The sequence below is a fragment of the Streptomyces sp. PA03-3a genome, assembly GCF_033792735.1.
In the GTDB taxonomy this organism is placed as follows: Bacteria; Actinomycetota; Actinomycetes; order Streptomycetales; family Streptomycetaceae; genus Actinacidiphila.
Window position 1 is genome coordinate 56,555 of sequence record NZ_JARAVM010000022.1, and the last position, 97,100, is coordinate 153,654.

Annotated in this window: 91 protein-coding genes, 5 tRNA genes and 1 pseudogene (1 of these 97 cut by a window edge); 39 read left to right on the forward strand and 58 right to left on the reverse strand. The window is 73.4% G+C overall.

The genetic code is table 11. The annotated features are described in order from the left end of the window. Positions 1-476, reverse strand: the 5' portion of a protein-coding gene (locus PV342_RS25230; RefSeq protein WP_386993308.1) for a Sco1979 family transcriptional regulator. Its footprint begins 391 nt before the window's first position; the window shows 476 of its 867 coding nt (coding positions 1-476); it begins with the start codon at positions 474-476; the stop codon falls past the left edge of the window. Between the two features lie 215 nt (positions 477-691). Here PV342_RS25230 and PV342_RS25235 point away from each other — a divergent pair, with 215 nt between their 5' ends. Then, positions 692-1,072 carry an ATP-binding protein gene (locus tag PV342_RS25235; RefSeq protein ID WP_018561024.1) on the forward strand — a complete coding sequence of 127 codons (381 nt, stop codon included), beginning with the start codon at positions 692-694 and terminating at the stop codon, positions 1,070-1,072. Positions 1,073-1,103: 31 nt separating this feature from the next. On the opposite strand, the gene PV342_RS25240 is transcribed toward PV342_RS25235, so the two are convergent. Continuing rightward, positions 1,104-1,895, reverse strand: a complete 792-nt coding sequence (locus tag PV342_RS25240; RefSeq protein WP_026251352.1) for an SGNH/GDSL hydrolase family protein — start codon at positions 1,893-1,895, stop codon at positions 1,104-1,106. Between the two features lie 245 nt (positions 1,896-2,140). Here PV342_RS25240 and PV342_RS25245 point away from each other — a divergent pair, with 245 nt between their 5' ends. Then, the gene (locus PV342_RS25245) at positions 2,141-2,965 is read left to right on the forward strand and encodes a tyrosine-protein phosphatase (RefSeq protein WP_400807156.1); all 825 of its coding nucleotides are present in this window, start codon (positions 2,141-2,143) and stop codon (positions 2,963-2,965) included. A 20-nt stretch (positions 2,966-2,985) separates the two neighbouring features. On the opposite strand, the gene PV342_RS25250 is transcribed toward PV342_RS25245, so the two are convergent. From PV342_RS25250 to PV342_RS25340, 19 genes are all read right to left on the reverse strand, one after another. Next, positions 2,986-3,111 carry a DUF6126 family protein gene (locus tag PV342_RS25250; protein WP_018561021.1) on the reverse strand — a complete coding sequence of 42 codons (126 nt, stop codon included), beginning with the start codon at positions 3,109-3,111 and terminating at the stop codon, positions 2,986-2,988. A gap of 14 nt (positions 3,112-3,125) precedes the next feature. Further along, a complete protein-coding gene (locus PV342_RS25255; RefSeq protein WP_361011363.1) occupies positions 3,126-3,743 on the reverse strand; it encodes a helix-turn-helix domain-containing protein in 618 nt (205 codons plus the stop codon). 81 nt (positions 3,744-3,824) lie between these two features. Further along, positions 3,825-5,228 (reverse strand): aspartate aminotransferase family protein, encoded by a 1,404-nt coding sequence (locus tag PV342_RS25260; protein WP_500318736.1) that lies wholly within the window; start codon positions 5,226-5,228, stop codon positions 3,825-3,827. Beyond that, complete coding sequence (gene dxs / locus PV342_RS25265) at positions 5,209-7,134, reverse strand: 1-deoxy-D-xylulose-5-phosphate synthase (protein WP_329184439.1); 1,926 nt, start codon at positions 7,132-7,134, stop codon at positions 5,209-5,211. Before dxs ends, PV342_RS25260 begins: the two co-directional genes overlap by 20 nt. A gap of 37 nt (positions 7,135-7,171) precedes the next feature. Then, entirely contained in the window at positions 7,172-8,338 is a 1,167-nt protein-coding gene (ispG, locus tag PV342_RS25270) for a flavodoxin-dependent (E)-4-hydroxy-3-methylbut-2-enyl-diphosphate synthase (protein WP_500318737.1), read from the reverse strand. 7 nt (positions 8,339-8,345) lie between these two features. Next, positions 8,346-9,374, reverse strand: coding sequence for an adenosyl-hopene transferase HpnH (gene hpnH / locus PV342_RS25275; protein ID WP_386993314.1), 1,029 nt, complete (start codon positions 9,372-9,374; stop codon positions 8,346-8,348). Positions 9,375-9,379: 5 nt separating this feature from the next. Continuing rightward, positions 9,380-9,982, reverse strand: coding sequence for a phosphorylase family protein (locus tag PV342_RS25280; protein WP_386993315.1), 603 nt, complete (start codon positions 9,980-9,982; stop codon positions 9,380-9,382). Next, on the reverse strand, positions 9,982-12,009 hold the full coding sequence (gene shc, locus PV342_RS25285) for a squalene--hopene cyclase (RefSeq protein ID WP_386993316.1): 2,028 nt from the start codon (positions 12,007-12,009) through the stop codon (positions 9,982-9,984). Before shc ends, PV342_RS25280 begins: the two co-directional genes overlap by 1 nt. A 98-nt stretch (positions 12,010-12,107) precedes the next feature. Then, positions 12,108-13,229, reverse strand: coding sequence for a polyprenyl synthetase family protein (locus PV342_RS25290; protein WP_400807491.1), 1,122 nt, complete (start codon positions 13,227-13,229; stop codon positions 12,108-12,110). Continuing rightward, entirely contained in the window at positions 13,226-14,671 is a 1,446-nt protein-coding gene (hpnE, locus tag PV342_RS25295; RefSeq protein WP_400807496.1) for a hydroxysqualene dehydroxylase HpnE, read from the reverse strand. The genes PV342_RS25290 and hpnE overlap by 4 nt, the downstream gene beginning before the upstream one ends. 203 nt (positions 14,672-14,874) lie before the next feature. Beyond that, positions 14,875-15,783, reverse strand: coding sequence for a presqualene diphosphate synthase HpnD (hpnD, locus tag PV342_RS25300; protein ID WP_361010394.1), 909 nt, complete (start codon positions 15,781-15,783; stop codon positions 14,875-14,877). A gap of 26 nt (positions 15,784-15,809) precedes the next feature. Then, the gene (gene hpnC / locus PV342_RS25305) at positions 15,810-16,748 is read right to left on the reverse strand and encodes a squalene synthase HpnC (protein WP_400807499.1); all 939 of its coding nucleotides are present in this window, start codon (positions 16,746-16,748) and stop codon (positions 15,810-15,812) included. A 585-nt stretch (positions 16,749-17,333) separates the two neighbouring features. Continuing rightward, positions 17,334-18,128, reverse strand: coding sequence for an ABC transporter ATP-binding protein (locus PV342_RS25310; RefSeq protein WP_018558133.1), 795 nt, complete (start codon positions 18,126-18,128; stop codon positions 17,334-17,336). Then, positions 18,121-19,044, reverse strand: a complete 924-nt coding sequence (locus PV342_RS25315; RefSeq protein ID WP_386993320.1) for an ABC transporter permease — start codon at positions 19,042-19,044, stop codon at positions 18,121-18,123. Before PV342_RS25315 ends, PV342_RS25310 begins: the two co-directional genes overlap by 8 nt. A 72-nt stretch (positions 19,045-19,116) precedes the next feature. Then, positions 19,117-19,962 (reverse strand): glycosyltransferase family 2 protein, encoded by an 846-nt coding sequence (locus PV342_RS25320; RefSeq protein ID WP_400807620.1) that lies wholly within the window; start codon positions 19,960-19,962, stop codon positions 19,117-19,119. Positions 19,963-20,015: 53 nt separating this feature from the next. Further along, positions 20,016-20,801 carry a CDP-alcohol phosphatidyltransferase family protein gene (locus tag PV342_RS25325; RefSeq protein ID WP_500318738.1) on the reverse strand — a complete coding sequence of 262 codons (786 nt, stop codon included), beginning with the start codon at positions 20,799-20,801 and terminating at the stop codon, positions 20,016-20,018. After that, complete coding sequence (locus PV342_RS25330) at positions 20,779-21,840, reverse strand: iron-containing alcohol dehydrogenase family protein (protein ID WP_018558129.1); 1,062 nt, start codon at positions 21,838-21,840, stop codon at positions 20,779-20,781. Before PV342_RS25330 ends, PV342_RS25325 begins: the two co-directional genes overlap by 23 nt. Further along, positions 21,828-22,577 carry a phosphocholine cytidylyltransferase family protein gene (locus tag PV342_RS25335; protein WP_386993321.1) on the reverse strand — a complete coding sequence of 250 codons (750 nt, stop codon included), beginning with the start codon at positions 22,575-22,577 and terminating at the stop codon, positions 21,828-21,830. Before PV342_RS25335 ends, PV342_RS25330 begins: the two co-directional genes overlap by 13 nt. Next, positions 22,574-24,343, reverse strand: coding sequence for a DUF5941 domain-containing protein (locus PV342_RS25340; RefSeq protein ID WP_500318776.1), 1,770 nt, complete (start codon positions 24,341-24,343; stop codon positions 22,574-22,576). The genes PV342_RS25335 and PV342_RS25340 overlap by 4 nt, the downstream gene beginning before the upstream one ends. A gap of 495 nt (positions 24,344-24,838) precedes the next feature. On the opposite strand from PV342_RS25340, the gene galE reads away from it, so the two are divergent. From galE to idi, 3 genes are all read left to right on the forward strand, one after another. Next, positions 24,839-25,825, forward strand: coding sequence for a UDP-glucose 4-epimerase GalE (gene galE, locus PV342_RS25345; protein WP_026250805.1), 987 nt, complete (start codon positions 24,839-24,841; stop codon positions 25,823-25,825). Positions 25,826-25,999: 174 nt separating this feature from the next. Then, positions 26,000-26,950: a cation diffusion facilitator family transporter gene (locus tag PV342_RS25350; protein WP_329184449.1), complete on the forward strand. Its 951-nt coding sequence runs from the start codon at positions 26,000-26,002 to the stop codon at positions 26,948-26,950. Positions 26,951-27,074: 124 nt separating this feature from the next. Then, positions 27,075-27,683: an isopentenyl-diphosphate Delta-isomerase gene (gene idi, locus PV342_RS25355; RefSeq protein WP_500318739.1), complete on the forward strand. Its 609-nt coding sequence runs from the start codon at positions 27,075-27,077 to the stop codon at positions 27,681-27,683. A gap of 23 nt (positions 27,684-27,706) precedes the next feature. On the opposite strand, the gene PV342_RS25360 is transcribed toward idi, so the two are convergent. Both PV342_RS25360 and PV342_RS25365 read right to left on the reverse strand, forming a co-directional pair. Further along, positions 27,707-28,198 (reverse strand): ATP-binding protein, encoded by a 492-nt coding sequence (locus PV342_RS25360; RefSeq protein WP_500318740.1) that lies wholly within the window; start codon positions 28,196-28,198, stop codon positions 27,707-27,709. Positions 28,199-28,409: 211 nt separating this feature from the next. Next, complete coding sequence (locus PV342_RS25365; protein ID WP_500318777.1) at positions 28,410-29,018, reverse strand: HdeD family acid-resistance protein; 609 nt, start codon at positions 29,016-29,018, stop codon at positions 28,410-28,412. 150 nt (positions 29,019-29,168) lie between these two features. Here PV342_RS25365 and PV342_RS25370 point away from each other — a divergent pair, with 150 nt between their 5' ends. Beyond that, positions 29,169-30,026 carry an enoyl-CoA hydratase/isomerase family protein gene (locus PV342_RS25370; protein WP_500318741.1) on the forward strand — a complete coding sequence of 286 codons (858 nt, stop codon included), beginning with the start codon at positions 29,169-29,171 and terminating at the stop codon, positions 30,024-30,026. Here PV342_RS25370 and PV342_RS25375 read toward each other — a convergent pair. Further along, positions 29,923-30,606 carry a pyridoxamine 5'-phosphate oxidase family protein gene (locus tag PV342_RS25375; RefSeq protein ID WP_400807515.1) on the reverse strand — a complete coding sequence of 228 codons (684 nt, stop codon included), beginning with the start codon at positions 30,604-30,606 and terminating at the stop codon, positions 29,923-29,925. The two genes, PV342_RS25370 and PV342_RS25375, sit on opposite strands and share 104 nt — an antisense overlap. Before the next feature lie 169 nt (positions 30,607-30,775). On the opposite strand from PV342_RS25375, the gene PV342_RS25380 reads away from it, so the two are divergent. Next, on the forward strand, positions 30,776-31,660 hold the full coding sequence (locus PV342_RS25380) for an SCO6745 family protein (protein WP_500318742.1): 885 nt from the start codon (positions 30,776-30,778) through the stop codon (positions 31,658-31,660). A 381-nt stretch (positions 31,661-32,041) separates the two neighbouring features. Here PV342_RS25380 and PV342_RS25385 read toward each other — a convergent pair whose 3' ends face one another. Further along, complete coding sequence (locus PV342_RS25385) at positions 32,042-33,022, reverse strand: EamA family transporter (protein WP_500318743.1); 981 nt, start codon at positions 33,020-33,022, stop codon at positions 32,042-32,044. A gap of 64 nt (positions 33,023-33,086) precedes the next feature. On the opposite strand from PV342_RS25385, the gene PV342_RS25390 reads away from it, so the two are divergent. Beyond that, positions 33,087-34,007, forward strand: a complete 921-nt coding sequence (locus tag PV342_RS25390; RefSeq protein ID WP_500318744.1) for a LysR family transcriptional regulator — start codon at positions 33,087-33,089, stop codon at positions 34,005-34,007. Positions 34,008-34,087: 80 nt separating this feature from the next. On the opposite strand, the gene PV342_RS25395 is transcribed toward PV342_RS25390, so the two are convergent. From PV342_RS25395 to PV342_RS25415, 5 genes are all read right to left on the reverse strand, one after another. Next, positions 34,088-35,005 carry a DMT family transporter gene (locus tag PV342_RS25395; RefSeq protein ID WP_500318745.1) on the reverse strand — a complete coding sequence of 306 codons (918 nt, stop codon included), beginning with the start codon at positions 35,003-35,005 and terminating at the stop codon, positions 34,088-34,090. A 44-nt stretch (positions 35,006-35,049) separates the two neighbouring features. Continuing rightward, positions 35,050-37,134 carry an FUSC family protein gene (locus PV342_RS25400; RefSeq protein WP_500318778.1) on the reverse strand — a complete coding sequence of 695 codons (2,085 nt, stop codon included), beginning with the start codon at positions 37,132-37,134 and terminating at the stop codon, positions 35,050-35,052. Positions 37,135-37,212: 78 nt separating this feature from the next. Next, positions 37,213-38,007: a L,D-transpeptidase family protein gene (locus PV342_RS25405; protein ID WP_400807628.1), complete on the reverse strand. Its 795-nt coding sequence runs from the start codon at positions 38,005-38,007 to the stop codon at positions 37,213-37,215. Positions 38,008-38,009: 2 nt separating this feature from the next. Then, a complete protein-coding gene (locus PV342_RS25410; RefSeq protein WP_018558111.1) occupies positions 38,010-38,498 on the reverse strand; it encodes a glutathione peroxidase in 489 nt (162 codons plus the stop codon). A gap of 113 nt (positions 38,499-38,611) precedes the next feature. Continuing rightward, positions 38,612-40,252 carry an ABC-F family ATP-binding cassette domain-containing protein gene (locus tag PV342_RS25415; RefSeq protein WP_500318746.1) on the reverse strand — a complete coding sequence of 547 codons (1,641 nt, stop codon included), beginning with the start codon at positions 40,250-40,252 and terminating at the stop codon, positions 38,612-38,614. Between the two features lie 100 nt (positions 40,253-40,352). Here PV342_RS25415 and ddaH point away from each other — a divergent pair, with 100 nt between their 5' ends. Together ddaH and PV342_RS25425 are read left to right on the forward strand one after the other, a co-directional pair. After that, on the forward strand, positions 40,353-41,129 hold the full coding sequence (ddaH, locus tag PV342_RS25420) for a dimethylargininase (protein ID WP_500318747.1): 777 nt from the start codon (positions 40,353-40,355) through the stop codon (positions 41,127-41,129). 89 nt (positions 41,130-41,218) lie between these two features. Further along, positions 41,219-42,184 carry an acyl-ACP desaturase gene (locus PV342_RS25425; RefSeq protein ID WP_400807527.1) on the forward strand — a complete coding sequence of 322 codons (966 nt, stop codon included), beginning with the start codon at positions 41,219-41,221 and terminating at the stop codon, positions 42,182-42,184. Between the two features lie 10 nt (positions 42,185-42,194). Here PV342_RS25425 and PV342_RS25430 read toward each other — a convergent pair whose 3' ends face one another. Both PV342_RS25430 and PV342_RS25435 read right to left on the reverse strand, forming a co-directional pair. Continuing rightward, positions 42,195-42,704 carry a GNAT family N-acetyltransferase gene (locus PV342_RS25430; RefSeq protein ID WP_500318748.1) on the reverse strand — a complete coding sequence of 170 codons (510 nt, stop codon included), beginning with the start codon at positions 42,702-42,704 and terminating at the stop codon, positions 42,195-42,197. A 96-nt stretch (positions 42,705-42,800) separates the two neighbouring features. After that, complete coding sequence (locus tag PV342_RS25435; protein ID WP_500318749.1) at positions 42,801-43,760, reverse strand: AEC family transporter; 960 nt, start codon at positions 43,758-43,760, stop codon at positions 42,801-42,803. Positions 43,761-43,960: 200 nt separating this feature from the next. Here PV342_RS25435 and PV342_RS25440 point away from each other — a divergent pair, with 200 nt between their 5' ends. From PV342_RS25440 to PV342_RS25485, 10 genes are read left to right on the forward strand one after another with little or no spacing between them, the layout of a single operon-like run. Further along, the gene (locus PV342_RS25440; RefSeq protein ID WP_500318750.1) at positions 43,961-44,758 is read left to right on the forward strand and encodes a TIGR03084 family metal-binding protein; all 798 of its coding nucleotides are present in this window, start codon (positions 43,961-43,963) and stop codon (positions 44,756-44,758) included. 20 nt (positions 44,759-44,778) lie between these two features. Then, positions 44,779-46,317 carry an acyl-CoA carboxylase subunit beta gene (locus PV342_RS25445; protein ID WP_037731468.1) on the forward strand — a complete coding sequence of 513 codons (1,539 nt, stop codon included), beginning with the start codon at positions 44,779-44,781 and terminating at the stop codon, positions 46,315-46,317. Positions 46,318-46,330: 13 nt separating this feature from the next. Continuing rightward, a complete protein-coding gene (locus PV342_RS25450; RefSeq protein WP_500318751.1) occupies positions 46,331-48,223 on the forward strand; it encodes an acetyl/propionyl/methylcrotonyl-CoA carboxylase subunit alpha in 1,893 nt (630 codons plus the stop codon). Further along, positions 48,220-49,422: an acyl-CoA dehydrogenase family protein gene (locus PV342_RS25455; RefSeq protein WP_433425748.1), complete on the forward strand. Its 1,203-nt coding sequence runs from the start codon at positions 48,220-48,222 to the stop codon at positions 49,420-49,422. Before PV342_RS25450 ends, PV342_RS25455 begins: the two co-directional genes overlap by 4 nt. A 37-nt stretch (positions 49,423-49,459) precedes the next feature. After that, positions 49,460-51,040, forward strand: coding sequence for a 4-coumarate--CoA ligase family protein (locus tag PV342_RS25460; RefSeq protein WP_500318752.1), 1,581 nt, complete (start codon positions 49,460-49,462; stop codon positions 51,038-51,040). Continuing rightward, positions 51,040-51,789, forward strand: a complete 750-nt coding sequence (locus PV342_RS25465; protein ID WP_500318753.1) for an enoyl-CoA hydratase family protein — start codon at positions 51,040-51,042, stop codon at positions 51,787-51,789. Before PV342_RS25460 ends, PV342_RS25465 begins: the two co-directional genes overlap by 1 nt. Then, the gene (locus tag PV342_RS25470) at positions 51,777-52,397 is read left to right on the forward strand and encodes a TetR/AcrR family transcriptional regulator (protein ID WP_400807551.1); all 621 of its coding nucleotides are present in this window, start codon (positions 51,777-51,779) and stop codon (positions 52,395-52,397) included. The genes PV342_RS25465 and PV342_RS25470 overlap by 13 nt, the downstream gene beginning before the upstream one ends. Positions 52,398-52,434: 37 nt before the next feature. Continuing rightward, positions 52,435-53,490 (forward strand): hypothetical protein, encoded by a 1,056-nt coding sequence (locus PV342_RS25475; protein WP_500318754.1) that lies wholly within the window; start codon positions 52,435-52,437, stop codon positions 53,488-53,490. Beyond that, a complete protein-coding gene (locus PV342_RS25480) occupies positions 53,379-54,779 on the forward strand; it encodes a vWA domain-containing protein (RefSeq protein WP_500318755.1) in 1,401 nt (466 codons plus the stop codon). Before PV342_RS25475 ends, PV342_RS25480 begins: the two co-directional genes overlap by 112 nt. Beyond that, positions 54,776-56,668, forward strand: coding sequence for an ATP-binding protein (locus tag PV342_RS25485; RefSeq protein ID WP_500318756.1), 1,893 nt, complete (start codon positions 54,776-54,778; stop codon positions 56,666-56,668). The genes PV342_RS25480 and PV342_RS25485 overlap by 4 nt, the downstream gene beginning before the upstream one ends. Here PV342_RS25485 and PV342_RS25490 read toward each other — a convergent pair whose 3' ends face one another. The 6 genes from PV342_RS25490 to PV342_RS25515 form a co-directional block, all read right to left on the reverse strand. Beyond that, entirely contained in the window at positions 56,669-57,847 is a 1,179-nt protein-coding gene (locus PV342_RS25490; RefSeq protein WP_500318757.1) for a leucine-rich repeat domain-containing protein, read from the reverse strand. A gap of 1 nt (position 57,848) precedes the next feature. Beyond that, positions 57,849-59,210 carry an SDR family NAD(P)-dependent oxidoreductase gene (locus PV342_RS25495; protein WP_400807562.1) on the reverse strand — a complete coding sequence of 454 codons (1,362 nt, stop codon included), beginning with the start codon at positions 59,208-59,210 and terminating at the stop codon, positions 57,849-57,851. Positions 59,211-59,240: 30 nt separating this feature from the next. Continuing rightward, a tRNA-Ala gene (locus PV342_RS25500) sits at positions 59,241-59,313 on the reverse strand. A gap of 15 nt (positions 59,314-59,328) precedes the next feature. Then, positions 59,329-59,401 (reverse strand) — tRNA-OTHER (locus PV342_RS25505). 20 nt (positions 59,402-59,421) lie between these two features. Further along, positions 59,422-59,493, reverse strand: a tRNA-Glu gene (locus PV342_RS25510). Positions 59,494-59,507: 14 nt separating this feature from the next. After that, positions 59,508-59,580: transfer RNA gene (locus PV342_RS25515), tRNA-Gly, on the reverse strand. A 199-nt stretch (positions 59,581-59,779) separates the two neighbouring features. Here PV342_RS25515 and PV342_RS25520 point away from each other — a divergent pair. Together PV342_RS25520 and PV342_RS25525 are read left to right on the forward strand one after the other, a co-directional pair. Continuing rightward, positions 59,780-60,025: pseudogene (locus PV342_RS25520) on the forward strand (zinc carboxypeptidase); the annotation flags it as partial. Between the two features lie 136 nt (positions 60,026-60,161). Then, the gene (locus PV342_RS25525; protein WP_400807563.1) at positions 60,162-60,539 is read left to right on the forward strand and encodes an MmcQ/YjbR family DNA-binding protein; all 378 of its coding nucleotides are present in this window, start codon (positions 60,162-60,164) and stop codon (positions 60,537-60,539) included. Here PV342_RS25525 and PV342_RS25530 read toward each other — a convergent pair. After that, positions 60,517-61,149, reverse strand: a complete 633-nt coding sequence (locus PV342_RS25530) for a DUF4291 domain-containing protein (protein WP_400807564.1) — start codon at positions 61,147-61,149, stop codon at positions 60,517-60,519. The two genes, PV342_RS25525 and PV342_RS25530, sit on opposite strands and share 23 nt — an antisense overlap. 176 nt (positions 61,150-61,325) lie before the next feature. On the opposite strand from PV342_RS25530, the gene PV342_RS25535 reads away from it, so the two are divergent. Both PV342_RS25535 and PV342_RS25540 read left to right on the forward strand, forming a co-directional pair. Next, positions 61,326-62,471 (forward strand): inorganic phosphate transporter, encoded by a 1,146-nt coding sequence (locus tag PV342_RS25535; RefSeq protein ID WP_361008771.1) that lies wholly within the window; start codon positions 61,326-61,328, stop codon positions 62,469-62,471. A gap of 19 nt (positions 62,472-62,490) precedes the next feature. After that, positions 62,491-62,727 (forward strand): hypothetical protein, encoded by a 237-nt coding sequence (locus tag PV342_RS25540; RefSeq protein WP_361008769.1) that lies wholly within the window; start codon positions 62,491-62,493, stop codon positions 62,725-62,727. 262 nt (positions 62,728-62,989) lie between these two features. Here the strand turns inward: PV342_RS25540 and PV342_RS25545 are convergent, their stop codons facing one another. The 5 genes from PV342_RS25545 to PV342_RS25565 all read right to left on the reverse strand — a co-directional run bounded on the left by PV342_RS25545 (position 62,990) and on the right by PV342_RS25565 (position 68,319). Continuing rightward, a complete protein-coding gene (locus PV342_RS25545; RefSeq protein WP_500318758.1) occupies positions 62,990-63,721 on the reverse strand; it encodes a tyrosine-protein phosphatase in 732 nt (243 codons plus the stop codon). Positions 63,722-63,750: 29 nt separating this feature from the next. Beyond that, positions 63,751-65,223, reverse strand: a complete 1,473-nt coding sequence (locus tag PV342_RS25550; RefSeq protein WP_500318759.1) for an FAD-binding protein — start codon at positions 65,221-65,223, stop codon at positions 63,751-63,753. A 158-nt stretch (positions 65,224-65,381) separates the two neighbouring features. Then, positions 65,382-66,599, reverse strand: coding sequence for a hypothetical protein (locus PV342_RS25555; RefSeq protein ID WP_500318760.1), 1,218 nt, complete (start codon positions 66,597-66,599; stop codon positions 65,382-65,384). A gap of 59 nt (positions 66,600-66,658) precedes the next feature. Further along, positions 66,659-67,183 (reverse strand): SigE family RNA polymerase sigma factor, encoded by a 525-nt coding sequence (locus PV342_RS25560; RefSeq protein ID WP_018558090.1) that lies wholly within the window; start codon positions 67,181-67,183, stop codon positions 66,659-66,661. A 35-nt stretch (positions 67,184-67,218) separates the two neighbouring features. Then, positions 67,219-68,319 carry an MFS transporter gene (locus PV342_RS25565; RefSeq protein WP_500318761.1) on the reverse strand — a complete coding sequence of 367 codons (1,101 nt, stop codon included), beginning with the start codon at positions 68,317-68,319 and terminating at the stop codon, positions 67,219-67,221. Positions 68,320-68,457: 138 nt separating this feature from the next. Here PV342_RS25565 and PV342_RS25570 point away from each other — a divergent pair, with 138 nt between their 5' ends. After that, on the forward strand, positions 68,458-68,727 hold the full coding sequence (locus PV342_RS25570) for a DUF6343 family protein (RefSeq protein WP_386993360.1): 270 nt from the start codon (positions 68,458-68,460) through the stop codon (positions 68,725-68,727). A 109-nt stretch (positions 68,728-68,836) separates the two neighbouring features. On the opposite strand, the gene PV342_RS25575 is transcribed toward PV342_RS25570, so the two are convergent. Beyond that, positions 68,837-68,910, reverse strand: a tRNA-Met gene (locus PV342_RS25575). A 674-nt stretch (positions 68,911-69,584) separates the two neighbouring features. Here PV342_RS25575 and PV342_RS25580 point away from each other — a divergent pair. Beyond that, positions 69,585-71,198, forward strand: coding sequence for an ABC-F family ATP-binding cassette domain-containing protein (locus PV342_RS25580; RefSeq protein WP_500318762.1), 1,614 nt, complete (start codon positions 69,585-69,587; stop codon positions 71,196-71,198). Positions 71,199-71,277: 79 nt separating this feature from the next. Here PV342_RS25580 and PV342_RS25585 read toward each other — a convergent pair whose 3' ends face one another. Continuing rightward, the gene (locus PV342_RS25585; RefSeq protein ID WP_329184502.1) at positions 71,278-71,907 is read right to left on the reverse strand and encodes a hypothetical protein; all 630 of its coding nucleotides are present in this window, start codon (positions 71,905-71,907) and stop codon (positions 71,278-71,280) included. A gap of 206 nt (positions 71,908-72,113) precedes the next feature. Between PV342_RS25585 and PV342_RS25590 the strand changes: the two genes are divergently transcribed. Continuing rightward, complete coding sequence (locus PV342_RS25590; RefSeq protein WP_500318763.1) at positions 72,114-73,541, forward strand: helix-turn-helix domain-containing protein; 1,428 nt, start codon at positions 72,114-72,116, stop codon at positions 73,539-73,541. Positions 73,542-73,655: 114 nt separating this feature from the next. On the opposite strand, the gene PV342_RS25595 is transcribed toward PV342_RS25590, so the two are convergent. Together PV342_RS25595 and PV342_RS25600 are read right to left on the reverse strand one after the other, a co-directional pair. Then, positions 73,656-73,952, reverse strand: a complete 297-nt coding sequence (locus tag PV342_RS25595; protein ID WP_500318764.1) for a DUF4190 domain-containing protein — start codon at positions 73,950-73,952, stop codon at positions 73,656-73,658. 28 nt (positions 73,953-73,980) lie between these two features. After that, positions 73,981-74,136 (reverse strand): hypothetical protein, encoded by a 156-nt coding sequence (locus tag PV342_RS25600; protein WP_500318765.1) that lies wholly within the window; start codon positions 74,134-74,136, stop codon positions 73,981-73,983. Between the two features lie 140 nt (positions 74,137-74,276). On the opposite strand from PV342_RS25600, the gene PV342_RS25605 reads away from it, so the two are divergent. Next, positions 74,277-74,906: a TetR family transcriptional regulator gene (locus PV342_RS25605; RefSeq protein ID WP_400807586.1), complete on the forward strand. Its 630-nt coding sequence runs from the start codon at positions 74,277-74,279 to the stop codon at positions 74,904-74,906. Positions 74,907-74,950: 44 nt separating this feature from the next. Further along, positions 74,951-75,862, forward strand: coding sequence for a YceI family protein (locus PV342_RS25610; RefSeq protein ID WP_400807589.1), 912 nt, complete (start codon positions 74,951-74,953; stop codon positions 75,860-75,862). Between the two features lie 24 nt (positions 75,863-75,886). On the opposite strand, the gene PV342_RS25615 is transcribed toward PV342_RS25610, so the two are convergent. The 4 genes from PV342_RS25615 to PV342_RS25630 form a co-directional block, all read right to left on the reverse strand. Continuing rightward, on the reverse strand, positions 75,887-76,681 hold the full coding sequence (locus PV342_RS25615) for a VOC family protein (RefSeq protein WP_500318766.1): 795 nt from the start codon (positions 76,679-76,681) through the stop codon (positions 75,887-75,889). 83 nt (positions 76,682-76,764) lie between these two features. After that, complete coding sequence (locus PV342_RS25620) at positions 76,765-77,556, reverse strand: VOC family protein (protein WP_500318767.1); 792 nt, start codon at positions 77,554-77,556, stop codon at positions 76,765-76,767. A 95-nt stretch (positions 77,557-77,651) separates the two neighbouring features. Next, positions 77,652-78,449, reverse strand: a complete 798-nt coding sequence (locus PV342_RS25625) for an ABC transporter ATP-binding protein (protein ID WP_386993368.1) — start codon at positions 78,447-78,449, stop codon at positions 77,652-77,654. Then, on the reverse strand, positions 78,442-79,359 hold the full coding sequence (locus PV342_RS25630; RefSeq protein ID WP_386993369.1) for an ABC transporter permease: 918 nt from the start codon (positions 79,357-79,359) through the stop codon (positions 78,442-78,444). The genes PV342_RS25625 and PV342_RS25630 overlap by 8 nt, the downstream gene beginning before the upstream one ends. 147 nt (positions 79,360-79,506) lie before the next feature. Between PV342_RS25630 and PV342_RS25635 the strand changes: the two genes are divergently transcribed. Continuing rightward, on the forward strand, positions 79,507-80,118 hold the full coding sequence (locus PV342_RS25635; protein WP_026250790.1) for a TetR/AcrR family transcriptional regulator: 612 nt from the start codon (positions 79,507-79,509) through the stop codon (positions 80,116-80,118). Positions 80,119-80,225: 107 nt separating this feature from the next. On the opposite strand, the gene PV342_RS25640 is transcribed toward PV342_RS25635, so the two are convergent. Then, complete coding sequence (locus tag PV342_RS25640; protein ID WP_500318768.1) at positions 80,226-81,272, reverse strand: NAD(P)-dependent alcohol dehydrogenase; 1,047 nt, start codon at positions 81,270-81,272, stop codon at positions 80,226-80,228. Between the two features lie 284 nt (positions 81,273-81,556). Here PV342_RS25640 and PV342_RS25645 point away from each other — a divergent pair, with 284 nt between their 5' ends. Further along, entirely contained in the window at positions 81,557-82,486 is a 930-nt protein-coding gene (locus PV342_RS25645) for a helix-turn-helix transcriptional regulator (protein ID WP_449706837.1), read from the forward strand. Positions 82,487-82,535: 49 nt separating this feature from the next. Here the strand turns inward: PV342_RS25645 and PV342_RS25650 are convergent, their stop codons facing one another. The 3 genes from PV342_RS25650 to abmR form a co-directional block, all read right to left on the reverse strand. Then, positions 82,536-83,066 (reverse strand): SixA phosphatase family protein, encoded by a 531-nt coding sequence (locus PV342_RS25650; RefSeq protein ID WP_386993372.1) that lies wholly within the window; start codon positions 83,064-83,066, stop codon positions 82,536-82,538. Next, positions 83,063-83,788 (reverse strand): hypothetical protein, encoded by a 726-nt coding sequence (locus PV342_RS25655; RefSeq protein ID WP_400807600.1) that lies wholly within the window; start codon positions 83,786-83,788, stop codon positions 83,063-83,065. Before PV342_RS25655 ends, PV342_RS25650 begins: the two co-directional genes overlap by 4 nt. A 590-nt stretch (positions 83,789-84,378) precedes the next feature. Then, positions 84,379-84,924 carry an ATP-binding transcription factor AbmR gene (gene abmR, locus PV342_RS25660; RefSeq protein WP_500318769.1) on the reverse strand — a complete coding sequence of 182 codons (546 nt, stop codon included), beginning with the start codon at positions 84,922-84,924 and terminating at the stop codon, positions 84,379-84,381. Between the two features lie 147 nt (positions 84,925-85,071). On the opposite strand from abmR, the gene PV342_RS25665 reads away from it, so the two are divergent. From PV342_RS25665 to PV342_RS25695, 7 genes are all read left to right on the forward strand, one after another. Beyond that, entirely contained in the window at positions 85,072-85,614 is a 543-nt protein-coding gene (locus PV342_RS25665; RefSeq protein WP_386993376.1) for a (2Fe-2S)-binding protein, read from the forward strand. After that, positions 85,611-88,004, forward strand: a complete 2,394-nt coding sequence (locus tag PV342_RS25670) for a xanthine dehydrogenase family protein molybdopterin-binding subunit (RefSeq protein WP_018558063.1) — start codon at positions 85,611-85,613, stop codon at positions 88,002-88,004. The genes PV342_RS25665 and PV342_RS25670 overlap by 4 nt, the downstream gene beginning before the upstream one ends. Next, positions 88,001-88,858 carry an FAD binding domain-containing protein gene (locus PV342_RS25675; protein ID WP_500318770.1) on the forward strand — a complete coding sequence of 286 codons (858 nt, stop codon included), beginning with the start codon at positions 88,001-88,003 and terminating at the stop codon, positions 88,856-88,858. Before PV342_RS25670 ends, PV342_RS25675 begins: the two co-directional genes overlap by 4 nt. 232 nt (positions 88,859-89,090) lie before the next feature. Beyond that, on the forward strand, positions 89,091-89,957 hold the full coding sequence (locus PV342_RS25680; RefSeq protein ID WP_400807607.1) for an AAA family ATPase: 867 nt from the start codon (positions 89,091-89,093) through the stop codon (positions 89,955-89,957). Then, on the forward strand, positions 89,954-91,093 hold the full coding sequence (locus PV342_RS25685) for a vWA domain-containing protein (protein ID WP_500318771.1): 1,140 nt from the start codon (positions 89,954-89,956) through the stop codon (positions 91,091-91,093). The genes PV342_RS25680 and PV342_RS25685 overlap by 4 nt, the downstream gene beginning before the upstream one ends. Next, positions 91,086-92,198: an XdhC family protein gene (locus tag PV342_RS25690; protein ID WP_018558059.1), complete on the forward strand. Its 1,113-nt coding sequence runs from the start codon at positions 91,086-91,088 to the stop codon at positions 92,196-92,198. The genes PV342_RS25685 and PV342_RS25690 overlap by 8 nt, the downstream gene beginning before the upstream one ends. A 13-nt stretch (positions 92,199-92,211) precedes the next feature. Continuing rightward, a complete protein-coding gene (locus PV342_RS25695; RefSeq protein WP_400807611.1) occupies positions 92,212-92,856 on the forward strand; it encodes an SRPBCC family protein in 645 nt (214 codons plus the stop codon). Between the two features lie 683 nt (positions 92,857-93,539). On the opposite strand, the gene lpdA is transcribed toward PV342_RS25695, so the two are convergent. Continuing rightward, positions 93,540-94,940 carry a dihydrolipoyl dehydrogenase gene (gene lpdA / locus PV342_RS25700; protein WP_500318772.1) on the reverse strand — a complete coding sequence of 467 codons (1,401 nt, stop codon included), beginning with the start codon at positions 94,938-94,940 and terminating at the stop codon, positions 93,540-93,542. 154 nt (positions 94,941-95,094) lie between these two features. Continuing rightward, a complete protein-coding gene (locus PV342_RS25705) occupies positions 95,095-95,799 on the reverse strand; it encodes a glycoside hydrolase family 75 protein (protein ID WP_500318773.1) in 705 nt (234 codons plus the stop codon). A gap of 201 nt (positions 95,800-96,000) precedes the next feature. Between PV342_RS25705 and PV342_RS25710 the strand changes: the two genes are divergently transcribed. After that, positions 96,001-97,005 (forward strand): polysaccharide deacetylase family protein, encoded by a 1,005-nt coding sequence (locus tag PV342_RS25710; protein WP_500318774.1) that lies wholly within the window; start codon positions 96,001-96,003, stop codon positions 97,003-97,005. Positions 97,006-97,100: the final 95 nt, after the last annotated feature.

Sequence of the window (97,100 nt, forward strand, 5' to 3'; positions counted from 1 at the left end):
TCCATCCGCAGCGCGACCCCGCGTTCGACCTCCGCGTCCCCGGCGCCCGGGTTCCCCGCCCGCAGCACCTCGCGCGCGTAGTCCTCGGTCTGCAGCAGTCCGGGGACGTAGTGCGGTTCGTAGGCGCGGATGACGCCGGCCTCGCCCTCCAGGCTCACGAAGGCGCTGAACCAGTCGGGCAGGACGTCGCGGTAGCGGTGCCACCAGCCGGGCTGGTTGGCCTCCCGGGCCAGTGCGAGGAACTCCTCCAGCTCCGCCGGGCCGGTGACCCCGTAAGTGCGCAGGAGCTTCTCGACGTAGGGGATCTTCAGGCCGACCTCGGCCTTCTCCATGCGGCGGATCGTGGCGTGGGTGACGTCGAGGGCCCGGCCGGCCTCCTCGAAGGAGAGCCCCGCCTTCTCGCGCAGGTCCTGGAGCCGTTTGCCGAGCACCACCCGGAGGACGGTGGGAGCACCGGCCGACCGTGCGTCCGTCACGACCAACTTCCCCAACTCCCCTCTGCTGTAGGCAGTGTGTCATGCCGTCATCGAAAACCGACAGTGCGCACCGGCCGTTCTGTAAATTACAGATCGCATCTTGCCAACGGTTCGAACGGGACCGCATAGTTGTCGACGTGGCCTCCTCACCAGACGCTCTGCGGTTAGAGCGCCGTGGCACCCCCGACGCCCGTCGCTGCCGGGACCTGTTCCGTTTGCCCGCCCACGGGTCCTCGGTCGCCGACGCACGCCATCGCGTGCGGGCGCGGCTGCGGGAGTGGGAGACGGACGAGGGACTGCGCGACGACGCCGAGATGATCGTTTCCGAGCTCTTCACCAACGCCGTCATGCACACCGGCAGTGAGTTCATCACCTGCGGGATGGGGTACGACGGCACCCGGCTGCGGCTCGAAGTCAGCGACCAGGGGCGCGCGCCGACTGCGCCCCGGCCGCGGGCGGCGGGCGTGGACGAGGAGGGCGGACGCGGTCTGCTGCTGGTGGGCGCGCTCTCACAGGCCTGGGGCGTCCGGCCCACCGACGACGGCGGCGGCCGTGTCGTGTGGGCCGAACTCGGCCCCGGGGCTCCGTCCTTCTGACGCCGCCCCCGCGGCCCCCGCCTGCCGCCCCCTACAGGGGCAGCAGGTCCGGACGCTTGGGTTCCACGTTGTCGCCGGAGGACTCCCCGCGCAGCCGCCGGCCGATCCACGGCACGAGGTACTCGCGGGCCCACTGGATGTTGTCCCGCCGGATCTCGGCGGGCGCGCGGAACCTCTCCGGCGGCCACGCCTGGTCGGGATCGGCCGGCACCTCCAGGCCCAGCACCTGCGCGGCGCGCAGGGCGACCCTGGTGTGCCCCTCGGGCGACAGGTGGAGGCGGTCGGCGTCCCAGGCCCTGCGGTCCTGGACCGAGCGCAGCGACCACAGGTCCAGCACCGGGGAGTCGTACCGGTCGGCGATGGCGCGCACATGGGCCGTGTAGGTGGCGATCTTGCCGCGCAGATGCCGCAGCACGGGAATGCCCCGGGTGTCGAAGCCCGTGCACAGCACGACGGTGCCGACCGTCCCGGTGAGGCGGGCGACCGCCGCCTCGTAGCGCTCGGCGACGTCGTCCGGGTCGCTGCCGGGACGGAGGATGTCGTTGCCGCCCGCACAGAAGGTCACGAGGTCGGGCGCGAGTTCCACGGCCCGCGGCACCTGCTCCTCGACGATCTGGTCGAGGAGGCGGCCGCGCACCGCGAGGTTCGCGTACCGGAAGTCGTGCTCGGGGCGGCGGTCGGAGAGGAGGACCGCGAGCCGGTCGGCCCAGCCTATGAACGTCCCGTCGGGACCCGGATCGCCCACACCCTCCGTGAAGCTGTCCCCCACGGCTGCGTACGACCCGATGGCGTCGCTGTTGTCTGTTCTCGAATCGTCTGGCACGTCAGCACATACTTCACCTCCTCAAGTGACTTACGCCACCGTAACCAGGGGTTGACGGGGGGTGATCTATCCCACCCGGCCGGACCCACCGGAAACGGAATAAGACGGCCTTCCGCCGGCGCCGATACAGCCCTCCGCCGCGATCACATACCGCGCGGTACGGGCCCGGCCGGGGTGCCGTAAGGTCGGGAGTGGTCCGGCCGCCGGTGACCCGCACCGCCCGGCCCCTGAGCGAAGGAGCGCCGGTGACCGAGCAGACGCCGCAGACCGCCCCGTCGGAACCCGAGCTGTCCGGGGTGCGCAACTTCCGTGACGTGGGCGGCCTCCCGACGACCGACGGCCGCCGCCTGCGGTACGGACGGCTCTTCCGCAGCGGCCACCTGGCGCACGCCACCGCCGAGGACGCCGGATTCCTCTCCTCCCTCGGACTGCACACGGTCTTCGACTTCCGCAACGCCTCCGACATGAAGCTGGAGGGCCCCGACGTCGAGCTGCCCGGCGTGCGCAACGTGAACATGCCGCTGAGCGACCCCGCGCAGGGCGCCGAGTTCTGGACCACGGTCCGCGACGGCGACATCGCCGCGCTGCGCGAGATCCTCGGCGAGGGCCGCGCCGCCGCGCGCATGGTGGAGGCGTACCGCCGCATCGTCCTGGACCGCACCGCCGAGCACGCCCGCATGCTGGAGCTGCTCGCCGAGGACGAGTCGGTGCCGGCGCTGCTGCACTGCGCCGCGGGCAAGGACCGGGCCGGCACCTCGATCGCCGTCATCCTGCTCGCCCTCGGGGTGGAGCGCGACGCGATCGTGGAGGACTACCTCAAGAGCAACGAGGCCCACCGCCGTTACCGCATCAGGCGCGGCGACGACGCGGAGCCGGCGAGCACCCCCGAGGTCATGGAGCTGCTCGGGCCCCTCTTCGACGCGCGCAAGGAGTACCTGGAGACCGCCTTCGACACCATCGAGGAGCACTGGGGCTCGGCGGACCGCTACCTGGAGGAGGGGCTCGGCCTCACGCCCGCGCGCCGCGAGCGGCTGCGCGCGCTCTTCCTGGACGGCGCGCAGCCGGCCTGACCCGGGCTGCCGGGGCCGCCCTACTTGGCCCCGGCCAGGTGGAAGATCAGGAAGAAGAACGCGGCGATGACGTGGACCCCCACCAGGTAGATGAAGGCGCGCACCTTGAAGCCCATGGGGGCCTTGTCGCGGGAGTCTGCGGACATGGTCAGTCCTCTCGTCATGCGCCGTGGGGGCGCGGGGAACGGCTGTCGCCCAGGCACAGCTCGGCGACGGAACTCCGCAGCAGTGTGTGGACGAACAGCAGATCGACACCGTTCGGCGAGGCCGCGGCGATGCGGTGCGGGGTGAGCGAGTCGAAGTGGGCGCTGTCGCCGGGCGCCAGCCGGTGCACGGCCTCGCCGAGGGTGAGCCGCAGTTCGCCCTGGAGGACGTACAGCCATTCCTCGCCGGCGTGGACGCGGACCAGGCCCTCCTGGGGGCCGGGGGGCACGTGGAGCCGCAGGGCCTGCATGGCCCGCCCGGGGTTCCCGGCCGGCCAGTACGTCCAGCCGCCGGCCTCCGCGGGCGGCACGGAGCCGCCGCGGACGACCGGCTCCCGCTCCGGGGCGGTCTCGCCCAGCAGGTCGGAGACCGTGGTGCCGTAGGTGCGGGCGAGCGCCAGCAGCATGGGGAGCGAGGGCTGCCGCTGGCCGGTCTCCAGCCGGGACAGGTGCGCGGGCGAGAGCCCGGCGCGGGCGGCGGCCGCCTCCAGCGTCAGCCCGCCCCGGCGGCGCAGCGCGCGCAGCTGGGGGGCGACGTCCGGCAGGGGCGCCTCGTCCGCGGATGGTGAGGTCATACCTCAGGTATAGAGATGGTTCGCCTCTGAGGCAAAAACTTTGCCTCAGAGGCAAGAACCGTGGGCCGGGCTACGGCCGGGTCAGCGGTGGGCGACCGCCTGCTTCACCAGTGTCCGGCCGAACTCCCACATCAGGCCACCGCCGCCGTGTGCGTCGTCCATCACGGCCGTGAAGGCGTCGACGAAGCGGTCCACCTCCCGCTCGCCGATGACCAGCGGAGGGATCAGCTTGATCACCTCCAGGTGGTCCCCGGACACCTGGGTGAGGATACGGTGCCGCTGCAGCAGCGGCACGACCACCATCTGCGCGAACAGGCCCTTGCGGGCCGCCTGCAGCATCGTCCAGCGGCTGCGGAGCCCCAGCGACTTCGGCCGGCCGAACTCGATGCCGATCATCAGCCCCCGGCCGCGGACCTCGTGCAGCAGCTCGTAGCGGTCGACGAGGGCGGCGAGGCGGTCGCGCAGCAGGTCCCCGGTGGCCCGCGCGTTGGCGACGACCTTCTCGTCCTCCATCACCGCGAGCGTGGCCAGGCCCGCCGCCATGGCCTGGGCGTTGGAGCCGAAGCTCGCCGAGTGCACCAGCACCCGGTCCATGGACGAGTAGACCTTCTTGAAGATCCAGTCCTTGCCGAGGGTGGCGCCCACCGGCACGTAGCCCCCCGACAGTGCCTTGGCCACGCACACCAGGTCCGGCTCGACGCCCTCCTCGTGCTGGTAGGCGAAGAAGTCGCCGGTGCGGCCGAGACCGGTCTGCACCTCGTCGGCGATGAGCAGCGCCTTGTGCCGGTGGAGCAGTTCCTGCGCCGCCCACAGGTAACCGGGCGGCGCGGCGTGCACGCCCTTGCCCTGGATCGGCTCGACGATCAGCGCGGCCACGTCGCCCTTGGACAGCTCGCGCTCCAGGGCCGCGAGGTCGCCCAGGGGCACGGCGGTGTCGGGGAGCAGCGGGTCGAAGCCCTCCCGGAAGCCGCCCTCGCCGTTGACGGACAGCGAGCCGGTGGTCAGCCCGTGGAAGGCGTGGTCGCAGTAGAGCACGCGGGGCCGGCCCGTGGCGTAGCGGGCGAACTTCAGGGCCGTCTCGACCGCCTCGGTGCCGCTGTTGCCGAAGAACACCCGGTCCAGGCCCGGCGCGTACGACAGCAGCTTCTCCGCGAGCAGGCCCGGCAGCGGCTGGCAGTCGAAGCGGGTGAGGTCCGCCAGCCCGGCGTCCAGGACGTCGTGCAGGGCCTTGCGGACGACGGGGTGGTGGCGGCCCAGGCCCATCACCCCGAACCCGGCGAGCATGTCGAGGTGGTCCCGGCCCTCGTCGTCCCAGAAGTACGCGCCCTCGGCCCGCTCGTAGACCTTGTCGAAGCCGATGGTGTGCAGCATGCGCGGCAACTGGTGGTTGAGGTACCTGGCGTGCAGGTCGTAGCGCTCGGCCCCGCGCTCGGCCAGCAGGGTCGCCAGGTCGAACCCCTTGGGCTCAGGATCGGGCGGTGTCATCGCTCAGGCGCCTCTCGTTCGGGTGCTGCTCGTCCGCAGTCAGTCGGGCCAGGGTGGCCCCGATCCGGCCGGCGATCTCTGCGGGGGTGAGCCCGATGTCGGCGAGCACCTCGCCCCGCTTGGCGTGCGCCAGGAACTGCTGCGGGATGCCGAAGTCGCGGACCGGCACATCGGTCTCCGCGTCGCGCAGGGCCTGCGCCACGGCCGAACCGACGCCCCCGGCACGGCCGTTGTCCTCGACGACGGCCACCATGCGGTGCCGGGCGGCGAGCGCGGGCAGCTCCGCGTCGAGCGGCTTCACCCAGCGCGGGTCGACGACCGTGACGCCGACGCCGCGTTCGCGCAGCAGGGCGGCCGCGGCCAGGGAGACCGAGCCGAGGGCGCCGACGGAGACCATCAGCACGTCGGGCCGGTCGCCGCGGTGCAGCACGTCCATGCCGCCGACCCGGTCGATGGCCGGCAGTGCCTCGCCGACGGTCTCCTTCGGGAAGCGGACGACGGTGGGCGCGTCGTCGACGTCGATCGCCTCGCGGAGCTGGGCGCGCAGTTGGTCGGCGTCGCGCGGGGCGGCGATCCGCAGGCCGGGGACGACCTGCAGGATCGACATGTCCCACATGCCGTTGTGCGAGGCGCCGTCGTCGCCGGTGACGCCGGCCCGGTCCAGCACGAAGGTCACACCGCACTTATGCAGCGCGACGTCCATCAGCACCTGGTCGAAGGCGCGGTTGAGGAAGGTCGCGTAGACCGCGACCACCGGGTGCAGGCCGCCGGTCGCCAGACCCGCCGCCGAGACCGCCGCGTGCTGCTCGGCGATCCCGACGTCGTACACGCGGCGCGGGAAGGCCTTGGCGAACTTCTCCAGCCCGACCGGCTGCAGCATGGCCGCCGTGATCGCCACGACCTCGGGGCGCTCGGCGCCGATCCGGACCATCTCGTTGCCGAAGACCGAGGTCCACTTCGGGCCGCTCGACGGGGTGAGCGGTTCACAGGTGAGCGGGTCCATGGCGCCCACCGCGTGGAAGCGGTCCGCCTCGTCGCGCTCGGCGAAGGCGTAGCCGCGGCCCTTCTCGGTGAGGCAGTGGACGAGGACGGGACCGTGGAAGCGCCGGGCCCGGCGCAGCGCGGACTCGACCGCGGCGACGTCGTGCCCGTCGATCGGGCCGAGGTACTTCAGGCCCAGGTCCTCGAACATGCCCTGCGGCGCGAAGGCGTCCTTGAAGCCCTTCTTGGCGCCGTGCAGGGATTCGTACAGCGGCTTGCCGACGACCGGTGTCCGCTGCAGCACCTGCTTGCCCCAGGCAAGGAAGCGCTCGTAGCCGTCCGTGGTGCGCAGGGTGGCGAGATGGTTGGCGAGGCCGCCGATGGTGGGCGCGTAGGAGCGCTCGTTGTCGTTGACGACGATGATCAGCGGGCGGTCCTTGGCGGCGGCGATGTTGTTCAGCGCCTCCCAGGCCATGCCGCCGGTGAGCGCGCCGTCGCCGATGACGGCCACGACGTGGTCCTGCCGGCCGAGCACCTGGTTGGCCTTGGCCAGGCCGTCGGCCCAGCCGAGCACCGTGGAGGCATGGCTGTTCTCGATGACGTCGTGCTCGGACTCGGCGCGCGAGGGGTAGCCGGACAGGCCCCCCTTGCGGCGCAGTTTGGAGAAGTCCTGACGGCCGGTCAGGATCTTGTGGACGTAGGACTGGTGACCCGTGTCCCACAGGATGCGGTCGGCCGGCGAGTCGAAGACCCGGTGCAGGGCGACCGCCAGTTCGACCACGCCCAGATTGGGCCCCAGGTGCCCCCCGGTCCTGGCCACCGCCTGGACCAGGAATTCACGGATCTCCACCGCGAGTTCGCCCAGCCGCTCCGGCGGAAGGGCCTTCAGGTCGCGCGGACCACGGATGTTCTCGAGCAGCGACACTTTCCCACCTCGCTCCCCTACTGGGGATTGTTTCGCTTTAGCTCACACTGATCTGGGGATCTCCTGATGGCACTCCGTCGGCCTGCATGCGCTCGGCGAGCTTCATGGCCTCCTCGATGAGGGTCTCCACGATCTTCGACTCCGGCACCGTCTTGATGACCTCGCCCTTGACGAAGATCTGCCCCTTGCCGTTGCCCGAGGCCACCCCCAGGTCCGCCTCGCGCGCCTCACCGGGACCGTTGACGACACAGCCCATCACCGCGACCCGCAGCGGAACCTCCATGCCCTCCAGGCCCGCCGTCACCTGGTCCGCCAGCTTGTACACATCCACCTGCGCCCGCCCGCACGACGGGCACGACACGATCTCCAGCCGGCGCTGCCGCAGGTTCAGCGACTCCAGGATCTGGATGCCGACCTTGACCTCCTCGGCCGGAGGCGCCGACAGCGACACCCGGATCGTGTCACCGATCCCCTCGCTCAGCAGCGCACCGAACGCCACCGCCGACTTGATCGTCCCCTGGAACGCCGGACCCGCCTCCGTCACACCCAGGTGCAGCGGGTAGTCGCACCGCGCCGCCAGCAGCCGGTACGCGTTGACCATCACCACCGGGTCGTTGTGCTTCACCGAGATCTTGATGTCCCGGAAGCCGTGCTCCTCGAACAGCGAGCACTCCCACAGCGCCGACTCCACCAGCGCCTCGGGCGTGGCCTTGCCGTACTTCTCCAGCAGCCGCTTGTCCAGCGACCCGGCGTTCACCCCGATCCGGATCGGGGTGCCGGCGTCGGAGGCCGCCCTGGCGATCTCCTTCACCTTGTCGTCGAACTGCCGGATGTTGCCCGGGTTCACCCGCACCGCCGCACAACCCGCGTCGATCGCCGCGAACACGTACTTCGGCTGGAAGTGGATGTCCGCGATCACCGGAATCTGCGACTTCCTCGCGATCTGCGCCAGCGCGTCCGCGTCGTCCTGCGAGGGGCAGGCCACACGGACGATCTGGCAGCCCGCCGCCGTCAGTTCGGCGATCTGCTGCAGCGTCGCGTTGACGTCGGCGGTGAGCGTGGTCGTCATCGACTGGACCGAGACGGGGGCGTCGCCGCCCACCGCCACCGGCCCGACCTGGATGCGCCGCGAACGGCGGCGCTCCGCGAGTGGCCGGGCCGGCACGGAGGGCAGGCCGAGCGCGACGGGCTCGACAGCTGTCATCGCGACGTCACTTCCCGCGGTTGCCGGTGACGGTCTCCCGGGTCGCCCTGATGGACTCCTTGAGGGAGGTCATCGTGGCCAGGACGGCGGTCGGCTCGTAGCCGCAGTGCGCCATGCAGTTGGCGCAGCGCGGGTCCTTGCCGCGGCCGTACTTGCTCCAGTCGGTCTCCTCGACGAGCTCCTTGTACGTGGTCACGTAACCGTCGCTCATCAGGTAGCAGGGGCGCTGCCAGCCGAACAGGGAGTAGTTGGGAATCGCCCAGGCGGTGCACGGGAAGTCGACCTTACCCTCGAGGAAGTCCAGGAAGAGAGGGCTGTGGTTGAGCCGCCACTTCTTCCTGTTCCCGCCCGAGAAGGCCTTCTTGAACAGTTCGCGGGTCTGCTCCACACCCAGGAAGTGCTCCTGGTCGGGAGCCTTCTCGTAGGCGTAGGCCGGCGAGATCATCATCTCGTCGACCTGCAGGTCGTCATTGAGGAAGTTGAGGACCTCGATGACGGTCTGCGGGGTGTCGGTGTTGAAGAAGGTCGAATTGGTGGTGACCCGGAAACCGCGCCGCTTGGCCTCCTTGATCGCCTCCACCGCCTCGTCGAAGACGCCTTCCTTGGCGACCGACTCGTCGTGCCGCTCGCGTAGTCCGTCGATGTGCACGGCGAACGCGAAGTAGGGCGAGGGCGTGAAGTTCTCCAGCTTCTTGCGCAGCAGCATGGCGTTGGTGCAGAGGAAGACGTACTTCTTCTTCGCCACCAGCTGCCGCACGATCTCGTCGATCTGCGGGTGCATCAGCGGTTCGCCGCCGGCGATCGACACCATCGGCGCGCCCGATTCCAGGACGGCGCCCACGGCTTGTGCCACCGGCATGCGCTGCTTCAGCACACCCGCCGGGTGCTGGATCTTCCCGCAGCCCTCGCATTTCAGGTTGCAGGCGAAGAGCGGCTCGAGCTCGACGATGAGCGGGAACTTCTCACGCCTGCGGAGCATTTTCTGTTCGAAGAGATAGGTGCCGACCCTGATGGACTGTCGAAGCGGCATGGCCATCTAGCTCACCTCCAGGGGAGCGCGGTAGAGCGGTGCCAATCGAGAAAGGTTGGAAGAAGGTCCCTCAGCACGCGGAAAGCGGTGATCCCCGTGCGAAGCGTGCCGACCCGCACGAGCTCGAACTCGGGCGTGTCGACGACCACGCGGGCCGCGGCGACCGGGCGTGGACCCCGGGCGAGCGCGGCCCGCATCATCGCCGCCGACTCCATGTCGACGGCGACGGCACCGGTGGCCCGGAGCGCGGCCCGCTCCGGGCCCCGTACGACGTGGTCCGACTCCGCGAGCCGGCCGACGTGCACGGTGTGTCCCGCCGCCTCGAGGGCGGCGGCGAGTGATTCCCCGTCGGGCGGCTCGTCGGCGACGACGACGTCGCCCGGCCGCATCCCGGGGGCCAGACCGGCGCAGAAGCCGGTGGTGAGGACCGCCGCACCGTCCAGGGCGGGGTCGCGCAGCGCGGCGGTGACGGCGCGTTCCGCGGCCTGCGGCCCCATGCCCGTGCGCACGAAGGCGACCGGGCCGGACGCGTGGCTGCGGTCGCCGCCGCGGAGGGCGAACCGTTCCACCCGCAGCGCGCAGACGACGACCAGAGGTGGGCCGGACGGCCCCATCAGGCCCCCTTCCGTAGCCCGCCGAACGGCTCGCCGCGCACATAGCGCCCGAGGGCGGTGAGCGGGAAGACCATCCGGTAGAGGTGGTAGTTGATGGAGAAGTCCCTGGGGAAGCCGGTGCCCGTGAAGTACGGCTCGTCCCACGACCCGTCCTCGTTCTGGGTCCCGGCCAGCCAGCGCACCCCGCGCCGTACCGCCTCCCCCTCGCGTTCGCCGGCCGCCAGCAGGGCCAGCAGCGCCCAGGCCGTCTGGGATGCGGTGGACTCGCCGCGCCCGACCCACTCGGCGGAGGAGTACGAGCGCAGGTCCTCGCCCCAGCCCCCGTCCTCGTTCTGCACGGACTCCAGCCAGCGCACCGCCCGCCGGATCGCGGGGTGGGACGCCGGGAGGCCGGCCGCCACGAGGGCCGGGACCACCGACCCGGTGCCGTAGATGTAGTTGACGCCCCAGCGGCCGAACCAGGCGCCGCTGCGCTCCTGTTCGGCGAGCAGCCAGTCGATCCCGCGCCGGGTGTACGGGGCGTGCTCCAGGCCGAGGGCGGCCAGCATCTCGACCACGTGGGCCGTGACGTCGGCCGACGGCGGGTCGATGACCTCGCCGAAGTCGCAGAAGGGCAGCCGGTTGGGGAAGGCGCTGGTGTTGTCGGCGTCGAAGGCGCCCCAGGCGCCGTTCTTCGACTGCATCCCGACGTTCCACCGCACCCCCCGGTCGACCGAGGCCTTCACCCGCTCCGGCTCCGGGTGGTCGACCCTGATCAGGGCGAGGACGACCTCCGCGGTGTCGTCGATGTCGGGGTAGGTGTCGTTCTGGAACTCGAACGCCCAGCCGCCCGAGGGCAGCCCCGGTCGTTGCACGGCCCAGTCCCCGGACTTGGTGATCTGCTCCCCCAGCATCCAGTCCACCGCCTTGACCAGCGCCGGGTCGTCGGCGGGCACACCGGCGTCGGCCAGCGCGATGGTGGCGAGGCAGGTGTCCCAGACCGGGGACTGGCACGCCTCGATCATCCGCGTGTCCTTGTCCGGCCAGACCGCGAACGCGTCGAGCGCCTTGAGTCCGGCGCGCAGCACGGGGTGGTCGAGGTCGTAGCCGAGCAGGTGGAGCGCGATGACGGAGTACACCGCGGGCGGCTGGATGCCGCCGAAGCAGCCGTCGTTCTCCTGCCGTTCGATGATCCAGCGGGCCGCCGAGCGCATCGCGGCCCGCCGCAGCGGACGGACACTGACCTTGCGGTAGGCGTGCAGGGCCCGGTCGAGCCGCTGGAAGAACCCGTCCCAGCTGGACAACGGCGCCCGCGGGACCGGCGGATTGGGCCGCTGGGGGTCGGTGTGCAGCTCGTCGAGGACGAAGGGGGCGGGCCGTACCGGCCGGTGGGCGGCGACGATGGTCAGCGGCACGATGGTCTGCCGGGCCCAGCTGGCGAAGGAGTAGATGTTGAGCGGGACCCACTTGGGCAGGTAGATGAGCTCGGGCGGCAGCTCAGGGAGGTCGTCCCAGCGCCACCAGCCGAACAGCGCGAGCCAGATCCGGGTGAAGACCCGCGACCGCGCGATGCCGCCCCGCTCACGGACGAAGGCCGACGCGGCGGCCATCCACGGCTCGTCCGGGGCGTCACCGGCGAGCCGCAGCGCGACATAGGCCTCGACGGTGGCCGACAGATCGCCGGGCCCGCCGTGGAAGGTGGACCAGGCGCCGTCCTCGCGCTGCTGGGACCTGATCCAACGGCCGGCGGCTTCGGTGACCGTATCGTCCTGGATGCCGAGGAACTGACGGAGCAGCAGGTCCTCGGCGTCCATCGTGACATTGGTCTCGAGGTCGCCCTTCCACCAGCCGTCGGGATGCTGACGGGCCAGCAGGTGGCCGGTGGCCCGGCGCGCGGCCTCGGCCGCGAGCTCCTCGGTCCGGCCGGTGAGGCCGCCGGTCCCGGGACCTGACGCCGGTTCCGGGATCGCGCCCGAGGTCTTCGTTCTGGCCGAGGGTGTCCCGCGGGCCGCCTCGCCCCCGGGACCGCCGTCGGTCGTCGCTGTCATGGCTTCCCCTTTGCACAGTCGTTCCGTCTGCGGTGTTGGGGCTGCCGTCGGCCGTCACGCGCGCCCGGCCGGCGACGTACTGCGCTCCAGTTGTGTCTCTACTTCTCGCGAACCACCACGAAATCCGCCAGGCCCACGAGCTTACGGCGAACTTCTCCCGGCATGTCCATTTTGTCGAGTGCGGCGATCGCGGTGGCGTACTGCCGGCGGGCCTCCCGGGACGTCCACTCCCGGCCGCCGGCCTCTTCGATCAACGCCGCGCGTGTGGCGAACTCTTCCTCGTCGAAGGACTCGATGTCGTTGCCCTCCGACGAATCCGCGGCCTTCGCGTCCGCGGCCAGGAGTTCGGCGAGGCGCTGCGAGGCGGAGCCGCCCGCGGCCAGTGCGGCGACCACCGGCAGGGACTTCTTGCGCTGGCGCAGGTCGCTCCAGGTCTGCTTGCCGGTGGCGGCCGGGTCGCCCCAGATGCCCAGCAGGTCGTCGATGGCCTGGAAGGACAGACCGAGGTGGTAGCCGTACTCCTCCAGCGCGTCGGCGTCGGCCTCGGAGGCGCCGCCGAGCACCGCGCCGATGGAGCAGGCGCAGGCCAGGAGGGCGCCGGTCTTGTTGCCCTCCATCTCCAGGCACTCCTCGACGGTGACCCGCTCGCGGTGCTCGAAGGAGATGTCCTGGGCCTGACCGTCGATCAGCTTGCGGGTGGCGGTGGTGATCCGGCGGGTGGCCCGGCCGGCCTCGACGGTGCCCTGCTCCAGCAGGATCTCGTTGGCGAGGGCGAAGAGCGCGTCGCCGACCAGGATGGCCTGTGCGGGGCCGTGCACCTTCCACACGGTGTCGCGGTGGCGGCGCTGCTCGTCACCGTCCATCAGGTCGTCGTGCAGCAGGGAGAAGTTGTGCACCAGTTCCACGGCGACCGCCCCGGGGACGCCCACCTCGGGGGCGGCGCCCGCCGCCTCGGCGGACAGCAGGGCGAGTGCGGGACGGACGGCCTTGCCGCTGTCGCCGTGGGACGGGTTGCCCGCGGCGTCGATCCATCCGAAGTGGTACGCGGCGACGGTGTCCATCGGGGGTGCGAGGCGGTCCACGGCGGCGCGCAGCACCGGCGTGGACAGCTCGCGGCCGCGCTCCAGGAGCGTGGTCACGGTCGCTCTGTCGACGCCCGCGGTCATCTGCTCGTTGCCAGCGGTCACATTCTCTCCTCTGATTGCACTGGTCATGCTCATACCGGCTCCAGGCCTTCGATTGCGAAGGTACGTGGGTCGAAGGGATGGCGGAGTGCGGTCAAAGCTGCTCGGGAGGCTTGCAAACCGCTGCGGACCGCGCTTTCCATCGTCGCGGGCCAGCCGGTGGCGGTCCAAGCGCCGGCGAGCCAGACGCCGTCCGCCCGGGTCCGCGGACCCGGGCGGAGGGCGCCGACACCGGGGAGGGGCGCGAAGGTCGCGGTCCGTTCCCTGGTGACGAAGAAGTCCGGTACGGCCGCCTCGCGCGCGGCCGGGAGCAGCCGCTCCAGCTCGGGCAGGTAGCGCTTTCGCAGCTCGGCCACCGGGAGGTCGATCTCCTCCTGGGCCGCCGACTGGGACAGGGCGACGTACTGGCCGCCGCCGGTCAGGCCGGAGTGCTCCGTGCGGTCGAAGACCCACTGCACGGGGCTGCCGAGGGCGGCGAAGAACGGCTGCCGCATGACCTGGCGGTCGTACACGACGTGCACGTTGAGGATCGGCGCGGTGCCGATGCGCAGCAGCGCGTCCTGGTCGGCCAGGGCGCCCGCGGGGAGCAGCCCGTGGGCCTCCTGCTGCGGCACGGCCAGGACGACGGCGTCCGCTGTGAAGCGCTCGGCGCGTCCCGGTCCGGTCTCGGCCTCGACCTCCCAGACCGGTCCGCCCCCGCCGGGGCCGCCGTCGCGCGACCGTACCGGCTCGGACGCGTCCGTGCGGGTGAGGGAGGTGGCGCGGGCGCGCAGCAGGGTGCGCACGCCTGCCTTGTCCAGGGCGGTGCGGGCGCGGTCGTCGTGCAGCTCGCCGAGCGGCCGGGCGGCCCAGCCGATGTCCGCGGCGCCCGGGGCGGAGAGCAGCCCGGTCTTGAAGACCTTGGCGGCCAGGCCCAGTGACGCCTCGTCGGCCGTGGCGTTGAGCGTCGCCACGCCGACCAGGTCCCACAGCGCCTCGACGGTGCGGGCCGACTGCCCGTGCTCGCGCAGCCAGGTGCCGAAGTCCACGTCGTCCAGCGCCGGGTCGGCGGGGTCGAGCGAGCGCAGCGCGAGCGCCGCGCGCCCGACGGACGCCCGCTCGGCCAGGGACAGATGCGGGTACGTGGCCAGACTCGCGGCCAGGTGCAGCGGCACGGGCAGCCCCGCGCGGCGCAGCCGGCCGAGCCGGGGCCGCGGGGCCGCCACGTCGAGCACGGGTACGTCGAGCCGGTCCTGGAGGGTGACGAGGTCGGCCGCGTCGATGCGCTCCAGGAACCGCAGGTAGGCGACGCAGCAGCGCAGGAAGACGTGCTGTCCGTTGTCGACGGTCAGGTCGCCGCGCTGGAAGGAGAAGGCGAGCCCGCCCAGCCGGGGCCGGGCCTCGAGCAGGGTGACGCGCAGTCCGGCGTCGGCCAGTGCCAGTGCCGCCGTCGTCCCAGCGAGCCCGCCGCCGATCACGACGGCCGTGCGCTCAGCCATGCGCCCTCCCCCGGGTGCCGCCGCGCGTGGCGCGGCGCACCATTGCCGACAGTGACGCCGCCGGCACGGCGGCGGTTGCCTCACGGCGGCGGTTGCCTCACGGCGGCGGAAAACAGCGGTTTTCCGTGACGCTGCCGCTCCCGTGCCGGTTGCGGTGCTTTCGCCGGTGCGGGTGAGGAGGCCCGCGGCCGGTGGACCGGGTGTCACACGCGCCTCCTGGCGGCACGTCGGGCGTCGAGACCGGCGAGGCCGCGCGCCGCGACGTACGCCTTCTGGTGACCCGGCAGCGAGACCCTGCCGCGCAGGACGGCCTCGGGATCGGCGGCGATGCGCTCCAGGAGGCGGCGGTAGATGCCGGCCATGGCCGAGACGCAGGCGCCGCTGCGGCGGTCCAGCACGGGCAGCAGCCGGTACCCCTCGGCGAACAGGGCGCGGGCCCTCTTCACCTCGTACTCGATCAGGCCCGCGAAGTCGGAACCGGGCGGCGGGGTGTCGGTGAGGAACCCGGCGGAACAGCCGAACTTCGCGAGGTCGTCCGCGGGCAGGTAGGTGCGCCCGTTGGCGGCGTCCTCGCGCAGGTCCCGCAGGATGTTGGTGAGTTGCAGGGCCAGGCCCAGGGTGTCCGCGTACTCCGCCGCGTGCTCCCGGCCGGGTGCGCCGGGCACGGCGCCGAAGACGCCGAGCGAGAGCCGGCCGATGGCGCCGGCGACGCAGCGGCAGTAGGACGCGAGGTCCTCCCACGTCTCGTAGGTGTCACCGCGCAGGTCCATCTGGACGCCGTCGATCAGCTCCTCCAGCCCGGCGAGCGGGATCGGGAAGCGGCGGGCGGCGTCGGTGAGCGCGACGGCCACCGGGTCGGTGTCGTCCTCGGTGACCGCGCCCTCCAGGACCCGCGTGAGCAGGTCCCGGGTGCCGTCGAGCCGCCGCTGCTTCTCCGGGAGGGCGAGGTCGCCGTCGCCGATGTCGTCCACCCGCCGGGAGAAGGCGTAGAGGGCGGACATCGCCTGGCGCTTGGGGGTGGGCAGCAGCCGGATGCCGTAGGCGAAGTTCCGGGCCTCGTGGCCCGTGACGACCTCGCAGTAGCGGTAGGCCGCGAGCACAGGTCCGGACATGCGATCGGAGCCGTTCACAGTCCGGCTCACCCCTCTCTTCGCAATGTCGACCCCACCTCGCGCAGCAGGCTCAACCTGCCCGCCTTCGGCGGCCCGGGCAGCACGTCGTACCCCGCGTCCGCGATCGCCCGCAGGGCGGCGCGGCCTCCTCCGGCGAACCCGGCGAGCAACAGCCTGAGCCTGCCGTGGACGCTACCCACCAACGGGGTGCCTTCATTCAGGAGGTCTCGGGCGCGTTCCGCTTCGTACGCAACCAGTGCGCGCACCTGTGCGCCCGCGGTCGCGGCGGTGAGATCGGTTTCGGTGACGCCGAAGCGCTTCATGTCCTCGGCGGGCAGGTAGATGCGGTCGCGGCCGAGGTCCTCGGCCACGTCCTGGAGGTGTTCGACGATCTGCAGCGCGGTGCAGATCGCGTCCGAGCGGCGGATCCGCTCGGGCGTGGCGGTGCCGGTGATGCCGAGCACGAGCCGGCCCACCGGGTTCGCCGACAGCTCGCAGTAGGCGAGGAGGTCCTCGTAGGTGGCGTAGCGGCGGACGACCTGGTCCTGGCGGTTGGCCTCGACCAGGCCGAGGAAGGGGGCCGGCGTCAGGCCGTGCCGCCGGACGGTGGGCCGCAGGGCGCGCAGCAGCGGGTGGCGGACGTCGTCGGGGCCGTCGCCGAAGACCCGGCGCAGGTCCGCCTCGAAGGCGTCGAGCATGGCGAGGCGGTCCTCGGCCGCCTCGGCGGGCAGCCCCAGCCGCACGGCGTCCGTGCGACCGCCGTCGGCCAGGTCCCCGTCGCCGATGTCGTCGACGAGCCGGGCGAAGCCGTAGACGGCCATCAGGTCGGCGCGCCAGGAACGGGGTACGAAGAAGGGCGCGACGGGGAAGTTCTCGCGGGCCGCCTTGTCGAGGACGGCACGTGAATGGGGGTCCGGCACCGTGATCGCCCGAGCCTCGGGCTTCAATCCGGTCACCGTGGACATCCCGGCGTGCGGGCGGTGGGCGTTTTCTCCCCAGGGGTCCACAGAGCCATTTCCGTCACATCCCCCGTTCTACACCGATAGCCCATTACACCCAATTTCGGACACGCCGCTCCTATAATTCCTGCTCCGGGCTGTCCTCGCACTCGACCGACTCTCCGGACGTATCGCCCGAGATCCGGCGATTGAGTACCGCTACAGCTTACGGCGCGGACCCGCTCCGGCGTGCGCCGGGGGGCGGACCTATGTCGATCCGAAAGCAGGAACGCACAAACCTCGGGTTCGCGTCCCCGGTGTCTCGCAAAATCCCGGGAAAATCATCGGCCCCATTCGCCCCGCAAACCGCGCGCCGCGGATGCGCCGGGCGCGCGCCCACTCACTTGGCGTACCCGTACCGGGTCCGGACGGCGTCCCGCGGGGCGGGTACCGCGGCCGGGGCGGGAGCGCGCCCGAACGGCGCGCGCGGGTGGGAGAGTTCGCCGGACCGCCGGATCCGGGCGCACACCGGTGCGCCCCGCGGGCTCGCTCCTGCGGCCAGGCATGCGCCGGCCCGCGCACCCGGTCGGGAGCGCGGGCCGGTCTGCCGGATCACTTGGCGGCGAACTCCTCGTACGCCTTCAGTACGACATCCGTCGGGCCGTCCATGCGCAGCTCGCCCTTCTCCAGCCAGAGCACGCGGTCGCAGGTGTCGCGGATCGACTTGTTGTTGTGGCTGACCAGGAAGACGGTGCCGGCCTCCTTGCGCAGCTCGCGGATCCGCGCCTCCGAGCGCTTCTGGAAGGAGCGGTCGCCGGTCGCGAGCGCCTCGTCGATCATCAGGACGTCGTGGCTCTTGGCCGCGGCGATCGAGAAGCGCAGACGGGCCGCCATGCCGGACGAGTACGTCCGCATCGGGAGCGAGATGAAGTCGCCCTTCTCGTTGATCCCGGAGAACTCCACGATCTGCTCGTAGCGCTCCCGCACCTCGTCCTGCGACATGCCCATGGCGAGACCGCCGAGGATGACGTTGCGCTCGCCGGTCAGGTCGTTCATCAGGGCGGCGTTCACGCCGAGCAGCGAGGGCTGGCCCTCGGTGTACACCTTGCCGCTCTCCGCGGGCAGCAGGCCGGCGATGGCGCGCAGCATGGTGGACTTGCCCGAGCCGTTGGAGCCGATCAGGCCGATCGCCTCGCCGCGGTAGGCGGTGAAGCTGACGCCGCGCACGGCGTGCACCTTGCGGACGTTCGGGTTGCCGCCCTTGCCGGTGACCAGCCGGGACAGGGCGCCGACGGCGCTGCCCCTGCCCGAACCGGCGCCGTGCACCCGGTACACGATGTGCAGGTCGTCCACGATCACGGTGGGGACGCGCTCCCCGCCCGGGGCGGTGTCGATGTGCTCAGCCACGGCCGTACCTCTCCTCGGCCTTCCAGAAGTAGACGAAGCCCCCGATACCCATGACCACGGCCCAGCCCAGCGCCAGCGCCCACACGTGGGGCGGCAGCTGCTCGGAGGTGAAGCTCTCGATCAGTGCGAAGCGCATCAGGTCGATGTAGACCGCCGCCGGGTTGACGTCCAGCGCGATCTTGACCACGGTCGGCGCGCTCGCCGCGAAGTGGCTGATGCTGTACATGACACCGGAGGCGTACATCCAGGTGCGCAGGATGAACGGCATCAGCTGCGCGAGGTCGGTCATCTTGCTGCCGAGCCGCGCCATCACCAGCGCCAGGCCCGCGTTGAAGACGCACTGCAGGAGGAGCGCGGGCGCCACGAGCAGCCAGGACGGGCCGGGCACCTCACCGGTCATCAGCACGATCGCCAGCAGCACGAACATCGACATCAGCAGCTGCTGCAGCTGCACCAGGGTGAAGGCGATCGGCAGGCTGGCCCGCGGGAAGTGCAGCGCGCGGATCAGCCCGAGGTTCCCCGATACCGCGCGCACGCCCGCGAGCACCGAGGACTGGGTGAAGGTGAAGATGAAGACGCCGGTGACCAGGAAGGCGATGAAGTTGTCCACGCCGCGGTCGGTGCCCAGCAGCAGGCCGAAGATGAAGTAGTAGACGGCCGCGTTGAGCAGCGGGGTCAGCACCTGCCACAGCTGGCCCAGCCGGGCCTGGGTGTACTGCGCCGACACGCGGGCCCGGGCGAACGCCGAGATGAAGTGGCGGCGGCTCCACAGCTGCCGTACGTACTCGGCGAGGCCCGGCCGGGCGCCGCTGACGGACAGGCCGTACTGGTCCGCCAGCTGGGACGCCGTGAGGCCACCGCCCGCCGGGGGCACGGGGCCCACGGCGACCGCACCGTCGTGCGTTGTCTCGCTCACAGTTGACACTTTCGTCCTCTTGGCGCGCCACGGGCCCTGCCCGTCGCGCGGGGTCACTCTCGTCCGAGCTTGTCAGATGATCGGGGGTCGTCCCAGTCGGGTCAGGCGCCACACGGTCCGCCACCGCATGGGCCGGCGCGGGCCGCTCGGGGCCGTCCAGCCCTCCTTGAAACCGCCGAACCAGGCCCTCAGCGCGGGGCCCGAGGGTCTGCGCAGCAGGGTCAGCAGCATCCACACGCCGAGGTAGACGGGGACCAGGGTCCACGGCAGGTTGCGGCGGGCCAGCCACACCCGGTTGCGGGCCACCATGCGGTGGTAGACCGCGTGCCGGCTCGGGGCGGTCAGCGGGTGGAGGAGCACCATGTCGGCGCGGTAGTCGATCATCCAGCCCGCGTCGAGGGCCCGCCAGGCGAGGTCGGTCTCCTCGTGGGCGTAGAAGAACTCGCCGGGCAGGCCGCCGACCTCCCGGAAGACCTCCGTGCGCACCGCGTTGGCGCCGCCGAGGAAGGTGGTGACGCGTGAGGAGCGCATGGGGTCGGAGGCCCGCAGCCGGGGGACGTGGCGGCGCTGGGTGCTCCCGGACTCCGGGTCGGCGATCCGGAAGCTGACGATGCCGAGGGCGGGGTCCGCGGCGAAGGCCTCACGGACCAGCTCCGCGGTGTCCTCGTTCGGCAGCAGCCCGTCGTCGTCCAGGAACAGCAGCACGTCGACCTCGCGGCCACCGGGGCCGAAGGCCTCGATGCCGACGTTGCGGCCGCCGGGGATGCCCAGGTTCTCGGGCAGCTCGACGGTCCGCACGCCGGCGGGCAGCTCGGGCAGCGGCGACCCGTTGCCGACCACGGCGATCTCGATCGCCGGGCCGCGCTGCTTGGCGACCGAGTCCAGCAGGTCGCGCAGCTCCTCGGGGCGGTTGCCCATGGTGATGATCACCGCACCGAGGCGGATCGTTCCCGCCGACGTCCCCACGGCGCTCACCTCAGCCTGCTCGACGCGAGGATCGACACCAGGTGCAGCAGCGTCTGCAGCACGGCGATGGCGGCCAGGAGGCACACGACGATGCGGGTGAAGAGCAGGTCGCCGTGGACGAAGTCCGCGACGCCGGCGGCGAGGATCAGCAGCGAGGCCTCGACACCGCCCACCAGCCGGTGGAACTTCAGCGCGGCGGCGGCCTTGCGGGCCAGCGCCAGACCGGAGGACCGGGGCACGGAGGCCTCGTCCTGGACGGCGGGCAGGCCGCTGCGGGAGCGGGCCACGTCCACCAGGTCCGTCTCGGCCTTGATCAGGATCGCGCCGAGCGCGGCCAGCGTCCCGAGGAACGCCCAGCCCCACTGGATGGTGGCGCCGTCGCGGTGGAAGAGGTCCGCCGCGCGCAGCCCGAAGCCGACCAGCAGCGCCGCCTCGGACAGGTAGTGCCCCACCCGGTCGAGGTAGACGCCGGTGATCGAGGTCTGCTTGCGCCAGCGGGCGACCTCGCCGTCGACGCAGTCCAGCAGCAGGTACAGCTGGATCAGCAGCGCGCCCGCCACGGCTCCGGCCAGGCCGGGCACCAGCAGCGCCGCGCCGGCCGCGATGCCCGCGACGATCATGAGGTACGTGAGCTGGTTGGGGGTCACCCGGCTGTTGACGAGGTGCCGGGTCCAGCGCAGCGAGATCTCCCGCATGTAGATGCGCCCGGCCCAGTGCTCACCGCTGCGGCGGTCCTTCAGCCCGGAGGGGTGAACGACCGGCCGCAGCTCAGCTACCGATGGTTTTGGCATAGTCGGCGTATGCGTCCCTGATCTGGTCGGTGGAGAGCTGCAGGTGCTCCAGGATCGTGTAGCGCCCGGGGCGGGTCTGCGGAGCGTATTCGACGGCCGTGACGAACTCGGCCTCCGTGAAGCCGATTTCACCCGGTGTGGTGGGCAGCCCGTGGCGGTGCAGGACCTCCGCGAAGAGGCCGGCATCCTCCTCGGCGCCGCGCAGGAACATCGCGAAGGCGGCGGCGATGCCGACCTGCTCGCCGTGGGCGGCGGCCCGCTTGGGGTACAGCAGGTCGATCGCGTGGCTGATCTCGTGGCACGCCCCGGATGCGGGGCGGCTGTCGCCGCTGATCGACATCGCGATGCCGGTGAGCACCAGCGCCTCGGACAGCACGGTCAGGAACTCGTCCTCCCCCGTGCCGCCGGGGTGCCGGAGCACCGACTCGCCGGCGGTGCGCGCCATGGCGGCCGCCAGTCCGTCGATCGGCTCCCCGGTCTCGCGGTGGGACAGCTCCCAGTCGGCGATCGCCGAGATGTTGGACAGAGCGTCGCCGATGCCGGAGCGCACGTAGCGGACCGGGGCCTCGCGGATCACGTCGAGGTCGATGACGAGCCCGATCGGGGTCGGCACGCCGTAGGAGCCGCGGCCGTTGTCGTTGTCCAGGGTGGACACCGGCGAGCAGATGCCGTCGTGCGACAGGTTCGTCGCCACCGCCACCAGCGGCAGGCCGACGCGCGCGGCGGCGTACTTGGCGGCGTCGATGATCTTGCCGCCGCCGAGCCCGACCACCGCGTCGTAGCGGCTGCCGCGCATTGCGTCGGCGAGCTTCACGGCACCGTCGATGGTGCCGCCGGCCACCTCGTACCAGTCCGCGCCCGGCAGCGCCGGGGCGAGCCGCTCGCGCAGCACGGCCCCGGAGCCGCCGCTTATCGCGATGGCGAGCCTGCCGGAGCTGGAGATGCGCTGGTCGGCGAGCACGCTCGCCAGGTCGTCCAGGGCTCCGGCACGGATGTCGACGACGACCGGCGAGGGGATGAGCCTCGTCAGTACCGGCACGCGATCTCCCGGGCCCGGTTCAGGTCGTCGTGGTTGTCGATCTCGACCCAGGAGACCTCGCCGATGGGGGCGACGTCGACCTGGAAGCCGCGGTTGACCAGCTCCTGGTAGCCGTCCTCGTAGTACAGCTGCGGGTCGCGCTCGAAGGTCGTCTTCAGCGCGTCGGCCAGGTCGGCGCCGGCCTCGGCCTCGATGAGGGTGACGCCGATGTACTCACCGGTGGCGGACGCCGGGTCCATCAGCTTGGTGATCCGCTGGACGCCCTTGCCGTCCGCGGTGATGACCTTCATCTCCTCGTCGGCGAGCTGCTTGACCGTGTCGAGGGCGAGGATGATGCGCTGCCCGTCGCCGCGGGCGGCGAGCAGGGTCTTCTCCACGGAGACCGGGTGCACGGTGTCGCCGTTGGCGAGGATGACGCCTTCCTTGATGACGTCACGGGCGCACCACAGGGAGTAGGCGTTGTTCCACTCCTCGGCCTTGTCGTTCTCGACGAGGTGGAGCTTGAGCCCGTACTTGGCCTCCAGCGCGGCCTGCCGCTCGTAGACGGCCTCCTTGCGGTAGCCGACGACGATGGCGGCCTCGGTCAGGCCGACCTCCGCGAAGTTGCCCAGGGTGAGGTCCAGGACGGTGGTGGTCCCCTCACCCGCCGGGTCCACCGGCACCAGGGCCTTCGGCAGGGTGTCGGTGTAGGGGCGCAGTCGCCGTCCGGCGCCGGCCGCCAGCACGAGGCCGATCATGCAGGTCCTCCAGTTTCGTCGTGTACAGCGGGTGCTTGCGAGGACACCCAGAAGCCGATGCTCTCGGTGAGCACCACCACCGCCAGCGCGACGGCGAGAACCGTCAGCGCGACCGTGAAACCCGTGTTGTGCGCCAGTGCCGCGGCCGCCGCGGTGACCAGCAGTGCCCGGCCTTCGTGACCGCCGGTCGCGCGGACCAGACGCCTCGGGGGCGCCCCGGTCCCGCCGCGGATGCGGTACACCGTGTCGTAGTGATGGTAGGCGACCGCGGCCACCAGCCCGAAAGCCGCGGGCAAGGCTCCGTTCACATCGGAGACCGCCGCGAGCACCAGGATGGTGGTGTATTCGGCCGCGCGGAAGACCGGCGGCACGATCCAGTCGAGGGCTCCCTTGAGCGGCCGCGAGACGGCGAGCGCCGACGTCACGGCGTAGCAGCAGGCGGCGGCCACCGGCCACGCGCTGCCGGCCGGGGCCAGCAAGGACGTGGCGATCATCACTGCCGCGCCCAGCAGGGCGGCAGCGGGGACGCCGCGGCCCCGGAAGAGCCGGGTCAGGCCCTCGGCGAGCGGCCCGGTGTCGGCGAGGTCGGCCAGCGCCCGGGCGGCGGCGGCGCCCGAGGGCGTCCTGCGACGCGCGGAGCGCAGCACGCGGCCCACCGTGGTGTAGCAGGCGGCGAGCCCCGAGGCGACGATGAGCACGGCGAGGGTGATGCGCGGCGTGGTCACCGCCGTGAGCACCGCGATCAGCGCCCAGCGCTCGCCGATGGGCAGCACGATCATGCGGCGCAGCCACACCGTCCAGCCGACGCGGTCGAGCTTGCGGGAGAGCACCGCGGCGCCGGCCCGCGCGTCGTGGTCGGTCTCGGCGAAGGCGAAGTCCACGACATGGCGGCAGGTCTGCAGCACCATGGCGCCGAGCGCCAGCGCCCAGACGTCGTCGCCGCCGCGGGCCGCGCCGAGGGCGAGGCCCGCGTAGTAGGCGTACTCCTTGGCGCGGTCGAAGGTGGCGTCCAGCCATGCGCCGAGCGTGGAGTACTGCAGCGAGTAACGGGCCAGCTGGCCGTCGGTGCAATCCAGGACGAAGGAGGTCAGCAGCAGCGCGCCCGCGGCGACGAAGCCCGGCCGGGTCCCGGTGGCCGCGCAGCCGGCCGCGATCAGGGCCACCAGCAGCGAGGCGGTGGTCACCTGGTTCGGGGTGAGCCCGCGGCGGGCGCACCAGCGCGCGATGTAGCGGGAGTAGGGGCTGATGAAGAAGGTGGTGAAGAAGCCGTCGCGGGACTTCACCGCGCTGCGCAGCCGCACCGCCTCGTCGTCGACGGCGGCGACGGCCGCCGCCGCGGCGGCGCGACCCGGGGCGTCGGCCGGGACGGTCGCGATGAGGACACCGAGCTCGGGACGGTGGACGGGTACGCCGTCCTTCTCCATCCGCCCCGCGAGCCGGTCGGCGTAGGTCTCGCCCTCGCCCTCCTCGCCGGTCTCGGCGACGGCCCGCACCAGGGCGGCGCGGGCGGCGGGGCGCACCGAGACGGCGCCGGGCAGGGCGGAGGCGTCGAACCGGGGGTCGGTCAGCCCGAGGCGCAGTGCGTGCGCGTGCCCGACGAAGCGAGGGTCGACCACGGCGACGCGCTCGGTCGCGGGGACGCCCTGCAGGTACGTGGCGAGCGAGGCGGCGTCCTCCGCGGTGACGACCTCGAAGCCGAGGTTCCGCAGGTCGCCCTCGATCGGCGACATCGCGGCCGGCGCACCGGCGAGGATGGCGGTCGACAGAAGGACTCATCTCCCTGGACTTGCGAGTGTGCTCGGCGCCATCGGGGACGCCGCCGCACGGGGTGCGACGCGCCGCACGGGGTGGTGTCGGCAGAGGGTATCGGATTCCCGGAAGGCTCCGTTCACCGGCCGTTTCCCCGGCGATGGGCCGCTGGGCGTGATCATCATGGTCGATCACGCGCCCATCGACAAAGCCCGGTACACCGCGTAGACCGGGGGTCACGGTGAGTGCCGGGAGGCCCGCTCCGGAAGGGGCGCCGGACGGTCGTCGAACTGCCCGGGGCTCGTGGTGGGATCGGGACGTCGTCCGGTGGAACGCCGGTGTGCCGCGTCCGGCCGTCGGCCACGACCACGACCACGAACGGGCCTTCGGTGACCCGGGTCCCGTCCGGTGCCCGTCCCTGTTCCGGGGCCCGGTGTTCCCCGAGCCGACGGCCCCCGGGCGGCATGTCCTCGCCCGTCCGCCTCCCCGCACCGAGCCATTAGGGTGGCGCCATGACTTGGTTGATCACCGGCGGGGCCGGCTTCATCGGATCTCACGTGGTGCGGGCCATGAGCCGCGCGGGAGAGCGCGTGGTCGTGCTCGACGACGGCTCGTCCGGCGTCGCTGCCAGGGTGCCCGCGGACGTCCCGGTGGTGACCGGTTCCGTCCTGGACCGCGCCGTGCTGGACCGCGCGATCGCCGAGCAGGGCGTGACGGGTGTGGTGCACCTGGCCGCCAGGAAGCAGGTCGGCGAGTCGGTGGAGCAGCCGCTGCGCTACTACCGGGAGAACCTGGGCGGCCTCGGGACGCTGCTGGAGGCGGTGGCGGACGCCGGCGTCGGCCGTTTCGTCTTCTCCTCCTCCGCCGCCGTGTACGGCCTGCCCGACGTGCCGCTGGTGACCGAGTCCACGCCGTGCCTGCCGCTGAGCCCGTACGGCGAGACCAAGCTGGCCGGCGAGTGGCTGGTCCGCGCGGCCGGGCGGGCGCACGGGATCTCCACCGCCTGCCTGCGCTACTTCAACGTCGCGGGGGCGGCCGAGCCCCGGCTCGCCGACACCGGGGTGTTCAACATCGTCCCGATGGTCTTCGACAAGCTGACCAGGGGCGAGGCCCCGCAGATCTTCGGGGACGACTACCCGACCCCCGACGGCACGTGCGTGCGCGACTACATCCATGTCGAGGACCTGGCCGACGCCCACCTCGCGGCGGCCCGCTGGGTCGGCGAGCGGGACGGCGGCGCCGACCTGACGGTGAACATCGGGCGCGGCGAGGGCGTCTCCGTCCGGGAACTGATCGACATCGTGCTGGAGGTCACCGGCCGCAAGGACGTCGAGCCGGTGATCATGCCGCGTCGGGCGGGCGACCCGGCGAGCGTGGTCGCCTCGTCCGAGCTGATCCGCCGGGAACTGGACTGGGCGGCCACCCGCGGCGTCCGCGAGATGGTCGAATCCGCGTGGGAGGGCTGGTGCCTGAACCACCCGCAGGCGCGGGGCGCCTGACCACGGGCGTTCCCCCGCGGTCGCGGTGCGGACCATCACCGCAGGTCACCACGGCTGACAGCGGTCACCGTCGGCGAGTTGCCCACGGACGGTGACCGTTGTTCACTGGGCTCGCCGGTCTCCGCGCGCGGGCTCGCCGTCGCGCTGAGGGCGACGGACGGGAGGTGTCGGGCGATGGGCGCAGGACACGCGCACGGCCACGGCCACCCGCACGGGCCGGGGACCGCACCGACGGGCACGGCGGCCGCGGCGTACCGCGGGCGGCTGCGCATGGCGCTCGGCATCACGCTGCTGATCCTCGTGGCGGAGGTCGCGGGCAGCGCGCTCACCGGATCGCTCGCCCTGCTCGCCGACGCCGGGCACATGGCCACCGACGCGGCGGGCCTGGCGATGGCGCTGGTGGCCATCCACTTCGCCAACCGCCCGCCGAGCGAGCGCCGCACCTTCGGGCTGGCACGCGCCGAGATCCTGTCGGCGGTGGCCAACGCGGTGCTGCTGTTCGGCGTGGGCGCCTTCATCTTCTACGAGGCGGTCCGCCGGCTGATCACACCCACCGAGGTGGAGGGCGGGCTCACCGTCGTCTTCGGCGCGATCGGCCTGGTGGCGAACTCGGTGTCCCTGCTGCTGCTGATGCGGGGGCAGCGCGAGAGCCTCAACGTCCGGGGGGCCTTCCTCGAGGTCATGGCGGACGCGCTGGGCTCGCTGGCCGTCGTCGTGGCGGCGCTGGTGATCCTGGTCACCGGCTGGCAGCGGGCGGACGCGGTCGCCTCGATCCTGATCGGCCTGATGATCGTCCCGCGGACGTGGAAGCTGCTGCGCGAGGCGATCGACGTCCTGCTCGAGGCCGCGCCCAAGGACGTGGACATGGCCGACGTACGCGCGCACATCCTGGCGCTGCCCGGAGTGGCGGGGCTGCACGACCTGCACGTGTGGACGATCACCTCGGGAATGCCGGTGCTCTCGGCGCACGTCGTGGTGAGCCGCGACGTCCTGGACGCGGTCGGCCACGAGAAGATGCTGCACGACCTGCAGGGCTGTCTCGGCACCCACTTCGACGTGGAGCACTGCACCTTCCAGCTGGAGCCGGTGGGGCACGCGGAGCACGAGGCGCGTTTGTGCCACTGAGAAACCGCCCTTGAGGAACGCCGTGTCACGCACGCAGTGTGACGATACGCAAACACGCTGCGACCGCACCGGGGGTCCCCGCGTGAGGCAGACTGAGGTCTTGTCGTCGAAGCAAAGGATGGCCATGCCCACAAGCCCCGCCGCCGACCGGCCCCGCACACCCGCCGCGGACCCCTCCTCCAACGGTGCCCCGGCGCCGATCCTCCTCGAGCTGGTCGACGAGACCGGCGCGACGATCGGCACCGCGGAGAAGCTGTCGGCCCACCTGCCGCCGGGGCGGCTCCATCGGGCGTTCTCGGTCTTCCTCTTCGACCGGGAAGGCCGGCTGCTGCTGCAGCGACGGGCCGCGGGGAAGTACCACTCGCCCGGAGTATGGTCGAACACCTGCTGCGGCCACCCCTATCCCGGCGAACCGCCCTTCGTCGCCGCCGCGCGCCGCACCGCAGAGGAACTCGGCGTGGCGCCCGCGGTGATGCGGGAGGCCGGCACTGTCCGCTACAACCACCCGGACCCGGCGTCGGGGCTGGTCGAGCAGGAGTACAACCACCTCTTCGTCGGTGTGGTGACCGCACCCCTGGACCCGGATCCGGAGGAGATCGGCGAGACGGCCTTCGTGTCGCCCACCGAGCTCGCCGCGCTCCGCACCGCCGGGCCGTTCTCGGCCTGGTTCCCGACCGTGCTGGACGCCGCGCTGCCCGCGGTGCGCGAGCTGACGGGCGACGCGGGCTGGTAGCCCGGCCCGCGCCGGTCCCCGCGTCAGTGCACCGGGCCGGGCGGCAGCGGGAGCGCGGCCCAGATGACCTTGCCGCCGGTCGTCGTCTGCTGGACGTCGCACATCCCGCCCGCCTCGGCGGTCACCGCCTTGACCAGCAGCAGGCCGCGCCCCCCGGTGTCGGCGTCGTCGACCTGGAGGGCCTTCGGCCGGTACGGGTGGTTGTCCTCGACGGCCACCCGTACCCAGTCGACGCCCACGGCGAACTCCACCGCGATCTCCGGGGAGAGCAGCGCGGCGTGCCGCACCGCGTTGGTGACGAGTTCGGAGACGATCAGCAGCAGGCCGTGCAGCAGTTCCTCGCCGACCGGCACGCCCTGGCGGACGACGAGATCCTGTACCGCGTGCCGGGCCTGCGGCACCGAGGAGTCCAGCGCGGGGGCCGTGAAGCGCCACACGCCCTCGTAGGGGCGCGGGACATCCGGCGCCACCGGGGGCACCGGATCGGGGGGCGGGACGCTCCCGCGTACGTCCATGGCGGTCTTCACCCTCGCATTCGCGCGATACACCCCGCGGCTCCCGAGGGCCGCCCACGGCGGCGACGGGGTTCGCCTCACGGATCGAGTGTCGGCAGGCAACGGGCCCACCCCGAGCCGCTGACCGTAAATCCACATCTTTCGATCACGTCCGACCCATGGCGATCGGACGTGCCAGGCCAGTGAGCCCTACTGACCCGGCCGTTCCACTTCACTGACGGGTCAGCGGGGCGTCCCGGGCATCGGCGACCATTCCGACGATCCGCCGCCCGCCCAGACCCGCGCCGAGCAGGCCCAGGCCGTCGAAGAGCAGCGCCAGCGAGAAGAAGGCGCCGATGACGTAGACACTGCTCTCCGGCCAGTCGGCCAGGACCAGGATGGCCAGCAGGATGCCGATGGCGCCCTGGATGAGGGTCCACACCATGTGCGGCCCGCGCACCACCATGCCGCCGAAGAGGCGGAAGATCCCACCGGTCAGGAAGAGCAGCGCCGCGAACATGGTCAGGGCGGCCGCCGTCTGCTCGGGATTGCGGATCACGACGACCCCGGCGGCGATGTAGAGGGCCGCGACGACCAGGGCGAGCCAGAAGAAGTTGGTGTTGCGGTTCTGCACCGCCTGGACCAGGCCGACGATGCCGCCGACCAGCAGCAGCCAGCCGAAGAGCAGCATCGAGGTGATGGTCGCGAAGCCCACGTAGAACAGCCCGACCAGGCCGCCCACGACCAGGACCGCCCCCAGCGCGGCGACCCAGCCGAAGCTGCGCTTGATCCCGGCCTCCGGGGATTCCGGATGCTTCTTGCGTCCCTTGAACGGGGCCATGGCCGCCGCCTCCTCGCGCTCGTCGGAAGCCAGTCGGGAACTACGGCTCATATACCCGATTTGCCGTGGCACGGACCGGGATAGGATCCCCGTCCGGCGGCCTCGGCGATCTCCGCCTGCCGGGACGACGACGAGACGAGGGGTGCGGGCATGTCCGAGCCGTCCGGGCCGGGCCTGGTGGTGGACACGGCGGGCGCCACCGCCACCGTGACGATCAGCAATCCTGCCAAGCGCAACGCGATGACCTTGGCGATGTGGCGGGAGCTGCCCGGCCTGCTCGACGGCCTCGCGGGCGACCCGGCCGTGCGCGTCCTGGTGCTCACCGGGGCCGGCGGCACCTTCTGCGCCGGCGCGGACATCTCCGGCCTGCGCGGTCCGGCCGGCGGCCCCGGCGCGACGCAGAGCGCGGCCGTGGAGGCGGAGGAGGCGCTCGCGGCGTTCCCCAAGCCGACGCTGGCCGTGATCCGGGGTTCCTGCGTGGGCGGCGGCTGCCAGCTCGCGGCCGCCTGCGACCTGCGGTTCGCCGCGGAGGGCGCGCGTTTCGGGGTCACCCCGGCGCGGCTGGGCATCGTCTACCCGGCGTCCTCCACGCGCCGCCTCATGGGCCTGGTCGGACCGGCGACGGCGAAGTACCTGCTGTTCTCCGCCGAGCTGATCGGCCACGAGCGTGCGCTGCGGACGGGGCTGGTGGACGAGGTGCTCGCGGAGGACGAACTCGACAAGCGGGTGGAGGAGTTCGCCGGGGTGCTGGCCTCGCGGTCGCTGCTGACGCAGGCGGCGGCCAAGGAGTTCACCACGCCCGTACTCGACCCGGCACGGGTCGCGCACTGGGCCCGCCAGGCGGAGGGCAGCGCGGACACGGCGGAGGGTGTGGCCGCGTTCCTGGAGGGCCGTGAACCCCTTTTCACGTGGACGGCGGAGGGCCGGCCAGGACCGCCAGGTGCGGCGGCAGCGGTACCCCGTCGCGCAGCGCCGGGTCGGGGACGGGGGTGCCCCACGCGGCGGTGAGCGGCAGGACACCCGCCCACACGGGCAGCGCGGCGTCGGGCCCGTCGCCGTCGTCGGGCGGGCCGGAGCGGAGCTTGACCGAGGCCTCGTCGGTGGCCAGCGCGAGCAGCGTCGTCGCGGCGAGTTCCCGGCGGTCCGGCCGGCGGGCGTGGTCCCACTGCCCCGGGGCGCACTGCTCGGTGAGCACACGCAGTCCGTGCAGCTTCTCCGCGGGGTCGGTGACGGGACGGGGCGTGCCGAGGACCATCGCGCTGCGGTAGTTGACGCCGTGCTCGAAGACGGAACGGGCCAGGACCAGGCCGTCCACATGGGTCACCGTGACGCACACCGGGTCGCCCGGCGCCGGGCGCAGGCTGCGGCTCGCCACGGAGCCGTGCAGGTACAGGGTGGCCGCGGCGGCGTCGTAGCCGTACGCGGTGGGCACGGCCAGGGGGGTGCCGTCGACGACGACGGCGAGGTGGCAGACGAATCCCGCGCCCAGTACGGCGTCCAGGTCGTCGCGGCGGACGCTGCCCTGCTCGCGGAGGCGGCGGTGGCGGGTGCGGTCGGTCACGGGCAGGGTGCGGTCGGCGGCTGGCATGGGCGGGGCCTCCGAGGGTTGACGGCTACTGGGCGCCGAGACTAGCCATATCGACTGTTCGACGTCACGCTCTCCACGGAAACAGTGGCGATTTCGGCTCGGGCGATGGAATCGGTGTTTCGGCGGTCCGACTCTCGGCGACATGCCGACCGGTCGGTAACCTGCTGCCATGACCGCCACCGCCCCCACCACGCCCGCGCTGGAGCCGCGCGCGGGCAGGCGCTGCCACAACGCCCTCAACCCCCTGCACTCGGTCGTGTACTTCTCCTCCGAGTACGACCGCGAACTCACGGCCCTCGGCCTGGAGCGCGGCGCCATGGCCTACTTCGCAGGGCGGGCCGCTCCGCTGGGCGCCGTCGCTGCGGGGACGGTCACCGCCACCTTCTACAACTTCAACCACGCGATCATCGCCCCGGTCATCCCGCGCGCCTGGGGCGTCGCGCCCCCCGAAGCGGTCGTGGAGACCCGGCTGCGCGTCGCGGACGCGGTGCTGACGCGGCTGCTGGGGCCGGAGGTCATCGCCTCCGCCGACCTCGCCGACGCCGCGCGCCTCGCACTCCGCGCCGCCGAGGCCTGCACCCGCGAGGCCAGGCCCCTCTATGCCGCCAACGCGGACCTGCCGGTGCCGGAGCGGCCCCACCTCGCGCTCTGGCACGCCGCCACCCTGCTGCGCGAGCACCGGGGCGACGGGCACCTCGCGGCCCTGGCCGCGGCGGGCCTGAACGGACTGGAGGCCCTGGTGACCCACACCGCCACCGGCAAGGGCTTCACCCCGGGCTTCGTGCGCCGCACCCGCGGATGGTCGGCGCAGGACTGGGCCGCGGCCCAGGACAGGCTCCGGGAACGCGGCCTCCTCGACGCGGACGGCGACCTCACGGACCGCGGTGTCGAACTGCGCCAAGAGATCGAGGGCGTGACCGACCGCCTCGACCGCGCGCCCTACGAGCACCTCGGGGCCGCCGCCGTGGACCGCCTCACCAAGCTCGCCGGCGCCCTCACCCACCGCGTCCTGGGCAACGGCGGCTTCCCGCTGCAGCACTTCGGCAAGAGCTGAGGCGGGAGGGCCGCCGGACCGGGCGCGGTGGCATGCCCCGCACCTGCGGTGTCGGTCGACACATCGACATGTGCGCCCGTGCAAGGCCCCCGAGGCGGCCCTCCTCACCCGATGGCGCCCGCCCGGGAGGAGGGCCGAGGAGACGACGCCGGGGTCGAGTTCGTCGCGCGGCGGCCCCAGCCCCGCCGTGGGGCGACCCCCATGGGGGTCGAGCCGTTCGACGCCGGGGCCGGAAGCCCTGGTGAAACCGGGCTCCGACCGCGCGGGCCACCTGCCCTGCGCCGCTGTCCGGGCATCGCCGACGAAGGCATCGCCGACCGTTCTCCCGGCGTGAATGGGCGCGGGCCGACTCGGCGGACGGCGTCCGAGCAGACCGCGGAGCTACGTGGAGCCTCCGCCCGCCACCGTGCCGGGCTCACGTGCGACCGGGGCGGGCGCCGCGGCGGGGAGTTCGCCGCGGACGACCTCACGGCCGGTGCCGCCCGCCGCGCGCTTCTCGCGGCGGGCGGCACCGACGCCCGCGACCACGACCAGGGCCGTCCCTGCCGCCTGGAGGGCGGTCGGGACCTGGGAGACCAGCACCAGCGCGGCGAGCAGGCTGACCGCGGGCTCCATACCCGCGAGGGTGCCGTAGGCGGTCCTGCCGATCCGCTGGAGGGCCTTCATCTCCAGCAGGAAGGGCACCAGCGGCATCAGGACGGCGATGCCCGCGACCGCCGCGACGACCTGCCATGTGGCACCCGACACCACTCCCGGGGCGCCGAAGGGCGCCGTGAACACCGTGGCGACGCCGAGGGAGACGGCGAGGCCGTGCTGCGCCGAGAAGCGGCTGCCGACGTGCTGGGTGCCGATCACGTACAGCGCCCAGCACGCGCCGGAGGCGACCCCGAACAGGACACCCGCGAGGTCGGCGCCGCCCTGCCACGGCGAGGTGAGGCACAGGACGCCGGCCGCCGCGAGCAGCAGCCAGGCGAGTTCGCGTCGTTGCCGCAGGGAGGCGACGGCGACGGCCAGCGGCCCGAGGAACTCCAGCGCGGTCGCGGTGCCCAGCGGGAGGCGCGCGGCGGCCTCCGAGAAGAGCAGCATCATGGCTCCGCTGACCGCGCCGAGCAGGACGACGGCCGTCAGGTCACGGCGCGGGGCCGCGCGCAGCGCGGGCCACAGCGAACGGCCCGTGAAGGCGAGCAGCAGCAGCGCGGCGAAGCCGACGCGCAGCCACGTGGTGCCGGCCGGGCCGATGTCGTCGAAGAGTTCCGTCGTCAGGGCGCTGCCGGTGTGCAGCACGGTCATCGCGGCCAGGATCAGCACGGCACCAGGTATGCGGCGGGGCGTAAGAGTATGCGGCTCGGACACGGGACCCATTGGACACGCCGCCCGTTGTTTCTGTCCACGAGTCATTGGCGGACGCATTGTTTACGATCGGTGGATGATGGAGGCGTCCGACCAGCTCCCCGATCTCGGCCGGCTGCGCCTGCTGGTCGAGCTCAGCCGCGTGGGCACCATGGCCGCCGTCGCCGAGCGCACCGGATACGGCACCTCGGCGGTCTCCAAGCACCTCGCGGTCCTGGAGCAGGAGGTCGGCACACGGCTCCTCACCCCGGTCGGCCGCCGGGTGCGGCTGACCCCGGCGGGTGAGCGCCTGGTCGCGCACGCCGTGGGGATCCTCTCCGCCGTGGAGGAGGCCAGGGCGGAGCTGCGCGGCGAGTCCGGCCCGGCCGGCCGCGTGCGGCTGGCGAGCTTCGTCAGCGCCGTCGAGCCCACGGTCGTACCCGCGCTCGGGCGGCTCCGCGCGGAGCACCCGCGCGTCGAGGTGCAGCTGTACGAGCACGAACCGGAGCAGACCCTCGCGCTGCTGCTGTCCGGGGACGTCGACCTCGGCATCGTCTACGACTACAGCCTGGTGCCGCGCCCGGTGCCGGACGGACTCAGCGCGCGGCAGTTCGCCACGCAGCCGATGGTGCTCCTGCTGCCGGACGGGCATCCCGGCGACCCGGGACCGGGCGGGCCCGTTCCGCTGTCCGGGCTGAACCGGCTGTCCGGGGCGGGGTGGATCACCAACTCGCGCGGCAGTGACGACGACGAGCTGGTGCAGCGGGTATGCGCGATGGCCGGGTTCACCCCGCGGATCGTCCACCGGGTCGACAGGCTGCACCTGGTGAACCTGCTCACCGGGGCGGGGCTCGGCGTGGCGCTGCTCGCCGAGTCGGGGGTGGAGCGGCAGCGCGACGACGTGGTGACCCGTCCGCTGGACCCGCTGGTGGGCACGCGGCGGCACTTCCTGGTGGCGCGCGCCGGTCAGTGGTCGTGGCCGCCGATCGCGACGGTCGCCCGGCTGCTCACCGGGTGAGCGGACCGGGCGACCGCGGTGGGCATCGGGTCAGGCGGATCGGGCGGGTCAGGGGGTCAGGGTCAGGCGGGCAAGGCGGGTCAGCGGACGGTCCTGACGGGCTCCTCGCCCGAGCCGCCGAGCCCGGCCGCGTCCTTCCGGGACGTGCCGTGCGCGCACGGCATCGCCGGATGCCGGCCCAGCAGCACGACACCCGCGGCGATCGCGGCGAGCCCCGCCGCCTCCCAGGCCAGCGCGCCGGGCGTCACCCGCACGCGGTCGCCGAGGAAGCCGACGCCGCAGGCGATCCCGGCCAGCGGCTGGGCGGCGGTCAGCGCGGGCAGCGACATGCGCAGCGGGGCCGTCTCGAACGCGCTCTGCACGAGCATCAGCCCGGTCAGGCCCATCACGACGACGGCGTACGGCTGCCACTGGGTGAGGAGCGCGCCGACGCCCTCGACCTCGGCCACCTGACCGGAGATCCGGGTCAGGGCGTCCTGGAGGCCGTAGAGCAGGCCCGCGGCGAGTGCCAGCACCGTCGCCTCGGGTGACGGACGCAGCCGCCGCGCGCAGGCGACCAGGAGCAGCGCCAGGCCGACGACGACACCGACCACCAGCCAGTGACGCAGCGCCCCCGCGGGCGGTCCGCCACCCGAGGGGCGCCCTGCCACGATGAACGCCGTCACGCCGAGCGCCAGCAGCGCCACGCCCGACCACCCGTGCCACCCGAGTCTCTGGCCGGTGAGCCGGCGCGATAGCGCCATCGCGAAGAGCAGGTTGGTCGCGGTCAGCGGCTCGACGAGGGAGACCTCGCCCTTGGTGAGCGCGAGGGCGCTGAGCAGCATGCCGCAGATCATCAGGAAGACGCCGAGCAGCCACTGCGGCATCCGCATGAGGTCCAGCAGCAGTCTGAAGGAGAGGAAGTCGGACAGCGGAGCACGCTGGGCGGCCAGCTGCTGGAGGACGAAGCCGAGCCCCAGACAGCAAGCGGCCCCCACCCCGAGCAGGAATACGGCCACCTCGTCAACCTCCCGGTGTCGCCGACTGGCCCGACCTTAGCCCCTCACCCGTCTTGATCGCGACGATTGTCCGCACTCGCCTTCCCGCCCGCGGCCGAGGGGGCCGAGGCGGTCGAGGCGGTCACGATGGGGGGCCGTCCGGTGCGCCTGCCCCGCGCGGGCAGGCGCAGGCCCGCCACGATGTCGCGGACGAGGTGCAGCTCGGCGACGACGTCGGCGATGGTGTCGCACTCCGGCGTCGCGGGCAGTTCCGGGGCGCCCGTGACGGCGGCGCGGCCGTCCAGGGTGTCGGCGACCGCCGTGAGCGCGGCGACCACCTGGGCTCCTTCGTGGGCCGATGGACGGGGGGCTCCCTGCTCCATCCGGAGGACGCAGGCGGTGGTGGCGTCCACGATCCGCTCCGAGGCGGCGACCACGCGGAACCAGTCGCCGTTGCCGCCGTGCCGGGAGGGCAGCTCGGCGGCGAGCGTCTCGGCGGCGACTCGGGCCTCCCCCAGGGCGCTGTAGGCCGCCCGGCGCAGCACTCTGCGCTCCCTGGGGCGCTCGCCGGCGGGCACGATCAGGACGTGGTCGAGGTAGTCCCGGGTGCGCCGCAGGGCCACGGCCAGCAGGTGGCCGACCCGTGCCGTGGGGTCGGTGAGCCGTGGGAGGTGGCCCGCGACGACGACGATCGCGCACGCGATCGCGGTGTCGGCCAGCCTCGCCAGGGCCGCCTGGGTGTCGCCGCCGGCCCAGACGAACGCCAGCACCATGATCGTGACGGCGGTGGTCTGCAGCGCGAAGTGGCGTGCCGCGAACGGCAGGAGCGCGCCCGCCACGGAGGCGCAGACCGCGGTCCACCAGATCCCGCCGCCCAGGGGCGCCGCGAGCGCCGAGAAGACCAGTACGCCGAGCGCGGTGCCGAAGCAGCGGTTGACGACCCGGGAGAACAGCGGGCCGATGTCGGGCTTCACCAGGAAGGCGGCCGTGAGCGGCAGCCAGTACCAGTGGTCCGCGCGCAGTGCCAGGGCCACGGCCGCACTGGCGGTGACACACACGGCGACCTTGAGACCGTACTCGCGGCCCACCGGTCCGAGGACGCGACGGCCCAGCATCGGCGCCGACCCGCGGGCGGGGAGCGGGGCGGCGTCCTCGGCGCGGTCCGTGTCCGGGGTCGTGCGGGCGAAGACGAGGGAGGCGTGCACCATCATGGCGTCGAAGGCGGCGCGGGCCGGGGTGGTCGACTCCGGCGCCGGCAGCGGGCCGGGAGGCGCTCCCGTCCGTACGGCCCTGGCGAGCCGCCGCGGGCCGTCCCCGCTCCGGGGCGGCAGGGGCCGGGCCTCCCAGAGCAGGGCGGCGGCCGCGTCGGTCAGCTCGGTGGCCACGCCGAAGCGTTCCGCGAGCAGCAGTTCGTCGGCGCGTGCGGGCCTGCGCAGCAGCAGCCGGCTGAGCCGGCGCAGCCGGACGGCCTCGTCCCCGCGGTCCAGGGCGGCGCTGAGCCGCCGCCGCGCGGCCTCCGCGCCGGGCCCGCCGACGGTGTCGAGGGCGTCCGCGAGGGCGTCGAAGATCCGGGCCAGCGAGGCGCGCTCGCCGTCCATCGCGCCGCCCGCCGGGCGCGGCGGGCGCAGGGCGAGCCGCAGCAGCAGCAGCCAGCCCGCCCCGGCGAGGAACCACAGCGCCCTGTAGCCGGCCCCGCCGGGCAGCGGCAGCCCCATCCCGATCACGGTGGCGGCCAGCCCTTGCATGGCGGCCCGCGAACACACCGGGCCGACCACGCTGACCGCGCCCGACACCGCCCCCGACGCGAACAGCACCGGCAGCACCCACCAGCCGGTCAGGGCGTTCTGCGTCACGGCACCCACCAGCACGCCCAGCGCGGCGACAAGCGCGGGCAGCCCGATGTGGACGACGCCCGTCCTGCGGGTGCCGGGCAGGTCGTTGAAGCCCGCGAACAGCGCACCGAGCCCGGCCAGCACCCCGATCTCGACGCGTCCCAGCCCGATCCCCAGCGCCAGCAGCGGCCCTGCCGCCAGTGCCCCGCGCAGCACGGCCGGCCACGGCACCGGCCCCCGCTGCCAGCGCAGCGGATGCGCCAGCCAGGAGGGCAGGGCTACGGGTCGGCGGCCGGGGCCACGGGGCAGCACGGGCATCCTCACGGGACGAGAGTGATCTCGACGTCGGGAAAAGACGCAGGCCAGTGGGGTGCCGGGCCTACCGCCTCCCCCTACTCAGGGTATCGGCCGCGGGTGCACCGGTACCGCCGTGGGCCTGTCGTCGCCGTCCCTGCGTGCGTCGGCCGGCGAGCCAGGTGGAGGACGGTCCCGGTGCCGCGTGATCGCGGTCGCGCCCGACTCCGTGCCGATCGCGATGTGGGGGTGGCTGCCGGGGTCGGCCCAGGCCAGGACGCGGCGCATGGCGCCGGCCGGGACCGAGACGCAACCCGCCGTGGCGCCACGGCCGTTCACGTGCAGGAAGATCCCGGCGCCGCGTCCACGGACCGGGTGGCGGTAGTTGAAGCCGATGACGAGGGCGTGCGCGTACTGCTTCCCGAAGTCGGCGAGGCGCTCGGACTCCTCGGGGGCGCAGTCCTCGGGCAGGGGTTCGACCCAGCGGTTGTAGGCGTCCGAGGCGTTGTCCTGGCACCACCACGAGTCCTGCGTCACCGGCAGGTACCGCGTCCTCGTACCGGGGGGCGGCGGCTCGGTGCCGAACGCGAACGGGAGGCCGTACAGGCCGGCCGGGGTGGTCGAGGTGCTCTGCACCCGGTCGCGGCCCTCGACGAGGCCGCCCCCGCCGAAGCGGGCGGCCGCGGAGCCCGCGGCCACCCAGCGGCCGTTGCGGCGGTCCCACCAGGTCAGCGTCCCGGTGGTGGCCTCCGGGGAGGCGGCGACCGCGGTGATCAGCTGGGTGCCGCCGCCGGTGTCGGCCATGCGGTCCGGCAGCGCGGGCGGCGGCAGGGGAACCGCGGCCGCCGTGCCGGCCACGACGGCCGGCACGGCGAGGCGGGTCAGTGCCGCGCGCAGGCTCAAGCGGGGAGCTGCGCCTCGATGGCGGCGACGATCTCGTCGGCCTCGGGCTCGGTGCGGGGGCGGAAGCGGCCGACGACCTGGCCGTCGGCGCCGACGAGGAACTTCTCGAAGTTCCACTGGACGTCGCCGGCCTGGCCCTCGGCGTCGGCGGTCTCGGTCAGCGCCGCGTACAGCGGGTGCCGCTGGTCACCGTTGACGTCGGACTTCTCGTAGAGCGGGAAGCTCACGCCGTAGGTCGCGGAGCAGAAGGTCGCGATCTCGTCGGCCGTGCCCGGCTCCTGGCCCGCGAACTGGTTGCTGGGGAAGCCCAGGACGGTGAACCCCCGGTCGGCATACCGCTTCTGCAGCCGCTCCAGGCCCTCGTACTGCGGGGTCAGACCGCACTTGGAGGCGACGTTGACGATCAGCAGGGCCTTGCCACGGTGGTCGTCGAGGGAGGCGGGCTCACCGGTCAGGGTGCGCAGCGGGATGTCGTAGATGCTCACGTCGGAATCTCCTCGTTTCGGGGCGCGGACGGACCACAGGTCGTCCATTCAACCCCGGTCACGGTGCCGATCTTCCCATGGGAGGAGGTTCCGGGCGCGGCCGCGGCGGGGTGTCAGTGCTCGGTGACGCGGCCGGATTCGAGGCGGATGCGGCGGGTGGTGTGGACGGACTCCAGCATGCGGCGGTCGTGGGTGACCAGCAGCAGGGTGCCGTCGTAGGAGGCGAGGGCGGACTCGAGCTGCTCGATGGCGGGCAGGTCGAGGTGGTTGGTGGGCTCGTCCAGGACGAGGAGGTTGACCCCGCGGCCCTGCAGGAGGGCGAGGGCCGCCCGGGTGCGCTCGCCCGGGGAGAGGCTCGCGGCGGGGCGCAGCACATGGGCGGCCTTGAGGCCGAACTTGGCCAGCAGGGTGCGGACGTCGGCGGGCGCGGTGTCGGGGACCTCGGCTCCGAAGGCGTCCAGCAGCGACTCGCCGCCGAGGAACAGCTTGCGGGCCTGGTCGACCTCGCCGACGACGACTCCGGGCCCGAGGTGCGACGCACCCGCGTCGAGGGGCACCCGGCCCAGCAGCGCGGCCAGGAGGGTCGACTTGCCGGAGCCGTTGGCGCCGGTGATGGCCACCCGGTCGGCCCAGTCGATCTGCAGGTCGACCGGTCCGAGGGTGAACTCCGGGCCGCGGCGGACCTCCGCGCCGCGCAGCGTGGCGACGACCGCGCCCGCGCGGGGCGCGGCGGCGATCTCCATGCGCAGCTCCCACTCCTTGCGGGGCTCCTCGACGACGTCGAGGCGTTCGATCATGCGCTGGGTCTGCCGGGCCTTGGCGGCCTGCTTCTCGGTGGACTCGGTGCGCAGCTTGCGGCCGATCTTGTCGTTGTCGGTCGCCTTGCGGCGGGCGTTGCGGACGCCGTGCTCCATCCAGTTGCGCTGCATGCGGGCGCGGGACTCGAGGGCGCTCTTGGTGTCGGCGTACTCGTCGTACGCCTCGCGGGCGTGCCGGCGGGCGGTCTCGCGCTCCTCCAGGTAGGAGGAGTAGCCGCCGCCGTAGGTGTTGACCTCCTGCTGGGCGAGGTCGAGTTCGACGACGCGGTTGACGGTGCGGGCCAGGAACTCGCGGTCGTGGCTGACCAGGACGGTGCCCGCCTTGAGGCCCTTGACGAAGGTCTCCAGGCGCTCCAGGCCGTCCAGGTCGAGGTCGTTGGTGGGCTCGTCCAGGAGGAAGACGTCGTACCGGCTCAGCAGCAGGGACGCCAGGCCCGCGCGGGCGGCCTGGCCACCGGAGAGGGCCGTCATCGGCATGTCGAGACCGACGCCGAGGCCGAGCGCCTCGCCGACCTCCTCGGCCCGCTCGTCGAGATCCGCGCCGCCGAGGGCGAGCCAGCGCTCCAGGCCGTCGTTGTAGGCGTCGTCCGCGCCAAGCGCCCCGTCGACCAGCGCCTGGGTGGCGGTGTCGAGCGCGGCCTGGGCGGCGGCCACACCGGTGCGCCGGGCGAGGAAGGCCCGTACGGTCTCCCCCGGGCGGCGTTCGGGCTCCTGCGGGAGGTGGCCGACGGTCGCGGTGGGCGGGCTGAGCCGCAGCTGCCCCTGCTCGGGCGCGCTCAGGCCCGCGAGCATGCGCAGCAGCGTCGACTTCCCGGCACCGTTGGCCCCGACCAGACCGATGACGTCGCCGGGGGCGACGACGAGGTCGAGGCCGGAGAACAGCACGCGGTCCCCGTGGCCGGCGGCAAGATCCTTGACGACAAGAGTGGCACTCATCAGGCTGCGATCGTATCGCCCCGCAGGCCCGCGCCCCACGGCCCGGGCACGGCCCCCGGAACGGCCGCACGCGGCCGCCGGCCAAGGGAGGGAACGCCCCATGCCTGACAGGAAGGCCCTCGTCCGCCGTCCGGGCCCGCGCCTCGCGGAGGGGCTGGTGACCCATGTCGGGCGCACCCCCGTCGACACCGGGCTCGCCGCGCGCCAGTGGGAGGGGTACGTGGCCGCGCTGCACGCCCACGGATGGGAGACGGTGGAGGTCGCGGCGGCGGACGACTGCCCGGACGCGGTCTTCGTCGAGGACGCGGTGGTCGTCTTCCGCGGCGTCGCGCTGCTCGCCCGGTCCGGTGCCGTGTCCCGGCGCCCGGAGACAGGCGGGGCGGAGGAGGCGGTCACGGCGCTGGGTCTCCCGGTCGAACGGGTCCGCGAACCGGGCACGCTGGACGGCGGCGACGTGCTGAAGGTCGGGGACACCGTGTACGTGGGCCGCGGCGGGCGGACCGACGCCGAGGGCGTCCGCCAGTTGCGGTCCGCGTTCGAGCCACTGGGCGCGCGGGTGGTCGCCGTACCCGTCAGCAAGGTGCTGCACCTGAAGTCGGCGGTGACGGCGCTGCCCGACGGTACGGTCATCGGTTGTCCGCCGCTGGTTGACGACCCGTCGGTCTTCCCCCGCTTCCTGCCGGTGCCGGAGGAGTCGGGTGCGCATGTGGTGCTGCTCGGCGGTGGCCGGCTGCTGATGGCGGCGAGCGCGCCGCGCACCGCGGAACTCCTGGCCGGCATGGGATATGAGCCCGTTTCGGTGGACATCACAGAGTTCGAGAAGCTTGAGGGGTGTGTGACCTGCCTGTCCGTTCGCCTGCGGAACCTGTACGCCTGACGGCGGGTTGCCTTTTCAGCGCCACCTAACCTACGGTTTCGTAACTTACGATTCCGTAAGCACTCTCCGCGAACCGCCAGGAGCCCAGCGTGACCATTGCCCCGTCCCAGAGTGCCGGTTCGGAAGCATGGAGTGACACCAGGCTGCTGTACGCCCTGGAAGAGGTCGTCGAGACCGAGATCAACCGCCACATAAAGGCGGCCAAGGAGTGGATGCCCCACGAGTACGTCCCGTGGAGTCAGGGCCGTGACTTCGACGGCGTGATGGGCGGCGAGGCCTGGGCACCGGAGCAGTCCAAGGTGACCGAGATCGGCCGGATCTCGCTGGTGGTCAATCTGCTCACCGAGGACAACCTCCCCAGCTACCACCACGAGATCGCCACCCTCTTCGGCCGGGACGGCGCCTGGGGCACGTGGGTGCACCGCTGGACCGCGGAGGAGGGCCGGCACGCCATCGTGATGCGCGACTACCTGCTCACCACGCGGGCCGTCGACCCGGTGGAGCTGGAGCGGCTGCGCATGCACCACATGTCGGAGGGCTTCGAGTCCGACAACGCGCACAGCATGCTGCACTCGGTGGCCTACGTGGCCTTCCAGGAGCTGGCCACCCGCATCTCGCACCGCAACACCGGTCGGGAGTCGGGCGACCCGCTGTGCGAGCGCATGCTGGCGCGCATCGCGACCGACGAGAACCTGCACATGGTCTTCTACCGCAACCTGCTCGCGGCGGCGCTGCAACTGGCGCCGGACCAGACGATGCAGGCGATCCGCGACGTGGTCGTCGGCTTCCGGATGCCGGGGCACGGGATGCCCGGCTTCGAGCGCTCCGCGGCGCGGATCGCCATCGGCGGCATCTACAACCTCCGCATCCACCACGACGACGTGCTCCAGCCCGTGCTGCGCCACCTCAAGGTGCTGGAGACCCAGGGGCTCGGCCCCGAGGGCCTGAAGGCGCAGGAGGAACTGGGCTTCTTCATGGGCGAGCTGGACAGCCAGGCCCGCAAGTTCGAGGAGCGCAGGGACGCCCTGCTGGCCCGGCGGGCCGCGCGCGTCTGACGGACCCGTCCTACGCGGTGGGGTGCCTCCCCGGAGGCGCCCCACCGTCGCGGGCGGGCCGGCCCGCCACCGTGGCGACCTCGCCCACCATCCAGACCAGGCGTTCGCCGTCGTGCTCGAACTCATGCCGCCTGACCATGCCCATCCGCAGGTAGAAGCCCTCGGCGCGCGGATCGGCGCCCACCCCGAGCAGACGCGCGTCCAGCGCGACCGCCCGCCCCGCCAAGTGCCCCCACAGCAGGCGCCCCACGCCGGTGCCGATGAACGGGCGGTCGACGAACAGCAGCCCGATTCCCAGATAGTCGGGATGCTCGTTGAGGGTGTAGAAGCCGACGGGCACGCCGTCCCGCTCCGCGACGGTGACGTGCCGGGAGACGATGTCCGCCGCCGTCAGCTTCGGCGTCACATCGGGGACGTCCGCCACGCGGCCGCCCACCCAGTGCGACTTCGACCGCAGGACCAGCGCGTCCAGCAGCGGCAGCTCCTCCGGGCGAGCGGCACGGATCACGACACCTTCCACGCCACGAGCGTGGCAGCGCACGGGCCGTGGCGTCACCGGATTTCCGTCCCGGCGACGCGGGCGGCGGGACGGACGAGCACGCGCCGACGACGGAGCCTAGGCCGGCGCGGGGCCCAGCGCCCAGGCCGCGGCGGAGAGGCTCACCATCGACAGCAGTGTGGAGAGCATGACCGCGTCGCGGGCGAGGGCCGTGCTCAGGTCGTACTGGCGGGCGTAGATGAAGACGTTCTGGGCGCTCGGCAGCGCGGAGAGGACGACCACCGCGAAGAGCTGATGCGCCGGCAGGTGCAGGACGAGGCCGCCGACCGCGAGCGCGGCCAGGGGCTGGACGAGGGTCTTGATGAGGACGGTGGCACCGACCTCCGCCCGGAAGGCCGCGCCGTTGGCGGGCGGGCGGCCGTGCAGCGACATTCCCAGGGTGAGCAACGCGGTCGGCACGCCCGCGCCGCCGAGCAGCCCGACCGAGTGACCGAGCGCGGCGGGGAGCCGCCAGCCGCCCGCGGAGACGGCGCAGCCGAGAACCGCGCCCAGGATGACCGGGGTCCGCAGCGGCACCAGGAGCAGGCGGGCGGCACCGCCTTCCCGCCTCCGCCCGGCTCCGCCACCGGTGCCCGCGTCGAGGACGGTGAGGATGACCGGGGTGACCAGCAGCACCTGGAAGAGCAGCACCGGGGCGACGAACGACGCGTCGCCGAGGATCTGCACCGCGACCGGGATGCCGAGGTTGGCGGAGTTGACGTACCCGGCCGCCATGCCGCCGATGGCCTGGTCCGGCAGACGCCGCCCAAAGACCCACCGGCTGACGGCGAACCCGAGCAGGCACGCCAGAGCCGTGCCGGCCGCGAAGGCGATCATGGACGTGTTCACGAAGGCGTCCAGGGGCGTTCCGGCGATCGTGGTGAACAGGGCGGCCAGCATGGCGACGTTGAAGACGAACCGCCCCAGCACGGACTCCGCATGCGGTCCCAGCAGTCCGGTTCGCCCGACCGCGTAACCCGCCGCACTGATGGCCCATATGGGGACGAATCCGGAAAGCAGCGGTGACAGGGCGTGCATGGGGCCTCGGGTTGTCCGGTGTGCCGTCGGGCGGGGACCCGGGATCGCCGGGCGGCCCCGTGCAGTCAATCAGGCGGCTTCCGGGCCGCCGCACCGGGGCCCCGGCGGAAAATCATGCAAGCACGCTTGATTGTTTCCGGCCGCGGTGCCAGCCTGTGACGCGCACGGCTTCGCTGACGCTGCGTCATTCAGGGGGACCCTTGTCCGACCCCACACCCGTATTGGACGATCTGCGGGACGAGAGCGAGGGCCTGGACGCCCTGGTCGCCCCGCTCCCCGAAGACGCCTGGGCGGCGCCGACGCCCGCCCCGGGCTGGACGATCGCCCACCAGATCGCCCATCTGGCCTGGACCGACCGGCAGTCCGTGCTGGCGGTCACGGACCCGGAGCGCTTCGGCTCCGTGGTGGAGAAGGCGGCCGCCGCGATCGACACCTTCGTCGACGACGGCGCCGAGGAGGGCGCGGCTCTCCCGCCCGCCGAACTCCTCGCGCGCTGGCGCTCGGGGCGGGCGGAACTGCAGGCCGCCCTGCGGGCGCAGCCGTCCGGGACGCGCTTCCCCTGGTTCGGGCCGCCGATGAGCGCCGCGTCCATGGCCTCGGCCCGGCTCATGGAGACCTGGGCGCACGGCGAGGACGTCGCGGACGCGCTCGGCGTACGGCGTGCGCCGACCGCGCGGCTGCGGCACGTGGCACGGATCGCCGTACGGGCCCGCGACTACGCGTACTTCGTCAACGGCCGGACCCCGCCCGCCGAGGAGTTCCGGGTCGAGCTGACCGCCCCCGACGGCACCCTGTGGGCGTTCGGCCCGCAGGACGCCGCGCAGCGGGTCACGGGCCCGGCGCTCGACCTGTGCCTGCTGGCGACCCGCCGCCGGCACCGCCGCGACCTGGCCGTGCGCGCCGAGGGCGCGGACGCCGACCGCTGGCTGGACATCGCCCAGGCGTTCGCGGGGCCGCCGGGCGCGGGCCGCGAGCCGGGTGAGGGAGGAACGGCGTGAACACCGAGAACCGTACGACCATGCTGGAACGCCTGGCCGAGCTGGAGGCCGAGCACGGCAAGGCGCTCGCGGGCGGCGGCCCCAAGTACGTGGACCGGCACCGTGCGCGGGGGAAACTGACCGCGCGGGAGCGGGTGGAGCTGCTGCTGGACCAGGACAGCCCGTTCCTGGAGCTGTCGCCGCTCGCGGCCTGGGGCAGCGACTACCCGGTCGGCGCGTCGCTGGTGACCGGCATCGGCGTGATCGAGGGCACCGAGTGCGTGATCACCGCCAACGACCCGACGGTGCGCGGCGGGGCGAGCAACCCGTGGACGCTGAAGAAGGCCCTGCGGGCCAACGAGATCGCGCTGACCAACCGCCTCCCGCTGGTCAACCTCGTGGAGTCGGGCGGCGCGGACCTGCCCAGCCAGAAGGAGATCTTCATCCCGGGCGGTGCGCTCTTCCGCGACCTGACCCGGCTGTCGGCGGCCGGCATCCCCACCGTCGCCGTCGTGTTCGGGAACTCGACGGCCGGCGGCGCGTACGTCCCCGGGATGTCCGACCACGTGATCATGGTCAAGGAGCGCTCCAAGGTGTTCCTCGGCGGCCCGCCGCTGGTGAAGATGGCCACCGGCGAGGAGAGCGACGACGAGTCGCTGGGCGGGGCCGACATGCACGCCCGCGTCTCCGGGCTCGCGGACTACTTCGCGCTGGACGAGCCCGACGCGCTGCGCACCGCCCGCCGCGTGGTGGCCCGGCTCAACTGGCGCAAGCAGGGCCCCGCCCCGGCCGCCGGCTACGACCCGCCGCGGTACGACGAGGACGAGCTGCTGGACATCGTCCCCGCGGACCTGAAGACCCCCTTCGACCCGCGGGACGTCATCGCGCGGGTCGTGGACGGCTCCGAGTTCGACGAGTTCAAGCCGCTGTACGGGCCGAGCCTGGCGACCGGCTGGGCACGGGTGCACGGCTATCCCGTCGGGATCCTGGCCAACGCGCAGGGAGTTCTGTTCAGCGCCGAGTCGCAGAAGGCCGCGCAGTTCATCCAGCTCGCCAACCAGCGGGACATCCCGCTGCTGTTCCTGCACAACACCACCGGCTACATGGTGGGCCGCGAGTACGAGCAGGGCGGCATCATCAAGCACGGCGCCATGATGATCAACGCGGTGTCCAACTCGCGGGTGCCGCACATCTCGGTCCTCATGGGCGCGAGTTACGGCGCGGGGCACTACGGCATGTGCGGCCGGGCGTACGACCCGCGCTTCCTGTTCGCCTGGCCCGGCGCCAAGTCGGCCGTCATGGGCCCGGCGCAGCTCGCGGGCGTGCTGACGATCGTGGCGCGGCAGTCGGCGGCCGCCCGGGGCCTGCCGTTCGACGAGGAGGCCGCCGCCGGGCTGCGGGCGATGGTGGAGCAGCAGATCGAGTCCGAGTCCCTGCCGATGTTCCTGTCGGGGCGGCTGTACGACGACGGGGTGATCGACCCGCGCGACACCCGCACGGTGCTCGGCGTGTGCCTGTCGGCGGTCCACAGCGCACCGGTCGAGGGCGCCCGCGGCGGCTTCGGCGTCTTCCGGATGTGAGGAGCACCTGACCGTGATCGCATCAGTGCTGGTGGCCAACCGCGGCGAGATCGCCCGCCGTGTCTTCCGCACCTGCCGCGACCTGGGCATCGCCACGGTCGCCGTCCACTCGGACGCGGACGCCGCCGCCCCGCACGTACGGGAGGCGGACGCCGCGGTGCGGCTGCCGGGGGACGCGCCCGCCGACACCTATCTGCGCGGCGACCTGATCGTGAAGGCGGCCCTCGCGACCGGAGCGGACGCCGTGCACCCCGGCTACGGATTCCTGTCGGAGAACGCCGACTTCGCCCGGTCCGTCATCGCGGCGGGTCTGACCTGGATCGGGCCCGCGCCCGAGGCCATCGAGGCGATGGGCTCCAAGACCAGGGCCAAGCGGCTGATGGCCGAGGCCGGCGTACCGGTGCTGGAGGCCGGGCCGGACGATCTGCCCGTACTGGTCAAGGCGGCGGCCGGCGGCGGCGGGCGCGGCATGCGCGTCGTCCGGGAGGCCGCCGCCCTGGAGCAGGAGATGGCCGCCGCCCGCGCGGAGGCGCTGTCCGCCTTCGGCGACGGCGAGGTCTTCCTGGAGCCGTACGTCGAGGACGGCCGGCACATCGAGGTGCAGGTCCTGGCGGACACCCACGGCACCGTGTGGACGCTGGGTGAGCGCGACTGCTCGGTGCAGCGGCGCCACCAGAAGGTGATCGAGGAGACCCCGGCGCCCGGCGTCACCGACGAGCTGCGCCGGACGCTGCGCACGGCGGCCGAGGCGGCGGCGCGCGCCATCGGCTACGTCGGCGCGGGGACGGTGGAGTTCCTGGTCTCGCCGGACGGCCGGCCGTACTTCCTGGAGATGAACACCCGCCTCCAGGTGGAGCACCCGGTCACCGAGTGCGTCTTCGGCGTGGACCTCGTCGCGCTGCAACTGGAGGTCGCCGAGGGCGAAAGGCTCCCCGCCGCTCCCCCGCTCCCCTCCGGGCACGCGGTCGAGGCCCGGCTGTACGCGGAGGACCCGGCCCGCGACTGGCAGCCGCAGACCGGCGTCCTGCACCGCTTCCGGCTGCCGCGGGCGCCGGGGCTGCGGGTGGACGCGGGCTTCGGCGACGGCGACCGGATCGGCGTGCACTACGACGCGATGCTCGCCAAGGTCGTCGCCCACGCCCCCACCCGCGCCCAGGCGCTCCGGCTGCTCGCGGGCGCCCTGGAGCGGGCCCGGGTGCACGGCCTGGTGACCAACCGCGACCTGCTCGTAAGAGTGCTGCGCGACCCGGACTTCGCCGCGGGGCGGCTGTCCACGGCCTTTCTGGCCCGCCTCGGCCCGGCGCCCGCCGAGGACGAGGGCGCGGCGCGGCTGGCGGCCCTGGCCGCCGCGCTCGCCGACGCCTCGGGGCGCCATCCGCTGGGCGGCTGGCGCAACGTGCCGTCGGCGCCGCAGTCCAAGACCTACCGCGCCGAGCCGGGCGGCGCGGAGTACGAGGTGCGCTACCGGCTCGGCCGCGACGGCCTGACCGCCGAGGGGCATCCGGACGTCCGTCTGCTGGAGCGGGCGCCGGAGCGGGTCGTGCTGGAGGTCGCCGGGGTGCGCCGCGCCTTCGAGATCGCGGTCTACGCGGACCAGGTGTGCGTCGACGGTCCGCTCGGCTCCCACCGCTTCACCGCGCTGCCGCGCTTCCCCGACCCGGTCGCGCAGCTCGCGCCGGGCTCGCTGCTGGCCCCGATGCCGGGGACGGTGGTGCGCGTGGCGGACGTCGCCGTCGGCGACAAGGTGGCGGCGGGGCAGCCGCTGCTGTGGCTTGAGGCCATGAAGATGGAGCACCTCGTCGCCGCCCCGGCGGACGGTGTGCTCACCGCGCTGCACGCCGAGGCCGGCCGCCAGGTCGACGTCGGCGCCGTACTCGCCGTCGTTCAGGAAGAGGTTTCCCCATGAGCGGTACACCCGCTGTGAACGGACCGACCGGCACCTTCGACAACGTCCTGCTGGAGAGCGAGGAGCGGCGCGCGCTGCGCAAGGCCGTCTCCGACCTGGGGCGCCGCTACGGGCGTTCCTACTTCCTCGACGCCGTGCGCGAGGGGCGGCACACCGACAAGCTGTGGCAGGAGGCCGGCGCTCTCGGCTACCTCGGCGTCAACCTGCCGGAGGAGCACGGCGGCGGGGGCGGCGGCCTCGCCGAACTCTCCATCGTGCTGGAGGAACTGGGCGCCGCGGGCTGCCCGTTGCTGCTGCTCATCGTCTCCCCGGCGATCTGCGGCACGGTCATCGCGCGCTTCGGGACCGAGGAGCAGAAGCGCCGGTGGCTGCCCGGGCTCTCGGACGGCTCGCTCCGCATGGCGTTCGGCATCACCGAGCCGGACGCCGGTTCCAACTCGCACCGGCTGACCACCACGGCCCGCCGGGACGGGTCGGACTGGCTGCTCACGGGCCGCAAGGTCTTCGTCTCCGGCGTCGACATCGCCGACGCGACGCTCATCGTGGGCCGCACCGAGGACGCGCGCACGGGCAGGCTGAAGCCGTGCCTGTTCGTGGTGGAGCGCGAGACGCCCGGCTTCGAGTTCCGGCCGATCGACATGGAACTGTCCGCGCCGGAGAAGCAGTTCCACATCTTCATGGACGACGTACGGCTGCCCGCCGACGCCCTCGTCGGCGACGAGGACGCGGGGCTGCTGCAGTTGTTCGCGGGCCTCAACCCCGAGCGCGTCATGACGGCCGCCTTCTCGATCGGCATGGGCCGCTTCGCGCTCGACGCCGCCGTGGCCTACGCGCGCACCCGGCAGGTGTGGAAGGCCCCCATCGGCTCGCACCAGGCCATCGCCCACCCGCTGGCGCAGGCCCACATCGAGCTGGAACTGGCCCGGCTGATGATGCAGAAGGCCGCGTTCCTGTACGACGCCGGGGACGACACGGCCGCCGGCGAGGCCGCCAACATGGCGAAGTACGCGGCGGCCGAGGCGGGCGCGAAAGCCGTCGACCAGGCCGTGCACACCCTCGGCGGCAACGGCCTGACGGCCGAGTACGGGCTGGCCTCCCTCCTGACGGCCTCGCGCGTGGGTCGCATCGCGCCGGTCAGCCGGGAGATGATTCTCAACTACGTCTCGCACCACACGCTGGGTCTGCCCAAGTCCTACTGAGCACTGAGCACATCCTGACGAGGAGGGGGGAACGGCCATGGCACAGCCGGCCGTGTTCCACAGCGAGTATCCCGCGGTTCCCGCCATCGACCTGCCGATCCACGAGGCCGTACTGGGGCACGCCGCCGAGTTCGGCGACCGGCCCGCGCTCGTCGACGGGGTGGAGGGCACGACGCTCACCTACGCGCAGCTCGACTCCTTCACCCGCCGTATCGCGGCGGCGCTGGCGGAGTCCGGACTGCGCAAGGGCGACGTCCTCGCCCTGCACAGCCCCAACACCATCACCTACCCGCCCGTCTTCTACGGCGCCACCCGCGCCGGCGCGGCCGTCACCACGGTGCATCCGCTCGCCACCGCCGAGGAGTTCGCGCGGCAGCTGCGCGACAGCGGCGCCTCGTGGATCGTCACCGTATCGCCCCTGCTGGAGACCGCCCGCAAGGCGGCCGAACAGGCGGGCGGCGTACGGGAGATCCTGGTCTGCGACAGTGCCGAGGGCCACCGTTCGGTGCTGGACCTGCTGGGCTCCACCGCCCCCGAGCCGGAGATCGCCTTCGACCCGGGTGAGGACGTGGCCGCGCTGCCGTACTCCTCGGGCACCACGGGTGTGCCCAAGGGTGTGATGCTGACCCACCGCAACATCGCCACCAACCTGGCCCAGCTCGATCCGACGCTGTCGATGGGACCCGGGCACCGCATCCTGGCCGTGCTCCCGTTCTTCCACATCTACGGGCTCACCGCGCTCATGAACGCCCCGCTGCGCAAGGGCGCCACGGTCGTGGTGCTGCCGCGCTTCGACCTGGACCAGTTCCTGAAGGCAGTGGCGACCCACCGGGTGCAGGGACTGTTCGTGGCCCCTCCGATCGTGCTGGCGCTCGCCAAGCACCCGGCGGTCGCCGCGCACGACCTCAGCTCGCTGGAGTACGTGCTGTGCTCGGCGGCGCCGCTCGACGCCGAGCTGGCCCAGGCCTGCTCGAAGCGGCTGGGGCTGCCGCCGATCCTTCAGGCGTACGGGATGACGGAACTCTCCCCCGGCACGCACGTGGTGCCGGTGGACGCGCGCGACGCGCCGCCCGGCGCGGTCGGCAAGCTGCTCCCCGGCACCGAGATGCGCATCGTCCCGCTCGACGAGGACGCGGCCGTCGAGGGCGCCGGGGAGATCCTCATCCGCGGTCCGCAGGTCATGAAGGGCTATCTGGGACGGCCCGACGAGACCGCCGCCATGATCGACGCGGAGGGCTGGCTGCACACCGGCGACGTCGGCCGGGTGGACGCCGACGGGTGGCTCCACGTCGTCGACCGGGTCAAGGAGCTGATCAAGTACAAGGGCTACCAGGTGCCGCCCGCCGAACTGGAGGCCGTGCTGCTCACCGACCCGCGGGTGGCCGACGCCGCGGTCATCGGCGTGCTGGACGGGGACGGCAACGAGATCCCCAAGGCGTACGTGGTGCCGCAGCAGGGGGTCTCCCTCACGGCGGACGACGTCATGGCGCACGTGGCCGCGCAGGTCGCCCCGTACAAGAAGGTGCGCCGGGTGGAGTTCACCGACGCGATACCGAGGGCCGCCAGCGGCAAGATCCTCAGGCGTGAACTGCGCGCCCGGGAAAGGGGAACCGGCTGATGACCGACGACGCCGCGGCGCCTTGTGTGCGGAGCGCGTACGACGGGGGGATCACCACGCTCACGCTGGACTCCCCGCACAACCGCAACGCGCTCTCCGCACGCATGGTCGACGAGCTGTCCGACGCGCTGGCCCACGCCGGCAAGGACCCGGCCACGCGGGCGGTGCTGCTCACGCACACCGGCGGCACCTTCTGCGCGGGCGCGGACCTGAAGGAGGCGACGTCGCCGGAGGGGCCGCGGCGGCTCGTGGCGCTGCTGCGGGCGATCGTGGAACTGCCCAAGCCGGTCGTGGCGCATGTGAGGGGCCATGTGCGCGCGGGCGGCCTCGGGCTGCTGGCGGCCTGTGACGTCCCGGTGGCGGGGCCGGGGGCGAGCTTCGCCTTCACCGAGGCGCGGCTCGGCCTCGCCCCCGCCGTGATCTCGCTGACGGTGCTGCCGCGCATGGACGCCCGGGCCGCCGCCCGCCACTACCTGACGGGGGAGGTCTTCGACACCGCGGAGGCCGTCCGCACCGGCCTGGTGGCGGCCCCGGAGGAGGCGCTGGACGGCATCCTCGCGGGGCTGCGGGCGGGATCTCCGCAGGGGCTCGCCGAATCGAAGGCGCTGACGACGGCCGCCGTGCTGCGCGTCTTCGACCGGGACGCGACGGCGCTGGTCGAGCGGTCGGCCCGGCTGTTCGGCTCGCCCGAGGCGGAACAGGGGATGCGGGCCTTCCTCGAACGGCGGTCCGCGCCATGGGCGCTGTGACCGCCACCGCCCGTACGCCCAAGCAGGACCGCAGCCGCGCCACCCGGCAGCGGCTGCTGGAGGCGGCCGTCGCCTGCCTGGCCGAGCGCGGCTGGGCGGGCAGCACGGTGGCGGTGGTCGCGGAGCGGGCGGGGGTGTCGCGGGGGGCGGCCCAGCACCACTTCCCCACCCGCGAGGACCTGTTCACCGGGGCGATCGAGTTCGTCGCCGAGCAGTGGCTGGCCGCCCTGCGGGAGCACGCGCACGCCCTCCCCCGCGAGGGGGTGCCGCGCACGCACGCCGTGGTCGGCATGGTCGTCGAGCTCTACACGGGGCCGATCTTCCGCGCGGCGCTGCACCTGTGGGTGGCGGCGGCGAACGAGGAGCAACTGCGTCCCCGGGTCACCGCGCTGGAGTCGCGCATCGGGCGGGAGGCGCACCGGCTCGCCGTGGAGATGCTCGACGCGGACGAGGCGGTGACCGGGGTCAGGGAGACCGTGCAGGCCACCCTCGACATGGCGCGGGGTCTGGGTCTGGCAAACCTGCTGAGCGACGACAGCGCCCGCCGCGCGGGCATCGTCCGCGAGTGGTCGGCGGTCCTGGACGGGGTGCTGCGCCGCGGAATCTGAGTCGCCGCCTGTCGGTGGCGGGTGAGAAGATCCCGGCATGCTGAACGAGGCGGTGTCCGCGGGCGAACTGGGCTTCCTGCTGGGTCTCGTCGACCCGGAGTCCGCCGCGCGTGCGCGGAGCCGCACGGGGGTCCCGGCGGTGGATCCGGTGGCGGCCGCAAAGCCGCCGGAGCACGTACCGTGGGGCCCGTGGTGGCACGGCCTGCCGGTGTCGGTGCTCTGGTGGATGCTGCAGGAGGACGATCCCCGGGTCAACACGCTGGTGTACCACCACTGGCGTGCCGACGACCGTATGCGCTACGACATCGTCAACGGCGTCCCGTACGGACCGGATCGCTCCCGCCGCCTGAGGGTTCCCGCGGAGCTCTCGCACTATCCGGCGCCGGAGCTGGCGCTGCCGTCCGGTCCGGAGGCGCTGACCGCCGTGCTGCGTGCCGTCACCGGCATGTCCCAGGGCCGCGCCGCGGCGCTGTTGGTGGGCCGGGAGGACTGGGCGGTGGTGGCCGAGGCCGACCGCGAGCGGCCGCTGCCCGGCTACGCCCGCTGGGCGCTGGCGATTCGCCCCGACTGCCCGCCGGCGCTGCGCACCCAGTTCGGCACGCACCGCAAGTTCACCAACCGGCTCCGTGACGCTGGCGTGGTGGACGGTCCGGCGGAGTTCGCGACCGGCTCGCGTCCGGCGCGCGACGTGCTGCGCGTACTGGCGATGGGCCGCTGGGCGTTCCCGCTGCGGCTGGCGGAGGCGGCCGACGCGCTGCGGCCGCTGGTGCGCGCGGAACTGGGCGGGAACACCGAGGCGTGGGCGGTGCTGACGCAGCTCCTGCCGACGTTCACGGGCACGCTGCCGGAACTCGTCGCGACGGCGGGGGCGATCGCGGGGAGCGCCGGGGAGATGGCCGAAGCCCCGTTGTCAGTGGCCTCTGGTAACACTGAGTCACCAGGGAACCAGGAGGGTTCGGGGCACGAACATGGGGGGCTGTCATGGGATTCGACGAGCGGACACGACGACCCGTGGTCGACCTCGCCGACCGGCGGGCGCTGGAGCGGTGGCGTCCGGCGGATCCGGACGTCGTGGCGGAGGCGGAGCGGCTGAAGGAGGCCGCGCTGCTCGACTTCGGGCTGACCGAGTCGGCGGTCGCGTCCTGGCTGTACGCGAAGTGCCCGCACCAGATCGCGACCACGGCCGTGGACACCGCGGCGGTGGTGGCATCGGGGGACGGCTCGGTGCTCCTGCTGTACAACCCCGGGTTCTTCGTCGACCTGGGGCTCGACGGGGTCAAGTTCGTCCTCTTCCACGAGGCCCGGCACGTGGTGCACCGGCATCTGCTGGCGGAGCCCACGCTCCGGGAGGACCCGGTCTTCGCCACCGCGGCGGAGGTGGCGATCAACCATGTGGCGCTGGTCCGGCTGCGACGGGACGGGCTGCCCCTGCGGGACGGACGGCCGACGGGGGTCGATCCGCGCGAGATCCACGCCGCCTACGGGCGGGATCTGGCGGAGCAGGGGCTGACGCCACTGCCCTATGAGGAGTTCGTCGAGACCGACATGGGCGTCTACACCGAGCTCAAGCGGATGAAGCACCCGCCGGTGCCCGCGACGTCGTTGTGCGTGCACCTCGAGGGCGGCGGGGTGCCGGGCGACCAGGGGACGGTCGACGCCCTGGTCTCCTCCTCCCTGCTGAACTCGCTGCTGGCCGCCCGCCGCGGGCACACCGGTGCCGAGCGGGAGCTGCTGGACCTGATGGGCCGCACCGAGGGCGCCTCGGAGCGCACGGCCCGGCTGTGGGGACAACTGGGCGCCGGGGCGCTGCGCGGCGAGACCGTCAGGACCCGGCGGGTGGACTGGTGGCAGCGGTGGCTGGTCGACGTGGTCGCCTCGAAGCTGCGGGAGGGCGAACGGCTGGTCTACCCGAAGAAGCGGGGTGCGCTGCTGGCGGCCCTCGGCCACGACCCGATGCTGTCGCGGCGCGGCCCGGTCCGCGACAAGGTGCTGGTCATCGCCTACGACACCTCGGGCTCCATGCCGGGTTCCGTCATCACCTGGCTGACCGAGCTCGTCGGGCGGATCGACGGCGTGGAGGCCCACTGGCTCTCCTTCGACGGCGTCGTGATGCCCTTCGTCCCCGGCGAGCGGGTGTACGGCGGCGGGGGAACGAGCTTCCAGGCCGTGGCCGACTACGTGGAGGGGCGTACGGAGGTCAAGGGGCGGCGCTTCGAGGAGCGCCCCGACGCGGTGATCGTGCTCACCGACGGCTACGCCCCGCACATCACGCCGCAGGAACCCGACACGTGGATATGGCTGATCACCGAGGGCGGTGACGACTGGCCCGACGCCCACACCCCACCCATGGCCTGCCACCGCGTCACGACAGGAGCAAGATGACCACCATCGCGACGACGACCGCGGCGACGACCCTGGCAACGACCGCGGCGCGCGCCACGGCCGGCCCCCGGCCATGGCGGGCCAACGCCACCTATCCGCGACCGCCCGAGGGCCGCCCGGAGGCCTCCCGGCTGGAGACGTTCATCGACGCGATGATCGACATGGGCCAGACCGGGCAGGTCTTCGGCGAGCACGGCATCGGCAAGACGTCGACGTTCTTCTCGCACGTCGCCGAGGCCCACCCGCACGCCGAACTGGTCTACGTACCCGCCGCCAACCTCACCCCGGACGACCTCCTGGTAAACGCGCCGGTCCGCGATCCGCACACGGACGAACTGGTGCTGCGTCAGCTGGTGATGAGCGGGCTGCGGCCGGGACGGCCGTTCGTGCTGCTCATCGACGACTCGCTGCAGGCCGGCGAGACCATCCAGTCGCAGCTGATGCAGGTCGCCTGCAACTGGACGCTCGGCGAGTACGACCTGCGGGAGCTGGGCTGCATCGGGGTGTTCCTCAGCGACAACGAGTCGCTGTCGGAGACGGCCGCCCGGCGCGGCGACCTGGCCGTCCTCGACCGCATGGTCACGGTGCGGGTGACCGCCAACGACACGGCGTGGCGGCGGAAGCTCGCCGAGAAGTACCGGGACTGGGACCTTAACGGGGTGTTCGCCCTGTGGGCCTCGCTCGGCCCGGCGGTGCGCGAGCTGCTCTCCCCGCGCACCCTCGACCACGTCCTCGCCAACGCGCGGGAGGGGTTTCCGCTGCGCTGGGGGCTGCCGCTGGTCAACGGCGAGCGGCTGCGGCTGGCGGAGCCCCGGCCGGACGGCAGCCCCGGGCAGGACCGGACACCGGAGATCCTGGACCGGATCGCCGGGGAGCTCGGTGTGCCCAACCCGGCGACGGTGCCGGACCCGGTGCGCTCGGTGGTGCGGGCGGCGCTGCGCAACCGGTGGACGGTGCTGCTCCAGGGGCCTCCCGGCTGCGGCAAGACCGAGGTGGTGCGCGAGACGCTGCGCGAGGACCTGGGCCGTGACCCGCTGTACTTCTCCCTGCCGGTCACCAACGTCGAGGACCTGTGCGCGCCCGTCCCGGACCGGGACGGCTCTCTGGACACCCTGCTGGCGCAGAAGTTCACCGGGAGCGAGCCGAAGGCGATCGTCTGGGACGAGTACAACCGGCCCAAGGACAAGGCCGCGTTCGCCAAGCTGATGGAGATCACTCAGGAGTGGTCGCTGGCGGGACGCCGGATCGAGAACCTGCGCGCCCAGATAGCGGTGCAGAACCCGCCGTACCATCTGGGCCGCCGGCTGATGGTGTCACGCAACAACATCGCCCAGGCGACCCGCTTCACGGCCTCGCTCACGGTCGAGCCGGGCGACATCCCGGCCAACGAGTGGCTGATCGCGCGGTACGGCGCTCTCGCCGAGACCGTACTGGAGTGGTGGAAGCACGACATCGACGAGGACGGCCGCGCCTGGATCACCAAACGCACCATCGAGCGGCTGATCAAGCTCCACCAGCGCGGTCTGCCGCTGCAGATGGCCACGGTCTACCTCGGCGACGGCGAGTACGCCCCGGTGCCGCTGACCGCGCTCGTCGACCGGCTCGCGAACCGCTCGGTGACCGGGCTGCGCGAGCTGGCCCGGGACGTGGACGCGTGGGAGGCACGCCTGCGACGTGCCCAGGAGGAGTCCGGGGAGGGCAACGACGAGAGCGACGTCGTACACCAAGTGCTCGCCAACGCGGAGCTGTCCCAGCTCAAGCGGCACCGCAAGGCGGTCGCCCGGCTGGTGGCGCTGCTGCCGCCCAAGTTGCGCTCCACCTATCTCGTGGGCGCCTCGGAGCAGGCACAGCGCTTCTGGATCGAGACCTTCGCCCGTATGCCCCGCTGATCAGCGCGGGGTGCGGTGGACGCTGCGCACGGCGGCCACGTCCGCCGGCACGGCCGGCGGCGGCACGTGCGCGCTGAGCGCGTCGAGCCGCCGGCGGACGCTGGTCGCGACGCCCTTGCCGAGGACGTAGCGGGTCGCGGTCGCCGCCGCCGGTGCGGCGTCGAGCAGGCGGTGCGCCTCCCGGCTGCGCATTCCGGTGTGGGCCAGCACGAGGTGGGTCAGCCGGTGCGGCGAAGAGCCCAGCGCCGCGGCCATCTCGGCGGCCGCCTCGGTGTCGACCCAGTTGTCCGCGGCGTCCAGGACCCGGGCGGCCTTGACCCGCCCGAGGTCGAGGAGTTCCACTCCGGCGGCCGCCGCGGCCGCGACCAGGCGGGCGCAGGCCGCCGGCCCGATGCCGTTGCTGGCCACGGAGAGCCGGGTGAGCCGGCCGTACGGCGCCCGGGCGAGGGCCTCGGCCAGCAGGACGGCACCCGCGTCGCCGAGTCGGGCGGCCGACACGTACAGTTCGGCGACCGCTCCCGCGGTGAGGAGCGTCGTCAGGCAGGCCGCACCCGCCGTGCCGAGGGCGTTGCCGCCGACGAACAGCCGCTCCACGGGCCGGCCCGAGCGGGCCGCGACGACGAGCGCGTCGGCCAGCACGGCGAGGCCCGCCGGGTCGAGCCCGCTCTGCACCAGGTCCAGGGTGCGCAACGACCGCGCCGCCTCCACGAGTCCGGCGCCGGCCTCTCCCGCTCCGCCGCCGAGCGGGTTGCGCTTCAGCCAGACTCCGGTGACGGCCTGGGGCGAGGCCCGCAGGTTGTCGGCGATGCGGCAGGCGCCGCCCGCCGTGATGCCGTTGCAGCCCAGGTAGAGCGTCTCGACACCGGTGCCCTGGGTGCGTTCGGCGACGGCGGCGGCGCCCGCGTCGCCGAGCCCGTCGGTGCCGAGCAGCAGGTGGCGTATGGCACCGGCGACGGGTGCCTGGCGCAGGGCCTCGGCGACGGCTGCCGCCCCCTCCGGGCCCAGTGCCTGTTTGCATAGGTCGAGGCGCCCGTCGGGCAGCGCGGTCCCGGCCGGAAAGTCCCGGCGTTCGGCCGCGCCCTCCCCGCCGCGCAGCCAGCCCAGCAGCGGTTCGAGGTCGGCGTGCGCACGCGGCACGACCGCGGGGACACCCGCGTGGGGCGGCAGGTCGTCCGTCATGTCACCACTCGGCTTCCCGGTAGTCCTTGAGGAAGACGCCGGAGACCGGGTGCCCGGCCTCTCCGCGCACGATCGGGTCGTAGACCCGGGCCGCGCCGTCCACGATGTCCAGGGGGGTGCGGAAGCCCTGGCCTGCCAGCCGGGTCTTCTTCGGCAGCGGGTTCTCGTCGGTGATCCAGCCGGTGTCGACACTGCACATGTGGACGCCCTGCGCCGCGAGCGCGGGCCCGCTGGTGCGGGTCAGCATGTTGAGGGCGGCCTTGGCCATGTTGGTGTGCGGATGGCCGGCGGTCTTGTTGCGCACCGCGAAGCGGCCCTCGACGGCGGTGACGTTGACGATGTAGCGGCGCGGCCTCGGTGAGGCGAGCAGCAGGGGCAGCAGGCGGTCGCAGAGCAGCGCGGGGGCGAGGGAGTTGACGAGCTGGGTCTCCAGCACCTCGGCCGGGTCGAGGCCGCCGAGCTCCGCCGACCAGGAGTTCTCGGGAGCGAGATCGGGCAGCAGCCCGGCCTCGTCGGTCTCGGCGAGCAGGAGTTCGGCGGTGGGCCCGGCTGCGGCCGGCAGCGCATGGACGGTGCCGAAGCCGGGGGCGGTGAGTACCGCCCCGGCCCGCGCCCCGGCGGTCAGCGGTGCGCGTTCGCCCGCTGTGAGGGCCGCGTACGACTCGGGGGGCCGCCGGACGGTCTGGGCCGCGTTGTTGACCAGGATGTCGAGCGGCTCACCGGTCTCGCGGAGCCGTTCGCACAGGCCGACGACCTGGCGGGGGTCGCGCAGGTCGACGGCGACGACGGTGAGCCGCTCCAGCCACCGTTCGCTGCCGGGCGCCTCGGTGAAGCGGCGCAGCGTGTCCTGTGGGAAGCGGCTGGTGACCAGGAGTTCGGCGCCGTCCCGCAGCATCATCAGACCCAGCTGGAAGCCGATCTTCACGCGGCCGCCGGTCAGCAGCGCACGCCGGCCGGTGAGGTCGGTACGGGCCCGCCGGCGCGCGGTGTTGTCCCTGGCGCAGCCGGGGCAGAGCAGGTGGTAGAAGGCGTCCGCCCGCCGGTAGGGGGACTTGCAGACGTAGCAGCGGCGGGGCCTGGCGAACTCCCCCGCGGCCCCGCCCGCCGGGATCTCGTCGAGAGGTGCGTCCTCGCGGCGTTCCCGCGCACCGGTCGCGGTGGCCGCCACGACCTCCGCGTCCGCTGTGGCGCGGTCCTCACGCCGGGTCTTGCGGCGCCGCAGCCGTCCGTCACGGGCGAAGGAGGCGGCCACCTGCTCGGCCCGCAGCCGTACCGGGTCGTCCACGGGCAGTTCGCGCAGCCTGCCGACCACCGCGTCGAAGGCCGCGAGTTCCGCCTCCGTGATACCGCCCGTGTCCCCCACTGCCCCTGCCCGTTCTCCGGCGCCACCCGGTGGATCCGGCCGGATTCGAACCGGCGTATCCGCCTTGCCTAGGCGGCGGCGCCTGCCTCTGCGCTACGGACCCGTGTGCCCCTGGCTGCCCGGACGGCCGGATTCGAACCGGCGTGATCCCTCCTTGAGGGGAGGGGCGCCTGCCTCTGCGCTACATCCGGGCATTGCGATGATCCTATCGGGGGCCCGGCCGGATTCGAACCGGCGTATCCGCCTTGAGAGGGCGGCGGGTCTGCCTCTGCCCTACGGGCCCGTGTGCCTGCGCTGCCCGGACGGCCGGATTCGAACCGGCGTGATTCGCCTTGGCAAGGCGGTGCGCCTGCCTCTGCGCTACGCCCGGGCATTGACGCGATCGTACCGGCGCCGCCGCGGAATCCCCGCAAGCAGGTCCCACCGGCCAATCCGGCGGAGGATTCCGGGCGTTCGCAATCGAAGCACGCATTCCTCACGATCGGTCCGGACTCCTGCGCCACCCCCACACCCAGGAGGACGACCATGCGCATCCCCAGGACCGGCAGACGGGCGACGGTCACCGCCGCGCTGCTCGCCTGCGCGACCTCTACATCACCGACGGGTCGATCGGCGACTGGCTCTGGGGCACCCAGGGAATCTGGGCGTACACCTTCGAGATGTACCCCGGCCCGAACGGCTCCTCGGGCTTCTACCCGCCCGACCAGGTGATCCCAGCCCAGACCAGCCGCAACCGCGAGGCGGTGCTGCGGCTCCTGGAGAACGCGGACTGCATGTACCACGCCATCGGCAAGCAGGCGCAGTACTGCTCCTGAACCGCACGGTACGACCGGCCCCGCCGCGCCGCGCGCGTCGCGGGGCCCGCCTGCCCGGGTACGGGGCCGGCACCGGCCTACCATCAGGCGTACGCGTGCCCGTCGACCGCCGTCCGCGTCCGCCCGGGGAGGCCCCGTGACCACCGACCACGACCCGCTCGCCGTGCGCGCGAAGGTGCGCGCCTTCGCGCTCACGCTCCCCGGCTCGGCCGAGGAGTTCCCCTGGGGGGAGAGCGTCGTCAAGGTCAACAAGAAGGTCTTCGTCTTCCTCGGCGCCGGCGACGGGAGCCACCCGCCCGGCATCAACGTCAAGCTCATGGACCCCCAGCTCCACGAGCACGCCCTGTCGGTCCCCGGCGCCCAGCCCTCGGGTTACGGCCTCGGCAGGGCAGGCTGGGTCTGCGTCCCCCTCACCGGGGACGCACCCTCCGTGGAGGTGCTGTGCGACTGGGTCGAGGAGAGCTACCGCGTGGTCGCCCCGAAACGGCTCGTCACGGAGCTGGACGCCCGCTAGGCTCCGGCGTCGCGCCGATCACGGCGGAGGTCTCCTCGTCGAGCGGATAGGCCCGCTCCCGCGGCAGCAGCGCGGCGGCCGCCTCGCGGTCGCCGGAGCGCACGAGCTCGTGTACGCGGTGGGCGAGCCCCGTGACGTCCCGGACGCCGACGATCCAGTGGTCGGCGTAGTCGCGCGTCGCGCGGCCGGTGAGCCCGACCTGCAGCGAGCGGTACGGCAGCGGACGCAGAAGGAGGTCGCGCTCCGGGTCCCACTGGACCCGGACCTGCGTGCTCCGCACGCGCTCGGCCCAGGTCTCACGGTCGGGGTACACCGAGCGGTCGAAGTGCGACAGGCAGGCCCGGCGGAGCGCCGAGCCGAAGCCGTCGCGGCTGATGTCGAGGGCGAGCACCCGCTCCTGCCCCTCCTTACGGCCCCAGCCGCTGCGGTACATCATCCACAGGAAGGACGGCTTGATCCACGTCATCCGGGAGCGGCTCCAGCTCTCCGGGAAGCGGCCGTGAAGCGCGGCGTGGTCGCCGATCGCGGGGCGGTACGCCTGATAGACCGTCACGGTTTCGTCGGTGTACGCGGCCCTGATCATCCGGCGCGGCATCTCGGTGCTCTCCATGATGCGGGCATCCTGCCCACGGCGTCCGCCCTCGCGCCACGGGTTTTACCGTGGTCCGACCCCGGCGGCGGTCCGTGCGATGCGGAGCACCGGTACCTCGCCTAGCCTGGAATCCCGAGCCGCCATCGGTACGGAGGGCCCGGCGAACCGCACCGCACCCTGGTGGGAGGTACGCGGTGGGCACTGTCTCCTTTCTCATCGTCATCGTCATCGTCACGGCCCTCGCCTTCGACTTCACCAACGGCTTCCACGACACGGCCAACTCCATGGCGACGTCGATCGCCACGGGCGCCCTCGCGCCCCGGGTGGCCGTGGCCGTGGCCGGTGTGCTGAACCTGCTGGGTGCCTTCCTGTCCACCGAGGTCGCCAAGACCATCTCCAACGGCATCGTCGACGACGCCCGGGTGTCCGCCGCGATGATCTTCGCCGGGCTGGTGGGGGCCATCCTGTGGAACCTCGTCACCTGGCTGCTCGGCCTGCCCTCCAGTTCCTCGCACGCGCTGTTCGGCGGGCTCATCGGCGCGGTCTGGGTGGGCGCGGGCGCGTCCGCCGTCAACGCGGGCGAGGTCCTGGAGAAGATCGTCGTCCCGGCGGTCGCCTCACCGGTCGTGGCCTGCGTGGTCGCGATGCTGGCCACCTACCTGGCCTATGTGATCACCAGACGGACCCGGGGCGACAGGGTGAAACGGGGCTTCCGGGCCGGCCAGGTGGGCTCCGCCTCGCTCGTGGCACTCGCCCACGGCACCAACGACGCGCAGAAGACGATGGGCGTCATCACACTGACGCTCATCTCGGGGGGCCTGCTCGCGCCCGGCACCGGCCCGCCGTGGTGGGTGGTGCTGAGCGCCGGGCTGGCGATCGCGCTCGGCACGTACATGGGCGGCTGGCGGATCATCCGCACCATGGGCAAGGGACTGACCGACATCCAGACCCCGCAGGGCTTCGCCGCGGAGACCAGCGCGGCCTCCGTGATCCTCGCTTCCTCGCACATGGGCTTCGCGCTCTCCACCACCCAGGTCTGCACCGGCAGCATCCTGGGTGCCGGACTGGGCCGCAGACTCGCCCACGTGCGCTGGGGAGTCGCCGGGCGGATCGCGGTGTCCTGGGTGCTGACGCTCCCCGCGGCGGCGGCCGTGGGCGGGGTGGCGGCCTGGGTCGCGGACCACGGCGACCTGGGCGTCGCACTGGTGGCGGGCGTGGCCGTCGTCGCCGCGGCGGGGTTCTACCTGCTGTCGCGGCGCCGCCCGGTGAACGCGGACAACGTCAACGACGCGCGGGCCGGTGCGCCGGAGCCGAGCCCCGCCGGCCAGTCGTCCCGGTAGCGGTGAGGAGGGGATCCGCATGGACGTCAAGTGGGGCAACCTCGGCAGCGTGTTCGGGGCCAGCCTCGGCATCACGATCGCCGTCGTGGTGATGTTCTCGCTGGGTGTCGCCGCATGGGGCCGCGCCGGCAGCGGCCCGCGCGACGGGCAGCCGCGCGACGGGCAGGAGAAGGCGGCCCTGGCCGTGGCGGCCCTGTGCTTCGCGGCGTGCCTGGCGGTGGCGGCCTACGGGATCGACGTGATCGTCCCGGGCTGAGGCAGGCGGCCCCGGCCGCCCCGCCCGGCCGCTACCGCGGGTAGAGCTGGAACGCCACCGCCGGACGGCCCCCGAAGCGCCGCGCCGCGATTTCCATGGTGCTGCCGACGACTTCGCGCGCGTAGTCGGCCGGTGTCGCTGAGCGCCGGGATGTACCCCGTTCACGGCGGTCAGGGCGCACCGGGGTCCCGCGCGGTGGGTTCCTCCGCAAGGCGCTTGATGGCGCAACCAAGTGGTTGCACGTCGCGCGATCCGGCGTCCGTCAGTCCGTGAGCAGGGCCTCCCGCAGGTCGGCGATCAGGGCGTCGTCCGTGCCGAGTCGCGCGCGGGCGTAGCCCTCTACGGAACCGTGCTCGGCGGCCAGGCCGGCGAGGAAGATCCGCATCGCGTCGGCGGGTGCCCGCCCCCAGCCGGGCCAGCGCAGGCTCCGCTCCGGGTTGGCCGCCGTCCAGTCCGCGAGCAGACGGGCGGTCGCCAGCTCGCTCAGCGCGTAGTCGGCGACGATGTCCTCCTCCGGCACACCCAGCAGCCCGAGCACCAGCGCCGCCAGCAGACCCGTGCGATCCTTGCCCGCCGCGCAGTGGAAGACCAGGGGTCCCTTGCCCTCCGCGGCGATCAGCTCCAGCGCCCGCGTCAGTTCCTTGACGCCGTCGGCGGCGACCTCGGCGTGCAGCCGCGCGTAGAAGGCGGTCGTCTCGACCTCCGGCCCGAAGGCGGTCTGGTCATAGGGCCGGTGCTCGATGCTGAGGTTGTGGTAGGCGACCCCGGTGGCCTCCGGGACACGGCCCTTGGCCTCGATCTCGAAGGGGTAGCGCAGGTCGATGACCGTACGCACCCCGAGGCCGGTGAACCGCTCCAGGTCCGCGCCCCCGAGCTTCGAGAGCGCGTCGGAACGGTAGAGCCTCCCCCAGCGCACCGCGCGGCCCTCGGCCGTGCGGTAGCCGCCCAGGTCACGGAAGTTGTGCAGACGCTCGAACGCGATGTGTCTCCCCATGGGGGGACCCTACGGGCCGGCCGTCCGCTTCAGAAGATCTCCTGCCCGGGGACGAGGATCCCCCGGGGGTCGTAGCGCCGCCTGGCCGCCGCCAGGGCGGGCCACGCGGAGCCGAAGTGGATGCGCCAGTCGGCACGGCCGAACGGGACGGAGCCGACCGGGTACTGCGTGCCGCCGGCCGCCCGGGCGGCCTCGAACGCGGTCCGGTTGGCGGCCAGGAGGCGGTCGACCGTCGCGGTGTCCTGCGGCGGGGTGGTGCGCAGCACGGCGAGCAGGTACGGGACCGGGTCCTGGCCGGCCCGCAGCAGGGGCCGGTGCAGGTGCTCGCGCAGCAGCGGGTAGAGGAGCACGACGCCGGGGCCGAGGTCGGCGGGCGTGAGCGCGTCGAGGATCCCGCCGGCCACGGCGGCCACCTTCTCGCCGGGGATGAGCAGGTTGAGCCAGGGGTGGGCGAAGTCCCACAGGCCGGCGGCCTTGAGTGCCGCCACCGAAGGGGCCAGCCGGTCGAGGAAGTCGAAGTAGCCGAGGTCCTCGGTCTGCACGCCCGCGGCGTCGTGGCGCAGCCCCGCCAGCAGCGCGGCGTCGTCGGGCGCGGCGTCGTAGGAGACGGCCTCCAGGACGTAGCCGCGGAAGGCGCCGTTCGCGTCCGGGACGACCTGGCCCTCCACGTAGCCGAACCGGCCGTCGGTGACGAGCAGTCGCTGGTCGGCGAGGAAGGGCCCCAGGTCGTGGTACGGCAGCAGATAGTGCCGGACCGTTGTCGGGGCCTTCACCAGGCGCAGCGTGGCGGAGACGATGACGGCGCACTGGCCCAGGCCCGCCAGCACCGCCTCGAACAGGTCCCGGTGCCGCGACGGGGAGCAGCGCACCAGTTCGCCCGCGCCGGTGACGACCTGCAGTTCGGTGACGTTGTCGACCTGCGCGCCGTGGTGGTGGCTCTGGCCGCCGAGTCCGCCGACGGACAGCGTGCCGCCGACGGAGAGTTCGAGGTAGTCGGTGAAGACGGGCGGCGTGAGGCCGTGCGCGAGGGTGGCCCTGGTGACGTCGCTCCACTTGGCCCCGGCGCCGACGGTGACGGTACGGCTGCGCGGCCCGACCGGGCCGATGTGCGCCAGCGGTGTGGTCTCGACGACCAGGCCGCCGTCCACCTGGGCCTGGCCGGACGTCCCGTGGCCCTGGCCGCGCGGCGCCGCCTTCAGCCCGTGCCGGTTGCAGAAGCGCACCATGGCGACCACGTCGTCCACCGACCCCGGCCGCAGCACCGCGGCCGGCCTGCGGTGCACGATGTGTCCGAAGTCGTCCGCGGCGGCGCCGAGCGAGGCGTCGTCGGTGAGCAGCGTCCCGTCCAGGTGGGGCAGCCCCACCAAGGCGTCGTCCGCCCGGTCCGCGGCCGTCCCGGCCGCGGCCCAGCTTCTGCCGATCGGGTCGAAGCCGACGACCGCGGCGCCCGCGGCCGTGGCCGCCGTCCGCAACATGGCACGCCTGGACGGAAGTCGGGACATGCGCGCTCCCCCTGAACGGGTCGGTTCACGGTGCAACAGTTGCGGATTCTAGGCCTGGTTGCGCCCTGTCGGCGGGAAGTCGCTCAATCCCGTGGGGGCCAGCCGCGACGCTGACCGGCCGGTCGCCGGGCGGCCCGCCGGGCGGGCCGCCCGAGTGATCATCCGAGCGAGTTCCACCGGGAGTCGGTCGCGGCGGCCACGAGCTGGTCCATGCTCAGGGCGGGTGCGGAACGGGTGGGGGGCCGGTGGTAGGCGCCGGAGTTGAGTTCCGCGATGACGACCCGCAGACCGTCGGGACGCAGGGTGTCGGCCTTCCACTGCCGGATCCCTGCTCCGCCCTTGTCGCCCCGTCCCTTCTCGGTGTCCACCAGGGTGCCGTCCGGCAGGGTCTCGGGATTCGAGAAGCGCAGGTCCCCGGTGCGCTCCGGGTCCCAGTGCTGGACGTTGACCTCGACCAGAGTGGCCCCGTGGCCGTCGTCCACGGTGACGTGGGCGTAGCCCTCCTCGCCGACCGGCTCCGTGATCTTCAGCCCTGACGGCATGACCGCCTTGAGGCGCTCGAGGATCTCCTTGCCGCTCACCTCACCCGATCCCGCGGCGGGCTCCTCCGGCATGGCCGGCGGGTCGGGGAACGAGGCGAGCACCCGCTTCCACTCCGGTGCGCCCACCAGGGCGGCGAGTTGGGCCGCGCTCAACGGAGGGTGGTCCCGGGTGGTGTGCTCGGCCTTCTGCTCGGTCGCGTTCCACTCGTCGACCGCGATTACGAAGCCGTCCAGGGTGGTCAGGACGGCCCGCCAGTTCTCCGGCCCCTCGCGTTCGTCCTGGTACTCCCAGGTTTTGAGGACCACCAGCACCGACCCGTTCGCGAGTTCCGTACGCGTGCAGGCGCTGCCCTGCTTCATGGTCGTGAGGTCGGGACAACGCGTGAGGTCCCGACCGGGCGTGGCGCGGCTGAGGTCGACGGCGATCGTCGAGGCGCCGCGGCCGTCGTCCCAGAGGACCTGGGCCCTGGGCCACATGTCCGCCACGGGTTCCGTGTCCGTGGCGTGCCCGCTGAGGATCCTGCCCTCGGGGAGGAGGCCTTCGAAGAGGGCGAGCATCTTCCGGTCGGAGGGCGTCTCGGGCCCCCATCCGGGGTTGGTGTCCGTCACCGCCGCCGCGGGGCCGGTGCTCTGTGCGTCCCCGCGCGGTACGACCAGCGCGGCCGTCATCCCCGCGGCCGCCACCGCGGCGACGGTGCCGACGACGGCGGCCGTCCGGCGACGGCGGGATCGCCGGCCCCGGGTGTGGGCGGTCGCGACCAGGGCGCCGCCGTCGGTGCTGAAGGTGGCGCCGGTGCGCCGCAGTGCGGCACCGAGGTCGTCTTCGAAGGGCATGGTGGACCACCGTCCGGAGGAGAAGGGGAAGAGGAGGGAAGAGAAGGCGAGAGGGGAGGTCAGTAGGTGGAGACGAGTTCCGCGAGGCTGTCGCCGAGCAGTTCGCGGAGCTTGGCGAGGGCGCGGACCGAGCGGGTGCGCACGGCGCTGGAGCTGGCCCGCATGGCGTCGGCGGTCTCCTCGATGCTGCGGTCCTCCCAGTAGCGCAGGACCACGACCGCACGGTCCTTGGGTGGCAGCCGGGTCAGCGCGTCGAGGAGGGTGAGCCGCAGCAGCGCGGTGTCGCTGTCGGAGCCGTCGGCGCCCGCGGGCACGTCGGGGAGTTCGCCCGTGGGGGACTCGCCGCTGCTGCGCCGCCGCCGGTGGGTCAGGAAGGTGCGGACGAGCACGGTCTGGGCGTAGCCGGCGGGGTTGCCGACCCGGGACACCCGCCGCCAGGTGACGTACAGCTTGCCGAGGGTCTCCTGCACCAGATCCTCGGCGAGGTGGGTGTCACCGCCGGTGAGCAGGCACGCCGACCGGAAGAGGTGTCCCGCGCGGCTCGCCGCGAAGTCCAGGTACTCCTTTGTACGGTCCTCGTGCATGCCCCACCCCGTTGTCGTCCGGCACCGCCCTCACCTCACTGACGTCGTGAGGGCGGGAAAATGTTGCACCGCCACAGCAGGAGCACGGGGAGCAGGAGCGGAAGCGCCGCGAGGGCGAACAGCGGTCCCGGCCCCGACCAGTGCGAGCCCAGGGCCCAGAGGCCGAAGAGCAGCAGCGACCCGGCCTCGGAGCCCAGGCCGGCCAGGGAGGTGACCGTCGCGCGGGTGCGGTCGGTGATGCGCTCCTGGAGGGCGGCGTCGGCGGCGGTCGTCGCCCAGTCGAGGAGGCCGAAGGCCAGGGCCACCAGGGCCACGCCCGCCGGATGCGCGCCTGCCGCGCCCGCGGCCAGGCAGACCGCGGCCGCCACCGGTGCGAGCGGTGCCCAGCGCGTTCCGCGACCGGCGAGCCAGCCGCCGGCCATGGCTCCCGCGGTCGCCAGGAGGACGAGCAGGGGGACGTGGGACAGCCGCACGCCGGTCGCCTGAGCGAGCAGGGGGACGTACTCGTCCAGCGCGGTCGCACCGGCCAGCAGGGAGACGACCGCCACCATGCGCCCGGCGCCGGGGGTGTGCCGGGCCTGGCCCAGGGCCTCGCGCAGCAGCCCGGTGTACGAGGCGGCTGCATCGGCCTCGGCGGGGGCGGCCGCCCGGGCGCGGGGCTCCGGCAGCGCGAGGGCGGAGGCGGCGGTCAGCACGGTGACCGCGACGCTGGCGAGTCCGACGGCGCGGTCGCCGCCGGCCGCGAGGAGCGGCCCGGCCAGCGCGGTCGCGACCAGGGCCGCCGTGGTGCCGAGTGCCTGGGCCCGGCCGGTGAGGCGGGCGTAGGCGTGGCGGGCGCCGACACGGTTCAGCTCCTCGTGCACCAGGGCCTGCAGCGCCCCGGAGCGCAGCGCGGACCCGGCGCCCCACAGGACGAACCCGGCCGCGAAGGAGGCGTAGCACGGCCACAGCGTCCACAGCGTGAAGCCCGCCCCGGCCAGCAGGGGCGCGACGAAGAGCAGGGCGCGCCGGGAGAAGCGATCGGCCCACACGCCCGAGGGCACCTCGAGCAGGAACGCCGTGAGCGACCACACGGCGAACAGCGAGGAGATCCCGGCCTCGGACAGCCCGGCGCCGGCGAAGAGCACCGCGTACACCGGGTAGAGCGGGATCAGGTCCTCGAGGAAGGCGTAGGCGTAGAGCCTGCGCGCCAGAGGGGACTCCGGTGAGGATCAATGTCGCCATGTCATGGGACGAGCGTAGCCGGGTACGAACCGAATGAGGAGGCGTTTTCCATGCGTATGGGACGTACCGGGAATGAGCCCCTGCGGGCTCGCAGCGCATTGCGGACGCGGCTCGCGCTGGCGGCCTTCGGGCTGGCCTGGGCGATCGCGGGGACGGTTCTCTTCGCGGAGCTCGGGCGCACCGGGTGGGCCGTGTTCTTCGGCCTGCTGGCGCTCGCCGCGGCCACCGATCTCGTCGTGATCGTCCGGCACATCCGCCAGGGCCCGCACTGGCAGCCGGGTCGCGACGTCCCGCCCTACGAACCGCTCCGCAAACGCTGAGGCACGACCGCGGCGCCGGAACGCCGTGCGCGCGGCCGGCCACGCAGGGGTACCTACAGGCCGCAAAGGCCGAGGGCCCGGTGCTTTCGCACCGGGCCCTCGGCTTCAGTAGCGGGGACAGGATTTGAACCTGCGACCTCTGGGTTATGAGCCCAGCGAGCTACCGAGCTGCTCCACCCCGCGTCGGTGAACACAACCCTACGGGGTCTCGGCGCCAGGACCAAATCCATTTCCCGTCAGCCATCGCCGGCAGGGGATCCCGGCCACGACCGCGGCCGCCGCAAGCGCGCTGACCAGCGCCGCGACCGGGGCGGGCAAGACCGCCCAGGACGAGACGACGGCCGCGCCGAGCTGCGGCAGCACCAGCGCGACGGTCACCGCTCCGGGGACGGAACGATCACCTGCGCCTTGTCGCCGGGAGTGGCGAACACCGTCGGCAGGCCGATCAGCACGACCACGGAGAGCGCGGCGAGCGGCCAGGAGTGCCCGGACAGGGCCTACGGGGTCGCGACCCGGGCCACGAGCTCGGCGGTGAAGCGGAGGGCGGCGGTGCGCCCGTCGGGAGCGGTGGCCGGGCGGCGGGGAGATCACGGCGGCACCCTGCCGGGCCGGGCGCCCCGTAAATCCGTTGCCGGGGGCCCCGTCCCGGCGTAGCTTCGGCCGCGGCCCTGCCACCGTCCGATTGGAGAAGGCCGTTGCTCTTCTGAGGTCTGGGACACCGTGCCCGCGGCGCCGAAGCGGCGACCGCGCGGGCCGTTGTGCGACCTCGGCCGTGAGCAGCCGCCCTGTGCAGCGCCCGCCTTCCGGTGTCCCCGTGTGTCGACCCGTCGTCATTCACGAGCACCCCGGAGGACCACATGGGACATCCCACCCTGTCCATCACCTGCGTCGACCTGTCCTTCGCCTGGCCGGACGGCACTCCCGTCCTGGACGGCTTCCAGCTCGCCGTCGGCCCCGGCCGCACCGGCCTGATCGGGCTCAACGGCTCGGGGAAGTCGACCCTGCTCAGGCTCGTCGCGGGCGAACTGACCCCCACCGACGGCACGGTGCGTGTCGCCGGCGAGGTCGGGTACCTGCCGCAGGACGTCGTCCTCGACACCGCGCTGCGGGTGGACGAGGCCCTGGGCATCGCCGAGGCGCGGGCCGCCCTGCACGCCATCGAGGCCGGTGACGTACGCGAGGAGAACTTCGCGGCGGTCGGCGACGACTGGGACGTGGAGGAGCGGGCCCGGGCCGGGCTGGACGGCCTCGGGCTGGGCCACGTCGGCCTCGACCGGGTCGTCGGCGAGCTGTCCGGCGGCGAGTGCGTCCTCCTGCGGCTGGCGGCCCTGCTGCTGCGCCGGCCCGACGTGCTGCTGCTCGACGAGCCGACCAACAACCTGGACCTGGAGGCCAGGCGGCGGCTCCACGAGGCGGTCGCGGGCTGGAACGGCGTGCTGGTGGTCGTTTCCCACGACCGCGAACTGCTCCGGCACGTCGACCGGATCGCCGAACTGCGCGACGGCGGGGTCCGCTGGTACGGGGGCGACATCGAGACCTACGAGGAGGCCCTGGCCGTGGAGCAGGACGCCGCCGAGCGCATGCTGCGCGTCGCGGAGTCCGATGTGCGGCGACAGAAGCGGGAGTTGGCCGACGCCAACGTCAAGCTGGCCCGGCGGGTCCGGTACGGGCAGAAGATGTACGACACCAAGCGGGAGCCGCGCGCCGTGATGAAACTGCGCAAGCGCAGCGCCCAGGTCTCGGCGGGCAAGCACCGCGTCCTGCACACCGAGCGGCTGGCCGAGGCGAAGGACCGGCTGGACGAGGCCGTCGAGGCGGTGCGGGACGACGACGAGATCCGCGTCGACCTGCCGCACACCGCGGTCCCCGCGGGCCGGACCGTGCTGACGCTGCGTTCGCTGCGGACGGCGTACGGGGCACCGGCCGGGGACCTGGAGCTGCGCGGCCCGGAACGGATCGCGCTGGTCGGCCGGAACGGCGCCGGGAAGACGACGCTGCTGCGGACGATCACCGGCGAACTGCCCCCAGCCGCGGGTGAGGCGCTGGCACATGTGCCGCTGCGCTTCCTGCCGCAGCGGCTGGACGTCCTGGACGACGAGCTGTCGGTCGTGGCCAACGTGGCGCGGTTCGCCCCGGAGGCCACGGGCAACCGCATCCGCGCGTCGCTGGCCCGCTTCCTGTTCCGCGGCGGGCGGGCCGACCAGGCGGCCGGTTCGCTGTCGGGCGGGGAGCGGTTCCGGGCCTCGCTCGCGGCGCTGATGCTCGCCCAGCCGGCGCCGCAGCTGCTCCTGCTGGACGAGCCGACGAACAGCCTGGACATGGCGAGCGTGCGGCAGTTGACGACGGCGCTGGCCTCCTACGAGGGGGCGCTGATCGTGGCGAGCCACGACCTGGCGTTCCTGCGGGGCATCGGCGTCACGCGCTGGCTGCGGCTCGACACCGAAGGGCTGACGCTCGTAGAGCCGCTGTGACGGGTGCGGTGCCGTCCCCGGCGGCGGGGCGCCCCCCGGTGCCCCGCCGCCGGTGTCCGTGGTCCGCCCGGCGGCTCCGTCAGCGGTACAGCTTGTTGACGGCGGTCCGGGTGGTCTTCTTGAAGGCCTTCAGGGGGATCTGGTCGAGGGTGCCCATCTGGCCCCACTCGACGACGGTGACGGTGCGGCCGTCGCGGCCGATGCCGTACAGCCGGACGTTGTGCTCGGACTCGGGGGGTGCGACGTGCACGCCGTAGACGTGTGCGCCCTCCTCCACGGCGAGGCCGCCGAAGTCCTTCCAGTCGGCCTGTGAGCCCGGGTTCTGCGCCAGGAAGCGCGCGGCGCAGCCCCGCACGGACTTGCGGAGCTCGGCGGCGAGGTCGCGCGCCGCCTTGCTGTTCTTGGTCGTGAAGGTGACCTGCTGGGCGTTGGTGTCCAGTTCGGTCCAGAAGGAGCGGTGCGAGACGCCCTTGCGGGGCAGGCCGCGCAGCGTGCAGGCGGTGCCGCCCTCGGGCAGGCCGCTCTTGACCCGGTCCGCGTACCAGGGCGAGTTGGGGTACGGCGGCAGTTCCTTCGGCGCGAGGAACCTCGGTGCCGCGGTGGGCGCGGCGGTGGCGCCGGCCTCCGCGGAACCGGCGGCCAGGAGCGAGGTGGCCGCGACCGTGGACATCACGGTCACGGCGGCGCGGCGGACGAGTGTGCTGTTCAAGGTGGTTCCCCCGTGGTCAGGTCGTGGACGAGGACCGCCGCCGACGGGCGGCGGTGCTGGTCCCAGCCTGCGCGGCGCCGTCACGGCCGGCAACAGCGGCGGCGGCTTCCGGGACGCTGGAACGGTTGCGCGTACCCTGGCCTGGGGGGACGTGAGCGCCCTGGAACGGGCGGCCGGGACACGGACAGGCGTCGGGGGCGCGGGACATGGGTGGTACGGCGGCGGGCAGCGAGCACTTCGCCCGGAATTTACGTGAGCTGAAGGACCGTTCGGGGCTGAGCTACGGGCAGTTGGCGAGCCGGCTGCACGTCAGCACCTCGACCCTGCACCGCTATTGCAACGGCGACGCCGTGCCGGCGGACTACGCGGTCGTGGAGCGTCTGGCGCGGTTGTGCGGCGCGGGGCCGGAGGAACTGGTCGAGCTGCACCGCCGGTGGGTGCTCGCGGACGCGGTCCGGCGCGTGGGCAACCGCGGGGTCGCCGGTGCCGGGGCGGAGCGCGGCGAACAGGGTGACGGCGGCGCCGGGGAGGGTGGGGGCGGCGCCGGGGAGGGTGGGGGCGAGGGCGGCACGGACGGCGGCGAGGACGCCGTGCCCGCCGGTGGCGTCCCCGCCGCACCGGCACCCTTGCCGGTGCCCGAGGCGGCGGCCCCGGTCACGCCCGCCGAACTCGACCCGATCGGGACCGTCCCGCCGCCGCGGCGGCCGTGCTCCTGGCGCCGCCGGCTGTCCCGGCCGGCCGTCACCGGTTCGGTGGCCGCGCTGGTGCTCACCGGCGCCGCGCTGGCGATGACCGACGGCGCCGGCGGCGAGGGCCCGCCGGCCCGGGCCGCCACCTCCTCCTCCGCGCGCCCCGGCGGCACGGACGGCACACCCCCTTCGCCCGGCGGTACGGGTACCGTCCCGGTGTCACCCGGCGCGTCGCCCTCCGGCCGGACCCCGTCCACCGGGCCGTCGGTGAAGGACACGAAGGCCGTTCCGCGCTCCCCCAGCGGTGGCACGGCCTCCCGCACCCCGGTGCCGGCGCGGCCGCTGGTCTGGAGCGTGCGCTCGCACGTCTGGGAGAACGGCTGCGGGCATCACTACCTCATCGACCGGCCGCCCGCGGACGTCCCTCCCCCGCCGCTCTCCCAGGACGCGCGTGCCTGGGCCACCGCCCTGGGCGCGGTGCACGGCGCCACGACCATCGTCGAGACCACGATCCGCGGGCGCGGGTCGGCCCCGGTGGTGGTGCAGGCCCTGCACATCCGCGTCGTCGAGCGCCGCGACCCGCCGCGCTGGTCCTCGTACTCGATGGACAACGGCTGCGGCGGAGCGCTGACGCCCGCCGAGTACGCGGTGGACCTCGACGCGGCCCGTCCGCAGCCGCAACCGCGCGACGGCAGCGACAGCGAGCACACCCTCCCCGTGGTGCGTCTGCCCTACCAGGTCTCCGCGCAGGACCCGCTGGTGCTCCGGGTGCACGCCCGCACGGTGCGCTGCGACTGCGACTGGTTCCTGGAACTGGAGTGGAGCGCGGGCGGCCGGTCGGGCACGGTCCGCGTCGACGACGGCGGGCGTCCCTTCCGCACCAGCGGCGTCAAGGGCCGCCCCGAGTACGAGTACTGGTCCCCCGCGGGCTGGACCCGCAACTAGGCCCCGTCGCCGAAGTGCCGCCTGCCCCGGTCCTGGTGGTACGGAAGGGTCCCCACTCCCCCCGTGCGGAGTGGGGACCCCCTCCCCCGTTCCCGTCGGCCGCCTCCCCTGCGGTCAGAGGCCGAACGGCCAGATGAGGCCCTTGTTCATGGTGATGAGCACGACCAGCACCATCAGGTCGGCCGCGCCGAGCACCAGGCCCGCGATCGCCCGGACGGGACGCTCGGTGCCCCGGACGAGCGCCATGCCGCCGAGGATCAGGGCGAAGGGGCCGAGCACGATGTTGAAGGCCAGCAGGCCGACCAGGCCCAGTGCGAACGAGGCCACGGCCATGCCGTCGGAGCCGTCCGAGCCCGACCGGGCTTCCCTGGCGCGCAGTTCGCGGTCACGAGCGGGTACGTAGGAGTCCATGGGTGGGTTCCCCCCTGGGAGACGTGGGTCAGCGGTGGCGGTGGCGCCCGGCCTGCTCGCGGACGTAGAACGCGAGCAGCCAGGCACCGACCACGCCCGCGGCGACGAGGAAGACGGGGAGCGGGGTGTAGGAGACGGTGCCCAGGAGGATTCCCATGGCGACCAGGACGACGAGGAGGGTCACGGACGGGTGCCTTTCTCGGTTGCCGGACGGCACTGCGGGATGCGGACGTCGGAACTCAGTGAACAACTGGAAGAACAGTTGTTCACTGAGTCGGTAGCCTACTCTCGCACAACTCGGCGAACAGCTGTTTACTGGATGACATGAGTCACACCCTCGGGGCCCGTGAGGCCCAGAAGCAGCAGACCCGGCGGGCCCTCCTCGACGCGGGCCTGCGCCTGCTGGAGAACCAGAGCCTGAGCAGCCTGGGACTGCGCGAGGTCACCCGCGAAGTGGGCGTCGCGCCCGCCGGGTTCTACCGGCACTTTCGCGACATGGGCGACCTCGGGGTGGCCCTGGTCGCCGAGTCGCTGGGCAGTCTGCACGCCATGATCCGGGCGATCCTCGCCGAGCAGGACGACGCGGAGGAGGTCATCGCGCACTCCGTCCGCCTCATCGCCCGGCACGTGCGCGACCACCGGCCGCACATCCGCTTCATCGCCCGCGAGCGGCACGGCGGGGTGCAGGCCGTCAGGGAGGCCATCGCCGCCGAACTCTCGCTCTTCGCCGACGAGGTGGCCGAGGCGCTCGGCACGCAGCCCGTCTCGCACGGCTGGTCGCCCGAGGACGTGCACATGCTCGCCGAACTGTACGTCGACCGCATGCTGATGACGGCGATCGCCTTCATGGAGGCGCCGGCCGGCGACGCCGCGGCCGAGGAGGACATCACGCAACGGGCCCGCAAGGAGCTCTACCTGATCCACCTGGGGCGACGCCACTGGCTGGACACCTGAGGGGGAATTGACACTTGCGTGGATTCGCCATCTAAGGTGATCACATGGCTTTCGCACTCTTTAGGCGCAATCGGACGGTGGGCGGATCCGCGGACCCCGGACTGTTGCCACCGATCGCCGAGGGCGCGGGACTGATCAGCTGTCAGGTGCTCGACCCCTCCGGCCGGCCGATGGGCGGCGCCGAGGTCACCGTGTCCGACGCCCGTACCCACCGCCCGCAGGTGACGGCGACCAGCGACCCGTACGGGACGTTCCTCGCCACACTGCCGCCCGGGCACTACTCCGTGATGATCAGCGCGGACGGCATGCAGCCCTACCGGGGCACCGTGGAGATCGCGGACGGGCTGCAGTCCCCCATCGGCGCGGTGCGGTTGGCGCCGTCGCCGGAACTCGAACTGCCGCCGCCGGGCACCTGGTTCTTCGACCCTCCGCACACGGCCGTCCGGTTCATCGCCAAGCACGTCGGCATGGCCCATGTGCACGGCCGCTTCGACCGCTTCACGGGCGGCATACGCGTCGCGGAGCGCATGGAGGACTCCCACGTCGAGATCACCATCGACGCCGCGAGCATCAACACCGGCAACCGGACCCGGGACAACCACCTCCGCTCGGGCGACTTCCTGGACGTCGCCGCCTACCCCTGGATCCGCTTCGCGAGCGACCGCTTCGTGCACGAGGGCGGTTCGCGCTGGGCCGTCCACGGCCACCTCAGCATGCACGGCATCAGCCGCTCGGTGACGCTGGACACCGACTACCTGGGGTTGGCGACCGGCGGCTACGGCGAGGAGCTGCGGTGCGCGGCCCTCGCCACCGCCGAACTGCACCGCGACGACTACACCCTCAACTGGCAGAGCATGCTGGCGCGGGGCATCGCGGTGGTGGGCCCGACCATCAAGCTGGAACTCGACGTCCAGGCCATGTTCTCCCGCCACGACACCCCGACGCCGCCGGAGTAGCCGGAGTAGCCGCCGTGCGCCTCCTCAGCCCGCGGAGGGCGGAGGCGTGATGACGCCGAAGGCCGCGCCCTGCGGGTCGACGACCTGGGCGAAGCGCCCGACCTCCGGCACCTCCGTCGCGGGGACGCGGATCGTGCCGCCGGCCGACACGGCCTTGGCCAGGGTGGCGTCGCAGTCGGTCACCTCGAAGTACGGCAGCCAGTGCGCGCCCGTGCCGGCCGCGAGCATCTGCTCGTCGAGCTGCATGACGCCGCCGTGGGCGTCGCTCTCGCCGCCGCCCGCCGGGGAGATCAGGGTGTAGGCGGCGCCTGGCATCCCGGAGTCCTCGGTCCGCCAGTCGAAGACCGAGCGGTAGAAGGCCAGTGCCGTGGGCGCGTCCGTGGTGAAGAGCTCCGTCCAGTACAGCGTCCCGGGTTCGTCGACGACGTCCAGGCCCTTGTTCTCGCCCGGCTGCCACACGCAGAAGCGGGCCCCGGTCGGGTCGGCGTAGGCCGCCATCCGCCCGAGGTCGAAGACGTCCATGGGGGAGAACCGCACGCCGCCGCCCGCCTGCTCGACGGACTTGGTGGTGGCGTCGGCGTCGGCCGTCTGGAAGAACGGCTCCCAGGCCGCGGTCGTGACACCGGTTTCGTTGTTCGGTCCGATGCCGGCGACGGTCCGGCCGGCGATCCGGAACATGCCGTAGCCGCCCGCCTCCGGACCGGCCGAGAGGTGGTCCCAGCCGAAGACCTCGCGGTAGTAGGCCACGGAGGCGTCGACGTCGGGAGTGCCCAGGTCGAGCCAGTTGGGCGCGCCGGGTACGTAGTCGGTGCTGAGCATGGGGTGCTCCTTCGACGGGGGTGCTGTGCCCTGGTGACTCCCAGTCTTGCAGCGGGCACTGACAGTGCCCCCGTGTCGCCCCGTCAGCTCTGCCCGGGCTGGCTGGCGATGACCGCGAACAGCGCGCCGAAGGGGTCCGCGAGGTGCGCGAAGCGGCCGACGCCCTCGGTGTGCCGGGGCGCCATGACGACCGTGCCGCCGAGCTGCCCGGCCTTGGCCACCACCGCGTCGGCGTCGTCGACCTCGAAGTACGGCAGCCAGCGCGGGGTGACGCCGGCCTCCCGCATCTCGCCGGTGATCTCCACGATCCCGCCCAGGGAGGCCTCCCGGCCGCCGCCCGAGGTCGACAGCACGGTGTACCTGGTCGTGCCGAGCGGCACGTCCTGCGTCTGCCATTCCAGGACCGCGCCGTAGAAGGCGCCGGCCGCCGCGGCGTCCGGCGCGTACAGCTCGGCCCACCCGAGGCTGCCCGGCTCGGTGACCACGTCGAGGCCCTTGATGTCGCGGGGCTGCCACACGGCGAACTCCGCTCCCCCGGGGTCGGTGAAACCGGCCATCCGGCCGTTGGTGAAGACGTCGAAGGGCGCGACGCGCACGGTGCCGCCCGCCTGCTCGACCGCCTTGGCGGTGGCGTCGGCGTCGGCCGTCTGGAAGTAGAGCGTCCAGGAGGACCGCATGCCCTTCTCGCTGAGCGGCCCGAAGGCGGCCACGGTCTTCCCGCCGAGGCGGAAGAAGCCGTAGCCGCCGGCCTCGGGCCCGAGCGGCTGCGCGTCCCAGGAGAAGAGCCCGGTGTAGAAGGAGACCGCCGCCCCGGTGTCCGGGCTGCCGAGGTCGATCCAGTTCGGCGCGCCGTTGACGTACTGGGTGGTGAGCATGGCGGTCTCCTTGGCCTGCGTGCGTGCCCGGTGCTGCCGTGGTCCCGATGTCCGTCCTCAGTCTGGCACCGGTGCCCGGCTCGCGCCGGGCGGCGTCACTTCCCCTGGGTGAACGCGTCGTAGGCCTTGAGCACCTCGTCCGTGGGGCCGTCCATCCGCAGCGTGCCGTGCTCCAGCCAGATGGCGCGGTCGCAGGTGTCGCGGATGGACTTGTTGTTGTGGCTGACCAGGAAGACGGTGCCGGCCTCCTGGCGGAGCTCGCGGATCCGCGCCTCCGAGCGCTTGCGGAACCGGTTGTCGCCGGTCGCGAGCGCCTCGTCGATCATCAGGACGTCATGGCTCTTGGCCGCGGCGATCGAGAAGCGCAGACGGGCCGCCATGCCGGACGAGTACGTCCGCATCGGGAGCGAGATGAAGTCGCCCTTCTCGTTGATCCCGGAGAACTCGACGATCTGCTCGTAGCGCTGCCGCACCTCGTCCTGCGACATGCCCATCGCCAGGCCGCCGAGCATGACGTTGCGCTCGCCGGTCAGGTCGTTCATCAGGGCGGCGTTCACACCGAGCAGCGAGGGCTGCCCCTGGGTGTACACCTTGCCGCTCTCCGCGGGCAGCAGCCCCGCCACCGCCTTGAGCAGGGTGGACTTGCCCGAGCCGTTGGAGCCGATCAGCCCGATGGACTCGCCCCGGTGGGCGGTGAAGCTCACGCCGCGCACGGCGTGCACGGTGCGGACGTTCGGGTTGGCTCCCTTGCGGCGGACCAGCCGCGACAGGGCGTTGACCGCGGTACCGCGGCCGCTGCCCGCGCCGTGCACCCGGTACACGATGTGCAGGTCGTCCACGATCACGGTGGGGACGCGCTCGCCGCCCGGGGCGGTGTCGATGTGCTCAGCCACGGCCGTACTTCTCCTCAGCCTTCCAGAACCACACGAAGCCCCCGATACCCATGACCAGTGCCCAGCCCAGGGCGACCGCCCACACGTGGGGCGGCAGCTGCTCGGAGGTGAAGCTGTCGATCAGCGCGAAGCGCATCAGGTCGATGTAGACCGCCGCCGGGTTCAGGCCGAGCAGGATCTTCACGGCCTGCGGCGCGTGCGCCGCGACGTGGCTGATGCTGTACATCACACCGGAGGTGTACATCCAGGTGCGCAGGATGAACGGCATCAGCTGCGCGAGGTCGGTCATCTTGCTGCCGAGCCGCGCCATCACCAGCGCCAGGCCCGCGTTGAAGACCGACTGCAGCAGCAGCGCCGGGATCACGAGCAGCCAGGACGGGCCGGGCACCTCGCCGGTCATCAGCACGATGGCGAAGAGCACGAGCATCGACATCAGCAGCTGCTGCAGCTGCATGATCGTCTGCGCGATCGGCAGGCTGGCGCGGGGGAAGTGCAGGGCCCGCACCAGGCCGAGGTTGCCGGAGATGGCACGGACGCCCGCCATCACCGAGGACTGGGTGAAGGTGTAGACGAAGATGCCGGTGACCAGGAACGCGATGTAGTTGTCGACGCCGCGGTCGGTGCCCAGCAGCAGGCCGAAGATCAGGTAGTACACGGCCGCGTTGAGGAGCGGTGTCAGCACCTGCCACAGTTGGCCCAGGCGGGCCCGCGTGTACTGCGCCGAGACGCGGGCGGTGGCGTACGAGGTGATGAAGTGCCGACGTCCCCACAGCTGCCGCACGTAGGCGCCCAGGCCGGGACGGGCCCCGCTGACCGTGAGGCCGTGTCTGGCCGCCAGCTCTGCGGGGGACGGCGCCGGGGCGCCGGGCGGCGCGGTCGCCGCTGAGGAGGACTCGATGTCAAGGCTCACGAGGGTGGCGCTTCCGTTCGGGGGGTGAGGCGCGAGGGGGCGATTGTGCGCCGACGGAACGAGACCGTATCGTCGTTACCAGGACGTTAGACCACACGAGCGTTGGAACGCAACCGTTCCGTCCCGTCGTCGCGTAGGCTGCCGGACATGGCACCGGACACCGCACCCCCACGACGCGCCCCCGCCGGGGCGGCAGTGCTCCGAGACGATGTCACGGAGGCGATCCGCGCGGCCGTCTTCGCGGAACTCGCCGCGGTCGGGTACGGACGGATGTCCATCGAGGGCATCGCGCGGCGCGCGGGCGTCGGCAAGGCCGCCGTCTACCGGCGCTGGCGCTCCAAGCTTCCGCTCGTCCTCGACGTGGTCTCCGCCGTCGCGGCGGTCGGGATGCCGGCGCCCGCCACGGGCAGCCTGCTGGGCGACATCCGGATGCTGCTGGAGGTGACGGCGCGGGCGCTGCGGCACCCCGTCGCCTCGCAGATCATCCCCGACCTGCTGGCGGAGGCCGCCCGCCACCCGGAGATCGCCGAGACCCTGCAGACCGCGCTGCGGGACACCCAGCGCGGCATCGCCACGGCCATCGTCGAGGCCGCCGTCGAACGCGGCGAGCTCCCCGCCGGCACGGACTGCGACCTCGCCCTCGACCTCATCGCCGGTCCCCTCTACTGGCGCCTCGCGGTGCTCCGCTCCCCCCTCACCCCCCGCTACCTCGACCGCCTCGCCGTCGCCACGGTCGCCGCCCTGGCGGCCTCGGCCTGACGCCAGCGCGCCCCGGGGGCGCGGCGAACGGCCGGGGCCGCCCGCCGGCCCGGTGCGGTCGGCGGGCGGCCCCGTGGCGGTCGCGTCCCGCGCGGGCCGCGGCCCGGTCAGATCGTGGACGCGTCGATCACGAAGCGGTAGCGCACGTCGCTCGCGAGGATGCGCCGGAAGGCCTCGTTGATCCGGTCGGCGGGGATCAGCTCGATCTCCGCGCCGATGCCGTGCCGCGCACAGAAGTCCAGCATCTCCTGGGTCTCCGCGATGCCGCCGATCAGGGAACCGGCTATGGTCCTGCGGCCGTTGATCACGGAGAACAGGTCCAGGGAGATCGGCTCCTCGGGCAGGCCGAGGTTGACCAGCGCGCCGTCGGTCCTCAGCAGCTTGAGGTAGGCGCCGAAGTCGAGCGGTGCCGAGACGGTGGACAGGATGGTGTCGAAGGTGCCCTTGAGCTCCTCGAACGTCCTCGGGTCGCTGGTGGCGCGGTAGTGGTCGGCGCCCAGCCGCAGTCCGTCGTCCTTCTTGCTCAGGGACTGCGAGAGCACCGTCACCTCGGCACCGAGCGCATGGGCGATCTTGACGGCCAGGTGACCGAGGCCGCCCATGCCCAGGACCGCCACCTTCCTGCCCGGTCCGGCCCCGAAGTGCCGGAGCGGGGAGTAGGTGGTGATGCCGGCGCAGAGCAGGGGCGCGGCCACGTCCAGGGAGAGGCCGTCCGGGATGCGCAGGACGTAGTTCACGTCGACGACGACGGTCCGGGAGTAGCCGCCGTACGTCGGCTCGCCGTCCCTGCCGACCGCGTTGTACGTGAAGATCATGCCGCCGCCCGTGCAGTACTGCTCCAGGCCCGCCCTGCAGTTGTCGCAGGTACGGCACGAGTCGACCATGCAGCCGACGCCCACCCGGTCACCGACCTCGAACTTCGTGACACCTGGGCCGACTTCGGAGACGACGCCGGCGATCTCGTGGCCGGGGACCATCGGGAAGATCGCCTCACCCCAGCCCTCGTCGACCTGGTGGATGTCGGAATGGCAGATGCCGGAGTACTTGACGTCGATCAGGACGTCGAACTCGCCGACCGCGCGACGCCGGATGGTGGTGCGCTCCAGCGGGGACTTGGGGGCGTGAGCGGCGTACGCGTGGGTGGTGCTGGTCATGTCCGTGGTCTCCTCATGGATCGGTGCCGTGACGCTCGGTGATCGCGGCAGGCGGCGGCCCCGATGCGCTCGGGGACGCCGTCCGCGGGAGGGAGGGGGACCGGGAACGGGGGCTCGGCTGGATCCGTGCCTGCCCGGTGGGCCTCCGAGATCCAGGACACCACGCGGCAACCGGGCCGCGGGGGCCGCTTTCGGGCCCTGACCTGCCGGGGAATCGGCTGCGTAGGACTCGGCGACCCCCTTTCCCGGGTCGCCCGCGCCACCCCGCGAGCGAGAATGGACGCATGGCCCGCAACGTCGAGCTCAGCGAGTTCCTGCGTCGATCACGCGCCCGCATCAGCCCCGAATCGGCCGGGCTGCCCGAACGGGGCGCCTACCGGCGGGTGCCGGGGCTGCGCCGCGAGGAGGTCGCCCAACTGGCAGGAGTGAGCACCGACTACTACACGCGGCTGGAGCAGGGGCGGCAGATCAGCCCCTCGGCCGGCGTGCTGGAGGCGGTGGCCGCCGCGCTGCGGCTCGACGCCGCGGAACGTGCCCACCTGTTCGACCTCACCGGGCCCAAGCCCGGTACCGCCCGCCGCCGCTCGGCGCCGACCGTCCAGCGCGTCAGGCCCGGGATGCGCCGGTTCATGGACTCCTTCGTCGACCAGGCCGCCTTCGTGCTCGGGCGCCGCACCGACGTACTGGCCGCCAACCACCTGGCCCGCGCGCTGATGGCGGATTTCGACGCCATGCCGGCACGCGAGCGCAACCTCACCCGCTGGATCCTGCTGGACGAGGCCGCCCGCGCCCTGTACCCGGACTGGGAGCAGGTCGCCGCCGAGATGACCGCCACCCTCCGTCTCGACGCCGGCCGCCACCCCGAGGACACCCGCACCGCCGAGCTGGTGGGCGAACTGGCCATGAAGAGCGAGCACTTCCGCCGCTGGTGGGCCGACCACAAGGTCTTCGACCGCACCCACGGGAGCAAGCGCCACCACCACCCCGTCGTCGGCGACCTGACCGTCGAGTACCAGGCGTTCACGATGCCGGGCGAGCCCGACCAGACCCTGTTCATGTACCTGCCGGCTGGGGAGCAGGCCTCGCAGGACGCCTGGAAGCTGCTCGCGAGCTGGAGCGCCCGGGAGCCGGAGGCACCACGGGACACCGGCGGGCACGACGGCGCTCCCGCCCGCGCCGGCACCACCCGGGGGTTCGACCGGCGTTCCGCCTGACGGCGTCCCGCGGGGGACGACGCGGCGGTGCCGCGGCCGGTGCCGCGCTTCAGCCGCGGGGGACGGCGAAGTCGTCGAGGCGGGCGTGTTCCGGGGTGAGGGAGGACCAGGGGCCGGGCCAGGCCAGGACGGCGAGGGCCGAGGTCGGGAACTTGTCGGCGGCGCGGAGGAGGGCGTCCGCGCGGGCCTCGCCCGTCAGGCGCAGGACGAGGTCCTGGACGCCGGGGTTGTGGCCGACCAGCAGAAGGGTCCCGGCGTCCTCGGGTGCCTCGCGCAGGACGTCGAGGAGGGCGCGGGCAGTGGCCGCGTAGACCCGCTCGTCGAGGCGCACCGGCGCGGGCGCCCGGGCGCCCAGTGCCTCCGCGGCGAGTTCCCAGGTCTCCTGGGTGCGCCGGGAGGTCGAGCAGATCACCAGGTCGGGCGTATGCCCGGCCTCGCGCAGCCAGCGGCCGACGGCCGGGGCGTCGCGGCGGCCGCGGGGGCCGAGGGGACGTTCGTGGTCGGGGACGTCCGGGGGCCAGGCGGACTTGGCGTGCCGCAGCACGACGAGCCGTCGCGCTCCCCCCGCGGGGCGCCTCACGACCGCACCCCGCCGACCTCGCCGGTCAGCTCCAGGGCGAGCACGCGGTCCGCCCGGGCGAACGTCTCGAAGCGGGAGCCGTCCGGCAGGGCGGTCTCCTCCTCCAGCCGGTCCAGGGCCGCCAGGCAGGCGGCGGTGTCGAGGTCCGCGCGCAGGGCCGCCTCGAGGCGTTCGACGTACTCGGCGCACATGGCCTTGGACGGCGACTGCGCCCAGCGGGCCACCGCGCCGCGCCAGTGCCGCAGCCCGTCCTCCGCCGCCTCGACGGCTCGCGGGGTCAGCTCCGCGGGGGCCCGGCGGTCCAGCCGGAGCAGCGCGAGCCGTAGCGCGGGGCCGGGAGCGGCCACCTCGTCCGGGTGAACGGGTCCGACGTCCAGGCGGGGGCCGCCGGTGTCCGTGCCCGCCGGGGCGACGTGCACCCGGGCCGGTCCGGCGAGCGCCTCCTCGACCTCGTGCTCGGTGTCGCAGCGGGCCTCGCGGGGCCTGATGCCCAGCGCCGCGGCGGCGGCGTCGAGTGCGGGGTCGGCCGGGCCCACCACGGCGACCAGCGCCTGCCCGCCATAGGTCTCCGCGGTGCGCGCCAGCACGTCCGCGACCAGCAGCACCCGCAGCGCGGCCGTCCCGCCCACGTCGCCGGTGTGGGCCAGCACCCGCAGCGGCGCGCGCCGCCCCGGGTCGAGTTTTACGGGCTCGCCGTTCCTGCCGTCCACGATGCGCAGCACGCCTTCGAATCTAACCCGTGCGGCCCACCGGCGCAGGTGCCCTTCGCGGGTGACGGGGTCTCGCGTGACGCTCGGGCCACGGGTGACGGCGCCCCGCGGACCGCCCCCGCATCCCCTGGGCGCGTACCCGGACGGGACGCATGTCGCGCGGCCGTGAAGTGCCGTGCACGCCGGGGGACTTCCGGCCGGCCGACACCCGGACCCGTACGCGCCGACGGGCTGTCGGCCGCGCGCACCGTCCGGCCGCGGCCCGGCGGACGTACGTGGCGGCCGCCCGTCGGGCGGGCGGGCGGGCGGGCGGAGCGCGTCCGTGGCGTCGTCGCCCGCCGAAACGCCGGTGGAGCACGCGCGGCAGCGCCTCCAGGCACTCGGGAGGGATCTCACCTCGGAAGGGCCGCGGACCTGCTCATCGCGGGGCTCGGCACCCCGTCCCGCGCGGACCGGGACGACTCAGGCCGCGCGCACGGCCGTTCCGGACGCGGGGACGGCGGCGGGCCCGCCGGCGCCCGACCACGCCCGGCGCGTGGGCTCTTCACCCGGTGGCGGCCGGGCCCGCGCACGGCTGCCGCCGTCCGGATCTGCCGCGGCGGTCAGTCCCCGGTGGGCGCTGAGGTGTCGCGGTCGGGCCCCTGGGCGCGGACGCGCTGGACGTGCTCAAGGGAATCGCGCAGGTCGCCGAGCCAGGTGTCGGTGTTTCCGAGGACGAGGCGGACGCACCAGGCGAGGGCCTCGCTGCGGCTGCGGGCGACACCGCCCGCGACAAGGGTGTCGAGGACCTGCCGCTCGGGCTGGCGCAGCCGGGTCATGACGGGGACGGAGACGGTGGTGTACATGGCCCGGCGCCCGCCGCACTCCACGCCCCAGGAGACCCTGCGCCCGAAGCGGTGCTCCGCCTCGCGGGCGACGGCGACGCGGTCCTCGCGGGTGCGCTCCCGGAACTCCGCGATCCGCCCGTCGAGCGCGGCCTCGCGCTCCACGGCCGACGCCTCGGCACCGACCGCGGGCGCGGGGATGCGGCCGACGACGGTGATCTCCTCGCGGTCGACGGTCACGTCCACGAGTGCCTCGAAGAGCCCTTCGGGGAGCCGCCCGGCGAGCCAGCCGCGCAGCGCCTTCCTCTGCTCGCTCGTAATCATGTAATCAACATTACGCCTCGGATTTCCGAGCGCAAGAGGGCTGTGAAACTCGCGTCCGAGGCGTCGCGCTGTCCCCGGGCGCGACTTACAGTTGCGCGTATCAGAGCAGAACGGGGGATTCGCCACGCGGCGCCTCTGGGAGGGCATATGACCCGCATCTCGGTGAAGGTGGACGGCACGGCCTACGAGGACGAGGTGGAGCCCCGCCTCCTGCTCGTCCATTACCTGCGGGACCGGCTCGGCCTGACCGGTACCCCCGTCGGGTGCGACACCACGAACTGCGGGGCCTGCACGGTGGACCTCGACGGGAAGAGTGTGAAGAGCTGCTCGGTGCTCGCCGTCCAGGCCGACGGCGGCGAGGTGACGACGATCCAGGGGCTGGCCTCCGCCGACGGCGAGTGGCACCCGCTGCAGAGGGCCTTCCACGAACAGCACGCGCTGCAGTGCGGCTTCTGCACTCCCGGCATGATCATGGCCGCCCGCGACCTGCTGCGGGAGAACCCCGACCCCACACCCGAGGAGGTCCGCGAGGGACTGGAGGGCAACCTCTGCCGCTGCACGGGCTACATGAACATCGTGCGCGCCGTGCTGGCGGCCGCCGCCGAGGAACGCCGGCACCGGGCGCCCGAGCCCGGCGCAGTCGCGGAGCATGCCGAGCCGCGCACGGCCGGGAGCGGGGCGCCGGTATGACCGACCAGCTCACCGGACGCGAACCCGAGGTCGGCCGGGCCCGGGTCCGCAAGGAGGACGCCCGGCTGGTAACCGGCCGGACCAACTGGACCGACAACATCACCGTCCCGGGCCTGCTGCACATCGCCATCCTGCGCAGCCCCATGGCGCACGCCCGTATCGAGCGGATCGACGTCACGCCCGCCCTGGAGCGGCCGGGGGTCGTCGCCGCCTACAGCGGCCGAGACCTGGCCGAGGGGCTCGGGTCGCTGCCGTGCGCCTGGCCCGTCACCGAGGACATCGTGCTGCCCGAGCACCCGCCGGTCGCCGTCGACGAGGTCCGCCACACCGGCGACCCGGTCGCGGTCGTCGTCGCCCGGGACCGCTACGCGGCCGCCGACGCGCTGGAGGCGATCGACGTCGACTACGAGCCGCTGCCCCCCGTCCTCGACATGGAGGCGGCGCTCGCCGAGGGCGCTCCGCTGGTCCACGCGGACAAGGGGACCAACCGCTGCTACACCTGGCCGCTGGCGACCGGCGAGGACTACGCGACGGTGCGCGAGCGGGCCGACGTGGTGCTGCGCCGGCGCTTCGTTCAGCAGCGGCTCATCCCCAACGCCATGGAACCGAGGGCCGTCGTGGCGGTCCCGCCGGACACCTCGGACCAGTACACCCTGTACTCCGCGACGCAGATCCCGCACATCGTCCGGGTGATGATGGCCGTCGTCACCGGCATCCCCGAGCACCGGCTCCGCGTCGTCGCGCCGGACGTCGGCGGCGGCTTCGGCTCCAAGCTCCAGGTCTACGGCGAGGAGGCGATCGGCCTGGCCGTCGCCCGCAAGCTCGGCCGCCCCGTGAAGTGGACGGAGTCCCGGTCGGAGGGCTATCTGGCCACCCACCACGGCCGGGACCAGATCCAGGACCTCGAACTCGCCGCGACGCGCGAGGGCAGGCTGCTCGGCCTGAAGGTGGACCTGCTCGCCGACATGGGCGCGTACCTGATGATCGTGACGCCGGGCGTCCCGCTGCTCGGGGCGTTCATGTTCCCCGGCATCTACAAGATGGACGCCTACGACTTCACCTGCACGGGCGTCTTCACCACCAAGACCCCCACCGACGCGTACCGCGGCGCGGGCCGCCCCGAGGCGACGTTCGCCATCGAGCGCATGATGGACGAACTCGCCGCCGAACTCGGCATGGACCCGGTCGAGGTGCGCCGCCGCAACTGGATCGGCCACGACGAGTTCCCGTACACCACCATCGGCGGCCTCACCTACGACAGCGGGAACTACGAGTCGGCGACGGACAAGGCGCTCGCCCTCTTCGGCTACGACGACCTGCGGTCCGAGCAGCGCAAGCGCGAGGAGCGCGGCGACCCGGTGCGGCTCGGCATCGGCGTGTCGACGTACACCGAGATGTGCGGGCTCGCGCCCAGCCGGATCCTGCGCGACCTGCGCTACGGCGCGGGAGGTTGGGAGGCGGCGTCCATCCGCATGCTGCCCACCGGCAAGGTCGAGGTGCTGACCGGCACCAGCCCGCACGGCCAGGGCCATGTGACGAGCTGGAGCCAGATCGCGGCGGACGTGCTGGGCGTGCCCTTCGAGGACGTCGAGGTGCTGCACGGCGACACGCGCACGGTGCCGCAGGGCATGGACACCTATGGATCGCGCTCGCTGGTCGTGGGCGGGGTGGCCGTGCACCGCGCCGCGCGGAAGGTGGTGGACAAGGCCCGCAAGGTCGCCGCGCACCTTCTGGAGGCGAGCGAGGACGACCTGGACTTCGCCGACGGCGTCTTCTCGGTCAAGGGCTCCCCGGACGCGCGCAGGACCATCCAGGAGGTGGCGTTCGCGACGTTCACCTCGCACGACCTGCCCGACGGGCTGGAACCGACGATCAACGCCGAGCACGTGGAGGACCCGGAGGCCTTCTCCTACCCGCACGGCACGCACCTGTGCGCGGTGGAGGTGGACACCGAGACCGGCCGGGTCCGGATCCGCAGTTACGTGTGCGTGGACGACGTCGGAAAGGTCGTCAACCCGATGATCGTGGAGGGCCAGGTGCACGGCGGTCTCGCCCAGGGCATCGCCCAGGCCCTGTTCGAGGAGGCCGTGTACGACGCGGAGGGCAACCTGGTGTCCGGCACCATGGCCGACTATTTGGTGCCCTGCGCCGCCGACCTGCCCGACTTCCTCACCGACCGCACCGAGACGCCGGCGACCACCAACCCGCTGGGCGTGAAGGGCGTCGGCGAGGCCGGGACGATCGCCTCGACCCCCGCGGTGGTCAACGCCGTGGTCGACGCCCTGCGCCCGCTGGGCGTCACGGACGTGCAGATGCCGTGCACGCCGGAACGGGTCTGGCGGGCCCTGCGGGACGCGCGGTCCGCCCGGCCGGAGGAGGACGGCTCATGATTCCCGCGTCGTTCGACTACGCCAGGCCCCGCTCCGTGGAGGAGGCGGTGAGGCAGCTCGCGCTCGCCGGGGAGGACGCGAAGGTGCTGGCCGGCGGCCAGAGCCTGCTGCCGATCCTGCGGATGCGGCTCGCCTTCCCCGAACTCCTCGTGGACGTCGGCCGGATCCCCAGCCTGCGCGGGGTGCGGGCCGACGGGGACACCCTCGTCATCGGCGCCCTGACCTCGCACCACGATGTCGTGCACGACCCGCTGGTGCGGCGGCACGCCGGGCTGCTGGCCGCCGCCACGGCCACGGTGGCCGATCCGGCGGTGCGGCACCGCGGCACGATCGGCGGCTCCCTCGCCCATGCCGACCCGGCCGGGGACGTACCCGCGGCCGTCCTCGCGCTGGACGCCGAGCTGGTCGTCCAGGGCCCGGACGGGCGGCGGAGCGTCCCGGCGCGGGAGTTCTTCACCGACTACCTGCAGACGGCGCTGCGGCCGGACGAACTGCTGGTGGAGGTGCGGGTGCCCAAGGCCGACGCCTGGGGCTTCCACTACGAGAAGTTCCAGCTCAGCGCCCAGGCCTGGGCCGTGGTGGGGGTGGCCGCGCTGGTGCGGCGCGACGACGGCCGCATCGTCGAGTCCCGTGTCGGTCTGTCCAACATGGGGCCCACCCCGGTACGCGCCACCGCCTGCGAGGCGGCACTCGCGGGCGCCGACGCCGCGCCGCAGGCGGTGGCCTCGGCCGCCGACAGCGCGGCGGAGGGCACCCGGCCGGCGTCCGACCTGTCGGCGTCCGCCGAGTACCGAGGGCACCTGGCCAGGGTGCTGACCCGCAGGGCCGTCCTCGCCGCGGCGGACCTGACATGAGGAGCGGACGCAGCGCATGACCTGGCCGGCGCACGGGAATCCGCCGGGGTGGACCACCCCGGCGGGCCCCTCCTGCGGGCCGCTTCCCGTCACGACGGCACGCGCCGGGGCGGTGGAACCCCACGGCCCCGGCGCCCCGCGTTCGGACCCGGGCCCGGCCCCTGGGGCCTCCGGGACTCCCCCAGCCGCGCCCGCGGCCGGGGCTGCGCCGGGGATCGCCGGTCCCGAGCAGATGCGGGCCCGTCTGGAGGAGACCGGCTACCTGGTCGACGACGGCCTCGCCGTCGCCTGCTACCTGGCGCTCACGCTGCACCGCCCGATCTTCTGCGAGGGCGACGCCGGCGTCGGCAAGACCGCGCTGGCGCACGCGCTGGCCGAGGCGCTCGGCGCGCCGCTGATCCGGCTGCAGTGCTACGAGGGCATCGACGCGTCGCAGGCGCTGTACGACTGGGACTTCCCGCGGCAGTTGCTGCACCTGCGGGCGGCCGAGGCGGCCGGCGTGAGCGACCCGGGGACGCTGGAGGGCGAGCTCTACAGCCGGCGGTTCCTGCTCGCCCGGCCGCTGCTGCGGGCCCTGGAGACCAGCCCCTCGGTGCTGCTGGTCGACGAGATCGACCGCGCGGACGACGAGTTCGAGGCCTTCCTGCTGGAACTGCTGTCGGAGTACTCCGTCACCGTCCCCGAACTGGGCACCCTGCGGGCGCAGTCGCCGCCCGTGGTGGTGCTGACGTCCAACCGGACCCGCGAGGTGCACGACGCCCTCAAGCGGCGCTGCCTGTACCACTGGTTCGAGCACCCCGGCTTCGATCGGGAGCTGGCGATCGTACGGCGCCGGCAGCCGCACGTGGCGGCGCGGCTCGCGGCGCAGGTGACCGCCGTGGTGCAGTGCCTGCGGGAGCAGGATCTGGTGCGGCCGCCCGGGGTGGCGGAGACCATCGACTGGGCGGAGGCGCTGGCAGCGCTGGGCGCGACGGAACTCGACGCGGACCTGGCGATGACCACCCTCGGCTCGGTGCTGAAGTACCGCGAGGACGCGGAGCGGGCGCGCTCGCTCGACCTGTCGGAGATCCTCGCCGCGCGGGCGGGCGGGTCGCGGTGAGCACGGTGCGCACGGCGACGGCGGACGGCACGGCGGGGGTGGTGGGCTTCGCCCGCGCCCTGCGGGCCGCCGGGGTGCCGGCCGGCCCCGACCGGGTGGCCGCGTTCCTGGCCGCGCTCGGCCGGCTCGACCCGGGGCGGCGCCGCGACGTGTACTGGGCGGGGCGGCTCACGCTCTGCGGCGGGCCTGACGACCTGGAGCGCTACGACCGGGTCTTCGCGGCCTTCTTCGACGGCGAACGGCCGCCGCGCCGGGTGCGTCCGGCGGCCCGCCCGGTGCGCCCGCCCGCGGTGCCGCGGGCCGAGCCCGGGGAGCGGACCACCGAGGAGGAGGGTGGAGGACCCACCGCGACCGCGCTCGCCAGTGCGACGGAGGTGCTGCGGCACCGTGACGTCGCCGTACTGACCGCGGCGGAGCGGGCCCAACTGAACCAGCTGCTCGCGGTGTTCGCCCTCGACGGCGAGCCGCGCCGCAGCTCCCGGCGCCGTCCGGCACGCCGCGGTGGTGTGGATCCGCGCCGGACCGTGCGGGAGTTGCTGCGCCGGGGCGGGGAACCGGCCGTCCTGCTGCGGCGGGCCCCGGCCCGCAAGCCGCGCCGGGTGGTGCTGCTGCTGGACGTCAGCGGGTCGATGGCCCCGTACGCGGACGCGCTGCTGCGGTTCGCGCACGCCGCCGCGCACGGTTCGCGCGGCCGTACGCCCACCGAGGTCTTCACCCTCGGCACGCGGCTGACCCGGGTCACCCGCGAGATGGCGCGCCGAGACCCGGACGCGGCGCTGGCCGCGGTCGGGGCGGCGGTACCCGACTGGAGCGGCGGCACCCGGCTCGGGGAGACCCTGCGGGCGTTCCTCGACCGCTGGGGCGCGCGGGGGACGGCGCGCGGCGCGGTGGTCGTGCTGCTGTCGGACGGCTGGGAGCGCGGCGACCCCGCCCTGCTGGCCGCGCAGATGCGGCGGCTGGCACGGCTGGCGCACCGCGTGGTGTGGGCCAACCCGCGCAAGGCCAGACCGGGGTACGCCCCGCTGGCGGCGGGGATGGCGGCGGCGCTGCCGAGCGTCGACGCCTTCGTGGAGGGGCACAGTCTGGGCGCGCTGGAACGTCTGGCCGCCGTGGTGAGAGGAGCCGACGGTGCGTGAGATCCTTCCTGCGCTGGACGACTGGTACGCCTCGGGAACCCCCTTCGGGCTGGCCACGGTGGTGGCGGTGAGCCGCAGCGCGCCGCGCGGGCCGGGCGCGGCCATGGCGGTGGGCCCCGGTGACGAGGTCGTCGGCAGCGTCTCCGGGGGCTGCGTGGAGGGCGCGGTCTTCGAACTGGCCAAGGAGGTCGTCGCGTCGGGCGAGGCCCGGCTGCACACCTTCGGCTACAGCGACGCTGACGCCTTCGAGGTGGGGCTGACCTGCGGCGGCGAGATCACCCTCCTGGTCCGTCCGGTCTCCCCTGCCACGGACGCGGGCTTCGGCGAGGTCGCGGCCTCCGTCGCCGCGCACCGCCCGGTGGTCACCGCGACGGTGCTCGACGGCCCCGCGCCGCGCGGCGCCACGCTCACGGTGTGGCCGGACCGGGTGGCCGGCACGCTCGGCTCGACGGGCCTGGACGCGGCGGTCACCGACGACGCCCGGGGCGAGCTGGCCCAGGGCGCGACCGGGCAGCGCCACTACGGCCCGCACGGCGAACGGCGCGAGGACGACGTGACGGTCTTCCTGCAGTCCTTCGCCCCGCCGCCGCGGATGCTGGTGTTCGGCGCGATCGACTTCGCGGCGGCGGTGGCGCGCATCGGGCTGTTCCTGGGCTACCGGGTGACCGTCTGCGACGCGCGTCCGGTCTTCGCGACCCCGAAGCGCTTCCCCGAGGGTGTGGAGGTCGTCGTCGACTGGCCGCACCGCTACCTGGGCGGCACGGAGACCGACGACCGCACGGTGGTGTGCGTCCTCACCCACGACCCCAAGTTCGACGTACCCCTGCTGGAGGTCGCGCTGCGCCGCCCCGCCGCGTACATCGGCGTCATGGGCAGCCGGCGGACGCACGACGACCGGCTCAAGCGGCTGCGCGACACGGAGATGGATCCGGCCGAACTGGCCCGGCTGCGCTCGCCGATCGGCCTGGACCTGGGCGCGCGCACCCCCGAGGAGGTCGCGGTGTCGATCGCCGCCGAGATCATCGCGCTGCGCTGGGGCGGCAGCGGCACCCCGCTCTCGGGCACGGCCGGCGCGATCCACCCCCCGGTGCTCAGGCCGGTGTGACGAGGAGAAGATCATGGAACTGCACCACGAGTTCGGGGTCCCTGTCCCGGTGGCGGACGCCTGGCGGGCGCTGCTGGACATCGAGCGCGTCGCCCCGTGCATGCCGGGCGCGACGGTGGAGGAGTACGACGGCGAGACCGTCAGGGGCACGGTGAAGGTCAAGGTCGGCCCGGTGACGGTGACGTACCGCGGCACGGCGGTCTTCGAGGAGCGGGACGGTACCGCGCACCGCGTCGTGCTGGCCGCCCGCGGCAAGGAGGTCCGCGGCCAGGGGACGGCGCGCGCGACGGTGACCGGCACGCTGACGGAGAAGGACGGCACGACGGTCGTCTCGGTGACGACCGACCTCGCCGTGACCGGTCGGCCCGCGCAGTTCGGGCGCGGCGTGATGGCGGAGGTAGGCGACCGCATCATCGGCCAGTTCGCCGACTGCCTCGCCGGCCGCCTCGCCGCGCCGCAGACTCCTGCCGGGGGCGAGGACGCCGCGAAGGACGCCGCCGAGGACGCGCCCCTCGTACCGGCGGGCCACGAGGACGAGCCCCTTGACCTGCTCAGGGTCGTGGGCGCCCCGCTCGCCAAACGTGCCGCGGCCGCGGGGCTGGTGGCGGCCGCCGTAGGTGCGGCGGTCGTCGTCTTCCTGCGGCGCCGCAGGCACTGACGCGTACGGCGGTAGGGGCTCGGTGGCGAGGGCGCCGCGCCGGTGGGGCGGCTGTCCCGCCGTCTCGCGCCCTTCGGGCGCACATCGGCTGGCTGCGGACGGGAGGGTGGCGGTCCGGGGCCGGTCGGCAGTGTGCGGGTCAGTGGGTGGGCTGGGTTCAGGCGCCGGAGCGGGGACGGTTGTTCATGGGGTGGCGGTCTCGTTGCCGTCCGCGGGTGCGGATGTCCGGTGACCACGCCCACCGCCCGTGGGTGGCGCGCCCGCCGTAACCGGCGTCTGCGGGTGATTCCTCGGCGACGGGCCCGCTGAAAGCGAGCCCGATCTCCGTCAGCTCAAAGATCGGGCTCTGTTTCGACGGTATAGACATCGAAACAGAGCCCGATCTCCCTCACCCCCCGTCAGCACCCCGACATACCCGCAGACGCAGGTCACGGCAGGCGCGCCCACCACCGGCAGTAGGCGTGGAAGCGGCCATCTGCACCCGCGGACGGCGACGAGACCCACGCCAGCGGAAAGGTGACCCGCTCCGGCGCATGCACCCTCGCCGGCCACCGGCCCGCACACCGCGGACAAGACCGGGGCGCACCCTCCCTTCCGCAGCCCGCGCTTCGCGTCCGAAGGGCGCGACACGGCGGGACAGTCGAAGAACCACCGGCACCGGCACCGGGGCACTGCCTGCGGGCTCAGAAGTTGATCATGTGGCCGGCCAGGCCGTGGACCGCCTCCTGGACGGCCTCGCTGAGCGTCGGGTGGCCGTGGACGTTGCGGGCCAGTTCGGCCGCCGTGAGGTCCCATTTCTGCGCGAGCGTCAGCTCCGGCAGCAGCTCGGTGACCTCGGGGCCGATCAGGTGACCGCCCAGGATCTCGCCGTACTTCCCGTCGCTGATGAGCTTCACGAAGCCGCTCGCGTCGCCGAGGCCGTGCGCCTTGCCGTTGGCGGTGAAGGGGAACTTGGCCACGCGCACGTCGAAGCCGCGCTCGTGGGCCTGCGCCTCCGTCCACCCGAAGCTGGCGATCTGCGGCTGGCAGAAGGTCACGCGCGGGATCATCACGTAGTCGAGCGACATGGTCTCGGCCTCCGCGATGGTCTCGGCGGCGACCACGCCCATGGCCTCGGCGGCGTGCGCGAGCATCAGTTTCGCGGTGACGTCGCCGATGGCGTAGATGTGCGGGACGCTGGTGCGGCAGAACTCGTCGATGTCGATGGCGCCGCGCTCGGTGAGCCGGACGCCGGTCTGCTCCAGGCCGTAGCCCGAGATCCGCGGCTGGAAGCCGATCGCCTGGAGCACCTTGTCCGCCTGGAGCGTCTGCCGCTGGCCGCCGGTGGTCACCATGACCTTCACCGAGTCGCCGGCGTCGTTGATCGCCTCCACCCGGGTCGAGGTGAGCACGTCGATGCCCAGCTTGCGGTACTGGCGGGAGAGTTCGGCCGAGACCTCCTCGTCCTCCAGCGGCACGATCCGGTCGAGGAACTCCACGAGGGTCACCTTCACCCCGTAGTTGTGCAGGACGTACGCGAACTCCACGCCGATCGCGCCGGCGCCCGCGATGAGCATGCTGCCCGGGAGCGTGTCCGTCATGATCTGCTCCTCGTAGGTCACGACCCGCTCGCTGAGCGAGGTGCCGGGGAGCAGCCTGGTGGTGGCACCGGTGGCGATGATGCAGTGCTCGAAGGTGACGGTCTCGCTGCCGCCGGAGCCCAGCGCGACGTGGAGGGTGTGGTCGCCGGTGAAGGTGCCGTGGCCCTCGAACTTCGTGATGTCGTTCTTCTTCATCAGGAAGTGGACGCCCCTGACGCGGCCGTCGGCGACCTTGCGGCTGCGCGCGAAGGCCTCGCGGTAGTCGAAGTCGACCTCGCCGTTCACCCGGATGCCGAAGGTCTTGGCCTCCTTGGTGAAGATGTGGGCCAGTTCCGCGTTGCGCAGCAGGGCCTTGGAGGGGATGCACCCGACGTTGAGGCAGACCCCGCCCCAGTAGCGCTCCTCGACGATCGCCGTGCGCAGGCCCAGCTGGGCGGCCCTGATGGCGGCGACGTAGCCGCCGGGACCCGCGCCCAGGACGACGACGTCGAAGTGTGTGCTCATGCGGCGACCCCCTGGGTGGACCACGGTGCGGATGCTCGGGCGGGCCGGAGTGTCCCTTGGCCCACGATCAGGCCCCGGGGGCGGCCGCGCAACACGGGGGAGGCGTGCGCCGCGTCGCATCGGCCGCCCGGTGCACGTCCGGGTCGACGGCGGGTCAGTTGTTCGCCAGGAACTGGCGGGCGAGGGCGTCGCCGACGGAGACGGCCTTGGCGTGGCTCTCGATCGGCGAGACGGAGGAGTTCTTGAAGAGGATGTAGGTCACGCCGGACTCCGCCCCGCCGGTCTCGGGGTCGGGGTCGATGCCGAGGGCCTGCGCGGTGGCGTAGGAGGCCTCGCCGATGATCGCGGTGGGTCCGGTGTCGCCGACGACCGCGTACTCGACCCGGCCGCCGTACACGACGGCGACGACACCGCCGCCCTTGATGCCGGCGCCGCGGTAGTCCCAGGTGCCGCTGGGGCTGGGGACGACGACGTAGGGGAGCGTCTCGGAGTTGAGCGGGCGGCCGTCCGACTGGTGGAAGGCCGTGTCGTCCTGGAACCAGGGGTCGGTGTCCCAGTTGCACCGGGCGGTGACCTGGCCGTCGCAGTCGATGTCCATGTCGGCCTTCCAGAACACGGCGCCGTTGGCACCGCAGACCGGGACGGTGGCGGTGGTCTCCTCGTCGGTGCGGTACCTGCCGTTGGAGATCTGGCTGCAGCCATTGACCTTGGCCAGCAACTGGGCGGCGGTGACGGAGCCCTCCTGCGGGCTGCGGGGGGAGGTTCCGGCGGGGCCTGCGGCGTCGGCGGCGGGGGTGAGAAGGGCGGCCAGCAGGGTGGCTCCGGCACCGGCGGTGGACAGTGCGAGGCGCTTGCGCACGAGGGACTCCTTCCGTTAGGAAACTTTCCTAATGGCCATCGTGGCACCTTGTCGCGGGCATGCCAAGAGGGGGACGAAGGTCCCGCCGGCGAAGGACCAGACGATGACCGAAAGACCGAGGGCGCGCCGCCGCGCGCCCCCTACGGTGGGGGGCTGATCCGCATGCCCGGCATGCGGCAGCCGGCCCCAGGAGGTACCACCGTGGCACTGACGACCCGCTCGACCCGAGCGCTCGGAGCGGTCGCGGCGGTGACGCTCGCCGGAGCCGCACTCGCCGCCTGCGGCACGGAGCACACGGTGCAGAACGCCGGTGCCGCCCACTCGGCGCCCTCCGCCCCTGCCGTCGCGCCGCCCGCCACACCCTCCGCGCCGTCGGCGCCCTCGTCCGCACCCGCCGCAAAGCCCTCCACGGGACACGGCACCCCGCCGGGCACGGCCCGCACCCCGGCGGGCACCGGGCACCACGGCAGCGCGCACCACGGCCCCGCCGCCGCGGGGACCGGCCGTCCGCAGGCGCCGGCGCACGGCTCGGACGCGCCCCACGGCACCGCGGCCCACGACCCCGCCGTCCGGGCCCCCGACCGCGGCACGGCCGTGACCGCGCGCTCGATCCAGCACGGCGTGGAGGCCCCGGGCAGGTCGGTGGCGCTCACCTTCGACGACGGCCCGGACCCGATGTGGACCCCCAAGGTCCTCGAGGTGCTCGCCCGGCACCACGCCAAGGCCACCTTCTGCGAGATAGGCCCCAACGCCCGGGCCCACCCCGACCTGGTCCGGCGGATCGCCGCCGCGGGCCACCGGCTGTGCGACCACTCCGTCCACCACGACGAGGCGCAGAGCCGCAAGTCGCCGGAGTACAACCGCCAGGAGATACTCGACGCCCGCGACGAGATATCCCGCGCCGCCGGCTCCGGCGACGCGCCGCTGTGGTACTACCGTGCCCCGGGCGGCGACTTCTCCCCCGCGATCCGCGCCATCGCCGCCGACCACGGGCTGCGCCCGCTCGGCTGGACGGTCGACTCCGACGACTGGCGCCGCCCCGGCGCGGACGCCATCCTCGCGACCGTGAACCGCGAGCTGAAGCCCGGAGCCATCGTGCTGATGCACGACGGCGGCGGCGACCGGAGCCAGACCGTGCAGGCGCTGGAGACCCTGCTCGACCGCCTCGACGCGGCCGGCTACACGTACACCTTCCCCCAGCGCTAGGTGTATTGCCCCGTGAGGTTAGGAACGCGGCTGGCGGGTGGTTGGCCCTTCAGCGCGGTGTGTCCGCGGTGGTGATTGTAGGTGTGCAGCCAGGC

Coding starts and splice junctions, on each gene's coding strand:
- PV342_RS25610 (WP_400807589.1), top strand. CDS start 74,951: ATGGCTTTCGCACTCTTTAGGCGCAATCGGACGGTGGGCGGATCCGCG.
- shc (WP_386993316.1), bottom strand. CDS start 12,009: ATGACAGCGACGACCGACGGCGGTCCCGGGGGCGAGGCGGCCCGCGGG.
- PV342_RS25475 (WP_500318754.1), top strand. CDS start 52,435: ATGCTGAACGAGGCGGTGTCCGCGGGCGAACTGGGCTTCCTGCTGGGT.
- PV342_RS25540 (WP_361008769.1), top strand. CDS start 62,491: ATGGACGTCAAGTGGGGCAACCTCGGCAGCGTGTTCGGGGCCAGCCTC.
- PV342_RS25670 (WP_018558063.1), top strand. CDS start 85,611: ATGACCGACCAGCTCACCGGACGCGAACCCGAGGTCGGCCGGGCCCGG.
- PV342_RS25570 (WP_386993360.1), top strand. CDS start 68,458: ATGCGTATGGGACGTACCGGGAATGAGCCCCTGCGGGCTCGCAGCGCA.
- idi (WP_500318739.1), top strand. CDS start 27,075: ATGCCCACAAGCCCCGCCGCCGACCGGCCCCGCACACCCGCCGCGGAC.
- PV342_RS25360 (WP_500318740.1), bottom strand. CDS start 28,198: ATGGACGTACGCGGGAGCGTCCCGCCCCCCGATCCGGTGCCCCCGGTG.
- PV342_RS25560 (WP_018558090.1), bottom strand. CDS start 67,183: ATGCACGAGGACCGTACAAAGGAGTACCTGGACTTCGCGGCGAGCCGC.
- PV342_RS25545 (WP_500318758.1), bottom strand. CDS start 63,721: ATGGGGAGACACATCGCGTTCGAGCGTCTGCACAACTTCCGTGACCTG.
- PV342_RS25365 (WP_500318777.1), bottom strand. CDS start 29,018: ATGGCCCCGTTCAAGGGACGCAAGAAGCATCCGGAATCCCCGGAGGCC.
- PV342_RS25480 (WP_500318755.1), top strand. CDS start 53,379: ATGGGATTCGACGAGCGGACACGACGACCCGTGGTCGACCTCGCCGAC.
- PV342_RS25370 (WP_500318741.1), top strand. CDS start 29,169: ATGTCCGAGCCGTCCGGGCCGGGCCTGGTGGTGGACACGGCGGGCGCC.
- PV342_RS25375 (WP_400807515.1), bottom strand. CDS start 30,606: ATGCCAGCCGCCGACCGCACCCTGCCCGTGACCGACCGCACCCGCCAC.
- PV342_RS25415 (WP_500318746.1), bottom strand. CDS start 40,252: ATGAGTGCCACTCTTGTCGTCAAGGATCTTGCCGCCGGCCACGGGGAC.
- PV342_RS25280 (WP_386993315.1), bottom strand. CDS start 9,982: ATGGGGCCGTCCGGCCCACCTCTGGTCGTCGTCTGCGCGCTGCGGGTG.
- PV342_RS25445 (WP_037731468.1), top strand. CDS start 44,779: ATGCTGGAACGCCTGGCCGAGCTGGAGGCCGAGCACGGCAAGGCGCTC.
- PV342_RS25380 (WP_500318742.1), top strand. CDS start 30,776: ATGACCGCCACCGCCCCCACCACGCCCGCGCTGGAGCCGCGCGCGGGC.
- PV342_RS25435 (WP_500318749.1), bottom strand. CDS start 43,760: ATGCACGCCCTGTCACCGCTGCTTTCCGGATTCGTCCCCATATGGGCC.
- ddaH (WP_500318747.1), top strand. CDS start 40,353: ATGCCTGACAGGAAGGCCCTCGTCCGCCGTCCGGGCCCGCGCCTCGCG.
- PV342_RS25350 (WP_329184449.1), top strand. CDS start 26,000: ATGGGCGCAGGACACGCGCACGGCCACGGCCACCCGCACGGGCCGGGG.
- PV342_RS25590 (WP_500318763.1), top strand. CDS start 72,114: ATGGGTGGTACGGCGGCGGGCAGCGAGCACTTCGCCCGGAATTTACGT.
- PV342_RS25605 (WP_400807586.1), top strand. CDS start 74,277: ATGAGTCACACCCTCGGGGCCCGTGAGGCCCAGAAGCAGCAGACCCGG.
- PV342_RS25680 (WP_400807607.1), top strand. CDS start 89,091: ATGCGGGCCCGTCTGGAGGAGACCGGCTACCTGGTCGACGACGGCCTC.
- PV342_RS25400 (WP_500318778.1), bottom strand. CDS start 37,134: ATGCCCGTGCTGCCCCGTGGCCCCGGCCGCCGACCCGTAGCCCTGCCC.
- PV342_RS25635 (WP_026250790.1), top strand. CDS start 79,507: ATGGCACCGGACACCGCACCCCCACGACGCGCCCCCGCCGGGGCGGCA.
- hpnH (WP_386993314.1), bottom strand. CDS start 9,374: ATGGCCATGCCGCTTCGACAGTCCATCAGGGTCGGCACCTATCTCTTC.
- PV342_RS25485 (WP_500318756.1), top strand. CDS start 54,776: ATGACCACCATCGCGACGACGACCGCGGCGACGACCCTGGCAACGACC.
- PV342_RS25290 (WP_400807491.1), bottom strand. CDS start 13,229: ATGAGCATGACCAGTGCAATCAGAGGAGAGAATGTGACCGCTGGCAAC.
- PV342_RS25550 (WP_500318759.1), bottom strand. CDS start 65,223: ATGTCCCGACTTCCGTCCAGGCGTGCCATGTTGCGGACGGCGGCCACG.
- PV342_RS25335 (WP_386993321.1), bottom strand. CDS start 22,577: ATGATCGGCCTCGTGCTGGCGGCCGGCGCCGGACGGCGACTGCGCCCC.
- PV342_RS25640 (WP_500318768.1), bottom strand. CDS start 81,272: ATGACCAGCACCACCCACGCGTACGCCGCTCACGCCCCCAAGTCCCCG.
- PV342_RS25675 (WP_500318770.1), top strand. CDS start 88,001: ATGATTCCCGCGTCGTTCGACTACGCCAGGCCCCGCTCCGTGGAGGAG.
- PV342_RS25555 (WP_500318760.1), bottom strand. CDS start 66,599: ATGCCCTTCGAAGACGACCTCGGTGCCGCACTGCGGCGCACCGGCGCC.
- PV342_RS25250 (WP_018561021.1), bottom strand. CDS start 3,111: ATGTCCGCAGACTCCCGCGACAAGGCCCCCATGGGCTTCAAGGTGCGC.
- PV342_RS25325 (WP_500318738.1), bottom strand. CDS start 20,801: ATGCCAAAACCATCGGTAGCTGAGCTGCGGCCGGTCGTTCACCCCTCC.
- PV342_RS25490 (WP_500318757.1), bottom strand. CDS start 57,847: ATGACGGACGACCTGCCGCCCCACGCGGGTGTCCCCGCGGTCGTGCCG.
- PV342_RS25385 (WP_500318743.1), bottom strand. CDS start 33,022: ATGGGTCCCGTGTCCGAGCCGCATACTCTTACGCCCCGCCGCATACCT.
- PV342_RS25645 (WP_449706837.1), top strand. CDS start 81,557: ATGGCCCGCAACGTCGAGCTCAGCGAGTTCCTGCGTCGATCACGCGCC.
- PV342_RS25390 (WP_500318744.1), top strand. CDS start 33,087: ATGATGGAGGCGTCCGACCAGCTCCCCGATCTCGGCCGGCTGCGCCTG.
- PV342_RS25580 (WP_500318762.1), top strand. CDS start 69,585: ATGGGACATCCCACCCTGTCCATCACCTGCGTCGACCTGTCCTTCGCC.
- PV342_RS25470 (WP_400807551.1), top strand. CDS start 51,777: ATGGGCGCTGTGACCGCCACCGCCCGTACGCCCAAGCAGGACCGCAGC.
- galE (WP_026250805.1), top strand. CDS start 24,839: ATGACTTGGTTGATCACCGGCGGGGCCGGCTTCATCGGATCTCACGTG.
- hpnE (WP_400807496.1), bottom strand. CDS start 14,671: ATGGCTGAGCGCACGGCCGTCGTGATCGGCGGCGGGCTCGCTGGGACG.
- PV342_RS25665 (WP_386993376.1), top strand. CDS start 85,072: ATGACCCGCATCTCGGTGAAGGTGGACGGCACGGCCTACGAGGACGAG.
- ispG (WP_500318737.1), bottom strand. CDS start 8,338: ATGACAGCTGTCGAGCCCGTCGCGCTCGGCCTGCCCTCCGTGCCGGCC.
- PV342_RS25260 (WP_500318736.1), bottom strand. CDS start 5,228: ATGACACCGCCCGATCCTGAGCCCAAGGGGTTCGACCTGGCGACCCTG.
- PV342_RS25460 (WP_500318752.1), top strand. CDS start 49,460: ATGGCACAGCCGGCCGTGTTCCACAGCGAGTATCCCGCGGTTCCCGCC.
- lpdA (WP_500318772.1), bottom strand. CDS start 94,940: ATGAGCACACACTTCGACGTCGTCGTCCTGGGCGCGGGTCCCGGCGGC.
- PV342_RS25465 (WP_500318753.1), top strand. CDS start 51,040: ATGACCGACGACGCCGCGGCGCCTTGTGTGCGGAGCGCGTACGACGGG.
- hpnC (WP_400807499.1), bottom strand. CDS start 16,748: ATGTCCACGGTGACCGGATTGAAGCCCGAGGCTCGGGCGATCACGGTG.
- PV342_RS25320 (WP_400807620.1), bottom strand. CDS start 19,962: ATGGGCAACCGCCCCGAGGAGCTGCGCGACCTGCTGGACTCGGTCGCC.
- PV342_RS25695 (WP_400807611.1), top strand. CDS start 92,212: ATGGAACTGCACCACGAGTTCGGGGTCCCTGTCCCGGTGGCGGACGCC.
- abmR (WP_500318769.1), bottom strand. CDS start 84,924: ATGATTACGAGCGAGCAGAGGAAGGCGCTGCGCGGCTGGCTCGCCGGG.
- hpnD (WP_361010394.1), bottom strand. CDS start 15,783: ATGTCCGGACCTGTGCTCGCGGCCTACCGCTACTGCGAGGTCGTCACG.
- PV342_RS25620 (WP_500318767.1), bottom strand. CDS start 77,556: ATGCTCACCACCCAGTACGTCAACGGCGCGCCGAACTGGATCGACCTC.
- PV342_RS25615 (WP_500318766.1), bottom strand. CDS start 76,681: ATGCTCAGCACCGACTACGTACCCGGCGCGCCCAACTGGCTCGACCTG.
- PV342_RS25595 (WP_500318764.1), bottom strand. CDS start 73,952: ATGGACTCCTACGTACCCGCTCGTGACCGCGAACTGCGCGCCAGGGAA.
- PV342_RS25455 (WP_433425748.1), top strand. CDS start 48,220: ATGAGCGGTACACCCGCTGTGAACGGACCGACCGGCACCTTCGACAAC.
- PV342_RS25530 (WP_400807564.1), bottom strand. CDS start 61,149: ATGGAGAGCACCGAGATGCCGCGCCGGATGATCAGGGCCGCGTACACC.
- PV342_RS25255 (WP_361011363.1), bottom strand. CDS start 3,743: ATGACCTCACCATCCGCGGACGAGGCGCCCCTGCCGGACGTCGCCCCC.